The organism is Pararhizobium polonicum, from assembly GCF_001687365.1.
GTDB classification, from domain to species: Bacteria; Pseudomonadota; Alphaproteobacteria; order Rhizobiales; family Rhizobiaceae; genus Pararhizobium; species Pararhizobium polonicum.
In genome coordinates this window covers 620,406-731,002 of sequence record NZ_LGLV01000004.1, presented here as the reverse complement: position 1 = coordinate 731,002, position 110,597 = coordinate 620,406, and the positions used below count along the sequence as shown (strand labels likewise).

The 110,597-nt window shown below is 61.8% G+C and carries 115 protein-coding genes, 1 tRNA gene and 2 pseudogenes (2 of these 118 cut by a window edge); 56 read left to right on the top strand and 62 right to left on the bottom strand.

Annotated elements, in window-relative coordinates:
- The 3 genes from ADU59_RS05305 to ADU59_RS05295 all read left to right on the top strand — a co-directional run.
- On the top strand, positions 1–311 hold the end of the coding sequence (locus tag ADU59_RS05305) for an acyltransferase family protein (protein ID WP_068952333.1). It extends 793 nt beyond the left edge of the window; 311 of the gene's 1,104 nt are visible here — the last part of the coding sequence; the start codon falls outside the window, past its left edge; it ends in the stop codon at positions 309–311.
- 148 nt (positions 312–459) lie between these two features.
- A complete protein-coding gene (gene dnaJ / locus ADU59_RS05300; RefSeq protein ID WP_068952331.1) occupies positions 460–1,590 on the top strand; it encodes a molecular chaperone DnaJ in 1,131 nt (376 codons plus the stop codon).
- Between the two features lie 132 nt (positions 1,591–1,722).
- The gene (locus ADU59_RS05295) at positions 1,723–2,442 is read left to right on the top strand and encodes a glutathione S-transferase (protein WP_068952329.1); all 720 of its coding nucleotides are present in this window, start codon (positions 1,723–1,725) and stop codon (positions 2,440–2,442) included.
- Between the two features lie 7 nt (positions 2,443–2,449).
- Here the strand turns inward: ADU59_RS05295 and ADU59_RS05290 are convergent, their stop codons facing one another.
- From ADU59_RS05290 to ADU59_RS05280, 3 genes are read right to left on the bottom strand one after another with little or no spacing between them, the layout of a single operon-like run.
- Positions 2,450–3,991 (bottom strand): DHA2 family efflux MFS transporter permease subunit, encoded by a 1,542-nt coding sequence (locus tag ADU59_RS05290; protein ID WP_068952327.1) that lies wholly within the window; start codon positions 3,989–3,991, stop codon positions 2,450–2,452.
- 6 nt (positions 3,992–3,997) lie between these two features.
- The gene (locus ADU59_RS05285; RefSeq protein ID WP_068952325.1) at positions 3,998–5,203 is read right to left on the bottom strand and encodes an HlyD family secretion protein; all 1,206 of its coding nucleotides are present in this window, start codon (positions 5,201–5,203) and stop codon (positions 3,998–4,000) included.
- A complete protein-coding gene (locus ADU59_RS05280) occupies positions 5,196–5,657 on the bottom strand; it encodes a MarR family winged helix-turn-helix transcriptional regulator (RefSeq protein WP_068952323.1) in 462 nt (153 codons plus the stop codon). Before ADU59_RS05280 ends, ADU59_RS05285 begins: the two co-directional genes overlap by 8 nt.
- Positions 5,658–5,871: 214 nt before the next feature.
- Here ADU59_RS05280 and recF point away from each other — a divergent pair, with 214 nt between their 5' ends.
- The 3 genes from recF to ADU59_RS05265 are packed head-to-tail and all read left to right on the top strand — an operon-like array spanning position 5,872 to position 8,235.
- On the top strand, positions 5,872–6,996 hold the full coding sequence (recF, locus tag ADU59_RS05275; protein WP_068952321.1) for a DNA replication/repair protein RecF: 1,125 nt from the start codon (positions 5,872–5,874) through the stop codon (positions 6,994–6,996).
- 10 nt (positions 6,997–7,006) lie between these two features.
- Positions 7,007–7,768: a molybdopterin-synthase adenylyltransferase MoeB gene (gene moeB / locus ADU59_RS05270; protein ID WP_068952319.1), complete on the top strand. Its 762-nt coding sequence runs from the start codon at positions 7,007–7,009 to the stop codon at positions 7,766–7,768.
- A complete protein-coding gene (locus ADU59_RS05265) occupies positions 7,765–8,235 on the top strand; it encodes a GNAT family N-acetyltransferase (protein WP_068952317.1) in 471 nt (156 codons plus the stop codon). Before moeB ends, ADU59_RS05265 begins: the two co-directional genes overlap by 4 nt.
- A 3-nt stretch (positions 8,236–8,238) precedes the next feature.
- On the opposite strand, the gene ADU59_RS05260 is transcribed toward ADU59_RS05265, so the two are convergent.
- Complete coding sequence (locus ADU59_RS05260; RefSeq protein ID WP_068952315.1) at positions 8,239–9,243, bottom strand: 2-hydroxyacid dehydrogenase; 1,005 nt, start codon at positions 9,241–9,243, stop codon at positions 8,239–8,241.
- 196 nt (positions 9,244–9,439) lie between these two features.
- Between ADU59_RS05260 and ADU59_RS05255 the strand changes: the two genes are divergently transcribed.
- Positions 9,440–9,979 carry an SH3 domain-containing protein gene (locus ADU59_RS05255; RefSeq protein WP_068952313.1) on the top strand — a complete coding sequence of 180 codons (540 nt, stop codon included), beginning with the start codon at positions 9,440–9,442 and terminating at the stop codon, positions 9,977–9,979.
- Positions 9,980–10,000: 21 nt separating this feature from the next.
- Here the strand turns inward: ADU59_RS05255 and ADU59_RS05250 are convergent, their stop codons facing one another.
- Positions 10,001–10,993, bottom strand: coding sequence for an adenosine kinase (locus tag ADU59_RS05250; protein WP_068952311.1), 993 nt, complete (start codon positions 10,991–10,993; stop codon positions 10,001–10,003).
- A gap of 176 nt (positions 10,994–11,169) precedes the next feature.
- On the opposite strand from ADU59_RS05250, the gene ADU59_RS05245 reads away from it, so the two are divergent.
- Entirely contained in the window at positions 11,170–11,754 is a 585-nt protein-coding gene (locus tag ADU59_RS05245; RefSeq protein ID WP_244506340.1) for a TetR/AcrR family transcriptional regulator, read from the top strand.
- Positions 11,755–11,816: 62 nt separating this feature from the next.
- Positions 11,817–13,007: an MFS transporter gene (locus ADU59_RS05240; RefSeq protein ID WP_068952628.1), complete on the top strand. Its 1,191-nt coding sequence runs from the start codon at positions 11,817–11,819 to the stop codon at positions 13,005–13,007.
- A 6-nt stretch (positions 13,008–13,013) separates the two neighbouring features.
- On the opposite strand, the gene ADU59_RS05235 is transcribed toward ADU59_RS05240, so the two are convergent.
- Positions 13,014–13,439: a VOC family protein gene (locus ADU59_RS05235; RefSeq protein ID WP_068952307.1), complete on the bottom strand. Its 426-nt coding sequence runs from the start codon at positions 13,437–13,439 to the stop codon at positions 13,014–13,016.
- Between the two features lie 82 nt (positions 13,440–13,521).
- Between ADU59_RS05235 and ADU59_RS05230 the strand changes: the two genes are divergently transcribed.
- Positions 13,522–14,097, top strand: a complete 576-nt coding sequence (locus ADU59_RS05230; protein ID WP_068952305.1) for a TetR/AcrR family transcriptional regulator — start codon at positions 13,522–13,524, stop codon at positions 14,095–14,097.
- On the opposite strand, the gene nth is transcribed toward ADU59_RS05230, so the two are convergent.
- On the bottom strand, positions 14,090–14,854 hold the full coding sequence (nth, locus tag ADU59_RS05225) for an endonuclease III (RefSeq protein WP_068952303.1): 765 nt from the start codon (positions 14,852–14,854) through the stop codon (positions 14,090–14,092). The genes ADU59_RS05230 and nth overlap by 8 nt on opposite strands.
- A 22-nt stretch (positions 14,855–14,876) precedes the next feature.
- Here nth and ADU59_RS05220 point away from each other — a divergent pair, with 22 nt between their 5' ends.
- Both ADU59_RS05220 and ADU59_RS05215 read left to right on the top strand, forming a co-directional pair.
- Complete coding sequence (locus ADU59_RS05220; RefSeq protein WP_068952301.1) at positions 14,877–15,374, top strand: DUF2244 domain-containing protein; 498 nt, start codon at positions 14,877–14,879, stop codon at positions 15,372–15,374.
- 63 nt (positions 15,375–15,437) lie between these two features.
- Positions 15,438–16,310, top strand: a complete 873-nt coding sequence (locus ADU59_RS05215; RefSeq protein WP_068952626.1) for a methylated-DNA--[protein]-cysteine S-methyltransferase — start codon at positions 15,438–15,440, stop codon at positions 16,308–16,310.
- Positions 16,311–16,364: 54 nt separating this feature from the next.
- On the opposite strand, the gene ADU59_RS05210 is transcribed toward ADU59_RS05215, so the two are convergent.
- From ADU59_RS05210 to mepA, 6 genes are all read right to left on the bottom strand, one after another.
- Positions 16,365–17,000, bottom strand: a complete 636-nt coding sequence (locus ADU59_RS05210; protein ID WP_068952299.1) for a 2,3-bisphosphoglycerate-dependent phosphoglycerate mutase — start codon at positions 16,998–17,000, stop codon at positions 16,365–16,367.
- Positions 17,001–17,027: 27 nt separating this feature from the next.
- Positions 17,028–17,846 carry a 4-hydroxy-tetrahydrodipicolinate reductase gene (gene dapB / locus ADU59_RS05205; protein WP_068952297.1) on the bottom strand — a complete coding sequence of 273 codons (819 nt, stop codon included), beginning with the start codon at positions 17,844–17,846 and terminating at the stop codon, positions 17,028–17,030.
- Between the two features lie 16 nt (positions 17,847–17,862).
- Positions 17,863–19,674, bottom strand: a complete 1,812-nt coding sequence (locus ADU59_RS05200) for an ABC transporter ATP-binding protein (RefSeq protein WP_068952624.1) — start codon at positions 19,672–19,674, stop codon at positions 17,863–17,865.
- A gap of 102 nt (positions 19,675–19,776) precedes the next feature.
- Entirely contained in the window at positions 19,777–20,796 is a 1,020-nt protein-coding gene (locus ADU59_RS05195; RefSeq protein WP_068952295.1) for a glucokinase, read from the bottom strand.
- Positions 20,797–20,845: 49 nt separating this feature from the next.
- Positions 20,846–21,226, bottom strand: a complete 381-nt coding sequence (locus tag ADU59_RS05190; RefSeq protein ID WP_068952293.1) for a methylglyoxal synthase — start codon at positions 21,224–21,226, stop codon at positions 20,846–20,848.
- A gap of 116 nt (positions 21,227–21,342) precedes the next feature.
- Positions 21,343–22,401: a penicillin-insensitive murein endopeptidase gene (gene mepA / locus ADU59_RS05185; protein WP_068952291.1), complete on the bottom strand. Its 1,059-nt coding sequence runs from the start codon at positions 22,399–22,401 to the stop codon at positions 21,343–21,345.
- A 227-nt stretch (positions 22,402–22,628) separates the two neighbouring features.
- Between mepA and ADU59_RS05180 the strand changes: the two genes are divergently transcribed.
- From ADU59_RS05180 to ADU59_RS05160, 5 genes are all read left to right on the top strand, one after another.
- Positions 22,629–24,464, top strand: a complete 1,836-nt coding sequence (locus tag ADU59_RS05180) for an extracellular solute-binding protein (protein WP_244506339.1) — start codon at positions 22,629–22,631, stop codon at positions 24,462–24,464.
- 179 nt (positions 24,465–24,643) lie between these two features.
- On the top strand, positions 24,644–25,729 hold the full coding sequence (locus tag ADU59_RS05175; RefSeq protein ID WP_068952286.1) for a microcin C ABC transporter permease YejB: 1,086 nt from the start codon (positions 24,644–24,646) through the stop codon (positions 25,727–25,729).
- Positions 25,729–26,877 carry an ABC transporter permease gene (locus ADU59_RS05170; RefSeq protein WP_068952284.1) on the top strand — a complete coding sequence of 383 codons (1,149 nt, stop codon included), beginning with the start codon at positions 25,729–25,731 and terminating at the stop codon, positions 26,875–26,877. Before ADU59_RS05175 ends, ADU59_RS05170 begins: the two co-directional genes overlap by 1 nt.
- Positions 26,878–26,885: 8 nt before the next feature.
- Positions 26,886–28,514 (top strand): ABC transporter ATP-binding protein, encoded by a 1,629-nt coding sequence (locus ADU59_RS05165; protein WP_068952622.1) that lies wholly within the window; start codon positions 26,886–26,888, stop codon positions 28,512–28,514.
- 11 nt (positions 28,515–28,525) lie between these two features.
- Entirely contained in the window at positions 28,526–29,485 is a 960-nt protein-coding gene (locus ADU59_RS05160; RefSeq protein WP_068952282.1) for a 2-hydroxyacid dehydrogenase, read from the top strand.
- Here ADU59_RS05160 and ADU59_RS05155 read toward each other — a convergent pair whose 3' ends face one another.
- The 4 genes from ADU59_RS05155 to xseA form a co-directional block, all read right to left on the bottom strand.
- Positions 29,486–30,340, bottom strand: a complete 855-nt coding sequence (locus ADU59_RS05155; RefSeq protein ID WP_068952280.1) for a C40 family peptidase — start codon at positions 30,338–30,340, stop codon at positions 29,486–29,488.
- A 6-nt stretch (positions 30,341–30,346) separates the two neighbouring features.
- Positions 30,347–30,697, bottom strand: a complete 351-nt coding sequence (locus ADU59_RS05150) for a MarR family winged helix-turn-helix transcriptional regulator (RefSeq protein ID WP_068952278.1) — start codon at positions 30,695–30,697, stop codon at positions 30,347–30,349.
- A gap of 86 nt (positions 30,698–30,783) precedes the next feature.
- On the bottom strand, positions 30,784–31,374 hold the full coding sequence (locus tag ADU59_RS05145; protein ID WP_068952276.1) for an NAD(P)H-dependent oxidoreductase: 591 nt from the start codon (positions 31,372–31,374) through the stop codon (positions 30,784–30,786).
- Between the two features lies 1 nt (position 31,375).
- A complete protein-coding gene (xseA, locus tag ADU59_RS05140; RefSeq protein WP_068952274.1) occupies positions 31,376–32,968 on the bottom strand; it encodes an exodeoxyribonuclease VII large subunit in 1,593 nt (530 codons plus the stop codon).
- Positions 32,969–33,111: 143 nt separating this feature from the next.
- On the opposite strand from xseA, the gene ADU59_RS05135 reads away from it, so the two are divergent.
- The 3 genes from ADU59_RS05135 (at position 33,112) to ADU59_RS05125 (ending at position 34,837) form a co-directional block, all read left to right on the top strand.
- Positions 33,112–33,375 carry a spike base protein, RCAP_Rcc01079 family gene (locus ADU59_RS05135; RefSeq protein ID WP_068952272.1) on the top strand — a complete coding sequence of 88 codons (264 nt, stop codon included), beginning with the start codon at positions 33,112–33,114 and terminating at the stop codon, positions 33,373–33,375.
- A complete protein-coding gene (locus ADU59_RS05130; protein ID WP_068952270.1) occupies positions 33,375–34,436 on the top strand; it encodes a hypothetical protein in 1,062 nt (353 codons plus the stop codon). The genes ADU59_RS05135 and ADU59_RS05130 overlap by 1 nt, the downstream gene beginning before the upstream one ends.
- A gap of 170 nt (positions 34,437–34,606) precedes the next feature.
- Positions 34,607–34,837, top strand: a complete 231-nt coding sequence (locus ADU59_RS05125) for a hypothetical protein (RefSeq protein ID WP_068952268.1) — start codon at positions 34,607–34,609, stop codon at positions 34,835–34,837.
- 77 nt (positions 34,838–34,914) lie between these two features.
- Here ADU59_RS05125 and ADU59_RS05120 read toward each other — a convergent pair whose 3' ends face one another.
- On the bottom strand, positions 34,915–35,901 hold the full coding sequence (locus ADU59_RS05120) for a Gfo/Idh/MocA family protein (RefSeq protein ID WP_068952266.1): 987 nt from the start codon (positions 35,899–35,901) through the stop codon (positions 34,915–34,917).
- A gap of 175 nt (positions 35,902–36,076) precedes the next feature.
- Between ADU59_RS05120 and ADU59_RS05115 the strand changes: the two genes are divergently transcribed.
- Both ADU59_RS05115 and ADU59_RS05110 read left to right on the top strand, forming a co-directional pair.
- Positions 36,077–37,027: an aldo/keto reductase gene (locus ADU59_RS05115; RefSeq protein WP_068952264.1), complete on the top strand. Its 951-nt coding sequence runs from the start codon at positions 36,077–36,079 to the stop codon at positions 37,025–37,027.
- 21 nt (positions 37,028–37,048) lie between these two features.
- Positions 37,049–37,513 (top strand): GNAT family N-acetyltransferase, encoded by a 465-nt coding sequence (locus tag ADU59_RS05110; protein WP_068952262.1) that lies wholly within the window; start codon positions 37,049–37,051, stop codon positions 37,511–37,513.
- Here ADU59_RS05110 and ADU59_RS05105 read toward each other — a convergent pair.
- Positions 37,474–38,109 carry a hypothetical protein gene (locus ADU59_RS05105; protein ID WP_068952260.1) on the bottom strand — a complete coding sequence of 212 codons (636 nt, stop codon included), beginning with the start codon at positions 38,107–38,109 and terminating at the stop codon, positions 37,474–37,476. The genes ADU59_RS05110 and ADU59_RS05105 overlap by 40 nt on opposite strands.
- Before the next feature lie 61 nt (positions 38,110–38,170).
- A complete protein-coding gene (locus ADU59_RS05100; protein WP_068952258.1) occupies positions 38,171–39,061 on the bottom strand; it encodes a LysR family transcriptional regulator in 891 nt (296 codons plus the stop codon).
- 135 nt (positions 39,062–39,196) lie between these two features.
- Between ADU59_RS05100 and ADU59_RS05095 the strand changes: the two genes are divergently transcribed.
- On the top strand, positions 39,197–40,192 hold the full coding sequence (locus tag ADU59_RS05095; protein WP_068952256.1) for an aldo/keto reductase: 996 nt from the start codon (positions 39,197–39,199) through the stop codon (positions 40,190–40,192).
- Between the two features lie 138 nt (positions 40,193–40,330).
- Positions 40,331–40,690 carry a nuclear transport factor 2 family protein gene (locus tag ADU59_RS05090; RefSeq protein ID WP_068952254.1) on the top strand — a complete coding sequence of 120 codons (360 nt, stop codon included), beginning with the start codon at positions 40,331–40,333 and terminating at the stop codon, positions 40,688–40,690.
- Between the two features lie 873 nt (positions 40,691–41,563).
- On the opposite strand, the gene ADU59_RS05085 is transcribed toward ADU59_RS05090, so the two are convergent.
- On the bottom strand, positions 41,564–42,217 hold the full coding sequence (locus ADU59_RS05085; protein WP_068952253.1) for a hydrolase: 654 nt from the start codon (positions 42,215–42,217) through the stop codon (positions 41,564–41,566).
- Between the two features lie 155 nt (positions 42,218–42,372).
- On the opposite strand from ADU59_RS05085, the gene ADU59_RS05080 reads away from it, so the two are divergent.
- A complete protein-coding gene (locus tag ADU59_RS05080; RefSeq protein WP_068952251.1) occupies positions 42,373–43,266 on the top strand; it encodes a LysR family transcriptional regulator in 894 nt (297 codons plus the stop codon).
- A gap of 168 nt (positions 43,267–43,434) precedes the next feature.
- On the opposite strand, the gene pheT is transcribed toward ADU59_RS05080, so the two are convergent.
- The 6 genes from pheT to infC form a co-directional block, all read right to left on the bottom strand.
- Positions 43,435–45,861 carry a phenylalanine--tRNA ligase subunit beta gene (gene pheT, locus ADU59_RS05075; RefSeq protein WP_068952249.1) on the bottom strand — a complete coding sequence of 809 codons (2,427 nt, stop codon included), beginning with the start codon at positions 45,859–45,861 and terminating at the stop codon, positions 43,435–43,437.
- A gap of 13 nt (positions 45,862–45,874) precedes the next feature.
- Positions 45,875–46,318, bottom strand: coding sequence for a hypothetical protein (locus ADU59_RS05070; protein WP_068952247.1), 444 nt, complete (start codon positions 46,316–46,318; stop codon positions 45,875–45,877).
- A 14-nt stretch (positions 46,319–46,332) separates the two neighbouring features.
- Positions 46,333–47,418, bottom strand: a complete 1,086-nt coding sequence (gene pheS / locus ADU59_RS05065; protein WP_068952245.1) for a phenylalanine--tRNA ligase subunit alpha — start codon at positions 47,416–47,418, stop codon at positions 46,333–46,335.
- Positions 47,419–47,525: 107 nt separating this feature from the next.
- Positions 47,526–47,930, bottom strand: a complete 405-nt coding sequence (gene rplT, locus ADU59_RS05060; RefSeq protein ID WP_068952243.1) for a 50S ribosomal protein L20 — start codon at positions 47,928–47,930, stop codon at positions 47,526–47,528.
- A 38-nt stretch (positions 47,931–47,968) separates the two neighbouring features.
- Complete coding sequence (gene rpmI, locus ADU59_RS05055) at positions 47,969–48,172, bottom strand: 50S ribosomal protein L35 (RefSeq protein ID WP_018323613.1); 204 nt, start codon at positions 48,170–48,172, stop codon at positions 47,969–47,971.
- Between the two features lie 247 nt (positions 48,173–48,419).
- Positions 48,420–48,956, bottom strand: coding sequence for a translation initiation factor IF-3 (gene infC, locus ADU59_RS05050; RefSeq protein ID WP_083198124.1), 537 nt, complete (start codon positions 48,954–48,956; stop codon positions 48,420–48,422).
- 217 nt (positions 48,957–49,173) lie between these two features.
- Between infC and ADU59_RS05045 the strand changes: the two genes are divergently transcribed.
- Both ADU59_RS05045 and ADU59_RS05040 read left to right on the top strand, forming a co-directional pair.
- The gene (locus ADU59_RS05045) at positions 49,174–49,977 is read left to right on the top strand and encodes an alpha/beta hydrolase (protein ID WP_068952238.1); all 804 of its coding nucleotides are present in this window, start codon (positions 49,174–49,176) and stop codon (positions 49,975–49,977) included.
- Between the two features lie 226 nt (positions 49,978–50,203).
- Positions 50,204–50,827 (top strand): transglutaminase-like cysteine peptidase, encoded by a 624-nt coding sequence (locus ADU59_RS05040; protein WP_068952236.1) that lies wholly within the window; start codon positions 50,204–50,206, stop codon positions 50,825–50,827.
- Between the two features lie 35 nt (positions 50,828–50,862).
- Here the strand turns inward: ADU59_RS05040 and ADU59_RS05035 are convergent.
- A pseudogene (locus ADU59_RS05035) lies at positions 50,863–51,264 on the bottom strand (IS5 family transposase); the annotation flags it as partial.
- Positions 51,265–51,370: 106 nt separating this feature from the next.
- Between ADU59_RS05035 and ADU59_RS05030 the strand changes: the two are divergent.
- The 3 genes from ADU59_RS05030 (at position 51,371) to ADU59_RS05020 (ending at position 54,312) form a co-directional block, all read left to right on the top strand.
- Positions 51,371–51,712 (top strand): DUF2185 domain-containing protein, encoded by a 342-nt coding sequence (locus ADU59_RS05030; RefSeq protein ID WP_068952621.1) that lies wholly within the window; start codon positions 51,371–51,373, stop codon positions 51,710–51,712.
- Positions 51,713–52,068: 356 nt separating this feature from the next.
- Entirely contained in the window at positions 52,069–53,505 is a 1,437-nt protein-coding gene (locus tag ADU59_RS05025) for an OmpA family protein (RefSeq protein WP_068952234.1), read from the top strand.
- Between the two features lie 30 nt (positions 53,506–53,535).
- Entirely contained in the window at positions 53,536–54,312 is a 777-nt protein-coding gene (locus ADU59_RS05020) for a hypothetical protein (protein WP_068952232.1), read from the top strand.
- Between the two features lie 177 nt (positions 54,313–54,489).
- Here the strand turns inward: ADU59_RS05020 and mbfA are convergent, their stop codons facing one another.
- Positions 54,490–55,473 carry an iron exporter MbfA gene (gene mbfA / locus ADU59_RS05015; RefSeq protein WP_068952230.1) on the bottom strand — a complete coding sequence of 328 codons (984 nt, stop codon included), beginning with the start codon at positions 55,471–55,473 and terminating at the stop codon, positions 54,490–54,492.
- 163 nt (positions 55,474–55,636) lie between these two features.
- Here mbfA and ADU59_RS05010 point away from each other — a divergent pair, with 163 nt between their 5' ends.
- Entirely contained in the window at positions 55,637–56,458 is an 822-nt protein-coding gene (locus tag ADU59_RS05010) for a C40 family peptidase (RefSeq protein WP_068952227.1), read from the top strand.
- On the opposite strand, the gene ADU59_RS05005 is transcribed toward ADU59_RS05010, so the two are convergent.
- Together ADU59_RS05005 and ADU59_RS05000 are read right to left on the bottom strand one after the other, a co-directional pair.
- A complete protein-coding gene (locus ADU59_RS05005; RefSeq protein ID WP_068952225.1) occupies positions 56,448–57,689 on the bottom strand; it encodes an SAM-dependent methyltransferase in 1,242 nt (413 codons plus the stop codon). The two genes, ADU59_RS05010 and ADU59_RS05005, sit on opposite strands and share 11 nt — an antisense overlap.
- A gap of 85 nt (positions 57,690–57,774) precedes the next feature.
- Positions 57,775–58,683, bottom strand: a complete 909-nt coding sequence (locus ADU59_RS05000) for an EamA family transporter (RefSeq protein ID WP_068952223.1) — start codon at positions 58,681–58,683, stop codon at positions 57,775–57,777.
- A 193-nt stretch (positions 58,684–58,876) separates the two neighbouring features.
- Between ADU59_RS05000 and ADU59_RS04995 the strand changes: the two genes are divergently transcribed.
- Both ADU59_RS04995 and ADU59_RS04990 read left to right on the top strand, forming a co-directional pair.
- Complete coding sequence (locus tag ADU59_RS04995) at positions 58,877–59,128, top strand: GlsB/YeaQ/YmgE family stress response membrane protein (protein WP_068952221.1); 252 nt, start codon at positions 58,877–58,879, stop codon at positions 59,126–59,128.
- Between the two features lie 21 nt (positions 59,129–59,149).
- Positions 59,150–59,479 carry a hypothetical protein gene (locus ADU59_RS04990; protein ID WP_068952219.1) on the top strand — a complete coding sequence of 110 codons (330 nt, stop codon included), beginning with the start codon at positions 59,150–59,152 and terminating at the stop codon, positions 59,477–59,479.
- A gap of 73 nt (positions 59,480–59,552) precedes the next feature.
- Here the strand turns inward: ADU59_RS04990 and efp are convergent, their stop codons facing one another.
- A complete protein-coding gene (gene efp, locus ADU59_RS04985) occupies positions 59,553–60,122 on the bottom strand; it encodes an elongation factor P (RefSeq protein ID WP_068952217.1) in 570 nt (189 codons plus the stop codon).
- Between the two features lie 198 nt (positions 60,123–60,320).
- On the opposite strand from efp, the gene epmA reads away from it, so the two are divergent.
- Both epmA and ADU59_RS04975 read left to right on the top strand, forming a co-directional pair.
- Positions 60,321–61,391: an EF-P lysine aminoacylase EpmA gene (gene epmA / locus ADU59_RS04980; RefSeq protein ID WP_068952215.1), complete on the top strand. Its 1,071-nt coding sequence runs from the start codon at positions 60,321–60,323 to the stop codon at positions 61,389–61,391.
- Positions 61,388–62,452 carry a lysine-2,3-aminomutase-like protein gene (locus ADU59_RS04975; RefSeq protein WP_068952213.1) on the top strand — a complete coding sequence of 355 codons (1,065 nt, stop codon included), beginning with the start codon at positions 61,388–61,390 and terminating at the stop codon, positions 62,450–62,452. Before epmA ends, ADU59_RS04975 begins: the two co-directional genes overlap by 4 nt.
- Here the strand turns inward: ADU59_RS04975 and ADU59_RS04970 are convergent.
- The 5 genes from ADU59_RS04970 to ADU59_RS04950 form a co-directional block, all read right to left on the bottom strand.
- On the bottom strand, positions 62,449–63,546 hold the full coding sequence (locus tag ADU59_RS04970) for a helix-turn-helix transcriptional regulator (RefSeq protein ID WP_068952211.1): 1,098 nt from the start codon (positions 63,544–63,546) through the stop codon (positions 62,449–62,451). The two genes, ADU59_RS04975 and ADU59_RS04970, sit on opposite strands and share 4 nt — an antisense overlap.
- Positions 63,547–63,781: 235 nt before the next feature.
- On the bottom strand, positions 63,782–64,447 hold the full coding sequence (locus tag ADU59_RS04965; RefSeq protein WP_068952209.1) for a YiaD family glycine zipper/OmpA-like lipoprotein: 666 nt from the start codon (positions 64,445–64,447) through the stop codon (positions 63,782–63,784).
- 166 nt (positions 64,448–64,613) lie between these two features.
- Positions 64,614–64,991, bottom strand: a complete 378-nt coding sequence (locus ADU59_RS04960) for a hypothetical protein (protein WP_068952206.1) — start codon at positions 64,989–64,991, stop codon at positions 64,614–64,616.
- A gap of 161 nt (positions 64,992–65,152) precedes the next feature.
- Positions 65,153–65,683, bottom strand: coding sequence for a GNAT family N-acetyltransferase (locus ADU59_RS04955; RefSeq protein ID WP_068952204.1), 531 nt, complete (start codon positions 65,681–65,683; stop codon positions 65,153–65,155).
- A 5-nt stretch (positions 65,684–65,688) separates the two neighbouring features.
- Positions 65,689–66,264, bottom strand: coding sequence for a helix-turn-helix domain-containing protein (locus ADU59_RS04950; protein WP_068952202.1), 576 nt, complete (start codon positions 66,262–66,264; stop codon positions 65,689–65,691).
- A gap of 203 nt (positions 66,265–66,467) precedes the next feature.
- Between ADU59_RS04950 and ADU59_RS31100 the strand changes: the two genes are divergently transcribed.
- The 4 genes from ADU59_RS31100 to ADU59_RS04930 all read left to right on the top strand — a co-directional run bounded on the left by ADU59_RS31100 (position 66,468) and on the right by ADU59_RS04930 (position 70,531).
- Positions 66,468–67,982 (top strand): MJ1477/TM1410 family putative glycoside hydrolase, encoded by a 1,515-nt coding sequence (locus ADU59_RS31100; RefSeq protein WP_068952194.1) that lies wholly within the window; start codon positions 66,468–66,470, stop codon positions 67,980–67,982.
- 136 nt (positions 67,983–68,118) lie between these two features.
- A complete protein-coding gene (gene lepA, locus ADU59_RS04940; RefSeq protein WP_068952192.1) occupies positions 68,119–69,945 on the top strand; it encodes a translation elongation factor 4 in 1,827 nt (608 codons plus the stop codon).
- A 56-nt stretch (positions 69,946–70,001) separates the two neighbouring features.
- Positions 70,002–70,232, top strand: a complete 231-nt coding sequence (locus ADU59_RS04935) for a type II toxin-antitoxin system CcdA family antitoxin (protein ID WP_068952189.1) — start codon at positions 70,002–70,004, stop codon at positions 70,230–70,232.
- Entirely contained in the window at positions 70,232–70,531 is a 300-nt protein-coding gene (locus ADU59_RS04930) for a CcdB family protein (RefSeq protein ID WP_068952187.1), read from the top strand. The genes ADU59_RS04935 and ADU59_RS04930 overlap by 1 nt, the downstream gene beginning before the upstream one ends.
- Before the next feature lie 22 nt (positions 70,532–70,553).
- Here the strand turns inward: ADU59_RS04930 and ADU59_RS04925 are convergent, their stop codons facing one another.
- The 3 genes from ADU59_RS04925 to ADU59_RS04915 all read right to left on the bottom strand — a co-directional run bounded on the left by ADU59_RS04925 (position 70,554) and on the right by ADU59_RS04915 (position 72,770).
- Positions 70,554–71,006 carry a GFA family protein gene (locus ADU59_RS04925; RefSeq protein ID WP_068952184.1) on the bottom strand — a complete coding sequence of 151 codons (453 nt, stop codon included), beginning with the start codon at positions 71,004–71,006 and terminating at the stop codon, positions 70,554–70,556.
- A 117-nt stretch (positions 71,007–71,123) separates the two neighbouring features.
- Positions 71,124–71,834 carry a pentapeptide repeat-containing protein gene (locus ADU59_RS04920; RefSeq protein WP_068952619.1) on the bottom strand — a complete coding sequence of 237 codons (711 nt, stop codon included), beginning with the start codon at positions 71,832–71,834 and terminating at the stop codon, positions 71,124–71,126.
- 183 nt (positions 71,835–72,017) lie between these two features.
- Positions 72,018–72,770 carry a type 1 glutamine amidotransferase gene (locus ADU59_RS04915; RefSeq protein WP_068952182.1) on the bottom strand — a complete coding sequence of 251 codons (753 nt, stop codon included), beginning with the start codon at positions 72,768–72,770 and terminating at the stop codon, positions 72,018–72,020.
- A gap of 188 nt (positions 72,771–72,958) precedes the next feature.
- On the opposite strand from ADU59_RS04915, the gene rbfA reads away from it, so the two are divergent.
- From rbfA to ADU59_RS04870, 9 genes are all read left to right on the top strand, one after another.
- A complete protein-coding gene (gene rbfA, locus ADU59_RS04910; protein WP_068952180.1) occupies positions 72,959–73,378 on the top strand; it encodes a 30S ribosome-binding factor RbfA in 420 nt (139 codons plus the stop codon).
- A complete protein-coding gene (locus ADU59_RS04905) occupies positions 73,378–73,833 on the top strand; it encodes a hypothetical protein (protein WP_068952178.1) in 456 nt (151 codons plus the stop codon). The genes rbfA and ADU59_RS04905 overlap by 1 nt, the downstream gene beginning before the upstream one ends.
- A gap of 18 nt (positions 73,834–73,851) precedes the next feature.
- Complete coding sequence (truB, locus tag ADU59_RS04900) at positions 73,852–74,787, top strand: tRNA pseudouridine(55) synthase TruB (protein WP_068952176.1); 936 nt, start codon at positions 73,852–73,854, stop codon at positions 74,785–74,787.
- A gap of 182 nt (positions 74,788–74,969) precedes the next feature.
- Complete coding sequence (locus ADU59_RS04895) at positions 74,970–76,673, top strand: sensor histidine kinase (protein WP_068952617.1); 1,704 nt, start codon at positions 74,970–74,972, stop codon at positions 76,671–76,673.
- An 80-nt stretch (positions 76,674–76,753) separates the two neighbouring features.
- Positions 76,754–77,083: an SH3 domain-containing protein gene (locus ADU59_RS04890; protein WP_193427066.1), complete on the top strand. Its 330-nt coding sequence runs from the start codon at positions 76,754–76,756 to the stop codon at positions 77,081–77,083.
- A 179-nt stretch (positions 77,084–77,262) separates the two neighbouring features.
- Positions 77,263–77,532, top strand: a complete 270-nt coding sequence (gene rpsO, locus ADU59_RS04885) for a 30S ribosomal protein S15 (protein ID WP_068952173.1) — start codon at positions 77,263–77,265, stop codon at positions 77,530–77,532.
- Positions 77,533–77,892: 360 nt separating this feature from the next.
- On the top strand, positions 77,893–80,025 hold the full coding sequence (pnp, locus tag ADU59_RS04880) for a polyribonucleotide nucleotidyltransferase (RefSeq protein WP_068952172.1): 2,133 nt from the start codon (positions 77,893–77,895) through the stop codon (positions 80,023–80,025).
- Positions 80,026–80,106: 81 nt separating this feature from the next.
- Positions 80,107–81,123 (top strand): class I SAM-dependent methyltransferase, encoded by a 1,017-nt coding sequence (locus ADU59_RS04875; protein WP_068952170.1) that lies wholly within the window; start codon positions 80,107–80,109, stop codon positions 81,121–81,123.
- 97 nt (positions 81,124–81,220) lie between these two features.
- Positions 81,221–81,460, top strand: coding sequence for a hypothetical protein (locus tag ADU59_RS04870; RefSeq protein WP_068952169.1), 240 nt, complete (start codon positions 81,221–81,223; stop codon positions 81,458–81,460).
- A 4-nt stretch (positions 81,461–81,464) separates the two neighbouring features.
- Here ADU59_RS04870 and ADU59_RS04865 read toward each other — a convergent pair whose 3' ends face one another.
- The 6 genes and pseudogenes from ADU59_RS04865 to fabA form a co-directional block, all read right to left on the bottom strand.
- Entirely contained in the window at positions 81,465–81,860 is a 396-nt protein-coding gene (locus ADU59_RS04865) for a type II toxin-antitoxin system HicB family antitoxin (RefSeq protein ID WP_068952615.1), read from the bottom strand.
- 2 nt (positions 81,861–81,862) lie between these two features.
- Positions 81,863–82,044 (bottom strand): annotated as a pseudogene (locus tag ADU59_RS29510) (type II toxin-antitoxin system HicA family toxin).
- Positions 82,045–82,136: 92 nt separating this feature from the next.
- Positions 82,137–84,023, bottom strand: coding sequence for a molecular chaperone HtpG (htpG, locus tag ADU59_RS04860; RefSeq protein ID WP_068952167.1), 1,887 nt, complete (start codon positions 84,021–84,023; stop codon positions 82,137–82,139).
- A 102-nt stretch (positions 84,024–84,125) separates the two neighbouring features.
- The gene (gene fabI / locus ADU59_RS04855; protein WP_068952164.1) at positions 84,126–84,932 is read right to left on the bottom strand and encodes an enoyl-ACP reductase FabI; all 807 of its coding nucleotides are present in this window, start codon (positions 84,930–84,932) and stop codon (positions 84,126–84,128) included.
- Positions 84,933–84,936: 4 nt separating this feature from the next.
- Entirely contained in the window at positions 84,937–86,160 is a 1,224-nt protein-coding gene (fabB, locus tag ADU59_RS04850; RefSeq protein ID WP_068952162.1) for a beta-ketoacyl-ACP synthase I, read from the bottom strand.
- Positions 86,161–86,209: 49 nt separating this feature from the next.
- Complete coding sequence (gene fabA, locus ADU59_RS04845; protein ID WP_068952160.1) at positions 86,210–86,725, bottom strand: 3-hydroxyacyl-[acyl-carrier-protein] dehydratase FabA; 516 nt, start codon at positions 86,723–86,725, stop codon at positions 86,210–86,212.
- A gap of 320 nt (positions 86,726–87,045) precedes the next feature.
- Here fabA and irrA point away from each other — a divergent pair, with 320 nt between their 5' ends.
- Positions 87,046–87,465: an iron response transcriptional regulator IrrA gene (irrA, locus tag ADU59_RS04840; protein ID WP_068952158.1), complete on the top strand. Its 420-nt coding sequence runs from the start codon at positions 87,046–87,048 to the stop codon at positions 87,463–87,465.
- A gap of 13 nt (positions 87,466–87,478) precedes the next feature.
- On the opposite strand, the gene ADU59_RS04835 is transcribed toward irrA, so the two are convergent.
- The 3 genes from ADU59_RS04835 to ADU59_RS04825 all read right to left on the bottom strand — a co-directional run bounded on the left by ADU59_RS04835 (position 87,479) and on the right by ADU59_RS04825 (position 90,334).
- Positions 87,479–88,114 carry a trimeric intracellular cation channel family protein gene (locus ADU59_RS04835; RefSeq protein WP_068952156.1) on the bottom strand — a complete coding sequence of 212 codons (636 nt, stop codon included), beginning with the start codon at positions 88,112–88,114 and terminating at the stop codon, positions 87,479–87,481.
- Between the two features lie 73 nt (positions 88,115–88,187).
- On the bottom strand, positions 88,188–88,976 hold the full coding sequence (locus ADU59_RS04830; protein WP_068952154.1) for a YdcF family protein: 789 nt from the start codon (positions 88,974–88,976) through the stop codon (positions 88,188–88,190).
- Between the two features lie 173 nt (positions 88,977–89,149).
- Complete coding sequence (locus ADU59_RS04825) at positions 89,150–90,334, bottom strand: TMEM43 family protein (RefSeq protein WP_068952152.1); 1,185 nt, start codon at positions 90,332–90,334, stop codon at positions 89,150–89,152.
- 252 nt (positions 90,335–90,586) lie between these two features.
- Here ADU59_RS04825 and ADU59_RS04820 point away from each other — a divergent pair, with 252 nt between their 5' ends.
- The gene (locus ADU59_RS04820; protein WP_068952150.1) at positions 90,587–91,741 is read left to right on the top strand and encodes a fumarylacetoacetate hydrolase family protein; all 1,155 of its coding nucleotides are present in this window, start codon (positions 90,587–90,589) and stop codon (positions 91,739–91,741) included.
- A 100-nt stretch (positions 91,742–91,841) separates the two neighbouring features.
- Here the strand turns inward: ADU59_RS04820 and ADU59_RS04815 are convergent, their stop codons facing one another.
- The 9 genes from ADU59_RS04815 to ADU59_RS04775 form a co-directional block, all read right to left on the bottom strand.
- Positions 91,842–92,402: a transglutaminase-like cysteine peptidase gene (locus tag ADU59_RS04815; protein ID WP_068952149.1), complete on the bottom strand. Its 561-nt coding sequence runs from the start codon at positions 92,400–92,402 to the stop codon at positions 91,842–91,844.
- Between the two features lie 293 nt (positions 92,403–92,695).
- Positions 92,696–94,846, bottom strand: coding sequence for a GumC family protein (locus tag ADU59_RS04810; protein WP_083198121.1), 2,151 nt, complete (start codon positions 94,844–94,846; stop codon positions 92,696–92,698).
- Positions 94,847–94,984: 138 nt separating this feature from the next.
- Positions 94,985–95,761: a metallophosphoesterase family protein gene (locus ADU59_RS04805; protein ID WP_068952145.1), complete on the bottom strand. Its 777-nt coding sequence runs from the start codon at positions 95,759–95,761 to the stop codon at positions 94,985–94,987.
- Positions 95,758–97,167: an O-antigen ligase family protein gene (locus ADU59_RS04800; RefSeq protein WP_068952143.1), complete on the bottom strand. Its 1,410-nt coding sequence runs from the start codon at positions 97,165–97,167 to the stop codon at positions 95,758–95,760. Before ADU59_RS04800 ends, ADU59_RS04805 begins: the two co-directional genes overlap by 4 nt.
- A 118-nt stretch (positions 97,168–97,285) precedes the next feature.
- Positions 97,286–97,951: a hypothetical protein gene (locus ADU59_RS04795; RefSeq protein ID WP_139093143.1), complete on the bottom strand. Its 666-nt coding sequence runs from the start codon at positions 97,949–97,951 to the stop codon at positions 97,286–97,288.
- Positions 97,952–98,312: 361 nt separating this feature from the next.
- On the bottom strand, positions 98,313–98,729 hold the full coding sequence (locus tag ADU59_RS04790) for a hypothetical protein (protein WP_139093142.1): 417 nt from the start codon (positions 98,727–98,729) through the stop codon (positions 98,313–98,315).
- 295 nt (positions 98,730–99,024) lie between these two features.
- The gene (locus tag ADU59_RS04785) at positions 99,025–100,029 is read right to left on the bottom strand and encodes an NAD-dependent epimerase (protein ID WP_068952137.1); all 1,005 of its coding nucleotides are present in this window, start codon (positions 100,027–100,029) and stop codon (positions 99,025–99,027) included.
- Between the two features lie 49 nt (positions 100,030–100,078).
- Positions 100,079–101,386 (bottom strand): UDP-glucose dehydrogenase family protein, encoded by a 1,308-nt coding sequence (locus ADU59_RS04780; RefSeq protein WP_068952613.1) that lies wholly within the window; start codon positions 101,384–101,386, stop codon positions 100,079–100,081.
- A gap of 160 nt (positions 101,387–101,546) precedes the next feature.
- Positions 101,547–101,975, bottom strand: coding sequence for an OsmC family protein (locus tag ADU59_RS04775; RefSeq protein WP_068952135.1), 429 nt, complete (start codon positions 101,973–101,975; stop codon positions 101,547–101,549).
- A 271-nt stretch (positions 101,976–102,246) separates the two neighbouring features.
- Between ADU59_RS04775 and ADU59_RS04770 the strand changes: the two genes are divergently transcribed.
- From ADU59_RS04770 to ADU59_RS04760, 3 genes are all read left to right on the top strand, one after another.
- Complete coding sequence (locus tag ADU59_RS04770; RefSeq protein WP_068952133.1) at positions 102,247–103,080, top strand: MetQ/NlpA family lipoprotein; 834 nt, start codon at positions 102,247–102,249, stop codon at positions 103,078–103,080.
- 155 nt (positions 103,081–103,235) lie between these two features.
- Positions 103,236–104,321, top strand: coding sequence for a methionine ABC transporter ATP-binding protein (locus ADU59_RS04765; protein WP_068952131.1), 1,086 nt, complete (start codon positions 103,236–103,238; stop codon positions 104,319–104,321).
- Complete coding sequence (locus ADU59_RS04760) at positions 104,302–104,955, top strand: methionine ABC transporter permease (RefSeq protein ID WP_068952129.1); 654 nt, start codon at positions 104,302–104,304, stop codon at positions 104,953–104,955. Before ADU59_RS04765 ends, ADU59_RS04760 begins: the two co-directional genes overlap by 20 nt.
- Positions 104,956–104,959: 4 nt before the next feature.
- Here ADU59_RS04760 and ADU59_RS04755 read toward each other — a convergent pair whose 3' ends face one another.
- Entirely contained in the window at positions 104,960–106,327 is a 1,368-nt protein-coding gene (locus tag ADU59_RS04755) for an LLM class flavin-dependent oxidoreductase (protein ID WP_068952127.1), read from the bottom strand.
- Positions 106,328–106,546: 219 nt separating this feature from the next.
- On the opposite strand from ADU59_RS04755, the gene tauA reads away from it, so the two are divergent.
- The 3 genes from tauA (at position 106,547) to ADU59_RS04740 (ending at position 109,279) form a co-directional block, all read left to right on the top strand.
- Positions 106,547–107,557, top strand: coding sequence for a taurine ABC transporter substrate-binding protein (gene tauA, locus ADU59_RS04750; protein ID WP_068952125.1), 1,011 nt, complete (start codon positions 106,547–106,549; stop codon positions 107,555–107,557).
- A 73-nt stretch (positions 107,558–107,630) separates the two neighbouring features.
- Positions 107,631–108,428: a taurine ABC transporter ATP-binding protein gene (locus tag ADU59_RS04745; RefSeq protein ID WP_068952123.1), complete on the top strand. Its 798-nt coding sequence runs from the start codon at positions 107,631–107,633 to the stop codon at positions 108,426–108,428.
- Entirely contained in the window at positions 108,425–109,279 is an 855-nt protein-coding gene (locus ADU59_RS04740; RefSeq protein WP_068952121.1) for an ABC transporter permease subunit, read from the top strand. Before ADU59_RS04745 ends, ADU59_RS04740 begins: the two co-directional genes overlap by 4 nt.
- 15 nt (positions 109,280–109,294) lie before the next feature.
- Here ADU59_RS04740 and ADU59_RS04735 read toward each other — a convergent pair whose 3' ends face one another.
- The 3 genes from ADU59_RS04735 to ADU59_RS04725 all read right to left on the bottom strand — a co-directional run.
- Positions 109,295–110,074, bottom strand: a complete 780-nt coding sequence (locus ADU59_RS04735) for an SDR family oxidoreductase (protein ID WP_068952119.1) — start codon at positions 110,072–110,074, stop codon at positions 109,295–109,297.
- A gap of 123 nt (positions 110,075–110,197) precedes the next feature.
- Positions 110,198–110,273: transfer RNA gene (locus ADU59_RS04730), tRNA-Ala, on the bottom strand.
- A 203-nt stretch (positions 110,274–110,476) separates the two neighbouring features.
- Positions 110,477–110,597, bottom strand: the end of a protein-coding gene (locus ADU59_RS04725; protein ID WP_068952611.1) for a TIGR02300 family protein. It continues 269 nt past the right edge of the window; 121 of the gene's 390 nt are visible here — the last part of the coding sequence; its start codon lies beyond the right edge, outside the window; its stop codon occupies positions 110,477–110,479.

The following is a 110,597-nucleotide window of genomic DNA, read 5'->3' as shown; positions in this document are numbered from 1 at the left end:
TCGAGCGCAACAATCCCGACGGTGCCCGCTTCCTGGCAGTGCTTTCGCCGGCCGGGCGCGTCTCGTTCGGCATCTATCTCTGGCATCCGGTGGTGGAGACCGTCCTTCTCGCCGTCGTCTGGCGGCATGGTATTGCCCCGCTTGGCATTGTCAGCTTCTATCAATTCATGATCGTGCCGATGATTGCGACGGTTCTGGTGGCGATCGCTTCCGATCGATACTTCGAAAAGCCGGTCAGCGACTGGATCAACCGGCTTTTCGGCTGGGACCGGCGCTCCCATAAGGCGCAGACCGAAGGTTCGGCCGCCTGAATCTGTGCTTTTCTGACAAAAAGCGGCCGAGATAGTGTATTGCCTATGGTATCGCGCTTGAAGGTTTACTAAATCCTGTTGCAAGGAAATTTGGCGACCGCCGGGCAGCCGGTTTTGACGCGCCTATTCAACAGGACAATCTGCAAGCATGAAACGTGATCTTTACGAAACGCTCGGCGTTGCGAAAACAGCGGACGAGAAGGAGCTCAAGAGCGCTTTCCGCAAACTGGCGATGAAGTATCACCCGGACAAGAATCCCGGCGACGCGGAAGCGGAAAAGACTTTCAAAGAGATCAGCCTGGCCTATGAGATGCTCAAGGATCCGCAGAAGCGGGCAGCCTATGACCGCTATGGCCATGCGGCCTTCGAGCAGGGCGGCATGGGTGGCGGCGGTGCCGGCATGGGCGGCGGGGCTGGCGGCTTCTCCGATATCTTCGAAGACATCTTTGGCGAGATGATGGGCGGTGGCCGGCAGCGGCGGTCGTCCGGTGGCCGCGAGCGCGGCGCCGATCTGCGCTACAACATGGAAATCTCGCTGGAAGAGGCCTATGCCGGCAAGACCGCGCAGATCCGCGTGCCGACCTCGATCACCTGCGACGTCTGCACCGGCTCGGGCGCCAAGCCCGGCACCAAGCCGACCACCTGCGCCACCTGTCAGGGGTCCGGCCGTGTGCGCGCAGCCCAGGGCTTCTTCTCGATCGAGCGCACCTGCCCGACCTGCCACGGCCGCGGCCAGACCATTGCCGACCCCTGCGTGAAGTGCCACGGCCACGGCCGCATCACCGAAGAGCGTTCGCTCTCGGTCAACATCCCGGCCGGTATTGAAGACGGCACGCGCATCCGCCTGTCGGGTGAGGGCGAGGCGGGCCTGCGCGGCGGGCCGTCGGGCGATCTCTATATCTTCCTGTCGGTCAAGCCGCATGAGTTCTATCAGCGCGACGGCGCCGATCTCTATTGCAGCGTACCGATCTCGATGACGACGGCAGCGCTCGGCGGCAAGTTCGATGTGGCGACGCTCGACGGCACCAAGTCCCGTGTTTCAGTGCCGGAAGGCACGCAGGCCGGCAAGCAGTTCCGCCTCAAGGGCAAGGGCATGCCGGTGCTGCGCTCCAGCCAGGTCGGCGATCTCTATATCCAGATCGGTATCGAGACGCCGCAGAAGCTCACCAAGCGCCAGCGCGAACTTCTCAAGGAATTCGAGGAACTGTCGTCGAAGGAAAACAATCCGGAATCGGCGGGCTTCTTTTCCCGCATGAAGGATTTCTTCGACATCGAGTGATCGTCGCAATCGGCGACTGGTCGAACCGGCGATCCGCAATATATCTAGGCCGGAGGCAGCGATGCTTTCGGCCATTTTCATTGGCCATGCGCATGGCACACCATTGAGGCCTCGCCTTCAGGAGGAGCGCCGATGACCTATGAACTCTATTACTGGGATGGCATCCCCGGCCGGGGGGAGTTCGTCCGTCTGGCATTGGAACAGGCCGGCGCCGATTACATCGATGTCGCCCGCAATGATGGCGGTATGGCCCGCATGATGGCGATGATGAAGAACAGGACGGAAGGCATCGCTCCGCTCGCCCCGCCCTTCCTGAAAGACGGAGAGCTCGTCATCTCCCACGCCGCCAATATTCTGCTTTACCTTGGAAATCGGCTCGGTCTCGCGCCCGAGGATGAAGCCGGTCGGATAACGGCGCATGGGCTGCAGCTCTGCATCACCGATTTCGTCGCCGAAATCCACGATACCCATCATCCGATCGGCGTGTCGCTCTATTACGAAGACCAAAAGGACGAAGCGCTGCGGCGCACCGAAAATTTTCTTGATGAACGGCTGCCGAAATTCCTTGGCTACTTCGAAAAACAGCTGGTGAAGAAGCCGCAAGGGCAGGTCCATGCCCTCGGCGATACGCTCACCTATGTCGATCTGTCGCTGTTTCATCTGGTCGAAGGTCTGCACTATGCTTTCCCACGCGCGATGACTGCGGCAGAGCCGGACTATCCGCTTCTTGTTGCGCTCAACGCCCAGGTTCGTGAATTGCCGCGAATCGAGGCCTATCTTGCCTCGGAACGCCGCCTTGCCTTCAACGAACAGGGGATCTTTCGGTATTATCCGGAGCTTGACCGGTCATAAGACCGGCCTATTCCATCGCAACGCTGTGATCGACCGCCGGCGGCGCCTTTGGCTTGCGCAGTAGGAAGACCAGCGGCATGACGGCGAGCGACATGATCATCAGGAGCTTGAAATCATCCATATAGGCAATGATCGTCGCCTGCAGTGTGACGATACTGTCGAGCGAGGCGCGGCCCACGGCCGTCATCGGATCGAGCCCTGCCGCTGCCGGCGCCTGAAAGGCGTGGTTGAACGGCGTCACATAGGCTGCGATCGAAGCGTGGTTGATCTGCGTGTTCTCGATCAGCAGGGCCGAGACGACGGCGATGCCGACGCTGGAGCCGATATTGCGCGAGAGATTGTAAAGGCCGGTGCCGTCGCCGCGCATCTCGGCGGGCAGGGTGGCAAAGGCGATCGTCGTCAGCGGCACGAACAGGAAGCCGAGCCCGGCGCCCTGTATGAAGCCGACGGAGATGATGGTCCACTGCGAAACGTCCGGCGTCCAGCCGATCATGTCGTACATCGCCCAGGCGGTGATGGCGAGACCGGCGAACAGCAGGATGCGGGTGTCGACCTTGCCGATCAGGCGGCCGACGACGAACATGCAGACCATCGTGCCCAGTCCGCGCGGCCCCATGACGATGCCGGCGGTGACGACCGGATAGCCCATCAGCGACTGCAGGTAGGGCGTCATCAGCGCCAGCGAGGCCAGATAGGTGACGCCGACGACGAAGATGAACAGCATGCTGACGGCGAAATTCTGGTCGAGGAACAGGCGCGGATTGATGAAGGATTTCTCGGCCGTCAGCGTGTGGATCACCAGAAGGTAGAAGGCGCTGGCGCAGACGATGGCCTCGACGAGGATCTCGCCGGATGAAAACCAGTCCAACTGGCCGCCGCGATCGAGAAACAGCTGCAGCGAGGCGATGCCGAGGCTGAGCATGCCGAAACCGAACCAGTCGAGCTTTGCCTGGGTATCCAGCCTGGTTTCCTTGACGAAGATGCTGATGCCGGCGAAGGCAAGGGCGCCGATCGGCACGTTGATATAGAACACCCAGCGCCAGCTGATGTTTTCCGTCAGCCAGCCGCCGATGACAGGCCCGAGCACCGGGCCGACCATGACCGAGACGCCGAACAGCGCCATCGCCGACCCGCGCTCCTCGGTCGAATAGATGTCGAGCAGGATGCCTTGGGACAGGGGAACGAGCGCTGCGCCGAAAAGACCCTGCAGCAGCCGGAAACCGACGATCTGCGGCAGCGATTGCGCCAGGCCACACAGAACCGAGGCCGCGACGAAGCCGACGATCGCCACCAGGAGAACGCGCTTGCGGCCGAATTTCGCCGCCAGAAACCCGGACGGCGGTGTCATGATCGCCGCCGCGACGATATAGGAAGTCAGCACCCAGTTGATCTGGTCGGCGCTCGCCGCCACGCTGCCCTGGATATAGGGCAGCGCCACATTGGCGATCGTCGTGTCCAGCGCCTGCATGATCACGGCCAGGATGATGCAGGCCGTGATGGCGCCGCGATTGGCGACCGGGGTCGTTGCCGCGGATGGGATGCTGCTCATGGCGTGTTACTCGTGGGCGTTCGCGGTCGAACGGCCGAAAAGTTTCTCGATGGATTCCGGCAGGCCGCGGGCGTGACCGGTATCGACCGCGACAAGCGTGCTCATGCCGACGCGAAGCGGCGGCTTGCCGGCGGTATCGTCGATCGTCACGCGCATCGGAATGCGCTGTACGACCTTGACCCAGTTGCCGGATGTGTTCTGCGCCGGAAGCAGCGCGAAGCTGGCGCCGGACGCCGGGCTGACGCTGGCGACCTTGCCCTTCCACTCGACGCCCGGATAGGTATCGACGGTGATCGTCACCGGCTGGCCGGGTTTCACATAGGTAAGCTCGGTTTCCTTCGGATTGGCCGATATCCACATATTGCTGGTGGAGACCAGCGAGAAGGCCTGCTGCGCGGCCTCGAGATAGCTGCCGGGCTGCAGCGCGTTGACATTGGTGACGACACCGTCGAACGGCGCGCGCACGGTCGTATCGTCGAGTTCGCGCTGGGCATTGTCCACCGCCGATTTGGCTTCCAGATAGACCGGGTTGTTTTCGATCGGCTGGGCGGCATCGCCGCCAAGCTGTGCCAGCGTCGCTTCGGCCTGCGCCTTGGCGACGGTAACCTTCTGTCTTGCCGCTTCCAGATTGTGCTTGGCATCGTCATAGGCCGCATGCGAGGCGGCGGCATTCGAAATCAGCGTCTGCTGCCGGTCGAAGACCGTCTGGTAGTAGGGGATGTCGGCTTCGACCTGGGCGATCTGTGCCAGCGTCTGCGTATAGCTTGCCTTGAGGTTCAAGAGCTGGTTGCGTGCCGCCGCCATCTTGGCTTCTGCACCGTCCAGCGCGATGCGGAAGGAATCCGGCTTCAGCTGGAACAGCACCTGGCCGGCCTTGACCTCTTCGTTTTCGTGCACATTGACGGAGGCGACGATGCCGGCAACATCGGTCGAGACGCCGACCATGTCGGCCTGGAGATAGGCGTTGTCCGTTTCCATGATCTGGCCGCCGGTCACATAAAAATAGCCGCCGGCAATCAGCGCGGCGGGCAGCAGCGCGAACAGGATCGGCCGGGTAAGGCTGCGGCGGCGGGCCGTGCCGGCTGTGGCAACGGGGGCCGCTTCGGTCGAAGGCGGCGCCGCGATCTTTGCTTCGGCCGTCGCGCCCTCGGATGTCTCCAGGGCAGTGATATTGGCATTGGCGGGTACGCGAAGGGAGGATGTGTCAGCCATGGTGCGTTTCTTTGTCGGCCGGCGCGCGGCAGGCCTGCAGGAGGTTGGATTTCATCAGGTCGAGAATGGCGACGAGCTTTTCGCGGTCGTCGTCCGGAATGCCGTCAAGTGCTTCGCCGCGCGTTACGTCGCCGATGGCGCGCATGTCGGACAGCAGGGCACGGGCGCTTTCCGTCGTGTACAAAAGGGCAATACGGCGGTCTGTTTCATGCCGCTTGCGCTCGATGAAACCACGCTCGACCAGCTTGTCGAGAACCCGCATCAAGGTGATCGGCTCTATTTCAAGCAACTCGGCAAGGCCGCTCTGGTGAATGCCTTCGTTGCGGGAGAGATAGGCAATCGTCTGCCACTGCGAGCGCGTCAGGCCCATATGCTTTGCGCGTTGCTCGAAGCGCTTGCGCAGCAGCCGGGCGACGTCGTGAAGCAAAAAGCCCAGATTGGGGGCGAGGTTCATGGAATGAGTGCCATATGATTAGCATGCATAAGATAAGCAATCTTATTTTAGTATTCATGCCTGCGCAACCGGACATGTGTGCGCTGCGGCAAATTTTCTGTCACAGTTCGGTGATGTGCGTATCCGCTGCCTCCTGATTGATGTGGACCGATGTTCCGTCTTGCCATCGGCGTCCTCTGGGCTTAGCTCTCACCCCAACGCAACCGGATTTCCCATGCCGCACAAGGTTTCCCTTTCCCGTCTGAAGCTCAGTGATTTCCGCAACTATGCGGGACTGTCGCTCGATCTCGATGACCGCCATGTGGTGCTGACCGGCGAGAACGGCGCGGGCAAGACCAACCTGATGGAGGCTGTCTCCTTCCTGTCTCCCGGGCGCGGTCTGCGCCGGGCTGCCTATGCCGATGTGGCGCGCGTCGGCGCCGAAACCGGATTTTCCGTGTTTGCGGAATTGGAGGGCATGGATGGTCCGGTCGAAATCGGCACGGGCACGGCCGGAGCGGAAGAAGGCCAGACGCGCCGGCTGCGCCTCAACGGCACGACGGCAAAGACGGTGGACGAACTGCTTGATCATCTGCGCGTGCTGTGGCTGACACCGGCCATGGATGGGCTGTTCACGGGCGGCTCGGGCGACCGCCGCCGCTTTCTCGACCGGCTGGTCCTGTCGCTCGACCCCGAGCATGGCCGGCGCGCCACCGATTACGAGCGTGCCATGCGCAGCCGTAACAAGCTTCTATCCGAAGGACGGGCGGACCCGGTCTGGCTGACCGGGCTGGAGCGTCAGATGGCCGAACTCGGTATCTCCATGGCGCTGGCCCGGCAGGAAATGCTCGGTCTTCTGGCCGGTCTGGTGGAGAAGAACCACGAAGGTGGCGTCTTTCCGGCCGCCGATCTGGCCCTGTCGGGATTTCTCGACGGCGAGTGGCACCGCCCGGCGTTCGATCTGGAAGAACAGTATCTGGATATGATGAAGAACGGCCGTTACCGCGACGCGGCTGCCGGCCGCACGCTTGACGGCCCCCACCGCAGCGATCTCCTGATCCGCCACCGCGCCAAGAACATGGAAGCCGCGCGCTGCTCGACCGGCGAGCAGAAGGCGCTGCTTGTCGGCCTCGTCCTTGCCCATGCCCGTCTCGTCGGCAACATGACCGGCCATGCGCCGGTCCTTCTCCTTGATGAAATCGCCGCCCATCTCGATGAAGGGCGCCGTGCCGCGCTTTTCGATCTGGTCGATGATCTCGGCGGTCAGGCCTTCATGACCGGTACGGACCGGTCGATGTTCTCAGCCCTTGGCGATCGGGCACGCTATCTCACCGTTGCCAACGGCACCGTTTCCGGGTGACAGTCCCATCATGAGCAAACAACCTCTGAACCCCGAAGAAGTGCAGCGCTACGCCCGCCACATCATCCTGCCCGAGATCGGCGGGGCCGGGCAGCAGGCGCTGAAGGCAGCCCGTGTTCTGGTCATCGGTGCCGGCGGCCTCGGTGCGCCGGTGCTGCAATATCTCGCCGCCGCCGGTGTCGGCACGCTCGGCATCGTCGATGACGACACGGTCTCCCTGTCGAACCTGCAGCGGCAGATCATCCATGGCACGCCGGATATCGGCCGCGCCAAGGCCGACAGCGCCATCGATGCCATTCAACGTATCAATCCGCATGTCGAGGTGATCCGCCATATCGAGCGGCTGAACGCGGCCAATGCCGAGGCACTCTTTCACGGCTACGGCATTATCGTCGACGGTTCGGATAATTTCGAAACCCGCTATCTGGCCGCCGATACGGCGGAGCGGCTGGAGATCACGCTGGTGACCGCCGCCGTTGGCCGCTTCGATGGCTCGCTCACGGTTCTCCAGCCGTGGAAGGTGGCTGCGAACGGGAGTCTGAACCCCGGCTATCGCGATCTCTTTCCGGCACCGCCGCCGCCCGGCGTCGTTCCTTCCTGCGCCGAGGCCGGTATCGTCGGCGCGCTCACGGGCGTGCTTGGTACATTGCAGGCTATGGAGGTCATCAAGATCATCACCGGGGCAGGAGAGCCGCTGATCGGCCGTCTCCTGATGTATGATGGGCTGGCGGCACGGTTCGAGACCATCAAATACAGCCGGAAAGTTCGATGAACCTCCTGCCGATCGATGACGCGTTTGCGGATTGGGATGCGCTTCTGGCTCTCATCCTTGCCTCATTCGCCTATATGCACCCGCGCATCGATCCGCCATCGTCGGCCCTGCGGCTGACGCGTCAGTCCCTGCAGGAGAAGGCCAGGGCGGAGAAGTCCTATGCGGCGGTCGATAGCGGGCGATTGCTCGGCTGCGTTTTCTGCAAGCCCGAGCCGCCCGATTGTCTGTACATAGGCAAGCTTGCCGTCGCTCCGGAGGCACAAGGCAAGGGTGTTGGGCGTATATTGCTGCAGGCGGCTGAGGACCATGCCGTCGAATGCGGCTTCTCCAGCCTTCGTCTCGAAACGCGGATCGAGCTTGCGGAAAACCACCGCGTCTTTGCGCGATGGGGGTTTGTCAGGACCGCGCAGGCGGCCCATCCCGGCTTCTCGCGTCCGACCTATATCGAGATGCGCAAGATGCTTTGAGGATCAGGCCCTGCCGGGCAGCACGCGGTCCGGCGGGCGGTGTCCGTCGAAGAAGGTGCGGATGTTGATCACCACCTTGTCGCCCATGTCGATACGGCCCTCGAGCGTCGCCGAGCTCATATGCGGCAACAGCACGACCTTGCCCTCGCTGGCAAGCTTGACGAGCTTCGGGTTCACCGCCGGTTCGTTTTCGAACACGTCGAGCCCGGCGCCGGCGATCTTGCCTTCGCGCAAACATTTGATCAGCGCCGCCTCATCGACGATGCCGCCGCGTGCCGTGTTGACGATGTAGCTGGTCGGCTGCATCAGCGCGAGCCGCCGTGCCGAGAGCAGATGATAGGTAGCGGGTGTCGACGGGCAGTTGACCGAAACGATATCGACGCGGGCGAGCATCTGGTCGAGGCTGTCCCAATAGGTCGCCTCCAGCTTTTCCTCGGTCTCGGCGCTGACGCGCTTGCGGTTGTGATAGTGGATCGAAAGCCCGAAGGCCTTGGCGCGGCGGGCAACGGCGGTGCCGATCCGGCCCATGCCGACAATGCCGATGCGCTTGCCGGAAATCCGCCGCCCGAGCATCCAGGTCGGCGACCAGCCGGCCCATTCCTCTTTCCTGTCGGTGAGGATTCGCGCGCCTTCGGTCAGGCGGCGGGGCACGGCCAGAATGAGCGCAAGCGTCATGTCGGCCGTATCTTCCGTCAGCACGTTCGGCGTGTTGGTGACGGTGATGCCGCGCCGCGCGGCCGCGTCGATGTCGATATGATCGACACCGTTTGAAAAGCTTGCGATCAATTTCAGCTGCGGTCCGGCCTGTTCGATCAGCGCCGCGTCGATCCGGTCGGTCAGCGTCGGAACGAGCACGTCCGCCCGCTTGACCGCGGCCACCAGCTCCGGTTGGCTGCGCGGCGTGTCGTCGATGTTCAGTTCGGCATCGAACAGCTCCCGCATGCGCGTCTCGACGACATCGGGCAGTTTGCGGGTGATATAGACCTTGGGCTTTTTCTTGTGTGTCATCGCTGCTTGCTGAGCCTTGTTGACGGGTTCTTAACCAAGATGAGTGATCGTTCTCCCTGCAGTTCATTTTCTACCAGACCCGGTGTGGAAGACAAACAAAACTCTGGAGGTTCCCTGACGATTTGCCTGTCTTCGGCAGGGCCGGCCAGAAATTTGACTGCAAGCTTCTGAATCTTTTTGGAAAACGGATTTCGTCATGCGTCAGTTCCTTTCCAGGCTCGCTTTCGTTGCCGCAGCCGCCCTGTCTCTTGCCGTGCTCGACGCGGCGCCTGTCTATGCCCAGGCAGCCAAGGGGGCAAGCGGGCTGCCATTGCCACGCTTCGTCAGCCTCAAATCCAAGAGCGTCAACCTGCGCGTCGGCCCGAGCGTCGATTATGCGGTTGCCTGGCGCTATCTGAGGGCAGGCGTCCCGGTCGAGGTCACCCAGGAATATGACAACTGGCGCAAGATCCGCGATGCCGACGGCACCGAAGGCTGGGTCAATCAGGCGCTGCTCTCGGGTGAACGCACGGCGGTGGCCGCACCGTGGATGCGCGGCAAGGGCGAGGGCGTCTTCGTCAACATGCGCCGCGATCCGCAGTCGGGCGGCGCCATCATCGCGCGGATCGAACCGGGCGTCGTCGTGCATGTCGGCGAATGCAATGGCGAATGGTGCCGCGCCAACGCCCAGGGCACGGACGGCTGGATTTCGCAGGTCGAAATCTGGGGTGCCTATCCCGGCGAAGCCTTCAAATAGGGTTTTCCCGCAAGCCGGGGCTCAGAGAAGCCCGGCTTCCCTTGCCGCCGCCGATAGCGAGATCATCGGGCGCGGGCCAACCTGTTCGATAACGATGCCGGCCGCCAGGCTTCCCAGCCTGCCGCAATCGGCAAGCGTCCTGCCCGTCGTATAACCATGCAGGAAACCGGCGGCATAGAGATCGCCGGCCCCGGTCGTATCGACGACACGGTTGACCTGCGTCGCCTCGACCTTGACCCGCTCCTGTCCCCTGACGACGATCGAGCCTTCTTCGCTCAGTGTCACGGCGGCCAGCTTGCAATCCTTGGCGATCATCGACAGCGCCTGCTCGAAATCGTCCGTCTCGTACAGCGCCAGGGCCTCGGCCCGGTTGGCGAAGACGATATCGACGGTGCCCGAGCGCATCAGGTCGAGGAATTCCGCCCGGTAGCGATGGACGCAGAAGCTGTCGGAGAGGGTCATGGCCACTTCGCGGCCATTCTCGTGGGCGATGCGGGCACATTCGCGGATCGCGTCCTTGGCAAGCGGCGGATCCCACAGATAGCCTTCGAAATAGGTGACGGCCGCATCGGCGACGACAGCCGGCTCGACATCCTCCGGGCCAAGCTCGACGCAGGCGCCGAGATAGGTGTTCATCGAGCGCTCGCCATCCTCGGTGACGAAGATCATCGAGCGGGCCGTCGGCGGATAGGTTTCCAGCGGCTTCGTCTCGAAATGCACGCCCTGTGCCCGGATGTCGTGGGTAAAGATCTCGCCGAGCTGATCATTGGCGACCTTGCCGAAATAGGCGGCCTTGCCGCCGAGGCTGGCAACGCCCGCAGCGGTATTGCCGGCACTGCCGCCGGAAGCCTCCAGGGCCGGTCCCATGCGCGAATAGAGCAATTCCGCCCTGTCGGCGTCGATCAGGTTCATCGCGCTCTTGATGATGCCGTTGTGAACGAGAAAGGCGTCGTCGCAGCGCGCGATGATATCCACAATCGCATTGCCGATCGTGAGCACGTCGAATTTTGTCATCCGGAACCGCCTGGAATGTTTGTGTCAGCCGGTGTCCGGTAATAGCGGATTTCCGGGACTTTGGAAGAGGGAGGCGGAAAAGAACGGTGACACGCAGATTTTACTTGATATAGGAAACGATCATTTCCTATATCAAGCTCATGGAAATCGAGAACCATCTTTCCCCGGAACCGCGCATGCGCGGCCGCCCGCGCGCATTCGATGCCGATATGGTGCTGGACCGGGCCATCGACGTCTTCAGCGCGCAGGGTTATCACGGCGCATCGATCGGCGATCTTGCCGAAGCAATGCAGCTGACGCCCGGCAGCATCTACAAGGCCTTCGCGGACAAGCGTGGCATATTGCTCGCCGCCTTCGCCCGTTACCGGGTCGTGCGCAGCACGAAGCTCAGGACGGCGATCGAACCCTTTCCGCTCGGGCGGGACAAGATCAGGGCCGCCCTGACGTTCTATGCCGAGGCCGCTCACGGCGCGCTCGGGCAGCGTGGTTGTCTCGTCGTTGCGACCGCCACGGAACTGGCCGCCGCCGATCCCGTGGTGGCGGAGCGCGTGACCGCCGCCCACGCGGCAAACGAGGCCGTGATGAAAGATTGCATCCTGCTCGGTCAGGCAGACGGGTCGATCTCCGCCGGCATCGATGCCTCAGACACCGCCCGCGCCCTGTTGTGCCTGCTGCAGGGTATGCGCGTCGTTGGCAAAACCGGCCGAAGCCGCACACAGATGATCGCGGTCGCCGATGTGGCGATGAAGCTGCTCGATTGAGCCCTGCACCCTTGAAAATACCGTTGGAGACGAGCGTGACCAGTATCACAGCACCGGGCGAAATGACGTTCGAACCCAAGCCGATGTCATCGGCGATGACCTTGCTGCTGGCCGCCGCCTGCGGCCTGATTGCCGCCAATCTCTATTACGCGCAGCCGCTGATCGGCCCGATCAGCACGTCGCTCGGCCTGTCTCCGGGGGCGGCCGGCCTGATCGTGACACTGACGCAGATCGGCTACGGCCTCGGCCTGCTGTTCATCGTGCCGCTGGGCGATCTCTTCGAGAACCGCAAGCTGATCCTTTCGGTCATGGGGTTGGGAACCATCGCCGTGGTCGGTGCTGGCCTTGCCTCGACGCCTCTGCCGTTTCTGGCCTCGGCGTTTTTCATCGGGCTCGGCTCCGTCGCCATCCAGATCATCGTGCCCTATGCGGCGCATATGGCGCCGGAAGCGCATCGCGGCCGGGCTGTCGGCAATGTCATGAGCGGGTTGATGGTCGGCATCATGCTGGCGCGGCCTGCCTCCAGCTTCATTGCCGAATTCCTGCCCTGGCATATGGTGTTTTTCATCTCGGCCGTGGTCCTCGTCATCCTGGCTATGGTTCTTGCCCGCGCCCTGCCGCCGCGTATTCCCCAAACCGGGTTGAGCTACGGCAGGCTGCTGGCCTCGATGGGCCGTCTGGTGGTGACGACGCCGATCCTGCGCCGCCGCTCGCTCTATCAGGCCTGCATGTTTGCCGCCTTCAGCCTGTTCTGGACCACGACGCCGCTTTTGCTCTCGGGGCCGGAGTTCGGCCTGTCGCAGGGGCAGATCGCGCTGTTCGCGCTGGCCGGTGCCGCCGGCGCCATCGCCGCCCCGATCGGAGGCCGCTTGGCCGATAAAGGCTGGAGCTATCTGGCGACCCGGCTTGCGATGATCTCCGTCGCGGTTGCCTTCCTCATCACCCATGTCGCGCCCACCGGATCGCTGCTGGCGCTCGGCCTTCTTACCTTTGCCGCGGTCCTGCTCGATTTCGGCGTGACCACCAATCTGGTGCTTGGCCAGCGCGCCATCTTCGTGCTCGGCGCCGAATACCGCAGCCGTCTGAACGGGCTTTACATGGCGACCTTCTTTGCCGGCGGTGCCATCGGTTCGGCGCTTGGCGGCTGGCTCTATGCGGAGGGCGGCTGGTGGGCAGCGTCCATGTTCGGCCTTGCGCTGCCGGCTTGCGGCCTCCTCTATTCGTTGACGGAGCGCAAGCCGGTTGCAGGCTGAGCGCGATCAGACGCGCAGGGCGGACGCATCGTATTGCGCGGCGAATTCCGCCGTTGGCGGGATCGGCTTGATCACGTCGATCAGCACGCCGTTCGGATCGGCGGAGATGAAATGCCGCTGGCCGAAATCCTCGTCGCAGATCGCCTTCAGGATCGGCAGGCCGGCAGCGCGGAACTGCGCGTAGAGCGCATCCGGGTCCTCAACCTCGAAATTGAGCAGAAGCCCGGAGACGGTACCGCGGCCGCTTTCGGGGATCGTCTCGTGGCTGCCGTCGAGAATGGCCAGCGTGACGTGCTCGTTCTCCGGCGATTGCAGGTGCACATACCAGTCGGCGGAAAACAGCGGCTTAAAGCCGAAATGCCGGATATAGAAATCGGCCGTGCCCTGGACATCCCCAGTCATGATGACGGGATAATAGCTGGTGATTTTCATGCCTTTTCCTCCTCTCGAAATTGACATACAGTCTGCATGTTTTTGTAATTACATGCATACAGATTGTATGTAAAGGTGAGAAATGCGACGCAGCAACAAGGAACGAACCGAAAGCATGCGCCTTGCGTTGATGGCCGCTGCACGGGCGCTTTTCGTCGAAAACGGATATGCGGAGACGGCAACCCCGGAGATCGTCAGTGCCGCCGGTGTAACGCGCGGCGCTCTCTATCATCACTTCGAGGACAAGAGGGCGCTTTTTGCCGCCATCGTCGCAGAAGAAGCGCGGCAGGTGGGTCAGGAGATCGAGACCGCCGCCGTATCGAAGGATGCACGCCAAGCCATTCTCGCCGGTACGCGGGCCTATTTCGATGCCATGGCGGTGCCAGGGCGCACACGGTTGCTGCTGCTCGACGGCCCCGCCATTCTTGGGGCGCATCGTCTGCAAGTGCTCGATGCCGAACATTCGGAAAGTCGCCTGAAGGCGGGGCTGGCCGACCTGTTTGCGGCAAGCGGCAAGTCCGCGGATCTGCTCGACGCCTTCACGGAGCTTCTGTCCGCGTCTTTCGACCGGGCAGCGCTGGCAATCGAGGCCGGGGCCAGCCGCCAGGACTATGAGAAGGCGATCGCCACGCTGATCGACGGCATATTCGTCAGATGATCTGCGCCGGCAGTTCAACCAGCGGTGCCGGCATCTCGCTGGTCTTTTCGGCCGCCTTGCAGATATCGGCGATAACGCAGTGTTGGCATTCCGGCTTGCGCGCCTTGCAGCAATAGCGCCCATGCAGGATCAGCCAGTGATGCGCATGGTAGAGATATTGATCCGGAATGATCCGCATCAACTGGTCCTCGACCTCGTCCGGGGTTTTCCCCGGCGCCAGACAGAGCCGGTTGGCGATGCGGAAGATGTGTGTGTCGACCGCCATGGTCGCGTGCCCGAAAGCCATCGACAACACCACATTGGCGGTCTTGCGCCCGACGCCCGGCAGAGTGATCAGTTCCTCGCGTGTCCTCGGCACCTCGCTGCCGAAATCGGCGATCAGTTTTTCACTGAGCGCAATGACGTTCTTGGCCTTGTTGCGGTAGAGCCCGATCGTCTTGATATACTCGCGAACCCGCTCCTCGCCCAGATCCACCATCTTTTCCGGCGTGTCGGCAATGGCAAACAGCGCCCGCGTCGCCTTGTTGACCCCGACATCCGTCGCCTGCGCCGAAAGCGCCACGGCCACCACCAGCGTGAATGGATTGACATGCTCCAGCTCGCCTTTCGGTTCGGGCCGCTGGATCGAGAAACGCCGGAAAATTTCCTCGATTTCAGCCTTGCTATAGGCGGTCTTCGGTCGGGTTCCGGCGCGGCCGGTTGTCGCGGTTTTCGCTTTCGCCGGCTTGATCGATGATTCTGGCTTCACGTTTTTCATGATGCATCTATAGTCAATCGTCATGAACGATGGCAACGCCGAGATATCGAGAGAAGAGCAGCCGGTTTTCGCAGCCGAGCTGACGCCGTACCGTTCGCTTGGTGTCAGGGGCTTCAAGATCTTCCTGCTGATCGCCGGCCTGATGAGCCTCGTCCATATCTTCGTCTTTGTCGTCATCGGCGCCTGGCCGATCGTCTTTTTCTTCGGGCTGGATTTCCTGCTGCTGTTTGGCGCCTTCTGGCTGAACTACCGCTCCGCCCGGGCTCGCGAGGAGGTCAGCGTCTCGCGCACCGGCGTTTCCGTGCGCAAGTTCACGCCGGCCGGCCGGATGACCGAGCATCGTTTCAACCCCTTCTGGGCGCGGTTCAATATTTCCCGCCACGAGGAGATCGGCATCGTCTCCATGCAGATCAGCGACCGGCGGCGGGCGACCGATATCGGTTCCTTCCTCAACCGCGACGACCGCGAAACCTTCGCCGCCGCCTTTTCCGGCGCCTTGGCAACGGTGAAACGCCGATAGGGCAAGAATCGGGTGGCGAAGCCCGCGCTCCAGTGATTATCTCTGCCGCAAGGAGAGACGATGATGAATATCACCACTTCCATTCCGGCCGATATCACGCCGCAGGGCAGCGATTATGAAACCGTCAGCCGTGTCGTCGAGCTGTTGACCGAGAATTATCGCGATCAGCCCTCGCTGGAGACTATCGCCGGTGAACTCGGCCAGTCGCCGACACAGCTGCAGAAGACGTTTACGCGTTGGGCGGGCCTGTCGCCGAAGGCGTTCCTTCAGGCGGTGACGCTCGATCATGCCAAGCGCCTGCTGCGCCAGGAGGAGTTGCCGCTGCTCGAAACCAGTTTCGAGCTTGGCCTGTCCGGTCCCTCGCGCTTGCATGACCTGTTCGTCACCCATGAGGCGATGTCGCCGGGCGAATGGAAGTTGCGCGGCGGCGGGCTGACCATCCGTTATGGTTTCCATCCATGCCCGTTCGGCGTGGCGCTGGTCATGATCACCGATCGCGGTCTTGCCGGCCTTGCCTTCAACGATGCCGGCGGCGAAAAGGCCAGTTTCGAGGATATGGCCAGCCGCTGGCCAAACGCGCAGTATGTCGAGGATAGCGCGGCGACGGCCGGTTATGCCGCCCGCATCTTCGATGCCAGGGAATGGCGCAGCGAGGAGCCGCTCCGCGTGGTGCTGATTGGCTCCGATTTCCAGATCCGCGTCTGGGAATCACTGCTGAAAATCCCGATGGGCAAGGCCGTCACCTATTCCGATATCGCCGGTGATATCGGCCAGCCGACCGCCTCCCGCGCCGTCGGTGCGGCCGTCGGCCGCAATCCGATCTCGTTCGTCGTGCCCTGTCACCGGGCGCTCGGCAAGAGCGGCGCATTGACAGGATACCACTGGGGGCTCACCCGCAAGCGGGCAATGCTCGGCTGGGAAGCGGGCAAGGTCTGACGCAAAAAGGACCGCGGATGCGGCCCAAATCACCTTCGATAGAAGAAAATGCGCTCAGTGCGCGCCGGACATGTCGCCGAGCACTTCCTTGGACGCGACGGTGGAGTCGGCCTTCAGTTTGTAGACCATCGGCACGCCGGTCGCGAGGTTGACCGAGAGGATCTGTTCGCGGTCGAGACGATCGAGAACCATCAGCAGTGAGCGCAGCGAGTTGCCGTGGGCTGCGACCAGCACCTTCTGGCCCGCCAGCACGCGCGGCAGGATATCCGTCATGTAATAGGGCCAGACGCGGGCGCCGGTATCCTTCAGGCTTTCGCCGCCCGGCGGCGGGACGTCGTAGGAACGGCGCCAGATATGCACCTGCTCCTCGCCCCATTTGGCGCGGGCATCGTCCTTGTTGAGGCCGGAAAGATCGCCGTAGTCGCGCTCGTTCAGCGCCTGGTCCTTGATCGTTTCCAGATCGGGCTGGCCGACATTGTCGAGGATGAGCTTCAGCGTGTGCTGCGCGCGCGTCAGCACCGATGTAAAGGCGACGTCGAATTTGATGCCGTAATCGGCCAGAGCCTTGCCGCCGGCATTGGCTTCCTCGATGCCGAGTGCCGTCAGGTCAGGGTCCTTCCAGCCGGTAAACAGGTTCTTCAGGTTCCAGTCGCTCTGGCCGTGACGCACAAGGACGAGGGTGCCGCTCATAGAAATTCCTCCGGGGAGTTTTAGGGATCAGGACAGCCCGAGCACGTCGAGCATGGAATAGAAGCCGGGTTTCTGGCTGCGCGCCCAGAGCGCCGCGGTGACGGCGCCGCGCGCAAAGATCGTACGGTCGGTGGCCGAGTGGGACAGCGTCACCTGTTCGCCTTCGCCGGCAAGGATGACGGAGTGCTCGCCGATCACCGATCCACCGCGCAATGTGGCAAAGCCGATCGTACCGGCGACGCGTGCGCCGGTATGGCCGTCGCGCACCCGCACGGAATGCTCGGCAAGACCGATATCCCGGCCCTTGGCAGCAGCCTCTCCCAGAAGAAGCGCCGTACCGGAAGGGGCATCCACCTTGTGCTTGTGGTGCATTTCGAGGATTTCGATATCCCAGCTTTCCGGGCCGAGTGCCCGTGCCGCCTGCTCTGTCAGCACGCCGAGCAGATTGACGCCGAGGCTCATATTGCCGGATTTGACGATCCGGGCGTGGCGGGCGGCGGCCTTGAATTTCGTTTCGTCGTCCGCCGAGCAGCCGGTGGTGCCGATCACATGGACGATGCGGGCCTGCGCCGCGAGCCCGGAAAACTCGACGGATGCGGCAGGCGAGGTGAAGTCGAGCACGCCTTCGGCCTCGACAAAGGCTTCGAGCGGCTTGTCGGTGATCGCAACGCCGGTCGGTCCGAGACCGGCAATCTCGCCGGCATCGCGGCCGACAAAGGCCGAGCCGGAACGCTCAACGGCGGCAAAGACGGTCGCGCCCGGCATGGCATGGATGGTGCGGATCAGCGTCTGGCCCATCCGGCCTGCGGCGCCCACCACCACGAGTTTCATATCCGTCCCGCTCATGCCTGCCTCATTTCCCTCAAATCAAAGTTTCGGCATCCGCGATCGGTTGCGATGCCGCATTGCCCTGCAGATTGTGCAGGCGAGCGTAAAGGCCGTCACTGCGCTGCGCAAGCGCCTCATGCGTACCTTCCTCGACCACCAGCCCGTCTTTCATGACGATGATCTTGTCGGCATTGACGACGGTCGACAGGCGATGGGCGATGACCACCACGGTGCGGCCGCTCATGGCATGGTCAAGCGCCTTCTGCACGGCTGCTTCCGATTCGGTATCCAGTGCAGATGTAGCTTCGTCGAGAAGCAGGATAGGGGCATTGCGCACCAGCGCGCGGGCAATCGACAGCCGCTGGCGCTGGCCGCCCGACAGGGTCACGCCGTTTTCGCCGACCGACGTGTCGTATCCCTGCGGCTGCATCAGGATGAAGTCATGGGCATAGGCAAGCCGTGCGGCTTCCTCGACTTCCGCGTCCGTCGCCTCCGGGCGGCCATAGCGGATATTGTCGCGGATCGAGCCTTCGAAGAGATAGGGCTGCTGCGAAACATAGGCGAGCCCGTTGCGAAGCGATTGCTTGGTCACGTGGGCGATATCCTGCCCGTCGATCAGGATCTCGCCGCTGGAGGGATCGTAGAACCGCGGAATGAGGCTGATGACCGTCGATTTTCCGGCGCCCGAGGGGCCGACCAGCGCGGTCGTCTTGCCGCCTTCGGCGGTAAAGCTGACACCCTTGAGAATATCGTCGCCCTGCGCATAGCTGAAGCGCACGTTCCTGAATTCGATTGCGGCTGGCCCCGGCGCCAGATCGCGGGCGTCCGGCAGGTCCCGCTGATGCGGCACGGTATCGAGGATTTCGTAGATCATCCGTGCATTGACCACGGCGCGCTCCAGCGAAACCTGCAGCCTGGCAAGACGCCGGGCCGGATCATAGGCCATCAGCAGTGCCGTCACGAAGGCGAAAAAGGCACCCGGCTGCACGTCGCCGTAAATCGACCGGAAGGCGGCATAGGCCAGCACGCTGGAAATCGCGAAACCGGCGAAGGTTTCCGTCATCGGCGCGGTGCGTTCACTCAGGCGGGCAATGCGGTTGGCCCGGTTTTCGGCCCGGTCGATGATCGTCTCGACCTTGGTCTTCAGCTGCTTTTCCATCGTGAACGCCTTGACGATGGTGATGCCCTGGATGGTTTCCTGCATGGCGCCGAGCACGTGACTGTTGATCTCGACCGATTCGCGCGTCGCCTGCCTCAGCCGGCGCGAAATATAGCGAAGGCCGATCAGGAGCGGCGGCGCGATGACGAAGACGATCACGGTCAGCAGCCAGTCCTTGCCGATCATCACGCCGATCAGTGCGATGAGGGTCAGGAAGTCACGGGCCAGCGAGGTTACGGTCATGTTCAGCACATCGCGGATGCCTGAAACGTTCTGGCTGATCTGGGCGGAGATGCGGGCAGACCGGGATTCGCTGAAATAGCCGACGCTCAGCGCCATCAGGTGCGAATAGAGCCGGCGCTGATAGCTGGCGACGATGTTGTTGCCGATCTTGGACAGCGCCACGGCCTGACCGTAGGTGGCAAAACCGCGCAGCACGAAAGCGGCAAAGATCGCGCCGCAGATATAGACGACGATGTCGGCCCGCTTGTTGGCAAAGGCTTCGTTGACCACCGATTCCATGATCCAGGCGGTAAAGGCCGTGGTGCCGGCAACGACGACGAGGCAGGCGATCGCGAAGATATAGCCACGCAGGTGGGCGCGTCCGTTTTCGGCGATGACCCGCTTGAGCACGCTGGTAATTGTCTCGCGATCGACGGCAGGCAGCTTTGTCTTGGCTTGTTTCAAGCTGGTTTCCTTAAAGCCCGGCGCCTTCTGGAAGACGCCCATTCTTTCGGGCTCTATAGTCTCTTGATCCCTCTTTGGCGAGTCTGCCGCGCAATTCGCCGCTCAAGTTCTCCAGCGCCGTCCCTCGGTTGCCACACCGAAGCGCGACGGCGTGCGCGAATAGGCGGCAAGCCCGGAAAGGGCCGCCGTTGGATGGGTGACGACGAAAGTCGGGATGGTTTTCAGCAGCGCCGAATGCGGCGCCTTGTCCTCGAAGGCCTGGCGGAACTCGGGCTTCTTCAGCGCCGGCAGGATCTTTTGCGAGATGCCGCCGGCAAGGAACACGCCGCCGCGTGCCATGAAGATCATCGCCATGTCGCCGGCGACGCGGCCGAGATAGGTGGAAAACAGCGAGACGGCTTCGATCGCCGCGGCATCACTGCCGGCAAGCGCATGCGTCGTCACCGCGGCCGGATCGGCCAGATGCGGATCCTGGGCTTTCGAAAAACAGACGGCGCGGTAGATGTTCACGATACCGCGGCCGCACAGCAGCTGCTCCGCCGAAATGCGTCCCTCGATCGGCTCGAGAAACGGCCAGATCTGATAATCGCGCTCGGTGCGCGGCCCGACATCGATATGCCCGCCTTCGCCGGGAACCGGAAACCAGGTGTGCTGGGCATGGACAAGGCCGGCAACCCCAAGGCCCGTTCCCGGCCCAAGCACGGCGCACGAAGCGGATTCGAGAATGGCGCCGGGGCCGATCTGCTCGCGGCCTTCGTCGCCGATGGAGGCGATGGCGAGCGCCTGGGCCTCGAAATCGTTGATGATGATCACGTCTTCCAGCGACAGCGCCGTCAGCATGTCCTTTGGCCGGATGATCCAGCCGGCATTGGTGAGCGGGATATCGTCACCCTGGACCGGCCCGGCCACCGCGATGATGGCAGAGCGCGGCTGCACCGAGGTCTTGTCGAGAATGCTCGTCTGCAGCGCTTCCTCGATGCTGGCATAGCTGGTTGTCGGAATGATCGGAAAGATCTTCGGCTCGGCGAAGGCATCGAGCAGCAGCGCGAACCGGGCGTTGGTGCCCCCGATATCGCCGATGAGGATCGGAAAGGTAAGGCCGCTTTCGGTGTCTGTGGGCATGAAATGTTCCGTTGTGATCGTGCGGACTGAGGGCTCGGCGAGAGCTGTATCAGGGATGATTGAAGTCGATCAACTGTTCCGCCGTCGCCCGGTTCAGCGCCATCGGAATGTCGTAGACGGTGGCGAGCCGCGTCAGCGCCTTGACGTCGACGTCATGCGGCATGGCGCTCAAGGGATCGATGAAGAAGATCAGCATGTGCACGTCACCGGTGGCGATCATGGCGCCGATCTGCTGGTCGCCGCCGAGCGGGCCGCTTTTCAGCCGGATGACGTCGAGGCTTGGACAGGCTTCCTGTACCCGGCCGCCGGTCGTACCGGTCGCGACGACCTTCCAGCCGGCAAGCACGGCTTCGTTGGCCTTTGCAAATGCGGCCATGTCGTCTTTCTTCAGGTCGTGGGCAATCAGCGCCACGCATTTTGGATTGGCCATCGCAAGATCTCCCGGCGTCACGCCGACCAATGACGGTCTCGAATTAAATCGATTTGAATTCCTGTACAGCACAGTTCGGTGCTTGAAAAGCACCGAAAGCCATGGCGCTCTTCAGGCTATTGCAGGGCCGGGCGGGAGCGCGGCACCGGAATGCCACCATCCGGCAGATCGCCGCTTGCGGTATTGATCGCCGGCTCGACGGCGGCCTCGCCGGCCTGCGGTTGCGGCGCGACATAGGCCGTTCCGAAGGTCGCCGATTGCTCCGAGGCGGCCGGCGCGGCCAGCACCGCGGTGCAGGCTTTCGGCAGGTCGGCAAGGGTGACGAATTTCGGCTTCACCGGCTTGTCGTCTGGTTTCGGTTTGGCCCATGGCTCCTTGGTGAACCACCAGGCGAGCGACTTGTCGCAGCCGTCGCCTGCCGTGACGGGCGCCTGCGCCTTGCAGCTCGGCGTGCCGGGCGGGCAGTGCATGCGAATGTGAAAATGCTCGTCATGGCCGTAGACCGGGCGCACCTTGCCGAGAAGCGCGCGGTCGCCGGTCCAGGTCTCGCACAGCTTCTTCTTGATCGCCGGATTGACGAACACCCGCTCCACCTGCGGATAGCTCGCCGCCTGCATGACAAGCCTTGCGTGGGTGGGCGTCCAGCGCGTCGCATTGACGGTCAGGAATTTGCTCTTGTCGAGCATCGAGGTGAACGGCAGATCCTCGCGCGCCTGCACCGACAGCGGCTGCGCCGGCTTGGGTGTGAACCAGACATCCGCATCCAGCCCGATCTGGTGGGACGCATGCCCGGTGATCATCGGTCCGCCGCGCGGCTGGGAAATGTCGCCGATCAGGATGCCGGAACCCCAGCCGAGCTTGGCCGCATCCTGCGAAAAGGTTTCAAGCAGCTGGATCATCGCCGGATTGCCCCAGCGGCGGTTTCGCGACAGCCGCATCGCCTGCCAGGTCGGCCCGTCCGTCGGAATTGCCACGGCGCCGGCCATGCAACCCTTGGCATAAAAGCCGATCGGATTGGGCGCGGAATTGGTCGGAAGCTGGACCTTGCCGAAAATCTGCTTGGCCGGCGTGTCGTCGGCCGATGCAGCTTCGCCCGCAACGAGGCCAAAGCCGATCAGCGCAGCCAGTGCGACCGATCCCATATGCCGAATGAAGCCCGCCTTCGTCCCAGTCATGTGCCGTCCGTTTCCCGATAATGCCTAGTGACTCGCGCTTAGACGATGCCCAGCAGCGATGTGTCCGGCCGATCCTGACACATCGTCTTTGTGTCAGCCTTGCGGGACACGCGACCGTGACCCAAAAAAACGGTCCGATTTGAGGCAGCTTCTGTCATTTGCCCGGATTTTGCCTATTCTGTCGTTCAAGCAGGGAAAAAAGGGAAAACCGCATGGGGCGAATGGGCATGAATTTCAAAAGCGTGGCGACTTTGGCGACGACGGTGTTGCTTTCGTTCAGCGGGGTGGCGATCGCCCAGGAACCGGTCTGGCACAACGGCCTCTCCACGATCGGCGAATTGAAATACAAGGAGGGCTTTGCCCGCTTTGATTATGTCAATCCGGATGCGCCCAAGGGTGGCGAGCTGAAGCTCTCCACAATAGGGACCTATGACACGTTCAATCCGATCCTTTCCAAGGGCGAGGCGGCGTCCGGCGTCTCATCGCTCGTTTTCGATACGCTGTTGAAGTCCGCCGAAGACGAAGTCACCGCTTCCTACGGGCTGCTCGCCGAAGGCGTCTCCTATCCCGACGATTTTTCCTCCGCGACATTCCGGCTGCGTGCTGAAGCGAAATGGGCGGATGGAAAGCCGGTGACGCCGGAGGACGTCATCTTCTCTTTCGACATGTCGAAGGAACACAATCCCCTTCTCTCCAACTACTACCGCCATGTGGTCTCGGCTGAAAAGACCGGCGAGCGCGACATTACCTTCCGCTTCGACGAGAAGAACAATCGCGAGCTGCCGAACATTCTCGGCCAGTTTCCGATCGTGCCGAAGCACTGGTGGGAAGGCCAGGATGCGAAGGGCAACAAGCGCGATATCAGCCGCACCACGCTGGAACCGGTCATGGGCTCGGGGCCATATAAAATAGCCTCCTTCCAGGCAGGCGGCTCGATCCGTTTCGAGCTACGTGACGACTATTGGGGCAAGGACCTTAACGTGAATGTCGGTCAGAACAATTTTGGTGCGATCACCTACACGTTCTTCGGCGACAGGACGATTGAGTTCGAGGCGTTCCGCGCCGGTAATGTCGATTTCTATCAGGATAATAGCGCCAGCCATTGGGCAACATTCTATGACTTCCCGGCTGCGAAGGATGGCCGGGTGATTCGCGCGGAAATCCAGAACCCGCTGCGTGCCACCGGCATCATGCAGGCCTTCGTGCCGAACCTGCGCCGCGAAAAATTCAAGGATCAAAAGGTGCGCGAGGCGCTGAACTACGCCTTTGATTTTGAAGACCTGAACCGCACCCTTGCCTATAACGCCTATCAACGCGTCGATAGTTATTTCTGGAACACTGAGCTTGCCTCGTCCGGTCTTCCCGAGGGCCGCGAAAAGGAAATACTGGAAGCGCTGAAGGACAAGGTTCCCGCTGACGTCTTCACCACACCCTACACCAATCCCGTCAACGGCGATCCGCAGAAGGTGCGCGGAAACCTGCGTACTGCGCTCACGCTCTTCAAGGAGGCCGGCTACGAGCTCAAGGGAAGTCAGTTGGTGAACGTAAAGACCGGCGAGCCTTTCGGCTTTGAGATTCTCCTGTCCAATCCGTCCTTCGAGCGGACGGTTTCGCCTTTCGTCAACAGTGTGAAGAAGATCGGCATCGATGCACGCATGCGCACCGTCGACGACTCGCAATATACCAATCGCATTCGCAGCTTCGATTATGACATGATCTACGGCATCTGGGCGCAGTCGCTGGTGCCCGGCAACGAGCAGAGCGACTACTGGGGTTCGGCCTCGGTCAATCAGCAGGGTTCGAGAAACTATGCGGGCATTGCCGATCCGGCGATCGACGAACTCATCCGCAAGATCATTTTCGCGCCGAACCGTGAGGAACTGGTGGCGACCACACGGGCACTCGACCGCGTGCTCTTGGCGCATCACTATGTCGTGCCGCTGTTTTATGCCAAGGCTCAGCGCATCGCCTATTGGAACCATCTGACACATCCGGCGGATCTGCCCTATTACGGCTTGGGATTTCCGAATGTCTGGTGGTCGAAGCCTGCCGGAACCCCATGAAAGCCTTGCGCACGGCTCACCATGTACTCCAAATGCACATATGCGAATCAGTTTGGGCGTCCTGGCCGGTTTGGCAGGGGTGTCTTCAAGGAGACGAACGGATTGACTGAAAACAGGTGGCAGGCCGCTTGCGGATCGGATCGTGTTGCTGGAAACGGCGGCAGGCGGGAGCAGCGCTGATGGGTGCCTATATTCTTCGCCGTCTTCTTCTGATGATCCCGACGATCGTCGGCATCATGGCCATTTCCTTCGCCGTCATCCAGTTTGCGCCCGGTGGACCCGTCGAGCAGGTGATTTCCGATCTGACCGGCCAGCAGGGCGGCGACCGGTTGTCCGGGAGCAGTGGCGATCTCGGGCAGTCGTTCTCCGACGAATCCTCCGGCCGGTATCGGGGCGCACAGGGGCTCGATCCGGATTTCATCAAGAAGCTGGAAAAGCAGTTCGGCTTCGACAAGCCTCCGCTCGAGCGCTTCGGCCTGATGATGTGGAATTATATCCGCTTCGATTTCGGCGAGAGCTTTTTCCGCAACACGTCGGTCATCGACCTGATCCTCGACAAGATTCCGGTGTCCATTTCGCTCGGTCTCTGGATCCTGCTGTTTTCCTACGCGATTTCTATTCCGCTCGGGATCAGGAAGGCCGTTTCGGACGGCTCTGCTTTCGATGTCTGGACATCGGGCCTGATCATCGTCGGCTATGCCATTCCAAGCTTCCTGTTCGGCATCCTGCTGATCGTCGTGTTTGCCGGGGGATCCTTCTTCGACTGGTTCCCGTTGCGCGGTCTCGTATCGGACAATTTCGCCCAATTGACCTGGTGGCAGAAGATTCTCGATTATTTCTGGCATATGACCCTGCCGCTGATCACGCTGCTGATCTCTGCCTTTGCAACGACGACGCTCTTGACCAAAAATTCCTTCATCGATGAAATCAAGAAGCAATATGTGACCACGGCGCGGGCCAAGGGGCTTACCGAGCGGCAGGTGCTCTATGGACATGTTTTCCGCAACGCCATGCTGATCGTCATCTCAAGCTTTCCGGCCGCCTTCATCTCCGCCTTCTTCACCGGGTCGCTCTTGATCGAATATATCTTCTCGCTCGATGGCCTCGGCCGGCTTGGCTACGACGCCATCGTCAAGCGCGACTATCCGATCGTCTTTGCGACGCTCTATATCTTCTCGCTGATGGGCCTGCTCGTCAGCCTGCTGTCGGATCTGATCTACACCTGGGTCGATCCGCGCATCGATTTTGACCGGAGGGATGTCTGATGGCCGACATCGCTGCCAACACAGGACCGGTCACCGGCGCGCCTGGACGTTTGTCACCGGTCAATCGCCGCCGCTGGGAAAATTTCAAGGCCAATCGCCGCGGCTACTGGTCGCTGTGGATCTTCCTTGTGCTGTTCGGCCTCAGCCTCTGTGCCGAGTTCATCGCCAACGACAGGCCGGTCTTGGTGTCCTACAAGGGCGAGATTCTGGTACCTGCGTTGGTCCAATATCCCGAGCAGAAATTCCTTGGCGATCTCGGATTTCTCGCCGTCACCGATTACGGATCGCCTGAGATCTCCGACGAAATCAACGCCAACGGATGGATGATCTGGCCGCCCATCCGCTATTCCTACCAGACGGCCAACTCCTACATTCCGCATTCTGCGCCGACCAAGCCTTTCTGGCTGATGGATAAAGCCGAGCGCTGCTCCGGCTATCCGCAAGGCGATGCCGATCCGGGCTGCACGCTGGGTAATCTCAACTGGCTGGGCACCGACGATCAGGCAAGGGACGTGACCGCGCGGATCATCTACGGGTTTCGTATTTCCGTTCTGTTTGGTCTTGTCCTGACGATCGCCTCCGCCGTCGTCGGCGTCACCGCCGGAGCCGTGCAGGGCTATTTCGGCGGCTGGACCGACCTGCTGCTGCAACGCTTCATCGAAATCTGGTCGTCGATGCCGGTGCTCTATATTCTGCTCATCATCGCCGCGATCCTGCCGCCCGGCTTTTTCATTCTGCTCGGCATCATGCTGCTGTTTTCCTGGGTCGGCTTCGTCGGCATCGTCCGGGCCGAATTTCTGCGCGCGCGCAATTTCGAATATGTGCGCGCCGCCCGCGCGCTCGGGGTCAACAACCGGACGATCATGTTCCGCCACTTGCTTCCCAATGCCATGGTGGCGACGCTGACCTTCCTGCCGTTCATTCTCTCCGGCTCGATCACCACCCTGACCTCGCTGGATTTCCTCGGCTTCGGCATGCCGCCCGGCTCGCCGTCGCTCGGCGAACTGATTTCGCAAGGAAAGTCCAACCTGCAGGCGCCGTGGCTCGGACTTACCGCCTTCGTGGTGATGTCGGTGATGCTGTCGCTGCTGATCTTCGTCGGCGAAGCGACCCGCGACGCGTTTGATCCAAGGAAGACGTTCCGGTGAGCGCAAAGATGACAGACACTCTTCTCTCCGTACGAAACCTCTCCGTCGCCTTCCATCAGGGCGGCAGGACATCCACTGCCGTTGACGATGTCTCCTTCGATATCAAGCGCGGCGAAGTCGTTGCACTGGTCGGCGAATCCGGTTCGGGAAAATCCGTTTCGGCCAATTCCATCCTCAAGCTTCTGCCCTATCCGGCAGCCAGCCACCCGGGCGGCGAGATTGTCTTCAACGGCAAGGATCTGATGACGGTTTCGGATGCGGAACTGCGCAAGGTGCGCGGCAACGATATCACGATGATCTTTCAGGAGCCGATGACGTCGCTCAATCCGTTGCACTCGATCGAGCGGCAGATCGCCGAAATTCTCGATCTGCATCAGGGTATCACCGGTGCCGCCGCGCGCACCCGTGTGCTGGAACTGCTTAACCAGGTGGGCATCCGCGAGCCGGAAAAGCGGCTTGCCGCCTATCCGCACGAACTGTCCGGCGGCCAGCGCCAGCGTGTGATGATCGCCATGGCGCTCGCCAACCGGCCGGAGCTGCTGATCGCCGACGAACCGACGACCGCCCTGGACGTGACGGTGCAGGCGCAGATCCTCGAGCTGTTGAAAAAGCTTAAGGATGAACACGGCATGTCGATGCTGTTCATCACCCATGACCTCGGCATCGTCCGCAAGATCGCCGACCGGGTCTGTGTCATGACCAAGGGCAAGATCGTCGAGACCGGGCCGACCGCGGAGATTTTCGCCAATCCGCAGCACGCCTATACCCGCCATCTGCTCGCCTCCGAGCCGAAGGGTGTGCCGCCGGTCTCCGACACCTCGAAGCCGGTGGTGATCGAAGCACGGGACATGAAGGTCTGGTTCCCGATCAAGGCCGGGTTCCTGCGCAAGGTGGTCGATCACGTCAAGGCGGTCGACGGTATCGACCTGACGCTGCGGGCCGGCCAGACGCTCGGTGTCGTCGGCGAATCCGGCTCCGGCAAGACGACGCTGGGTCTGGCGCTGACGCGGCTGATTTCATCGAAGGGCCGCATCAGCTTCATCGGCAACGAGATAGCCGGCTATTCGTTTACGCAGATGCGCCCGTTGCGCAACCGCATGCAGATCGTCTTTCAGGATCCGTTCGGCTCGCTCAGTCCCCGCATGGCCGTCAGCGATATCGTCGCCGAAGGACTGAAAGTGCACGAACCGGGCCTTTCCAGCAGGGAACGCGATGCCCGTGTTGCCGCGGCACTGGAGGAGGTCGGCCTCGATGCGGCAACCCGCTGGCGGTATCCGCACGAATTCTCCGGCGGCCAGCGCCAGCGCATCGCCATTGCCCGCGCCATGGTCCTCAAGCCCCAATTCGTCATGCTCGACGAGCCGACATCGGCTCTCGATATGAGCGTACAGGCACAGGTGGTCGATCTCCTGCGCGACCTGCAGGCCAGGCACGCGCTCGCCTATCTCTTCATCAGCCATGACCTCAAGGTCGTCCGCGCTCTTGCCAACGACATGATCGTCATGCGTCTCGGCAAGGTCGTCGAACAAGGCCCCTCGGAACGCATCTTCACGGCACCGCAGGAAGATTATACCAAGGCGCTGATGGCTGCCGCCTTCAATATGGAGGCGGTCGATGTGCCCGCCATCCGTCAATAGAGTTCTGATCCATGCCGTCCAAAAGCCCCGTCATCGTCGATCTGAAGTTCATACCGCGTGAGGTGGAGGACGGCCTGAAAGGCGCTTTTACCGGCCGCGAGGTGTTCAATCTTGCCGATCCCGCCCACAAGGGCCGCGATCTCTCCGGTATCGACTATGCCGTCGTCTGGAAATCCGATCCGGACCTGTTTTCGCGCGCACCGGATCTGAAAGTGGTGTTTTCCGGCGGCGCCGGCGTCGATCATGTGCTGACGCTGCCGGGCCTGCCCGATGTGCCGCTGGTCCGTTTCGTCGATCGCAGCCTGACGACGCGGATGAGCGAATGGGTGATGATGAACTGCCTTTTGCATCTGCGCCAGCACAGCGCCTACGAAACACGGGCCAGAGCGCATGTCTGGGAAGACCTCAGCCAGCCGGAGGCGGCCGATATCACCGTCGGCGTCATGGGGCTCGGCGTGCTCGGGCTGGATGCCATCCGTAAACTCGGCGTCATGGGGTTCAAGACCATTGGCTGGTCGCGTTCGAAGAAGGCGATCGACGGTGTCGAGACCTTCGCCGGCGAAGAACTGGACGCCTTTTTGGCGCGGACCGATTTTCTTGTCGGCCTGCTGCCGCTGACGGCGGAAACCAAAGCTATGTTCAACAGCGCGCTGTTCTCGAAGCTTAGCCGCAACGGGCCGTTCGGCGCACCGGTGTTCATCAACGGTGGCCGCGGCGGCAGTCAAGTGGGGGCCGACATCGTCACGGCGCTGGAATCAGGCACCCTTGGCGGCGCTTCGCTCGACGTGTTCGAGCAGGAGCCGCTTGCGAAGGACAGTCCCTTTTGGGACATGGAAAACGTCTACATTACGCCGCATGTGGCGGCATCCTCGGACGTCAAGGCACTGTTTGTGCATGTCGAGCAGCAGATGGCTCGTTTCGAGAGCGGGCTGCCGCTGGAATATCTGGTGGATCGCAAGGCCGGCTATTGATCAGGGCCGGCGGTAACCCGTCGGCTGCTGATAAAGCCATCCGATGCGCCGGATCGCATCCTCAAGCCCCTCATGCGAAACGGTCATCGTGTGGCCATTGGCATGCAGCAGCGTCTTTTCGTCTTCCATGATCGCCACATGGCCCTTCCAGAAGACGAGATCACCGCGGCGCAGGTCGCCGCGGTCGATGCCGGTGCCAAGGCCGTTGGCCTGCATATCCGTGTCGCGCGGCACGTTTTTGCCGGTCATCATCATCGACAGTTGCACGAGGCCGGAGCAGTCGATGCCGAAGCCGGAGCGGCCGCCCCAGAGATAGGGAGTTTCCAGAAAGCGCGACGCCACCGTAACGTAGTCGCCGGACAATGGCTCTCCGACTTCGGCGCAATGGTTGGCGATGACGGCCTGTCCGCCTTCCAGCAGGAAATAGCGTGTGCCGCGCGTCTCTCGTTCATCGATGACAGCGATGCGGTTGCCCATCGACAATGCCTGCACGGTCGGGAACTTCAGATCCGGGCCGGAATAGATGAAGGTCCGCGGCGCAGTGATGATATGGGTCAGGCTACGGACCACAGGCGAGATGGCGTAATCCGGGATATAGCCGACATAATCATCGAAATCGGCTTTCACCCAGGCCCATCCGGCGTCGGTATCGAGAACGCGAACCGTTTCGCCCAGCAGCAACTCCGTGTCCGTGCCGCATTCGAGTTCCGGTCTTGTCCGCAACTGCACGACGGGAACACAGATCAGGCCCGGTGAGCCGCTGACATAGTTGTTGGCCTCGACGACGCCGCGAAGGCGTTCCTCGGCAAGATCGGTGCGGTAGGCGTTGAGCCGGCGGTCTGGAAGATCAAGCATAGGGTCTCAGATAGACAGTTTGCGTCCCTGATCAATGATCAGATCGCCAAGTTTTTCAAGATAAAGCGCACCATCGACCGTGCGCTTGATGATCATATTGCGCCTGTCGCGCTCGTCGCGGCTACGGGTTACAAGCCCGAGATCGCCCATCGTGTCGAGTGCACGGGTGATCACCGGCTTGGTGACGCCCAGAATGCCGGCCAGTCCGCGCACCGTATGCGGTGGGGGAACGAGATAGATATGCAGCAGAATGGAAATCTGCCGAAGGGTCAGGTCACGATTGTCGATCCGCACCTGTTCGAGCGAAACGCCGTGCCAGAGGTTCAGTGCCTGCGAGGCTGTGAGTTCGACCGGCATCCGGCGCGCCCTTCGGTTCAATTGCCGGATATTTTAGACCATGACCGTTACGGAAGCGTTTCTTTCAGCGATGCCCGTTCCCACCTTCATATCCGCGCGACGGCCTTTTCGATCCTTGCCAGATGCGCCTTGCGTTGCTCGGCCGTTACACGATCCATATCGTGCAGCGAGATCATCCGGAAGCTGACATCCTTGGCACAGAAGGCGGCGATACCGCGCTTCAACAGGCGGCGGACCGGGTTGCCCATGTAGAACTGGACGACCCACCAGGGCGAGCCTGTCGTGGTCAACGCCCAGAGCAGCCGGATGTTGGTCAGCCGCGGAAGAATACGGCCGCCGGATCGCTCGTGATCGAAGGCGACGCCCGGGGCAAAGACACGATCGAAGAAACCTTTGAGAATGGCCGGGAAATTGAACCACCATTGCGGAAAGACGAGGATCAGCCCATCCGCTGCCCGCAGCCGCGCGACGATGCCATCCACTGCAGTGGTGTCGTAGGGAATATCGAAATAACCGCTCCGCTCCCTCTCGTTGAGCCGTGGATCGAAATCTTCCACATAGAGATCGAGCAGATCGACGCTGTGACCGTTCCTTTCAAGCGCCACTTTCGCCGTTGCGGCAACGCTCGCGGTAAAACTGTCAGCCAGGGGATGGGCGATAACGATGAGAATGCGCATCCTAGAACAGGCTGCCCTGTTTCGGTGGCGCGGTCGCCATAGCCTTTTCGGCACGTCTCTTAACCGGTTGCGGTGGCGGTGATGCGTCGCCTTCGGTCGTTAGCGCATTGATCGAGCCGTCGGCGAATTCAATGGCAATGGCCTGGTTCTGCGCAAGGGCGGCGGCGGACTTGATCGGCAAGCCGGCATCATCGCGCACCAGTGCATAGCCGCGCTTCAGGACATTCCGGTAAGACAGCGATTGCAGGATACGGTCGTGCGCCGTCACCGTGCTGCGGCGGCGCCGGATGTCGGCCAGAAGCGCACTATCGGCGCGGCCGGAAAGGCCTGTCAGGCGATCCTGAGAGCGTTGAATCTGGCTCAGCAACCGGGCGGGCAAAGTTCTGAGCGAAGCATCGGCAGCGGATACCCGCGAGGCGGATCGCTGGATCAGTCGCTCGACGATGCGTTCCGCACGGACCATGCGCTCGGCAAGCTTTTGCCGCCGCTCGCTGATCCGATTCGACAGCATATCGGGTCTCAGATGCGCGGCGGTGCGCTCGAACGTGCGCCGCTTATTGGCGGTGTTCATCTGCAACCCACGCCCAAGCCCGGCCGATGCCTCGTCGAAACGGCGGCGCGGCAGGGCCAGCAACTGATCGAGCGAGGGCAGGGCGCGGGTCAGCGCCCGGACAGTCTGCCGGCGGTTATCCATCTGTCGCCCCACGGCGGCTTTCAGCCGGGCGGAGAGCGCCGAAACGCTGGCCTCCAGATCGGCTTTCACCGGCACCGCCATCTCGGCCGCCCCCGTCGGCGTCGGTGCCCGCTGGTCGCTGGCATAGTCGATCAGCGTCCAGTCGGTTTCGTGGCCGACGGCGGAGATCAGCGGAATCCGCGAAGCCGCCGCCGCGCGCACCACCGCCTCGTCGTTGAAACTCCAGAGATCCTCCAGGCTGCCGCCGCCGCGCGCCACGATCAAGACGTCGGGGCGGGCTATGGGGCCATCCGCCGCGAAGGCATTGAACCCTTCGATTGCCGCCGCCACCTCGTTGCCGGAACCTTCACCCTGAACGCGCACCGGCCAGACAATGACGTGCACCGGAAACCGGTCCGAGATCCGGTGCAGGATATCGCGGATGACCGCACCGGTCGGCGAGGTGACGACGCCGATGACACGCGGCATGTAGGGCAGGGGCCGCTTTTTCGCCGGATCGAAAAGGCCTTCGGCACCGAGCTTGCGTTTGCGCTCCTCGATCAGCGCCATCAGCGCGCCGGCACCGGCCGGTTCCAATGTCTCGATGACGATTTGGTATTTCGACGAGCCGGGGAACGTGGTGATCTTGCCTGTGGCGATCACTTCCATGCCTTCTTCGGGCCGGAACTTCAGCCGGCTCATCGTGCCCTTCCAGATGACGGCGTCGATCCGCGCCTTGTCGTCTTTCATGGAGAAATAGGCATGACCCGAGGAATGTGGGCCGCGATAACCGGAAATTTCGCCGCGCACCCGCACCTGATCGAAAGCCTGCTCGACGGTACGCTTGATGGAGCCGGACAGCTCCGAAACCGAATACTCGGTCAGATTGGAGGGCGAATCGGAATCGAAAAACGAGCTCATAAGCCTATTTTGCCGCGCCCTGCGGCGGATAGCCAGCCTTTGCTGCCGCGCTCAACACAGCTTTCGTCATCCCCGTTCGTCCCCGGTCTGGAAAACCATGCGTATCATTGCCGCAGTACCAATCGTTACAAAGGATCACACCGATGCCAGACCGTTTCTCCAGCAATATTCCGTCTCTCACCAGCCCCGCCACGCACGGTTTTGTTGTCACGCCGAGCGACACGCTCGATCTGTCCGAGGCGACACGGGCGATCTATGTCGGTTCCGGCGGCGCGCTTGCGCTGCGCCTGCTATCGGGACAGACCATCACCTTCGCCGGGCTTGCCGCCGGCAGCATCCTGCCGGTGCGCGCCGATCGGATCCTGGCAACAGGAACGACCGCCGGCAGTCTCGTGGGGCTCGTCTGATGGTGTCGCTCGGTTTCATTTCGGGTCTTGCCCTGACAGGCGCGACCAATCCATGGTTTGCCAATCCGGTTTTTGCCGCGGTGGACATCAGCGATGGTATCGCGAAGTTGCCTGCCTTCATCGCCGATTTCCGCAGGGATCGACATGCCTTGACGTCGGTTGCTTTGGCCAGCGTTGCATCTGCCGCGGTGGATACGCTGGTCGTGCCGCAATCCGTCGCTTTTTCAGACATGTTTTCCTTTACGCGCGGTTCGGTCGCCGAATACGTCGATGCGGTAGGGATGCCACTGCAAGCGGCGTCGGATGTGCCACGCTTCGATTACCGCAATGGCTATCGGCAATTGCTTCTCGAAGGTCCGGCGACCAACCTCTTTCTGAATGCGTTTGCTCCGGCAACCCAGACGATCGCTATCGTCAATGGGTCGCAGTACACTGTCTCGTGCCGCGGGTCCGGCTCGTTGGTACTGTCTGGGGCTGCGACGGGCACCGTGACGCAAGGCACGCCTCTCACCTTTACGGCCTCCAGCGCCAGCCTGACACTGACGGTTTCAGAGGTGCTCAGCCGTGCGCAGGTGGAAACGGGAGCGGTTGCCAGCTCGTTCGTGCAGACGGGAGCCGTGTCGGCAACGCGAAGTGCCGATAGCTGCCGCCTTTCCCCCATTGGAGAGGCGTTGGTGCAGAAAAGTGCCGTCACTCTGTCGGTTAGGGCGCAGGGCCTCACCGGCTCCCTCGGCCGCCTCGTCGGCGTAGGTGATGAAGTCATCCGGCTAAACACCGCTCAAACAAGTATTCTCACCGGAGCTACACTGGCTTTGTCGAATCTAACGGTGCCGCTTCCCGCCTGTGGTGTCTGTATCGGCTGGAACGCCTCGGGGCGAAGCGGGAGTTACAATGGTACTGTCGCTAATTCTGAAGCAACCGTACCCACGATGGCCGGACAAGTTTATCTCGGCAGAAACCAGACCGGCCTTTTTGCCGCTGGCCGCTATGATAGTCTGGTGATCTGGCCTTTTCGTGCGACCAACGCTGCGCTCCAGGCGAAATCATTGGCCTATTCCTGACCGAACTCTCGAATGGCTCGACGGAAAGTCGGGCGAGCGCCGGAGAAAACTTAAAGTTTGGTGGACTCTTTTCCTCTGCCGCGTCGTTTCCAATCTTCGGGGGATTAAGCCAATTTTAGCGAGCCTCGTGCAAAATCCTTGCAGATATTGCTGTTGGTGGGAGAGGTCGGATGGTAACCGTGACCGCATTTGCAATCGGACTTTTATCTGCGAGCCTGCGTTCGGCTGTATATTGTGCTCTGGCCGGTTGCCTGATCGTAGCTGTCTTTACTTTGGCCGCGATGGTTTCGTCCGGTACCGTCTCCATTCTGGCACTCGCCCTTGCACTGCTTTCCTACAATGTGGGGATCGCAGTGATGCTTTTGATGGCGCTTGTTCGTGCACCGCGCCATCAGGCATAGCCGATCCGATTCCCGTACACTGTCCATGAGAACCTGCCGGCCCGTCAGCTGGCGGGTTCTCATTTGATGGGATCAGCTCAGACCGGTTCCCAGCCGTCCTTGTCGCTGGCGCGGTAGATGGCGTCGATCAGCTTCTGGTTGTTCACCGAGCTTTCCAGCGTAACGATCTCCTCTTTTTCACCCTTTGCGGCGCGGGAAAAGGCCTCGGCCTCCAGCCTGTACTGGCGGGCATCCTGGAAGCGGAAGAGTTGCGACTGCGAATGATTCTGGTTGGTGAGTTCCAGCTCTTCCGCGCCGTATCGATCGGCATTGAACGGCGATTTGACCTCGATGAAGCCCTTGTCGCCGTGGAACACCATGACCTGGCGGGCAGCGAGTTGGGTGGAGATATAGAAGCTTAGCTCGAAATCGCCGAAATCGGCCCGCACGCTCGAATACATGTCGGTGCCGAATTCCGGATCGCGGTCGGTGTTTGCCTGGACGCGGATAGGCTCCTTGCCGGTGACGAAACGCGTCGAGATCGTCGGATAGACGCCGATATCGGGCAATCCGCCGCCGCCGAGTTCCGGCATGTTGCGCATGTTGCCGGCATCGCGGTTGAAATAGGTGAAGGCGCCCTGCACGTGGCGCAAGGTACCGATCGCGCCTTCGGCCAGCAGCGTGCGGACCTTCCGCCAGACGGGGCTGTAGGTGACCATATAGGCCTCGGAAATCAGCACCCTGTTGCGGTCGCGCGCCTCGATCAGGGCGCCGATTTCGGATGCCTTCAGGGCAATGGGCTTCTCGCAGAGCACGTGTTTTCCGGCATTGGCGGCCTTGATCGTCCATTCGACATGCTGCGAGGTCGGCAGCGGAATGTAGACGGCATCGATGAGGTCGGAGGCCAGCATTTCCTCATAGGAGCCGAAGGCATGCGGCACCGAGAAGCGGTCGGCCATATCGCGCGCCCTGCTAAGATCGCGGCTGGCAATGGCCGTGACAACGCAGTTCTCCGCGTCCTGGATCGCCGGAACCACGAGTTCGCGGCCGATCTTGGCTGTCGATAGTATACCAAAGCGCAACATGATGTATCCTCTCCATTTTGGCGGCACAGTAGCCGCGAGGTCCGTGCCCATCAAGACGTTCGCGTGGGAATAAAAATGCCGCGGCGCATGTAAAAACGCTGTACCGCACCTATGTCTTTGCGGCAGACTTCCTATCTCCCGAGCGATTTATCCCCCAACAATCTGGAGCGACCCCATGCAACAGCGAACACTCGGCCGCACGGGCCTGTCGATCGCGCCGCTGGTTTTCGGCGGCAATGTCTTCGGCTGGACGGCGGATGAAAAGACGTCCTTTCAATTGCTCGATGCCTTCTTCGATGCGGGCTTCAATGCCATCGATACCGCCGATGTCTATTCCTCCTGGGTTCCCGGCAATAGCGGTGGCGAATCCGAGACGATCATCGGAAAATGGCTGAAACGGTCCGGCCGGGCCAGAGACGAGGCCGTGATCATCACCAAGGTCGGCTCCGAGATGGGGCAGGGCAGGAAGGGCCTCTCCGCCAGATGGATTGCGCAGGCCGTGGAGGATTCGCTGAGCCGGCTTCAGACCGATCATATCGACGTCTATCTCTCCCATTGGCCGGATGACGAAACGCCCTACGATGAAACGCTCGGTGCCTATGAAAAGCTTCTGGAGCAGGGCAAGGTCCGTCATATCGGCGCATCCAATCTGAATGCCACGCAATTGCGGGCCGCTTTGGATGTGTCTGCAGAAAAGAACCTGCCGCGTTACGATGTGCTGCAGCCGGAATACAATCTCTATGATCGGGCATCGTTCGATGGCCCGCTCAGAAACCTCTGCATCGCCGAGGAGATCGGCGTCATCAGCTATTTCGGCCTTGCCAAGGGTTTTCTCTCCGGCAAGTACCGCTCGCACAAGGATCTGGAGGGCTCGGCACGCGGCAGCGGTGTCGGCAAGTATCTTGATGGACGTGGGATGCGGATTCTCGGCGCGCTGGACGAGGTCGCGGCCGATACCGGCAATACCCAGGCGGAAATTGCGGTGGCCTGGATCATGGGGCGCAAGGGCGTGACGGCGCCGATCGCCAGCGCCACGAACCTGACGCAGCTGGAAAGCCTGTTGAAATCGGCCTCGATCACCCTGTCCGATGAGGCCTGCCAACTGCTCAATGATGCCAGCGAATAGGCTTGGCGGGAGGGAAGATAGATGACTGTTGAGATACGCGACACGGCTGCCGGCGACGAGGCGGACTGGCGGCGCCTCTGGGCTGCCTATGTCGCCTTCTACAGGGTGGCGGTCTCCCCGGAGGTGACGGCGACGACCTGGGCGCGCATCCTTGATCCGGCCACGCCGCTGTTCATGCGTGTCGCCGCTGTGGACGGCCATGTCGTCGGTTTCGCCATCTGCCTGCTGCATGAGGCGACCTGGGTCAAGGAGCCGGTCTGCTATCTGGAGGACCTGTTCCTCGACGAGGCCGCGCGTGGCAAGGGTATCGGCAAGGCGCTGCTCGACGATCTCGTCGGCAAAGCCAAATCCCATGGCTGGGCACGCCTGTACTGGCACACCGACGAAGGCAATGACACGGCGCGCAAGCTCTATGACCAGTATACCGAGGCCGACGGTCACGTTCGCTACCGGATCAGTTTCGAACGCGGAACGAGCGCCGGATAGCCCTTGTAAAATTCCGCGTGGCTGCCCGAATGGTTGGCCATGCCTTCCTTGGTGAGCAGGCCGGCGGGGGCGATGTAGCTGCGGATGCGCCGGAGCGGCCGTTCGTGCCACTGGATGTTGACGGCCCAGAGTTTGGGAAAGAAGCAGAGCGACGCATAGGGCAGGTTGTCGTGGATCCACCAGGCCAGCGACTGCCAGCCACCGAGTGTCGCGCGCCGGTCCCAGACCCAGGGGATGACGATGCAGGCGGTGGCGCCGATGCATCCATCCGCATCGCGCATGTCCCAGATGTGATCGGCGGCACTTGCGGCATTGGTCGAGCAGTTGAGTTTGTTGCGGTTGCCGAAGCCGTTGACGGAGCGGGACCGGTAGCCGGAGCGGACATGCAGCCGGCCAAATGTCCGCTGCAGCGGCTCCAGCAATTCCTCGCAGAGTTTCGTGCCCGCGGCGATCGCCAGATTCGGATCGTCGGGGATATTCGGCATGCTGTAGAAATCGGCGATCTCGGAATGCAGGAAGTCGCGCAGGAAGAAATTCTCCGACAGGCGGGCGCGGCCCAGGTCCTCCAGCGCTTTCATCGATCCCGGCTTTTTCATGCGCGTTCTCCGTTTTTCTCAAGACTATGCCACCGGAAAGTCCCCTGCCACCCGTTTGCGTTCAGCCGGAAGAGCGGAAGAAATCGATGAAGGCGCGCAGGGCAGGGCGCATCTGCCGGCGGCTGGCATAGTAGAGATAGGGGCCGGGATAGGGCGCGCACCAGTCCTCCAGAACCCGGACCAGCCGTCCCGTTTCGATATGCCCGGTCACGCGCGCCTCGAAGGCATAGGCCAGCCCGGCACCGCCGATCGCCGCGGTGATGATCGGCCGGTCCTCTCCGAGAATCAGCGGTCCCTCGATGGGAATGGTCAGTTCCTGGCCGTCCTTCTCGAATTCCCAGTTGTAGAGCGTGCCGTCGGAGAAGCGGCGGCGGATACAGCGGTGGCGCAGCAGATCGCGCGGATGCAGCGGGATCGGAAACTGCTCGAAATAGCCGGGCGAGGCGATGATGGCGCCGCGCATCGGCGGGCCGATTTTGACCACGATCATGTCGGCTTCCAGGCTTTCCTCCAGCCGGATGCCGGCATCGAAGCCCTCGCGGACGATATCGGCGAAGCCATCCTCGTCGGCGATCTCCAACGTGATATCCGGATAAAGGCCAAGGAATGCGCCAAGCCGCGGTGCGATCAAAAGGTCGGCGGCAAAGCGTGGGGCGGTGATGCGCAGATTGCCGGACGGCCGGCCTTTCGCCTCGACGGCGGCGGCGAGCGCCACGCCGATCTCCTCCAGTGCCGGGCGCAGCCGGTCCAGCAGCAGCATCCCTTCCTCGGTCGGCGCGACGCTGCGCGTGGTGCGCGCCAAAAGCCGCACGCCCAGGCTTTCCTCCAGCGTCGAGACGGCATGGCTGACGGCCGAGGGTGCGATGCCGAGCTCCTTTGCTGCCGCGCGAAAACTGCGATGCGCGGCAACGGTGGCGAGAACGGCGAGTTGAGCGAGCTGATTCCGGTTCATTGATCGAAATGATAGAACAACCTGTTGGGATTTGCAGCCGTTATCAAACGGTCGGGCGCAGATTAGTTTGAGGATGCACCGCAGATGCCTTTCGCAGTCTGCGTTTCCAATCCGGCTCACGAAGGAGCAACCTCTATGAAAACCCGCAAACTGGGAACAGACCTCACCGTTTCGGCCGTCGGCCTTGGCTGCATGGGCATGAGCTTTGCCTATGGCGCATCGAACGAGGCGGAATCGATCCGCACCCTGCACCGCGCCGTCGATCTCGGCATCACTTTCTTCGACACGGCGGAAGTCTATGGCCCCTATGAAAACGAAATCCTGCTGGGCAAGGCGCTCAGGGACGTCCGCGGCAAGGTGACCATCGCCACCAAGTTCGGCTTCCGTATCGCCACCGGAAAACCCGTGAGCGAGACCATCACCGGCATCGACGGCCGCCCGGAAAATGCCAGGGCCGTCGCCGAAGCCTCGCTGAAGCGGCTCGGCACCGATGTCATCGATCTCTATTACCAGCATCGCGTCGATCCCGCCGTGCCGATCGAGGAAACGGTGGGCGCCATGGCGGAGCTGGTGCGCGAAGGCAAGGTGCGCACGCTTGGCCTGTCGGAGGCAAGTGCCGCCACCATCCGCCGCGCCCATGCCGTGCATCCGATCGCCGCCGTCCAGAGCGAATATTCGCTGTGGACCCGCGATCCGGAGGACGAGGTGCTTGAGACCTGCCGAGAACTCGGCATCGGCTTCGTGCCCTACAGCCCGCTTGGACGCGGCATGCTGACCGGCGCTATCCAAAAGCTGGACGATCTCGGCGAAGACGACTTCCGCCGCAGCCTGCCGCGTTTCCAGGCGGATAATATCGATGCCAACACCGCGCTTGTCGAAAAGCTCCAGAAAATTGCCGCTGGCAAGGGCGTGACGGCGGCGCAGCTGGCGCTGGCCTGGGTGCTGCATCAGGTCGATTTCATCGTGCCGATCCCCGGTGCCCGCAAGCTCGCCCATCTGGAGCAGAATGCCGCCGCTGCCGCGATCGTTCTGTCGGCAGAGGAATTGGCCACGCTGGGTGATGCCCTGTCGCCGGTGCGGGTCTCGGGCAAGCGCTACACGGAGGCGTCGCTGGCGCTGACCAACCGTTAGGCCTTCATCTCCGGATCCGATTCGCGCTTCGCCCGCCCGGGGCGGAGCGCATTGCGCCATCCAACGGTGCACGTCGCTTCGTCTTTGTTCCCTTCCGCTGCCGTGATAGGATAGGGCGAGGATAAAGGGAGCCGCACAATGTCCGACCAGCAGGCAATCGGCGCAGTCGTTCATCTTTATGTCGATGGCATGGCGTTTTGCAACGAAGCGGCGCTGCGCAAGGCCTTCCACCCCGATGCCAAGATCATCGGCAATTATGAAGGCGCGGTCGAATGGATGTCGCGCGACAATTTCATCGCCGCCATCCTCGCCAAACCGCCGGCCCCTCCGGGCACCCAGCCGCTGATGGATATCGAGATCACCGACATCGAGGGCGATGCCGCCTTCGTCAAGGTCACCGACGAATTCGCCGGCACGCGCTTTACCGACTATCTGTCGCTGCTGAAGATCGATGGCCGCTGGGTGATCGTCAACAAGCTGTATCATCTGCATCGGTAGGGTGTTTTCACCCTCCCCTTGAGGGGGAGGGTCGGAGCGAAGCTCCGGGGCGGGGTGATCTGCGGCATATGCAATTGCCTCTCGTGTTCGCGGTGGTCACCCCCACCCGCCGCGTTGCGGCGACCTCCCCCCTCAAGAGGGAGGTGGGAGGCTGCCTCAATGCCTTCAGCCACGCCCGGAAAATTCCGCCGTGGTTTTGCCTGATGTTTACTTGGCCGGGGCGCTGGAAAGTGCCGATGACTAAGTAATTTATGTGACGCCTTCCAGCGCCCCGTTCAGTGTTGGTCGACGGGCAACTCCGGTTTCTCTGCGGGGATGGCGGCACCTTTTTCCGGTACAGGGTGACGCTCGACGGTTGCCGGATTGCTCCGGCCGCCGCGGCGCCACGAAAGGAATCGCTGTTGCAATCCCAGTCGCCGCTCCTCATGTGTGCCTCACAGGCACGCCCCGCCCTGTTTCAGACGAGAGGGAAACCACTTTCTGCCAATCCACCGGATGAAGGCTTACGTCTGTCCCCCATCCGGCACCGGCCCCGCCTCACTGCCACGCCTGGCAGCGTATCCATTGGCGGAACGACATCAGGATGACACAGGTTTCAAAGGCGGGGATTTACGGGGATGATTTTTCCATGAAGGAGGGGCTGCGCCTCCCGCAATCTTCCCTCGACAGTCCTCGAATGCACCCGTGCCGTTCGAGCGATCAAGGCTTCCAAGATTAACGCGGTTGCGAGTTGCGTCGGGTGGAGATCCACCATTCGATCTGTGACCCAGGCGTTCGTCCGCAGTCGATACAAACGAGCCATCGAATCTTCGCGTCCAACGAATGGGGATGACGAGCCTGGAGCTTTTCATCGTCTCGTCATCCCTGCTCGAATCAGCCCACTTTGCTCGGCACCGGGGTGTTGAGCAACTGCTGCTCCCAAAGATACGCGATACCGCTGCCGCCGAAGTGCTGGATGAGAATCTCGGTCAGTTCCTCGACATGCTCGGTGCGCGCCCAATCGCGTTGCCATTCGCCGGCGAGCGCCATCACGGTCATCACGTTCGCGCCGGCCGCGATCATTCGCTGGATGGCAACTTCGTGAGACTCCTTCGAAATCCCGCCCGACGCGTCGGTGATCACGGTCACGTCCCAGCCTTCGCCGGCGGCCTGGATGACAGGCATTGCGACGCAGACCTCGGTCCACAGGCCGGCGATGATCAACTGCTTGCGGCCAGTCGCCTTGACGACGCTCACCACATTCTCGTCCTGCCAGGTGTTCACCCAGGTGCGATCGATGACTTCCTGGCCAGGGAACACGTCGGTGATCTGCTTAAAGAGAAGTCCACCGCGCGCCGCAATCACGCTGGTGAGAATGGTCGGAACATTGAAGGCTTTTGCCAGCTTCGCCAGCGCGGTCGTGTTGTTGACCACCATATGAGGATCATGGCTGTTCAGGTTCGCCAGCTGGTAAGGCTGATGATCGATCAGAACGAGGACGGAGTCTTCGGGGCGGAGAAGTGAGTCAAGGCCATTACGAAAGGTCATGAATATTTCCTCTGCTGTCATTTGTCTGTGAGGTTGATCTGCCGAGACGCGTGCGCTGACAGCGGCGCCGTCGACGCCGTAGAGACTGTCATTCCAGTTCGTGATGCGGTAGTACCGTTTTATGGCAAGCTGTGTCGCGGAAAGAGGAACGCGAAATGGATATCGAAGAGCTGCGGACATTTGTAGAAGTGGCCGATGCCGGGGGCGTTTCGGCCGCTGCGCTGCGGCTCGGCGTCTCCAAGTCAATCGTCAGTCGGCGGCTCGTCCGGCTTGAAACGGAGCTTGGCGTCCAGCTTCTTGCACGGACCACCCGGGGCGCAGCTCTCACGGAAGCAGGGGCCACGTTCCGAGATTATGCAGCCAGGGTCTGCGCCGAGATCGACGTGGCCAGGGAAACGATCCTACCCGCCGGTGAGCTTCGCGGTCGCTTGCGCGTTGCCGTGCCGCTTTCTTTCGGCCAGACTCACTTCGCTCCCATCCTCGCGGAAATGGCGCGCCGCCACCCCCAGCTCCAAATCCACACGTGCTACAGTGATCGCTTCGTCGATCTCATCGCGGAGGGTTATGATTGTGCGATCCGGGTTGGCTATCTTCAGGACTCCAACTTGATCGTAAGACGCGTCGGACCAATCCATGGGAAGTTCGTCGCGAGCCAGGAGTACATCAAGGCGCATGGGTCGCCCGAGACGCCGGAGGAACTCGTCGCTCACGAGGCTCTCATGCAGGGTACCGAAAGCTGGCAGCTCATGGATGGCGACAAGATCATCACGGTTCGTCCGCAAGGGCGCTTCAAGGCCGACAACGGCGCAGCTCTCGTTGCCGCCGCGATAGCGGGGCTCGGGATCGCCTACCTGCCTGATTGCCTGACCCATGAACATATAGCCTCCGGCGCGCTTGTGCCGGTCATGACGCGCCATCCACCACCCCCGGCCGGTGCATATGTCATCCGCCCGCCAGGTCAGCATCCCGCACGGAAGATACGGGTCCTTACCGAATTGCTGATTGAGTACTGCGAACCGGCTCCGCACCTTGCGAGCGTAGGTCGCTAAGGTCACGAATGGCGCGAAGCCCAGCCGGTCTCACTCGATGTCAGGGCGCGGGGATGACCACTGTTGACGCAAACCAGACCCATCCCCGCGTCCATCGCGACAACATGGCGGCGAGTGGTGATCAGAATACCGAGAGGGGTGAAAGCCGCCCTCTCGGTATCTGTGTTCTCAAGCCCGCAAAACCCCGCCGGTGTTCTTCGCCACATTGGCGATGATCTTGCCGGTCAAGGCTTCGAAATCCTCGTCGGTCAGCGTGCGCTCGGCCGGCTGGATGACGACTTCGATGGCGACCGACTTCTTGCCTTCGCCGACGGATGCGCCCTCGAAAATGTCGAAGACGTTGACGCCGGTGACCAGCTTGCGGTCGGCGCTCGATGCGGCCTTCAGGATCGCGCCGGCTTCAACGGATTTGTCGACCACGAAGGCGAAGTCGCGCTTGACGGCCTGGAAGGGCGACAGCTCCAGCGCCGGCTTGGTGCGGGTGGCCTTCTTCTTCGGCTCGGGCATGGCATCGATGGTGACTTCGAAGCCTGCGAGCGCGCCGGAGACGTCGAGCGCCTCCAGCACCTTCGGATGGAACTCGCCGAAATGGCCGAGCACGATCTTCGGGCCGAGCTTGATCGTGCCGGAGCGGCCGGGATGATACCAGGAGGGGCCACCGGCCTCGAACTGGACATTGCCCATCGGCACGCCGCAGGCTTCCAGAACCGCAATGGCATCGGCCTTGGCATCGAACACGTCGACCGGCTTGCCGCCGCCCTTGGCCGCATTCGACCAGGAGCGGCCGCTACCTGCAAGCGATGCCGTGCCGCGGCGGATACCGCCGGCAACCCGGCGCTGGCCCGACGGCGTGTCGTTCTCATAGATGCCGGAAACCTCGAAGATCGCCACATCGCCAAAGCCCTTGTCGGCATTGCGCTGGGCGGCGGTCAGGAGACCGGGCAGCAGCGACGGCCGCATGTCGGACATGTCGGCGGCGATCGGGTTTGCCAGCGAGAGTGACGCTGCGCCGCCGCCGAAAAGCTCGGCCTGCGCCTTGGAGATGAACGACCAGGTGACGGCCTCCAGCATGCCGCGCGATGCCAGCGCCCGCTTGGCCAGCCGGGTGCGGATCTGCAGCACGGTCAGGATCTTGCCATTGACGGCACCGAGCTTTTCGATCGGCTGCGGCTTGATATTGTCGACGCCGTGAATGCGCATGACTTCTTCGACAAGGTCTGCCTTGCCATCGACATCCGGCCGCCAGGAGGGAACGGAGACGGAAACACGTTCGCCCGAACCGGTGACGCCGAAGCCGAGACCCTTGAGGATCGAGAGGCTCTCCTGCGCGCTGACATCAAGGCCCGTCAGGCGCTTGACCTCGGAAACCGGGAAATCGACGGTCCTGGCCGTATAGCCGGCATAACCGACGATATCGGTCTTCGCCGCCGTGCCGCCGCAGATGTCGACGATCAGCTGGGTGGCGCGCTCGATGCCGGGAACCATATATTCCGGATCGACGCCGCGCTCGAAACGGTAGCGCGCATCGGTGATGATACCGAGCGAGCGGCCGCTCTTGGCGATGTTCATCGGGTCCCAGAGCGCCGATTCGATCAGCACGTCGGTGGTGTTTTCGTCGCAGCCGGAATGCTCGCCGCCCATGATGCCGCCGATCGATTCGATGCCGTTATCGTCGGAGATCACCACATTGGCCGGCGACAGCGTGTATTCGCGCGTGTCGAGCGCCAGAACCTTTTCGCCTTCAACGGCACGGCGGACGGTGAGATTGCCCTTGACCTTGGCGGCATCGAAGACGTGCAGCGGCCGGCCCTGGTCGAAGGTCATGTAGTTGGTGACGTCGACCAGCGCATTGATCGGGCGAAGGCCGATGGCGATGAGCCGCTGCTGCATCCATTTCGGGCTCGGGCCGTTCTTCACACCGCGCACCAGGCGGAGCGCGAAACCGGGGCAAAGATGCGCGTCTTCGCCGAGATCGAGCGTCACCTTGGTGGTGGTCTCGCCCTCGGTCTTGAAGGCCGGCTGCGGCGCTGTCTTCAGCGTGCCGAGGCCGGAGGCGGCGAGATCGCGGGCGATGCCGTGGATCGAGGTGCAGTCCGGACGGTTCGGCGTCAGGTTGATCTCGATCAGCGGATCGTCGAGCCCGGCATAGGCGGCAAAGCTCGTGCCGACCGGGGCGTTTTCCGGCAGGTCGATGATGCCGTCATGGCTGTCCGACATCTGCAATTCTTTTTCCGAGCACATCATGCCGTGGCTCTCGACGCCGCGGATGGTGCCGACGGCGAGCGTCACGTCGATGCCCGGAACATAGGCGCCGGGGGCGGCGAAGGCGCCGATCAGGCCGGCGCGCGCATTCGGGGCGCCGCAGACGACCTGGATCGGGGCGCCCGTGCCGGTATCGACCATCAGCACCCGCAGCTTGTCGGCCTGCGGGTGTTTTTCGGCCGAGACGACCTTGGCGATGACGAAGGGCTTGAACGCGGCCTTGTCGTCGACATCCTCGACCTCCAGCCCGATCGCCGTCAGGCGCTCGCAGATCTGTTCAAGGGTGGCATCCGTTTCCAGATGATCTTTCAGCCAGGAGAGTGTGAATTTCATCTAAGAAGCCAATCTAGTTGACGTTGAAAGAGTTCAGGCGCTTCATTTCCGTGACATCAACACGTTCACTGAATTGAAAACCGGGTAAGCAATCTTGGCGCATTGCATGAAGTAGTATGGCCGCCATCTCTTGGGCGTCATTAGAGCGCTCTACTCCCGTAATGTGGTCTTCGAAAACTTTGGCGGCATTTAAAACGTTAGTGGGTGCGAAAAGTCTAAGTGACGCTCGGCTTTGCTGAAATTTCGCGTTGGCGTCTGCGGAACTTGGGTTGGCGGTTACATCGAAAATGGAATGAATGTAATTCTCATACCTACTTTGGATGGATTCGTTGTATTTGAATTTTCTTTCAAGGGATTTCTGGTAATAAAATGCGATCATACCAAATATTGTTACAAGTGTTGCGGCAATTACCGGCATAAACGTGGTTAGAAATTTAGTGTATTCTTCGCTAAACATATTTTTTATTCCTTTTAAGAACTCAAACCGCCAAACAGCGTTGGCATGTCGAGCGGGCGAAAACCGTAATGGCTCATCCAGCGGACGTCGGCGTCGAAGAAGTTTCTGAGGTCCGGCATGCCGTATTTCAGCATGGCGATGCGGTCCAGCCCCATGCCCCAGGCAAAGCCCTGATAGACGTCGGGATCGAGGCCGCCGGCGCGCAGGACGTTGGGGTGCACCATGCCGCAGCCGAGGATTTCCATCCAGTCGGTGCCTTCGCCGAACTTGACGATCGGGCCGGAGGAACGGTCGCACTGGATGTCGACCTCGAAGGACGGCTCGGTGAACGGGAAGAACGACGGGCGAAACCGCATCGTCACATCGTCGACCTCGAAAAAGGCCTTGCAGAACTCTTCGAGAATCCAGCGCATGTTGGCGACGTTCGACTTGGTGTCGACGACGAGGCCTTCGACCTGGTGGAACATCGGCGAATGCGTCGCGTCGCTGTCCTGCCGGTAGGTCTTGCCGGGGATGATGATGCGGATCGGCGGCTTCTGCGCCTCCATCGTGCGGATCTGCACCGGCGAGGTATGCGTGCGCAGCACCTTGCGCTCGCCCTTGTCGTCCGGATTGAAGAAGAACGTGTCGTGCATCTCGCGGGCCGGATGGCCTTCGGGGAAATTCAGCGCGGTGAAATTGTAGTAGTCGGTCTCGATATCCGGACCTTCGGCGATCGAGAAGCCCATGTCGGCGAAGATGGCGCTGATCTCGTCGATGATCTGGCTGATCGGATGGATGCGGCCGCGCTCGGCCGGCGAGGAGCGCACCGGCAGCGAGATATCGACGGTCTCGCGGGCCAGGCGCTCGGCGATCGCCGCGTCCTTGAGGTCCGACTTGCGGGCGGCGATCGCGGCAAAGACATCGGTCTTCAGCGCATTGATGGCGGCGCCGCGCGTCTGGCGCTCTTCCGGCGTCATGGTGCCGAGCGTCTTCAGCAGCTCGGAGATCGAGCCCTTCTTGCCCAGCGCGTTGACACGCACGGCTTCGATGGCGGCCTCGTCGCCGGCAGCGGTCACTTCGGCCAGCAGGTTCTCTTTCAGTGCTTCCAGATCGGACATCGTTTATTTCCCGGTTTCATCCCGTGATCGGTCAAAGAAAAACCCGCGCCAGCCGTGCCAGCGCGGGTTTCCCAATTCAAATTCCAAAAGGCTGGGAAGCGCTGGTCTTAACGAACCGCGCTTTCAAACTCGTTGGTGGTGCCTGCGTCCTTGAGGTATTCCAGCGCCTTCTTGGCAGCGGCGACGAGCGCGCCGAATGCTGCCGGCTCATGGATAGCCATGTCGGACAGAACCTTGCGGTCGACTTCGATGCCAGCCTTCGACAGACCGTCGATGAAACGGCCGTAGGTCAGGCCATGTTCGCGAACGGCAGCGTTGATGCGCTGGATCCAGAGAGCGCGGAAGTTGCGCTTGTTGACCTTGCGGTCGCGATAGGCAAAAGCCTTCGAACGATCCACGGCTGCCTTGGCGGCGCGGATGGTATTCTTGCGGCGGCCGTAGAAGCCCTTGGCTGCCTTGAGTGTCTTCTTGTGCTTGGCGTGAGCTGCTACGCCGCGTTTTACACGTGCCATGTCATGATCTCCTTAAAAATCCAAAAGTGCCAGACGTCTTAGAGACCGTTGGGCAGGTAGTTCTTGATGACCTTCTTGCCATCAGGCTCTGCAAGCACCATGGTGCCACGCGCATCGCGAATGAACTTGTTGGACCGCTTGATCATGCCGTGGCGCTTGCCTGCGGCAGCTGCCATGACCTTGCCGGTGGCGGTGATCTTGAACCGCTTCTTGGCCGAGGATTTCGTCTTCATCTTGGGCATTTTGCTACTCCATTTTTCTTGATTTCGAGATCGACTGACGAGGTCGTCTCCAGCGTAAAGAACGGCCACGGCATGCCCTGCCGGACCGTTCGGACGGGGGCTTGTAACCGAAGCGCCCGCAAAGTGCAATGGGATTCGGGAAACGCCCCGATATTTCCGTATTGCCAGCCTTCGATAGGAAAGCCGTCCATATGAAAAAGCCGCCGGATTGGCGGCTTTCATCAGGTGCGATCCTGAAAACAGGTGTTTAGCGCGGTGCCAGCACCATCATCATCTGACGGCCTTCGAGCTTGGGCTCGGCTTCGACCTTGGCGATGGTCACGGTGTCTTCCTTGACCTGAAGCAGAAGCTTCATGCCGAGTTCCTGGTGGGCCATTTCACGGCCGCGGAACTTCAGCGTCACCTTGACCTTGTCGCCTTCCTCGAAGAAGCGGTTCATCGCCCGCATCTTCACGTCGTAGTCGTGCGTGTCGATGTTGGGACGCATCTTGATCTCCTTGATCTCGATGATCTTCTGCTTCTTGCGTGCTTCCGCCGCCTTCTTCTGGGTGGCGTATTTCAATTTGCCCAGGTCAAGGATCTTGCACACCGGCGGCTCCGCATTCGGCGAGATCTCGACGAGGTCGAGACCCAGTTCTTCCGCCATGCGGAGCGCCTGATCGGTGGGGATGCTGCCGTGGTTGACACCTTCGGCGTCGATGAGCTGAACCCGGAGGGACCGGATTTCCTTGTTAGAGCGGGGCCCGTCTTTTGTCGGGGCGTCCGTTTTGAACGGTCTGCGAATGGTCGTACTCTCCTCGAGCTGTTAAGTCTGCAATGTCGGATGATAGCGCTATGTCCCGGCAAACGTGCCGTTCAACTGCCGCTTGGTCTTCATGTGTAAATTGCTGCGGAAAAGTCAATAACACAGCTCTTTGCAAAAATCACCACCTGTCAGGCATTCGGAGAATCTGTTTTAGAAAGAAAATCGGCGGCAAACGCTCAAAACAGGGAAAAGTTGCATGTCATTGCCAATCTCGGACGCCACGCCCGACACTTTAGATGTCGGCAGCGGTGTCGAATCGCGCCGCATCGCCATGCGCATCCTGCCCGCGGAAAACGGAAACAGCCGGCCGGCGCTGGTCTGGCTCGGCGGATACCGCTCAGACATGGCCGGCACCAAGGCCGTCGAGCTCGAGCGTCATGCGGCGGCATCCGGCAGCGCCTGCATCCGCTTCGACTATTCCGGCCATGGCCTTTCCGGCGGCGCCTTTGCCGACGGCACCATGTCCCGCTGGCTGGAGGAAAGCCTTGCGGTCATCGATCATGTCGGCCCCGGGCGGATGATCCTCGTCGGCTCGTCGATGGGCGGCTGGGTGGCGCTGCGGCTGATCGCCGAGCTGCGCGCCCGCGGCGAGGGTGGCCGGATCGCCGGTCTGGTGCTGATCGCGCCGGCGCCCGATTTCACCAGCGACCTGATCGAGCCGAACCTGACGGAGGCCGAGCGCACATCGCTGGCCGAGCGCGGCTATTTCGAGGAGCCGACGCCCTATGGTCCCGATCCCAATATCTATACCGCCCGGCTGATCGAGGACGGCCGGCAGAACCGGGTGCTCACCGGCATCATCGAGACCGGCTGCCCGGTGCATATCCTGCAGGGCATGCAGGATCCCGACGTGCCCTATGGCCATGCGCTGAAGCTGATGGAGCATCTGCCATCCGACGATGTCGTGATGACGCTGATCCGCGATGGCGATCATCGCCTGTCGCGGCCACAGGATATCGAGCGGATTCTGGCCGCCGTCGATGCCGTGGCGGCGGGCTGAACCCCCTCGAAAACCGGGCGTGATGCGCATTTGCCGCGCATCTTAACCATATCCGGTAATCCCCAATTCTCCAGATTGACTTCGTTTCGGGCGCGCTGTTAACTCTTTGTTAACGATTAGAGCAGCCTGCGGCGGAGTTTGACCGCGAAAGCTGACGACAGTTTCAGATTTTCGCGGGGATTCTTCGGGACTGTTCCGGAAGAAAGCCCCGTCACAGGGGACTTGTATGGCGCAGTTGACTGGGATTAGGAAAGTGGTCGTGGCACTTGCGGCTGTTTTCGCATCGGCAGGCGCGGCAATCCCGGCGCCGACGGTGACCGCGCTCTCGATGCAGACCGGCGCCATCACCTCCCAGCCGATCGGCCATTACGAATTCTGCCAGACCCATCGCGCCGAATGCGAGATCAAGTCCAAGTCGACGGTTGCGCCGCGCGTCACCGATTTTGGCTGGTCGGTCATCCGTCAGGTCAACCTCACCGTCAATCGCGAGATCACGCCGATGACGGATATGGAGCTTTACGGCAAGGAAGAGGTCTGGGCCTATCCGGATGCCGGCGCCGGCGACTGCGAGGACTTCGTCCTCCTGAAGCGCAAGCGCCTGATGGAGAAGGGCTTCTCCCCGTCCGATCTTCTGATCACCGTTGTCCGCAAGCCGGATGGCGAAGGCCACGCGGTTCTGACCGTGCGCACGGCGCAGGGCGATTTCATCCTCGACAATCTCGACAACGAGGTGAAGCTCTGGACAAAGACGCCCTACCGCTTCCTCAAGCGCCAGGCCACCTTCAACACCGGTCGCTGGGTCACGATCGAAAACGGCGCGGAAGTGCTGGTTGGTTCGGTCGGGAACTAAGCCGTAGACTCATAAACGCGGAGCCACAGGCGCATTCAGGCGAGTTGGATCATGGCAATGAAGTTTTCGGCCAGCTGATCGTAGCGGGTGGCAACGCGTCGGAAGTGCTTCAACTTGGAGAAGAAGCGCTCGATCAGGTTCCGCTCTCGCGGTAGAGCCAAGTGCTGAAGTACGGTTTTGACCGGCGGTTGGTCTTGGGTTGAATATTGGCGCACGCGCCCCTGCCACGGAGAGACGCCCGGATGCGATCGGCTTCGTAAGCCTTGTCCGCGACGACGATTGTTCCAGCAGCAACGTGGTCGAGCAAATCGTCGGACAGCTTGTCCGTCATGGCTTTGCCCAGCCGTCAGGCTCAGCCGGATCGGGAGGCCTTGCCCATTAACGACCGCATGGATTTTCGTCGTGAGCCCGCCTCGGGAACGACCGAGACAATGATCTCGATACGATACGCGAATGCGCTCCCTCCGTACATTGCACTTGGTCTTGACCTTGACCGTAGTGGGCTTTGGTGTTCCGGTTAAATTCGAAAGCAGGAAAACGTCAGTGAGCAAAGATTTCAAGCTGTCCGCAAATCAAATCCGGCCGCTAGCAAAGGGGCGCGGTGGGGCGATTGCAAGCGATCGGATAACAGTCGATGGTCGCCCTGTAGGTTATATGTATCGCACTCGGCCCCTTAACGACATCGATAGCGGGTGGGCTTTTCTCGCGGGTGATGAGAGCGATGATTACATGGCCGAGGTCAACAACCACGCAATCTATGACGTGAATACAATTGCCAACTACGACCCCGAGATCATCCCGCTACTGGATGCTCCCGTTGGGTCAGCCTACGTCCGCACATCTTCAGGTTTGGTCCCCGACCCGCAGGGTGCACCAAGCGAATAGCGACCTCGGCTAGCGGCCGCGCGCACCGGCCATCGGCCGCTCCACAGATAAACGTATAGGCTGCACCGGTTGCCGGAGAAGGTTCCGCGCAAGGCATAAAACGCGCCGCAACATCGTCCCGGTACGATTGCCCCCTCCCCAGCGTCACGCGCCGCGCCTGTCTCTCGTGCGGATGCTGGGATTGTGGCGTTTGGCGCCCGCGCAACAAAGCCGTTGCGCCAACGGAACTTCTTGCGGGGAAAGCCGTTGTAGTAGCCAGTCCGATACTATCGGAGGTCGAAATCCCGTGCTCATGCATAATCTTCGTCAATACACGTCATGCTTGAATTGTTTGTTTTCAGTTTAAGGAGAAGTCGATGAGTCAGCCGTCAAAATGGTGGTGGGGTCTGCTCCCGCTGGTTCTCCTGTGGTTCGTGGCCACGGGTGTCGTGCATAAATCCATTGTTGCCGATCTCCGCGACCGGGCAACCGCCGCGCTCGGGTCGTCGATCGCAGACCCGGCCATTGCCGTTGCCGGCCGTGATGTCTCCATTTCAGGCATGACGTTTTCCACCGAGGACGCGGCCAAGACTGCCAGTACCGCCGCATCGGTATGGGGTGTCCGCAAAGCCGTCAGTGATGCCAGGACACCGGCCGTCGCAGCGCCTTTTGACTGGAGCGCTACGCGAGACGGAGAAGCCGTCAGCCTGACCGGCAATGTACCCAACCCGTCCATCCGCGATAAAATCGTCGCTGCCGCCAAAGCGGCTTTTTCCGGCGCTGCCATCAAGGATGACATGACCTATGCCAGCGGTGCACCGGCCGGATACGATATCGCTGCGCTGTTCGGCCTGGAACAGCTCGGCCACCTGACGGGCGGCGGGGTTTCGCTTTCCGACACGGCACTTTCGCTTTCCGGAAACGCCGCGACGCAGGACCTCTACGATCAGGTGGCCGCCGGGCTGAAAGCCCTGCCGCAGGGATTCACGCTGGCCAAGTCGGATGTCGTGGCACCTGCCAAACCGGCCGCCGTTCCGGTTGCCGTCGCAGTCCCGGTTGCTGCCGTACCCGCCGGCTACGCCTTCGCGGCGACCAAGGATGCCGGAACGCTGACGCTCACCGGCAATTATCCGGATGAAGACACCCACAGCAAGATCGCCGATGCGGTCAAAGGTCTGTTTGCGGGGAGCGCTATCGCCGACAAGCTGACGGCGGCAACCGGCGCGCCGGCCGGCTTCGGTGATGCGGCCGTGGCGGCGCTTGGCGCCTTGTCGCGGCTGGCCAGCGGCGCTGTGTCCCTGTCGAACACCGACGCCAAACTTTCCGGCGAGGCCCTGTATCAGCAGGCCGTGGGGAGCATTCAAGAGAGCTTCGCGGCGGCGCTGCCCACCGGCTTTACCGCACAACCGGTCGAGATATCGGTGCGCGCCGCCGAACCGGCCGTCGATGCGGCGGGCTGCCAGACAACGCTCAATTCCCTGCTGAGCACGGCGACGATCAATTTTGAAACCGGCAAGGCACAGATATCGTCTGCCTCCAAGGGCCTGCTCGATCTGATCGTCGCCACGGTTGGCCGTTGCCCGGAAAACAAGACGATCGAAGTGTCGGGTAATACCGACAGCACCGGTGACGAAGCCGCAAATGTCGCTCTTTCCGAGCAGCGCGCCAAGTCGGTCGTCGCCTACCTGCAGGATGCCGGTGTCTCGCCCGGCCGCCTGGCCGCCTTCGGTTACGGCTCTTCCCGTCCGGTCGCGTCAAACGACACGGAAGAGGGCCGCACGAAGAACCGCCGCATTGAATTTTCTGTCAAATAATCAAATAGGGCAAATAGGGAGTGTGCAATCATGATGTATCTGCTTTCGCATTATTGGCTCTGGATGCTGCTGGCGCTCATCCTCGGCGGCATTGTCGGCTTTTCCAGCTTCCTGCGGACCGGCAGCGGCGCGCTGTCGGTCGCATGGCCGGGCTGGTTCAAGCTTCTGTCCCTGGCTTTCATCGTCGGCGTGGCGGTGGCGGTTCTGAAACTGCTGCCGGGCACGATCGGCCATTATCTGGAGACGGCGCTGCTGTTTGTCGGCAGCTATATCGTCGGATGTTTTGCCGGAAGCTGGCTGGCCAGCCTGCGGGCGCCTGAAGTCGAAGCGGCGGCCCCAAGCCAGCGGTTCGCATCGGCTGCACCGGTCCCGGCGGCTCCCATCCCTGCACAGGCTCCGGTAAGAGCTGCGGCTCCTTCCGTGGCGCCGGTTGCCGCCGCCACGCCTGTCACCGCTGCTGCGCCCGCCGCCGTCGCGGCGGTCTCGCAGCCGCCGGTTGGCAGCGACGGCCATCCCGGCATTCGCCCGAAAACCGAAGCCAGGGGTGCGACTGCTCCCGACAACCTCAAGCGGGTCGCCGGCATCGGCCATGTCAATGAAGAGAAGCTCAACGAACTCGGCATCTGGTATTTCCGCCAGATTGCCGCCTGGACGGATGAAAATGCCGAATGGGTCGGCTCCTACCTCGCCTTCCCGGGACGGATCGAGCGCGAACACTGGGTCAGCCAGGCGGCCAAGCTGGCGCAAGGGATCGATACCGAGTTTTCCCGCAAGGTCGATCGCGGCGAAGTGCCGACGTCGCTGTAGTCATTGCCGGCTGCAAGGCCAGCGATGAAGGTGGTTTTTGTCTGGATTTGCACAAGGCAGCTCAGGTTCAACAGAACATGAGCTGCCTTGTGTTTTTGCTTTCAGACAATTCCGTGCAGCGGCCGGGTTGATCAAGAGCCGGGTCAGAGATCCCGGCAGCTCTGGTTGCGATCGATGTCAGGCATTGCCGATCAGGACACCCGCCGCCAGCACCAGACTGCCGCCGATCACCACCTGGAACGCCGCGCGCAAAAACGGTGTTTCCATGTACTTGTTCTGGATGAAGGCGATGGCCCAGAGTTCGAAGAAGACGATGATGCCGGCGGTGATCGTCGCCGTCCAGAAATGCGGGATGAGATAGGGCAGGGCGTGGCCCAGCCCGCCGAGTGTCGTCATGATGCCGCAGGCAAGGCCGCGCTTGATCGGCGAACCGCGCCCCGAAAGCTTGCCGTCGTCATGGGCGGCTTCGGTGAAGCCCATCGATATGCCGGCGCCGACCGAGGCCGAAAGGCCGACCAGAAAGGTCTGCCAGGTATCCTGCGTCGCGAATGCGGCGGCAAAGATCGGCGCGAGCGTCGAGACCGAGCCGTCCATCAGCCCGGCAAGGCCCGGCTGTACATAGGTGAGCAGGAACTGGCGGTGCGCGGCCTCGTCCTCCTTTTTGCGCGCATCTTCCGGCACATGCTTTTCCGTCAGCATACGGGCAATGTCCTCGTGCCCCTGTTCGGCCAGGGCCAGGTCTCCCAGCAATTGCCGGGTCGCGGCATCCGACGTGTTCTTCGCCGCCTCGACATAGAAGTTATAGGCCTGCGTTTCCATCAGCTCCGCCTCCTGGCGCATGGCGTCGAGCGACTGGTTGTGGCGCAGCCAGTCCGGGCGGCGGGTCAGGAAGCCGCTGACATGCTCGCGCCGGATCAGCGGAATGCGCTCGCCGAACCGCCGGCGATGCATGTCGATCAGCATGTTTTTGTGGGTGTTTTCCACCTCGGCCATGTCCTCGAAAACCTTGGCGGAATCCGGATATCTGTCCTTCAGCGCATCGGCATAGGCGAGATAGATGCGGCTGTCGTCTTCCTCGGATGAAATGGCAAGCGCCAGAACCTCCTGTTCGGAGAGGGAGGAGAGAGAGCGTTTGAAAGCGGAAAACAGGCGGGAAAACATGACGGCAGGGACCTAGTTTAGAATTATTCTAAAAATAGGAGCCCATCACGAAAAGGTCAAGCCGAAACACGCGCGGCTGAACCCTGGCAGGACTCGACAGGCAGCCGGATAACTTCCTACATAAACAGAACGACGAACCGCCTCTGCGAAAGCCGCTTTCCGCATGAACCCGCTCCTCACCAGCAAGGATACGTTTCTCGACCGTGTCGGCATGGCGCTGGCGGGAAGACTGACGGCAAAGACATCCGGCTATGAGCCCTACACGCCATCCGATCCCGAAACCCTGGCGCGGACGCTGAGACCGGGCGATATCCTCCTGATCGAAGGCAATCACAAGGTCTCGGCGGCGATCAAATATCTCACCCAGTCGACCTGGTCGCATGCCGCCTTCTTCGCCGGCGACGAAATTCCGCTGACGCTGGACGAGGCAACGCTGCCGGTGATCGATCGGCCGCAGCTCATCGAGGTCAATCTGGGGCAGGGCTGCGTCGCGGTGCCGCTCAGCAAATATGCGACCTACAACACCCGCATCTGCCGGCCCGTCGGACTGACGCCGGACGACCGCAACGCCGTCCTGTCGTTCATGATCTCACGGCTGGGCCTGAAATACGACATGAAGAACATCCTCGACATGCTGCGTTTCTTCATGCCGACACCGCCGGTGCCGGTGCGCTTTCGCCGCCGCATGCTGGCCTTCGGGTCCGGCGATCCGACGCGGGCCATCTGCTCGACGCTGATCGCCCAGGCCTTCGAGCAGATCCGCTATCCGATCCTGCCGGAGATCACCCGCGCGCCCGGCCGGGCTGCGGCAACGTCGTCCTATTCCCGCGCCGAGATCCTGCATATCCGCCATCACTCGCTCTATACGCCGCGCGATTTCGATCTCTCGCCCTATTTCGCCGTGGTGAAGCCGACGCTGGAATACGGCTTCGACTACAAGCGGCTGCAATGGCAGGCGGACGGCGATCAGTCGCTCATAGGGTGATGTTGAGCGTCTGTTCCCGCACGATATAGGCCTTCTGCCGGTCGGTGATGTAGTCGCGCACGATCGGCGCGGCATCGCGCGAACGTGACAGCTGCATGTGGAAGACCAGCTGGCTGCCGGTGCGGAACATCATCTCGCAGCTGATCAGGTAGAATTCCCACATGCGGGCAAAGCGTTCGTCATACATCTCGACGACCTTGGCGCGGTTCTTCTCGAAGCGCTCGACCCAGTGCTTGAGCGTCGTCGCATAGTGGACCCGCAGGAATTCCAGATCGCTCACCCAGAGATGGTTTTGCTCCACCACCTCGAAAACCTCGGACAGGGCGGGGGAATAGGCGCCGGGGAAAATATATTTGCGCAGCCAGGCGCTGGCCATGCCGGGCGGGCTCATATGGCCGATCGAATGCAGCACGGCGATGCCGTCGTCCGGCATCAGCGCGTTCAGCTTCTTGAAGAATTCGTCGTAGTGGCTGACGCCGACATGCTCGAACATGCCGACCGAGACGATGCGGTCGAAGGTCTCGTCGACCTCGCGGTAGTCGCGCAGCTCGAAGCGGACCCGGCCTTCGAGCCCGGCATCCTTGGCGCGCTGCGTCGCCAGCGCCTGCTGTTCCTTCGACAGCGTCACGCCCAGCACCTCGACATCCTCGAGCTGGGCGAGATAGAGCGCCAGATCGCCCCAGCCGCAGCCGATATCGAGTACCTTCATGCCCGGCCGCAGGCAGAGCTTGGAGGCCAGCAGCCTCAGCTTGTTGCGCTGCGCCTGCTCCAGCGTCTCGTCCGGCTCGCGGAAATAGGCGCAGGAATAGAGCATGTGCTCGTCGAGGAAGAGTTTGTAGAAATCGTTGCCGAGATCGTAGTGATGCGCGACGTTGCGCTGCGCCTCGCCCTTGACGTTGGACTGCTGGCGCTTGCGGAAGCGCATCTTGATGGCGCGCAGCGCCTTCTGGATCGGATAGGAGCCGAGCGACAGCCGGTTGATCGAAAACAGCGTCAGGAAATCGCGTAAGTTCGAGCCTTCCTCGAAGCGTAGCGTACCGTCCATATAGGCTTCGCCGGCGGCCAGTTCGGAATTGAAGACGAGGCTGCGGTAAAGCTTGCGATCGGTCAGCCGCATGGTCACTTCAGGGCCGGGCTCGCCGGAAAAAACATGCGGTTTGCCATCGGCGTCGATAACGGTCAGCTGGCCCTTGCGGATGAAGGCTTTCATCATATGCGACAGTGGAAACATGCATACCTCGATGGATAAAACGACGCTTACGAAGCCGCACTCTATCACCGGGTTTGCAAAAAGCGCGGCACTATTTCGTGAAAATTCAACGGCCGGTGGCGGTCGCTCCGGCGCTTGCAGTGACCACGAGTATGGTGCCGGTGATCTGCAGCGCCGTCATCGGCTGGCTGAGAACGAGGAAACCGGCAATGGCGCCGAGCGCCGGCTCCAGGCTCATCAGGATGCCGAAGGAGGACGTGCTCATGCGGCGCAGCGCGATCATTTCCAGCGCATAGGGGATCAGCGGCACGAGGAGGGCGAGACCGGCGACGGCGACGACGCCTTCAACGGTCATGCGCGAGACCTCCATCAGCCCGAACGGCGTTGCAACGATCGCCGCCACGATCAGCGACATCGACAGGCCCTGCAGGCCTTCGAAGGTGCTTCCGGCCTTCTTCATCAGGACGATATAGAGCCCCCAGCCGGTGGCGGCGCCAAAAGCAAAGAGAATGCCGGTGGGATCACCGACCCAGCCGTTGCCGTCATGGGCGAGCAGCAGCACGCCGGCCCCGGCGATCAGCGGCCAGACGAGCCGCCAGCCAAGGCCGAAGGCGAAGGTGGCGACGGCAAGCGGTCCGAGAAAATCGATGGCGACGGCAAGGCCGAGCGGAATGCGCTCGATCGCCGCGAAGAAACACATCGTCATGCCCGCCATGGATGCGCCAAGCAGCCCCGCCGTCTTCCACTGCGCCCGCGAATAGCGCAGGACCGGCGGCCGGACGATGATGGCAAGCAGGAGGGCTGCCCAGATCAGCCGCAGCCAGGTGGTGCCGAAAGGGCCATAGGCGGCAATCGCCGGTGCCGAAAACGCAGAGCCGAATTGCACGCTCGACATCGACAGAAGACACATCAGGCCACCGGTGAGGGCAGCGGTTGAGCCGGCACCCGGCGGCACGTGCGCCGGCGGAATGGGTCCATCGTTCCGGTAGGCCGGTGCTGCTGTCTGCTGATCCAAGATGCCATCCTCCAAGGGCGATACCGATCGTCCGTGTTCGGCTCTACCGAAGGCGGGGGTGATCGGCAAATTCATATTTGTGGGGGTTAACATCAGGGCATTTGATAGAGCGCCCGTCCGGCCCGGAACATAATGGCGACAAAGCCGTTATGATGGTTGCAGCAGCAGTTGCGTTTCAATCAAGGAGCAAGACATGGGTGTCAATGGTGTAGGGTGGATCGCAGCAATCATCATCGGCGGCTTTGCCGGCTGGATGGCAGAAATGTTCATGAAGTCCAACACGGGCCTGTTCATGAATATCATTCTCGGCATTCTCGGCGCCGTCGTCCTCAATGCCATTCTGTCCTTTGCCGGAATGGGGTTCACGGGCTGGCTCGCCTATCTGGTCATCGGCTTTATCGGTGCCTGCCTTCTCATCGCAGTCGGACGGGCCGTCAGGCGATAACGTTCACTGAAGGAGAAAAACATGCTGACATTCGCAGCCGAAGGCAACGGCCAGGGCAAGCTGGAGATCAATGGCAATTCCCAGCCGGTCTCCTACGAACTGGTCGTGGCCCGCGAGGACGACGATAGGCAGCAGGTCCGCATCCGGCTCAATGCGCCGCGCGACTGGCTGTTGAAGCAGGGCTTCAATGGCGATGCCATCCTTGTCCGGGGAAACGGATCACGCATCGCCGTGCGCCGGGAAGGCGGGCTGGATGTCGATGACGCTGTTTCGGTGACGCTGGAAGGCTACGACGACACGCATGGCGACGCCGGCGACGTGTCCGAGGCCTATCCGGAACTGAAGCACTAGCGTCGCATTGTGAGGCGGGAACGACAACGGGCGCGGTTTGAAGCCGCGCCCGTTGTCGTGCCTGATGTCAGGATCAGTCCTTGGCGCGTTCGACGTAGGACGCGTCTTCGGTCAGGATGACGACGCGGGTGCCGACGCCGATATGCGGCGGCACCATCGTGCGCACGCCATTCGTCAGGATCGCCGGCTTGTAGGAAGATGAGGCCGTCTGGCCCTTGACGACCGGTTCGGTCTCGGCGATTTCCAGCGTCATGCGGGTCGGCAGTTCCAGCGCCAGCGCGATGCCTTCGAACATCTTCAGCTGAACCGTCATGCCCTCTTGCAGATAGGCCTTGTCGTCGCCGACGACGTCAGGCGAAACGGCGACCTGATCGTAGTTCTGCGGGTTCATGAAGTGGAAGCCTTCGCCATCCTCGTAGAGGAAGGTGTGTTCGCTGTCCTCGACGAAGGCGCGCTCGACCTGTTCGGTGGTGCGCCAACGCTCGGAAACCTTCACGCCGTCGGAAATGCGGCGCATGTCGACCTGGGTGACCGGCGTGCCCTTGCCGGGATGAAAGTTCGCGGCGGTCAGAACAGCGTAGAGTTTGCCGTCGACTTCGAGAACATTGCCCTTGCGGACTGAGGAGGCGATTACCTTGACCATAAGTCTTCCTTGTAACTGAGCTTGATGCGTCGTAGAGGAGCGCACGAAATATGCGCGTCACAGACGCCAGAATGCGTTTTCGGGCCGCACCTATCCTATATTTCGGCAAATTGCCAGTGTGACGGCGGATCCGGCTCGAAGAAACCGTGCAATTGCGCGAAGGATCGGACGATCCGGTAATTAGGACACAGGACCTTGATGCCCGCTGCCTCCCCCTGGTGGACCCCCGATGTCCATGCCGACCGCCGTGGTTTCCTCCTCGGCCGCAACCGGATTCAGGCCGCCCTGCGCGGTTTTTTCGCTGCGCACGATTTCATCGAGGTGGATACCGCGACGCTGCAGGTGTCGCCCGGCAACGAGGCGCATCTGCATGCCTTTGCAACGCAGGCTATCCATCACGACGGGAGTGCCGCGCTGCTCTATCTCCACACCTCGCCCGAGTTTGCCTGCAAAAAGCTGCTGGCGGCCGGCGAGGAGCGGATCGCCTGCTTCGCCCATGTCTATCGCAACCGCGAGCGCGGGCCGCTGCATCATCCGGAATTCACCATGCTCGAATGGTACCGGGCCGGCGAAACCTATGATGCGCTGATGCGCGATTGCGCCGATATTCTCGGCCTTGCAGCCGAAACGGTGGGGGCAAAGCAGCTGACCTATCGTGGCGGACAAGCCGATCCCTTCGCAGAGCCCGAGCGCATCACCGTCGCCGAAGCCTTCGCGCGTTTTGCCGATGTCGATCTTCTGGCCTCCATCGACCGCAACGGCGAGACCGATCGGGACCGTCTGGCGGAGACCCTTCGCGCCGCCGGGCTGCGTGTCGCCGGGGACGATACCTGGGCCGATCTGTTCAGCCGGGTGATCGTCGAGAAGGTCGAGCCCAACCTCGGTTTCGGCCGCGCCACGGTCCTGTACGAATATCCGGTCGCCGAAGCCGCTCTCGCCCGGCCAGCACCGCATGATGCGCGGGTGGCGGAACGGTTCGAGCTTTATGCCTGCGGCGTCGAGCTTGCCAATGCCTTCGGCGAACTGACCGATGCGCGCGAACAGCGCCGCCGCTTCGCAATGGAGATGACCGAGAAAAGCCGCGTCTACGGCGAAACCTATCCGCTGGACGAGGATTTTCTGAGAGCCCTGGAAATCATGCCGCAGGCGAGCGGCAGCGCGCTCGGCTTCGACCGGCTGGTGATGCTGGCGACGGGCGCATCGCGGATCGATCAGGTCATCTGGGCGCCGGTGGCCGAAACCGACCCTATGGGCAAGGATCGCCCATGACCGCGCTTCGCTCCCTGAAAACCATCGACGATCTGGAAGAGGCGCGGCTGGTTGCCGCAGCCCGGCGCCCCGGACTGGACGATGTCGCGGCCCGCTATGCGGTGGCCATCACGCCGGCGATCGCGGCGCTGATCGATCCCGACGATGCCAACGATCCGATTGCCCGCCAGTTCGTGCCCGATGCGGCCGAGCTCGTCCGCCTGCCGGAAGAGCGCGAGGATCCGATCGGCGACGGCGCGCATAGCCCTGTCGAAGGCATCGTTCATCGCTATCCCGATCGCGTGCTGCTGAAGGCCGTGCATGTCTGCCCGGTCTATTGCCGCTTCTGCTTTCGCCGCGAAATGGTCGGGCCGCAGGGGCTCGGCACGCTTGCATCGCAGGCGATGGACAATGCCTTTGCCTATATCGCCGCCCACACGGAAATCTGGGAGGTGATCCTCACCGGTGGCGATCCGCTGGTGCTGTCGCCACGCCGGCTTGCCGCCATCATGGAGCGGCTGGCGGCGATCGATCACGTCAAGATCGTCCGCTTCCACACCCGCGTGCCGGTCGTCGAGCCGGAGCGCGTCGATGCTGCCCTGATCGCCGCGCTGAAGGCCAGCGGCAAGACCACCTATCTGGCGCTGCACGCCAATCATCCGCGCGAACTGACGGCCGATGCCCGCGCCGCCTGCGCCCGTCTGGTCGAGAGCGGCATCGTCATGGTCAGCCAGTCGGTGCTGTTGAAGGGCGTCAATGACGATGCCGATACGCTGGCCGCCCTGATGCGGGCCTTCGTCGAAAACCGGATCAAGCCCTATTATCTGCACCATCCCGATCTGGCCCCCGGCACCAGCCATTTCCGCCTGACGATCGAGGAGGGCCAGGCATTGGTCGCGTCCCTGCGCGGCCGTGTCTCCGGTCTCTGCCAGCCCGCCTATATCCTCGATATTCCCGGCGGCCACGGCAAGACGGTGATCAGTGCCGCGACCATCGAGGACAATGGCGGCGGCTGTTATACGGTCTCGGATTTTCATGGCGAAACGCACGCCTATCCGCCTGTCGTCGCAGGGCAGGATTAGAGACGAATACGGCCGAACAGGGCGCTGAGTTCGGATTGCCGGCCGGTGTCCGTCTTGCGGAAAATCGAGCGGATATGGCTTCGGACGGTCTCGTAGCCGATCCCGTGCCGGCAGGCGATATCGACGGCGCTCATGCCGCTGGCGACAAGAAGCGATATCCTCGTTTCGGCCGGCGTCAGGTCAAACAGCGCCATCAGCGTTTCCGGCTTCAGCTGTACATCCTCGTCGGGATCCTCGATCAGGGCCATGGCGCAGGAATGTGAAAACACATCGGCGAGATGGGTACCGAACCGTTCGAACCGGGCAATCAGCGGCCGTTTGCCGGGGCGCGACAAGCGAACGGCAGACAAGGCATCGATGGATTGTCCGGGAGCCTGTATGGCGATTTTGAGTTCGCGGTTGAAACGGGCGGTTTCCGCCGCGGAAAAAGCCCGGACCTCTCCCCGTGAAATCCGCAAATCACCGGTAAACAGTGCGTCGGCCTTCGGGTTGGTCAGCGTGACAAGGCCTTTGCGGTTAAAGAAGATACAGCCGATATTCGAGGTCTCGAAGGCCGCCGCCATGCCCATGACCCTGCTTGCATCGATATGCTGGGCGAGCTGCAAAGCGGTCTGAAGCCGGGTTCGAATGGCGTGGAAATGCGGCATGTCGTCGGGCTGGGGAGAATCCTCTGCCACGCTGTTCTGAAGCACGAAATACAGCTCATCCGTGGCCGACGAGATATTCATCAGGACGGAATCGCCGACCCCGTATTTTCGCATGAACTTGTAATATTCGTGGTGGTCGAATTGTTCCCTGGAGACGTAGTTCGCCTCCAGCACCACGCCTGCGCGCAGGAGTGGTGGCAGAAGTTGCGCCCGGAAATCCCGTGTGCCCCAGTCTTCGCGAACATAGCCTTCCAGGAGGCCGTCGAGATTTTCGGTGCTGAGTGCCGCGCCAAAGGCACCGCGTCCGGCCGGCTCCATGATGTTGGCGCCCAAGGCACCGCTCGCCCTGCCGATGGCTTCGATCGTCGGCAGCCACAGCGACGGCTCGAAAACGGCCGTCTGGACCCGGTCCAATGCCTGAGAGAGGAGTTCGGCGTCGACGCGCATTCGTATCTGCTCACGTTCGCAATAACCGACTTTAGGTTCGGATCGCGCTTCGCGTCAATGGTGTACGCCCGGCTTTCACGCGCAGGCAGCGTCGCAGTTTGTGCGATGCGGCATCCCGGCTCGCACGCCGCGCATAAAAAACCGGCCACCGCATGATCCGGCCCCCGAACGCTGAACGTCAACGTCTGGGGGCCGTTCACGCGGTGGCCGGCCTTTTGAAACCCGGGCTGTCGGATCAGCCTTCCTTGATCGGCGCGATCGAGATTTCGACGCGGCGGTTCTGGGCGCGGCCGTCCGGGCTGCCGTTCGATGCGACGGGGCGGTCGGGACCGTAGCCGACAGCCGACATGCGGCGCTGATCGACGCCACGCGAGCCGAGGTAGTTGGCGACGGAGACGGCACGCCGCTCCGAAAGGCCCTTGTTGTAGCTGGCGCTGCCGGTCGAATCCGTATGGCCATCGACATCGATCAGCGTCTTGTTGAACTTGCGCAGCACGATCGCCACGGAATCCAGCGTCGGATAGAAGCCGGTGTTGACCTGATCCTGATCGGTGGCGAAGGTGATGTTGGACGGCATGTTGAGAATGATGCGGTCGCCGACGCGGGTGACCGAAACGCCGGTGCCCTGCAGCTGTGCGCGCAGCTCCGATTCCTGGCTGTCCATGTAGTTGCCGATCAGGCCGCCGCCGAGCGCGCCGATGCCGGCGCCGACCAGGGCCGCATCGCGCCGGCCCGCCGAGCTTCCGCCGACCAGAAGACCGGTGGCCGCACCAAGCCCCGCGCCGATCAGCGCGCCGCCGGCCGTATTCGACATTTTCTGCTGGCCCGTATACGGGTCGGTGGTGGTGCAGCCGGACAGATAGACGGCGGCGATGGCCAGAACGGCGATTTTCTTGATCATGGAATCAAAGGTCCTCAATGGTGCTCACTCTGCTTCATACTACCGATTGCGGCAGGAAGATGAAGAGGACAGGCACATTAAAAGGATAGAAGGCTCAAACAGTGCCGATACCGGTCACGATTGACGCGGGAACGGGCGCAAGGCACCGTTCCCGCTCTTGCGTTTTCTATTCGGTCAGGTCGATCTCTTCCGTGCTGCCGCCCTGGCAGGTGTAGCAGCAATCGGTGCAGGTTTCGGCGTTGTCCGGGCCTGTGCCCCAATAGGTTTCCTTGTCGCCGGAAATCCAGGCGCCGTAGCAGATCTTTTCGCCCTGGTCGCAGGACAGCGGGATTTCCTTGGTTTCGCCGTCGTCCAGCAGGTAAACCTGGTTATTGCCCGGCCAGACATGGTCGCGGTCCTGGCTGTAAAGCTCGACTTCGACGGCGTTCGGATGGCTGTTCTTCATCTGGAAGGTCACATCGGCGGCCGTGGCGGCGGATACGCTGCCGAGGGCCAGAAGGATGGACAGCACGGCCAGGCTCGCGCGTTGACGAATGGTTTTCATGGGTTCCCCTTAAGAATATCGGCCTTGCGGCTGAAATTCAGCTAGCACGAGGATCAGGGATGCGGAATGGCGAAATTCGCTGTTTTTTCCGCAGGATATGGCCATTTTTGGTGGTAATCGCAGGGGCGTGTGGCTGTCGCCGATATGTATGCCGATGTGTATCAGGCGCCGGAAAGAGACTTGTAGAAGAAGGTCGAGCCGCAATAGCTGCCGTCCGGCATCAGGGCATATTGCGGAATGACGCCGACGCGCTGCCAGCCGAATTTCTCATAGATGGATTCCGCCGGGCTGCCGGTTGCGGTGTCGAGAACGAGCACATGCCGGCCGTGATCGGCAGCCGCGCGTTCGGCGGCGTCCATCAAAAGCCGCGAAAGCCCAAGCCCGCGCGCCTTGCGGTGAACGAGCAGCTTCTTCAGGTCGGCGCGGTGCGGCTGGTTGGGCATTGTGCCGATCCCGAGCTGAACCGTGCCGAGGATGTCGCCGTCTTTCTCCGCCACGATCAGGACCGTGTCCCCCTCGGTCACCGCGCGGGCAACACCGTGCCAGTAGGGCAGTGCATCTTCCGGCGTGTACGGCGACAGGAAGCCGACGGACGCACCGCCTTCGACGCAGTCGGACAGGATGTCGGCCAGCGCGGCAAGGGCCGCCGTGGTTTCGGACGGGGTGAGCGTGCGGGTGGTGATCTGGGGCATCGGGACTATACTTTGCTGCGGTTGAGAATGATGGCGTAGCGGGCCGGCTTGCCATGCGGATTGTGAAAGGCATGGGCGTCGTTGAGCCGCATGAACAGGCAGTCGCCCACTTCCAGCACATGGGTTTCATCGCCGGCGGTCATGGTGAGCTTTCCCTCGAACAGCCAGAGATGCTGGGTAAGGCCGGCGTCGAATTGCTGTCGTTCGAACACGACGCGGGCGCCCGGCGGAAACTCGACCTCGACGATATCGACCGGCGACCCAGTGCCGTCGGGCGAGACCGAACGGCGCAGATAGCCGGTGTCCGGATCGCGCCAGACCCGCTGCCCGTCGCGGCGCGACAGCGGGCTTGCGGTCTGCTCAGCGCTCGCAAAGAAGCGCGACAGCGTGGTGCCCAGCGCGCTGCAGAGCCGCGACAGCAGCTGCGCCGTCGGGCTTGCCTCGCCGCGCTCGATGCGCGAAATCATTGCCCGGCTGACGCCGGCACGGGTCGCCAGATCGTCAAGCGTCATCGCCTGTGCCAGCCGCAGCGATTTCATCCGTTCGGCAATATCGGTTTCGAAGTCATTCGAATTTTCCATTATAAGAGAATTATATGATCCTATAGTGGAGTCAACGCGGGAGCCGCTGTTTTCTTGCCGCGCGGCTGAAATTCCACGAAACGGCGCCGCGCACCGAATGCGGGATGTGAAGACTTCGTTGAGGTTATCTCCATATTCCGGCTATCCCTGCCGGCCGGAAATCACCTATTCATTTCACTGGAAACAGCAAAACGGAGCCGCGCATGCTCAAGTTCAAGACATCGACCGGCACCGTTGCCGTCGACAACTGGGGCTATCAGCTACAGGGGCTGAACGGCGATCCGCAAAATGTGAACCTGCTGGTCTCGGCCACCCATGATCTGCTCGTCATCGATTCCTCGCGCGACGGCACAAACAGCGGGCGGTTCACCGCTGATGAAGTGACCCGCATGAAAGACGGCATGGGCGGGTGGTCCGTGGTTGTCTCCTATATCTCCATCGGCGAGGCGTCCGATTTTCGCGACTACTGGGACAAGGACTGGACCACCACGGGCAAGGCCACCGGCAAACTGACCGACGTGGCGCCGGACTGGCTCGGGCCTGTCAATCCCGACTGGCCCGAAGGCCGCAAGGTGCGTTACTGGGATCCGGACTGGCAGAACACCATGTTCAACGACAGGAAGACCGGCGATCTCGACGCCATCGTCAAGGCCGGGTTCGATGCGGCCTATCTCGACATCATCGACGCCTATTATTTCTGGGGCGCCGAAGTTGCCAAGGCCGACCGCCAGGCCGGCGATCCCGTCAATCAGAAACAGGCCGCGCAGCGCATGGTCGATTTTGTCGTCGCCCTGACGGACCATGCCCGTCAAACCAATCCAGACTTTTTCGTCATCCCCCAGAACGGCGCCTGGATTCTCAACGATCTCGGCAGCGACAGCGTGCGAAAGCAGGCCTATCTCGATGCCATCGGCGGCATCGCGGTCGAAGATCTCTATTATCGCGGCGACAAGGACGAGAACAATGTGCTGAAGCCGGACGAAGAGACGATCGCCATCCTGAAACGCGATTTCGTCGACAAGGGCATCCCGGTCTTCGTGGTCGATTACATCAGCGGCAGCGCGCGCGTCGCCGCCTTCAACAAGATGGTCCTGGCGGACGGTTTCATTCCGTTCGCAGCACCTGAGCGCGATCTCGACAGGCTGATCGGCACCTATGACGGCGACCCCGCCTATATCCAACCCACTGCGCAGGCGGATACGCTGCGCGGCTCGAAGCTTGCCGACACGATCGACGGTCTGGGCGGCGACGACAAGATCAGCGGGCGCGACGGCAATGATACGCTGTCGGGTGGCGCCGGAAACGACAGGCTTTGGGGCGGTGCCGGCAATGACAGGATCTCCGGTGGGGCCGGGAATGACAAGCTTTATGGCGGAGCCGGAAAGGATACCCTCACCGGCGGCAGCGGCAAGGATCAGTTTATCTTCGACACCAAGCCCGCGGCCGGCAATATCGACAGGATCACGGATTTCAGCGTTGTCGATGACCGGCTTGTGCTGGACCACGACATTTTTACCAAACTGCCGGCCGGCGCGCTGAAAGCCTCGGCCTTCGTCATTGGCGCGAAGGCGGCGGATGCCGGCGACCGGATCGTCTATGACAGCCGGACCGGCACGCTTTTTTACGACGCCGATGGGACGGGCAAGGCGGCTGCGATCCAGATCGCACAGCTCGACAGCCACCTCAAACTCACGGCCGATGATTTCCTGATCGTCTGAGAAGACGCATCCGGTTGATCGCGTGCTTGATGTTTTTGCAGCCGCCTTACGGCGGATAGCCGGCATTCTCCGCATTTCGTCGGCCGCGATCGGTAAAATTCTTTGCAGTTTTTAAGGTTCCATTGTATGCGGGCGCATGAGCACAACACCTTCAAAGACGCCCCTGTCGCATATCCGCAATTTCTCGATCGTCGCCCATATCGACCATGGCAAGTCGACGCTGGCTGACCGGCTGATCCAGTCGACCGGCGGCCTTGCCGCGCGCGAGATGTCGGAGCAGGTTCTCGACAACATGGATATCGAGAAAGAGCGCGGCATTACCATCAAGGCGCAGACCGTCCGCCTGCATTATGTCGCCAACAATGGCGAGACCTATGTCCTCAACCTGATCGACACGCCCGGCCATGTCGACTTCGCCTATGAAGTCTCGCGCTCGCTGTCGGCCTGCGAAGGCTCGCTGCTGGTCGTCGATGCCTCGCAGGGTGTCGAAGCCCAGACGCTCGCCAACGTCTATCAGGCGATCGACAACAACCATGAGATCGTCACCGTTCTCAACAAGATCGACCTGCCGGCCGCCGAACCAGACCGCATCCGCGAGCAGATCGAGGAAGTCATCGGCATCGATGCCAGCCAGGCCGTGCTGATCTCGGCCAAGACCGGTCTGGGCATTCCCGACGTGCTCGAAGCCATCGTCCATCAACTGCCTGCGCCGAAGAGCGAGGGCGGTGAAAACGCGCCGCTGAAGGCGCTGCTGGTCGACAGCTGGTACGACACCTATCTCGGCGTCATCGTTCTCGTGCGCATTCTCGACGGCGTCCTGAAGAAGGGCCAGACCGTGCGCATGATGGGCACGGATGCCAAGTATCAGGTGGAGCGCGTCGGCGTCATCACGCCGAAGATGGTCACCGTCGAGGCGCTCGGCCCCGGCGAGATCGGCTTTATCACCGCCTCCATCAAGGAAGTGGCCGATACCCGCGTCGGCGATACCATCACCGAGGACAAGCGCCCGACCGCCAACATGCTGCCCGGCTTCAAGCCGGCCCAGCCGGTGGTGTTCTGCGGCCTGTTCCCGGTCGATGCCGCCGATTTCGAGGACCTGCGTGCCGCCATGGGCAAGCTGCGCCTCAACGATGCGTCGTTCTCCTTCGAAATGGAATCGTCCGCCGCCCTCGGCTTCGGTTTCCGCTGTGGGTTCTTGGGGCTGCTGCATCTCGAAATCGTTCAGGAGCGCCTTGAGCGCGAGTTCGATCTCGACCTGATCGCAACCGCCCCGTCTGTCGTCTACAAGCTGTTCATGACCGACGGTACCGAGCGCGAGCTGCACAATCCGGCCGATATGCCGGATGTCGTCAAGATCGCCGAAATCCACGAGCCGTGGATCCGCGCCACGATCCTGACGCCCGACGATTATCTCGGCGGTATCCTGAAGCTCTGCCAGGACCGCCGCGGCATCCAGGTGGAACTGACCTATGTCGGCACCCGCGCCATGCTGACCTACGACCTGCCGCTCAACGAAGTCGTGTTCGATTTCTATGACCGGCTGAAGTCGATCTCCAAGGGCTATGCCTCGTTCGACTATGCGATCACCCAGCATCAGGAAGGCCATCTGGTCAAGATGTCGATCCTCGTCAACGGCGAGCCGGTCGATGCGCTGTCGATGATGGTGCACCGGATGGCGGCCGAAAAGCGCGGCCGCGACATGTGCGAGAAGCTGAAAGAGCTGATTCCCAAGCACATGTTCAAGATCCCGATCCAGGCCGCCATCGGCGGCAACGTGATTGCCCGCGAAACCATCTCGGCGCTGCGCAAGGACGTCACCGCCAAGTGCTACGGCGGCGACGCCACGCGTAAACGCAAGCTGCTCGACAAGCAGAAGGCCGGCAAGAAGCGCATGCGCCAGTTCGGTAAGGTGGAAATCCCGCAGGAAGCGTTCATCGCAGCGCTGAAGATGGGCGACGAGTAATCTTTTCTTCCAGAGGTTATGCGCATATACTCCGCGCATGACCTCTGGAGATTGCAATGTCCCAGCCTGCCCGCAAATCTGCCAATCTATCGCTGGATAGCGATCTGATTTCCCGTGCGCGTGATCTGAAGATCAATCTGTCTCGGGCCGCCGAAGACGGGATCGAGCGCGCCGTCAAGGCCGAGCGGGAGCGCCTGTGGCGGATCGAGAATGCCGAGGCGATTGCTGCTTCCAATAAATATGTCGAGGAACACGGCCTGCCATTTGCGAAATATCGCCAATTCTGATGGGGCGATTTCATGTCTATCGTTTGAAGCACGGCGGCGCACTGGCTCTCGATTTGCAGGCTGATCTTCTGTCTGATCTTCAAACCCGTACTGTCGTACCGCTTCTTTTACCGGTCGATATTCCTCGTTTGATAGGCCGCCTCAATCCGAGATTTGAAATCGATGGGCAACCCTATGTCATGGCGACGCAGTTCATCGGCGTTATCCCGGTCAGTGAGCTTGGGCAGCATGTGGCCGACGTCACCCGCCATGCGGACGTCATTACGGCGGCGACGGATTTCCTCTTTCAAGGGTTTTGAGAGGGGCCTGGCTACACGCGTATCAGTCCTGCGCCGCAAATGCCTTCAGCAGCCCCTCATAGGCCTCCATCGGTGGAAATGTCTCGTAGGAGTGCACGGCTGAAGTCGTTGCCCAGGGCAGTTTTTCGCGGGTGAACGTTTCGATGAAGGGCGAGTACCAGCTGGCGTCGTCCAGCATGGTCGGGCGCAGGTTGACGAACCAGTCCACGCCTTCGGGGCGGGTGAACATCCAGCTTTTGCAATGCGGGCAGAAATAGTGGCGCGAGGCGCCGTGCAGGCCGCCGATCACCGGTTCGCCGTCGATGACGGCAAATCCGTCGGCGGGGATGGCGGCGCTCAGCGAATAGGCGCTGGCGCTCATTTTCTGGCAGCCGGTGCAATGGCAGGCCATGGTCAGGAGCGGCGGTGCGCTGATCCTCAGCCGCACCTGCCCGCAACGGCAGCCGCCCTCCAGCGGTAGATTCGGTTTGCTCATGATCTGCTCCCTCCCGTCGTTCGGATCAAATCTAGCGGAGGAGCGGCCAATGTCCAATGTGGCGCATGACCGCAGACGGGAGCATCGATCCGCCGGAACGGATTTTCGTTAGCCGGCTCAATCCGATCCGCAGGGCCATCCGGCAGGCGCGGTCAGTCCTGCCGGTAGCTTCGTCTTGTCATCGCCGCAGGCAAGGTTGATCTGCGCCTGCTGAAGGCCCGTTGCCGCCGACAAGTCCAGCCCCTCGATATGGGTCAGGAACAGGAAGGCCTGGTCGAGATTGATCGGCCCTTCGAAGATGGCGCCGCTCAGATCGGCGCGCGAGAGATTGGCGAGCGAGAAGCGCGTGCCGGTCAGGATCGCGCCCTTGAACATGACGCGCCCCACCTCGGCCTTCTCGAAATCGGCACCCGTCAGGTCGGCGCCGCTGAAGTCGGCGCGCTGGAGTTCGGCGCCGGCAAAGGAGGCGCCGTTGGCGGCAATATTGGCAAAGCTCGACCGGTAGGCTTCGATGCGGGCGAAATTCGCCTTTTCAGCCTTGGCGCCGGCCAGCCAGGCGCGCACGAGGGTGGCCTTTTCCAGGTTCGCCGAAGCCAGGTTGGATCCACTGAGATCGGTCAGTGAAAAATCGGTGCCGGAGAGGTTCGCCCCTTCCAGCGAACTGGAAGGGAGCATCAGGTTTTTCTTGGTGCATTGGCTCCAGTCGAGCCCCGGCGCCGGGACGCTGCTGCAATAGGCGGCAGCGGCCGGCGAGGCGGCTGCGACAGACATCGCGAGAGCAACGGCCGACAGCAGGCCGAGGGCAGACGGCCGGGATGCCGCGCGCATCCCGTCTTCCGGTGCCGGATGGCCGGCTTGCTTGTCGAAATGGATTGTCATCCGATTGCTCCGCTTTTCCGCTCCAAGCTCGCCAAGACCGGGCAAGCTCCTGTTGCGCTCGTTATAGCCGCCGATGTTTTAATAGATAGGATCGCTGGCCGGGGCCGCAAATAGAAGGTGATATTTTCTCTGTCAGGCGGTGATATCCGCCATCTGCCGCATGCCGTTGCCGCCGGTTTCGTGGGGCCGGATCGTGCCGACCCAGGCGCGGGCGAGCGCCAGGCCGGCCGCATCCGCCGGTCCGGCATGGCATGCCGCATGCTGCGGATACTGCGCCAGCCAGTCCGGGTCGAGGCCCCTGATCTGGCCCTCGAAAATGCGGTTCCAGTCCTCGACGACGCGGGTGCCGGCCTCGAAGTGAAACTGCATGCCATAGGCGGCGCGGCCGATGCGAAAGGCCTGGTTGGTAACCGCCGGGTTGGTGGCGAGATGAACGGCGCCTTCGGGCAGGGTAAAACTGTCGGAATGCCATTCGAAGCTGGTAAAGGCCTTGCCGGCCGCGCTCAGTACCGGGTCGCGCTCGCCTTCGTCCGTCAGTTTAACGCCGTGCCAGCCGAATTCGCGGGTCTTGCCGAGCAGATTGTCGCCGCCATGGGCGCGGGCGAGAAGCTGGCTGCCAAGGCAGATGCCGAGCACGGCCTTGTCCGCGTTTGTGAATGCGCGCATCAGGCGGGCCAGTTCCGGCAGGTACGGGTGAAGCGCGTCGTCGATCGCGCTCTGCTCGCCGCCGAGCACCACCAGCGCATCATGCCCGTGAACGTCGCCGGGCAGCGCCTCGCCGGCAAATGGCCGGCGCCGGTCGATCTGCGCACCCGCTTCCTGTAGCGCCACACCCACCTGTCCAAGGTCGGATTGGGCCATGTTTTCCACCACCAGAACCCGCATCGTCTCTCCGCTCGCTCACCGTTTTGCCCAGATTGATCATGCCGTACGCATGCTTTCAAGTGGGTTTTGTGCCGATTCGGCCGCTTGCCCGGCGGGCCGAATGGCCGACAAGCCTTGACCTTTGGGCCTGAAAGTAGCATTGGACCGCCTTGGTCGCGTTCCTTGAAACGCCAGACAGCGGAAAAGCCATGAGTAAAGTGACATCCTCTGCCCCCTCGCAGCGCATGCTGAGGGTCGGCGAACAGGTTCGTGCAGGCCTGACACAGGTGCTGCAGCGCGGAGAAGTGCGCGATCCTCTGATCGAGACGACGGTGATCTCGATTTCCGAGGTTCGCATGTCGACGGACCTGCGCGTCGCCACGGCCTTCGTGACGCCGCTCGGCGTTGCCGATCACGCCAATATCATCGAGGCGCTGAACCGCCATGCCAAATATATTCGCGGCCGCTTGACGCCGCATCTGCGCCAGCTGAAATACATGCCGGAAGTCCGCTTCAAGGACGATACCAGCTTCGACAACTACAAGAAGATCGACCAGCTGCTGCGGTCGCCGGAAGTCCTGCGCGACCTGAAGGATGAAGACGGCCCGGAAGACAAAAACGGGGCGTGATGGCAAAGCATATCACTCTGGACGATCTCAACGCCTGGACCTTCGATCAGCGCCAGACATTCTACCGCAACGGTCTTGCCCGCTTCGACAATGCAGAGGCGGTGCGGCTTGTCGAAATGCTGGTCGCTTCCGGCCTGCCGTTTCGCCACGGCAAGGAAATCGCCCATGGCGACCGCGAGATGAAGGCGCTGGAAGCCATCGTCTCCTCGCCCTACAATGAAAAGCTGCTGCTGGAAGCCGCCGCATCCGGCAAACCGCCACTTGGCGCCATCGAGCCCCTGATGGTTGAAGGGCTTGGCGAGGATTACCGCGCCGACAATGGCGCGACCATCGCGGCCGGATATCTGATCGCCAGGCGTCTCTATGCCCTGGGATTCGAAAAAGGCAACGGCCAGAAAATGCCCGATGGCAGCGTTGCCAAAACCGCCGCGACGTTTCGCAAAAAAAGAGCCTGAAGCAAAAAGAGCCGAAGAATGTCAAAACCTCGCAAACCCAAGGGCCGTGCCGTTTCCGGCTGGCTGATTCTCGACAAGCCGCTGGATTTCGGCTCGACCGAAGCCGTGTCGAAGATCAAGTGGCTGTTCAAGGCCCAGAAGGCCGGACATGCCGGCACGCTCGATCCGCTGGCCTCCGGCATGCTGCCGATCGCGCTGGGCGATGCGACCAAGACCGTTCCCTATGTGATGGACGGCCGCAAGATTTATGAATTCGCTGTCGCCTGGGGTGAAGAACGCTCGACCGACGATCTCGAGGGCGAGGTGACGCAGTCGTCCGACAGCCGTCCGACGGAAGAAGACATCCGCGCCCTGCTGCCGAAATATACCGGCGTCATCAGCCAGGTGCCGCCGCAGTTCTCCGCCATCAAGATCGACGGCAACCGCGCCTACGATCTGGCCCGCGAAGGCGAAACCGTCGATATTCCGGCCCGCGAGGTGGAGGTGTTCCGCCTGTCGCTGCTCGGCTGCACGGAAAACCTCGCGCATTTCGAGATCGAATGCGGCAAGGGTACCTATGTGCGCTCGCTGGCCCGCGATTTCGGTCGCGACCTCGGCTGCTTCGGTCATATCGCTTCGCTGCGCCGCAGTTTCGTTGCGCCGTTCGCGGAGGAAACCATGGTGCCGCTGGCCGAGCTGGTGGCGCTGGAAAAGATCGAGAGCGACGACGAACGGCTGGAAGCGCTCGATGCCTTCCTGATCGATACCGGCGAAGCCCTGTCGAACCTGCCGCATATCGCCATCACCGAGGATCAGGCCCACCGCCTGAAAATGGGCAATCCGATCATCCTGCGCGGACGCGATGCGCCGATGGCGGAGCCGGAAGCCTATGCCACTTCGCGCGGCAAGCTGGTCGCCATCGGCGAGATCGGCGAGGGTGAATTCCGGCCGAAGCGTGTCTTCGTCACCAGCTGAAACCTGGCTGCCGTCCCGTCGATTTCGGTGCACGCATCGGTTGCTTTCGTAAAATCGCTGGCGCATGTTCCTGTCTGGGATCGGGATTCGCGGACGCTTGCGGGTGTGATACGTGGTGTGGCGTGACATAATGCCGACGTATTGCCCTGATTTGCGGACCGGGGATGGTGGATGAGGGACGCTTGATCGACGCACAGGACAAAAGGAGCGAGCAGCGTGCCGCATGGGCGATGCGCCTGCGTTCGCGGCTGAGGCGCCCACTGTCGTTCTATCTGACGGTCCTGCTGCTTGTCGCCATCATCCCGTCCTTCGTCTTTTCGATGATCATCCTCAAGCGCAGCACCGACGAGCAGGAGCGGGTCGTGACCGCGCTTCTCAAGGCGTCGACCGGATCGGTGACGCGCGTCGTCGAGCGCGAAATCGACGGCATGCTGACCACGCTCAAGGTGCTGTCCACGGCCGGCGGCATCGACAGCAACAATCTCGAGCAATTCTACGAGCGTGCCCGCTCTTCGCTGGTGGACACGGACACCAACCTTCTGGTGATCGATCGCGGCCACAATCAGCTTTTCAATACGCGGGTACCGTTCGGAGCCCAGTTGGCGAAGGCATCCGATCCGACCTCCATCGATCAGGCATTCCGAAACGGCGGGCCGCTGGTTTCGAACGTCTTCTTCGGCCAGACGGCCAAAAGGTGGGTGTTCAACGTCTATCTTCCGATCACCACGCCGCTCGGCAACGGCGATTATCTGCTCACCCTGACCCAGAACGCCGAGAATATGCTGAAGGCGGTCAATCGTGATGTCCTGTCACCCGGCTGGAACGCGGCCCTGCTCGATGGGGCCGGCAATGTGATCGCTTCGTCCGACAAGGCACTGGAGGTTGGACAGCCGTTCTTCATGGCGATCGTGCCGGCCTTGCGCGTCGGTGTCGGCGAGGCGGTCAATGACGGCGTGGAATACCGCACGGTCACGGAGTTTTCCGTGCTCACCGGCTGGAAAATCGTCGCCTGGGCCAAAAGCTCCGATGTCGATGCACCGGCGCTCTGGTCCTATCTCTGGCTTTCGCTGGGCGGGCTTCTCTTTGCCGGTATCGCCATCGCCGGGTCTGCCACCATTGCGCGGCTTCTGGCGCAGGGTGTCAAATTGCTGGCGCGGGATGCGCATCTTCTGGGCGCAGGACGGCCGATCGCGCCGCGCAAGCATATGATCGCCGAGATCGAAACCGTATCGGCAGCACTGGCCGAAGCGGCGCAGGCGCGCAGAAAGGCGGAAAACGAAATCCGTTTCCTGATGCGCGAGGTGGCGCATCGCTCCAAGAACCAGCTCACCGTCATCCAGTCGATGCTCAACCAGTCGCTCAATGCGGCGGAAAACCGGGTGGATTTCGCCGAAGCCTTCCGCAAGCGCATCACCGGCCTTGCCCGCTCGACGGACCTGATGATTGCCAATGCCGCGCAGGGCGTCGATTTCCGCGAGCTGGCGCAGAACCAGCTGCAGCCGTTCATTCCCGACGATCCGCGCCGGGTCCGCCTCTTTGGCCCGCCGGTGCGGCTCGATGCGCAGGTGTCGCAGACGCTGGGCATGGCGCTGCACGAGCTTGCCACCAATGCCACCAAATATGGCGCGCTTGCCAATGGCGGCGGTATCGTCGACCTGCAATGGTCGGTCGCCGACGGCACATTTCTGGTCGTCTGGAGAGAAAAGGGCGCCGATATCGAACCCGCCGCGGCCGGAAGCGTCCGCAAGGGTTTCGGTACCATGGTGCTGGAGCGTATGCTCGGCATGGCGCTGGACGCGAAGCTGGAGCGGATCATGCACGAAGACGGCATCGAATGGCGGGTGAAAATCCCGAGTGAAAAGCTGAGTGCCAATCTGTCGGTGTGACCGCAGGCGCGGTCTATCGCGCTGTCATGGTGTGTTGCAGAGTGGGTTTGCCGCGTCGTGGAGGAGGGCAGATGTCTCGAATGAAGAGTATCGTAACCGTGGGCATCGCGGCTGTTACGCTTTTCGCCGCTGCCGCGCAGTCCGCGTCCGGTGCCGATTGTATCGTCGCCGATCCGACTGCGACGCCGCTCAATGTGCGCGCCGAGCCACAGGGCAGGGTCCTGTCCGTTCTCGGCAACGGCACGGCTGTGCAAGTGGTCGAAGAGCGCGCGCATGGCGGCAAGCGGTGGGCAAAGGTGGCCAGGAATGGCAAGGCGCTCGGCTGGGTGTTTGCCGCCTATCTCGATTGTGCCGCGGCTGACGGCAAGAGCAAGTCCGCCCCGATGCACCCGCGCACGCCGCCGCCGTAACGGCAAATGGAGGCGTCATGGCGCCCTTTATCCGCCCTCTTTCTTTTTGATGCCGGATGGTTTATAGGCAGCGCCAGCATCAGACCCCGCTCACTGCGGACTTGTGCCTTCATGGCCGCAGCTAGACGACATCCCGGCTGCTGGCGACCCGAAATCCTAAACATTGAAAGGATGACACGATGTCGATCACTGCAGAGCGCAAGGCTGCGCTTATCAAGGAATACGCAATCGTCGAAGGCGACACCGGTTCTCCGGAAGTCCAGATTGCGATCCTGACTGAGCGGATCAACAACCTGACCGATCACTTCAAGGGCCACAAGAAGGACAACCACTCGCGTCGTGGCCTTCTGGCAATGGTTTCCACCCGCCGTTCGCTTCTTGACTATGTCAAGGGCAAGGAAGAGGCGCGGTACACCAAGCTGATTACTGCTCTCGGCATTCGCCGCTAAGCCTTACACCGGCGGGACCCTTCGACAAGGGGCCCGCCGGTTCGTTTTTTGCGGGATCGTCCCGCGTTTGCGCTTTCAAGAAAGCCAATTCGGCTTCCATTGAAGCGGACACCCCAGCAGACCGGATGGGCCGGCTCTGCGGAACCAACCGATGACCTGTCATGGGGCAGGATTGCAGGATGCTTCGGCGCTTGCGCATTTTCCACGCAACCGGAGCATCAGGCTTTCAGGGAGCGGAACGAGCGCCAGCCATTTGGAAGCCTCCCGCTGTCTTGCCCGTGATGTGTCATATCAGCGGAACCATTGCCGCCCGCGCCACACTGGCTGCGGCGCGGCCTTGCCGCACACGAAGGACAAAAAATGTTCGATACCCACACAGTCGAAATTGAATGGGCAGGCCGCCCGCTCAAGCTCGAAACCGGCAAGATCGCCCGTCAGGCAGACGGCGCCGTTCTCGCCACCTACGGCGAGACCATCGTTCTCGCCACCGTCGTTTCGGCCAAGTCGCCGAAGCCGGGCCAGGATTTCTTCCCGCTGACCGTCAACTACCAGGAAAAGACCTACGCCGCCGGCAAGATCCCGGGTGGCTACTTCAAGCGCGAAGGCCGCCCGTCGGAAAAGGAAACGCTGGTTTCCCGCCTGATCGACCGTCCGATCCGCCCGCTGTTCCCGGAAGGCTACAAGAACGACACCCAGGTTGTCGTCACCGTCGTCCAGCATGACCTCGAAAACGATCCGGACATCCTGTCGATGGTTGCAGCATCGGCTGCCCTGACGATCTCCGGCGTTCCCTTCATGGGCCCGGTCGGCGGCGCTCGCGTCGGCTATATCAACGGCCAGTACGTCCTCAACCCGCATCTCGACGAAATGCCGGAATCGATCCTCGACCTCGTCGTGGCCGGTACGCAGGACGCCGTCCTGATGGTTGAATCGGAAGCCAAGGAACTGAACGAAGACGTCATGCTCGGCGCCGTCATGTTCGGTCACAAGGGTTTCCAGCCGGTCATCGACGCGATCATCAAGCTTGCCGAAGTGGCTGCCAAGGAACCGCGCGACTTCACCCCGGAAGATCATTCGGAACTCGAAGCCGAAATGCTTTCGATCGCCGAAACCGAGCTGCGCGCCGCCTACAAGAACACCCAGAAGGCCGAGCGCTACGCTGCTGTCGACGCCGTCAAGGCAAAGGTGAAGGCACACTTCCTGCCCGAGGGCGTTGAGCCGAAGTACACTGCCGAAGTCATCGGTGCCGTCTTCAAGCACCTGCAGGCCAAGATCGTTCGCTGGAACATCCTCGACACCAAGAGCCGCATCGACGGCCGCGATCTCGACACCGTTCGCAAGATCGTCTCGGAAGTCGGCATCCTGCCGCGCACCCATGGTTCGGCCCTGTTCACCCGCGGTGAAACGCAGGCAATCGTCGTTGCCACGCTCGGCACCGGCGAAGACGAACAGTACGTTGACTCGCTGACGGGCATGTACAAGGAAAAGTTCCTGCTGCACTACAACTTCCCGCCCTACTCGGTCGGTGAAACCGGTCGCATGGGCTCCCCGGGCCGCCGCGAAATCGGCCACGGCAAGCTCGCATGGCGCGCCATCCGTCCGATGCTGCCGTCTGCGGACCAGTTCCCCTACACGCTGCGCGTCGTATCGGAAATCACCGAGTCGAACGGCTCGTCCTCGATGGCAACCGTCTGCGGCACCTCGCTCGCTCTGATGGATGCCGGCGTTCCGCTCGCTAAGCCGGTTGCCGGTATCGCCATGGGCCTGATCCTCGAAGGTGAGCGCTTTGCCGTTCTCTCCGACATCCTCGGCGACGAAGATCATCTCGGCGACATGGACTTCAAGGTCGCCGGTACTGCCGACGGCATCACCTCGCTGCAGATGGACATCAAGATCGCCGGTATCACCGAAGAGATCATGAAGGTCGCGCTCAGCCAGGCACAGGGTGGCCGCAAGCACATCCTCGGCGAGATGGCCAATGCCATCACCGAAGGCCGCTCGCAGCTCGGCGAATTCGCACCGCGCATCGAAGTCATGAACATCCCGGTCGACAAGATCCGTGAAGTCATCGGTTCGGGCGGCAAGGTCATCCGCGAAATCGTCGAAAAGACCGGTGCCAAGGTCAACATCGAAGACGACGGCACGATCAAGATCGCTTCGTCCTCCGCCAAGGAAATCGAAGCGGCCCGCAAGTGGATCCACTCGATCGTTGCGGAACCGGAAGTCGGCCAGATCTACGAAGGCACGGTTGTCAAGACCGCCGACTTCGGCGCTTTCGTCAACTTCTTCGGCCCGCGCGACGGCCTCGTGCACATCTCGCAGCTCGCGTCCGAGCGCGTTGCCAAGACCTCCGACGTCGTCAAGGAAGGCGACAAGGTCTGGGTCAAGCTGATGGGCTTCGACGAGCGCGGCAAGGTTCGCCTCTCCATGAAGGTTGTCGATCAGGCAACCGGCAAGGAAGTCGCCAAGGCTGACGGCGAAGCTGCTGAATAAGCGCTCGGCCGTTTGAGAGACTACGGGCGCGGAGCGGATCGTTCCGCGCCCTTTGTTATTTTATCCCGCTAGGACACGACCATGAGCCGCGACACGCTGAAGACCCTTTTCCATCCTTTTGATACCGGCGTGGTTCCGGCACCCGGCGAAGGCGAACGCGTACTGTTTCTCGGCGCGGAAGCCGGTTACCGGCTGCCGGCGGAATTTACAGGCTCCATCGCCGCCGTGCAGGCATCAAAGCCGCTCTACAGGGCTCTGGAAGCCGCCAGGGCGCCGGTGACGCCGTTTGTCGAGGGTGAGGATTACGATGCCGCGCTGATCCTCTGCGGCAAGCACAAGGGCGAGAACGAGGACCGGATCGCCGAAGCGCTGAAGCGCGTCAAGGTCGGCGGCCTGATCGTTGTCGCCGGCGGCAAGGATGACGGCATCCAGTCGCTGCGCAAGCGCGTCAACCAGCTCGGCTGGGGTGGCGACAGCCTGCCGAAATATCATGGCATCGCCTTCTGGTTCGGCCGTCCGGAAGACGCCAGCGACGTCATCGCCAAATTTTCCAAGAAGCCGGTTCGCGTCGAGGGCCGTTTCGATGCGGCACCCGGCATGTTCTCGCACGAGCGCATCGATGCCGGCTCCGAACTGCTCGCCTCGCGCCTGCCCGACGATTTCAAGGGCCATGCCGCTGATTTCGGCGCCGGCTGGGGCTATCTGTCGGTGATGCTGGCCGAGAAGGCACCGAACCTGAAGGGAATCGACCTGTTCGAGGCCGATTATCATTCCTTGGAAGCCGCGCGGGCCAACCTGAAGGCCAATTGCCCGAATGTACCGACCCGCTTCTTCTGGCAGGACCTGACCTCGGAAGAAACCCGCGACAAATACGACCTGATCGTCATGAACCCGCCGTTCCACGAAACGCAGGCTGCCGATCCGGCACTGGGCGCTGCGATGATCAAGGCGGCCGCCAAGGCGCTGAAGATCGGCGGACGGCTGATGCTGGTTGCCAATCGCGGCCTGCCCTATGAGACGGTGATGCCCGAGACCTTCAAGGAATGGGGCGAGACCTGCCGCAATGCGCGCTTCAAGGTGCTCTGGGGCAAGCGCTGAGGCGCTTGCTTTTATAATTGCATTCTCGGTGAAACGGGTACAGGCTGAGGTCCTCGCGGTCGCGTGAGATCATGCGAAGCGCCGATGGAGTGTGCCGATGGTTTCGAGCTCTGGACACCGCCCGCCCGTCACCGAGGGCGTCGCCGAGGTGATGATCAAAGATATCAAGAGCGGCGAAGGCCGGGGAGCGACCTCGGAAGTGCCTCTGGCCTTCCAGACCGGCCGTGTGCCCGTCGATCCGGCCGTTCTCGGGCAAACCCGCAAGCAGATGACGATGTTCGGCGCGTTCGCTCTGGGGGTGCTGGCCTTGCTGCTGGTGATCTGGTGGGCCGCCTGAGCCTTCAGGCGGCTTCGATTTCCTTACGGGCGCAACTGGCGAGAAAAGCCGAACGCGTCAGGCCCCGTTCGCGGGCTGTCATGTCGATAGCGTCCAGCATACCTTTTTCGAAGGTGACATTGGCGCGCACGGTCCGGGTGCTATCCTCGATGAAGGGAACGCGCATCAGGAAGGCGCCCGCTGCCAGTTCACTGAGAATATCCTCCCGGTGCATAATCTCGTCATGGGAGGAGGGGGCCGGTACCGGTTGATCCTCAGCCCATAGCCGGATTGCTTCCACTGCATTTGCGGTCAAATCGTCTTCATCATCCGCAGCGGAGAAAACGTCCGGTAGGTCCGGAAATGTTACGCCATAGGCGCTGTCTTTTTCTTTATGAACGAGAGCGATGAAGTGCTTCATAATCAAATCCATCCGGCCTGTTTCGCGATGGCATGCGCGGTTCCTGTCGGCAGGTCCTTTTCGGATGCGGCACGATGATTGTCTTTGCACCCTTGCGAAGCTTGTGATGTGAGCCGCTGACAGACACAATCTCAAATCCCTCGGCCTTGAGGCGCTTGATAATCGCTTTACTGTCCCGCTCCATTCGCGCGCAATCCATCAAGGCTCAATGCGCAATATAATGCGTATCGAGCCTTGATGCAATATTGGCGTGATCGCGCCGGAGCGCAAATGAACTCAGCCCTTCAGAGCCCGCTCAAACAGCCGTGACAGCCGTTCGGCGAAAGCGCGCGGGTCCTGTGGCTTGTCGCCGTCGAGAACGCGGGCCTGATCCAGCAGCAGCTGGACGGCATCCGTGCGGAATTCCGTATTGCCGCCCGATGCAAGAGCGGAGATCAGCCCGTGGCCGGGATTGATCTCGAGGATCGGCTTGGCAATCATGTCCAGCCTGCCCGAACCCTGCAGCAACTTTTCCAGCTGGCGGTCATAGCCCTGCTCGGGTGCCACCAGGCAGACGGCGCTTTCGGTCAGGCGGTCGGAGGCGCGCACGTCGGAAACGGCATCGCCGAGCGTCGTTTTGGCAAAGGCGATGAAGTCCGTGACGGCCTCGGTGGTCTCCGGCGCGGCCGGCGCTTCACCGTCCGCCTTCGGCACCTGGGTGAGGTCGGCTGCCCCTTGCGTGATCGACTTGAACGGCTTGCCCTCGAAATCTGGCGCAGCCGTGACCCAGAAGCTGTCGACCGAATCGGTCAACAGCAGGACCTCGATCCCGCGGGCGCGGAACCCTTCGAGCTGCGGCGAGGCCTTCAGCCGGTCGAGATTGTCGCCGGTCAGATAGTAGATCGCCGCCTGCGCGTCCTTCATGTCCTTGACGTAGTCGGCCAGCGACCGGGTCGCCTCGTCCGACGTCGTGGTGCGGAAGCGCGACAGCGCGATCAGCTGCGACCGGCGCTCGAAATCGTCGTAGATGCCTTCCTTGAGCACGGCACCAAAAGCCTCCCAAAGCTTGGCAAAGGCGTCTTTGTCGCTGTCGGCCAGCTTCTCGATGGCGGTCAAAACGCGGTTGGTCAGGCCCTTGCGGATGGCGGCAAGGATCGGGCTTTCCTGGATCATCTCGCGCGAGACGTTGAGCGGTAGGTCGGATGTATCGACAAGGCCGCGCACGAAACGCAGGTAGCGCGGCAGAAGCTCGGCGTCATCGGTGATGAAGACGCGCTTGACGTAGAGCTTCATCCGGCCCTTGGCCGAAGGGTCGAACATGTCGAGCGGCTTGGATTCCGGCACGAAGGCAAGGCCGGTATATTCATGCCGCCCCTCGGCGCGGAAATGCACGGTCAGTGCCGGTTCGTCATACTGGCCGGACACGCCACGGTAAAAGTCGGCGTATTCTTCCTTGGTGATGTCGCTGCGGGATTTCGTCCACAGCGCCGTGCCGTCGCCGATCCGCTCCGCCTCGGCGCCGGGCTTCTCGATCAGGTCGATCGGAACCGGAACGTGACCGGACTGGTCCTTGACGATCTTCTGGACGCTCCATTTCGACGTATAGCTTTTGGCATCGTCCATCAGGTGCAGGGTGATGCGGGTGCCGCGGGCTGGGGCCTGCGCCAGATCGGCTTCGGACACCGTGTAGCTGCCCTTGCCGTCGGACGACCAGAGCCAGGCGTGGCCGCTGCCGGCGCGGCGCGAGATGACATCGACCTTGTCGGCGACCATGAAGGCGGAATAGAAGCCGACGCCGAACTGGCCGATCAGCTGGGTGCCGTCCCCGGCCTTGGCCGCTTCGACGCGCTCCATGAAGGCGCGGGTGCCGGAGCGCGCGATGGTGCCCAGCGCCTCGACCATATCGTCGCGGCTCATGCCGATACCGTTGTCTTCCAGAACCAGCGTGTTGCTGTCGGCGTCGACTGTCAGGGTGATGCGCGGTGCCGGATCGTCCGAAAGCAGTTCCGGCGCGCTGATGGCCTCGTAGCGCAGCTTTTCGCAGGCATCGGCGGCGTTGGAGATCAGTTCCCGCAGGAACACGTCCTTGTCGGAATAGACGGAGTGCACCATGAGATGCAGCAGGCGTGCGACATCGGCCTCGAAGACGTGATTTTCGACGGGTTTTTCAGCGGCATTGCTCATGCGTGTCTGTCCTCAGCGTGATTCTGGATGGTTTGCGCGCTCTGAACTGGCAAGTGCAGATGCAAAATTCAAGAGGCACGGAAAGGGCAGGCGGGCCGGATGTTACTCCGCGTCCGCCGTGCGCAGGGTGTCGAGCGCCGGCATCGAGGTGATGTTGTAGCCGGAATCGACGTAATGGATTTCGCCGGTGACGCCGCGCGACAGGCCGGAGAGCAGATAGAGCGCCGAGTTGCCGACATCCTCGATCGTCACGGTGCGGCGCATCGGCGAGTTCTTCTGCTGCCAGGAGAGCATGGCGCGCGCGTCGGAAATGCCGGCACCGGCCAGCGTGCGGATCGGACCGGCCGAGATCGCGTTGACGCGGATGCCGCGCGCACCGTAATCGGCCGCCAGATAGCGCACCGAGGCCTCAAGCGCCGCCTTGGCGACGCCCATGACGTTGTAGTTCGGCATGACGCGCACGGAGCCGCCATAGGTCAGCGTCAGCATCGTGCCGCCATCGGTCATCAGTTCGGCGGCGCGCTTGGCGATCTCGGTAAACGAGAAGCAGGAGATGACCATGGTGCGGCTGAAATTGTCGCGCGACGTGTCGGCGTACAGGCCCTTCAGCTCGTTCTTGTCGGAAAAGCCGATGGCGTGCACGATGAAGTCGAGCTTGCCCCATTTTTCCTTGATCACTGCAATGGCGCTATCCACCGAGGCGATATCCTCGACGTCGCACGGCACGACCAGATCGGACTTGAGCTCGGCGGCCAGCGGCTTGACGCGCTTGCCGAGCGCCTCGCCCTGATAGGTGAACGCAAGCTCCGCGCCCTGCGCCGCAAGCGCCTGCGCAATGCCCCAGGCGATGGAATGGTTGTTGGCAACCCCCATGATGAGGCCGCGTTTTCCGTTCATCAGACCATTCATGGGTTTATCCGTTGTAGCGCTGGAAAACGAGCGTCGCATTGGTGCCGCCAAAGCCGAAGGAATTGGACAGCGCGGTATTGATCGTCGCATTGTCGATGCGCTTGCTCACGATCGGCACGCCGTCGAATTCGGGGTCGAGCTCGGTGATGTGAGCGCTTTCGCCGATGAAGCCGGCCTGCATCATCAACAGCGAATAGATCGATTCCTGCACGCCGGCAGCGCCCAGCGAATGGCCGGTCAGCGACTTGGTCGACTGGATGTGCGGGATCTTGTCGCCGAACACTTCGCGGATGGCGCCGATTTCCTTCGAGTCGCCAACCGGCGTCGAGGTGCCGTGCGTGTTGACGTAGTCGACCTCGCCCTTCACCGTCGCCAGTGCCTGGCGCATGCAGCGGACGGCGCCTTCGCCCGACGGAGCGACCATGTCGTAGCCGTCGGAGGTGGCGCCATAGCCGGTGATTTCGGCGTAGATCTTGGCGCCGCGGGCCTTGGCATGCTCCAGCTCTTCCAGAACCAGTACACCGGCACCGCCGGCGATGACGAAGCCGTCGCGGGAAACGTCATAGGCGCGCGAAGCGGACGAGGGCGTGTCGTTGTACTTGGACGACATGGCGCCCATGGCATCGAACAGGTTCGACATGGTCCAGTCGAGGTCTTCGTGGCCGCCGGCGAACATCACGTCCTGCTTGCCCCACTGGATCATCTCCATCGCGTTGCCGATGCAGTGCGCCGAGGTCGAGCAGGCCGAGGAAATCGAGTAGTTGACGCCGTGGATCTTGAACCAGGTGGCAAGCGTTGCCGACGCCGTCGAGGACATCGCCTTCGGTACGGCAAACGGGCCGATCCGCTTGGGGGAATTGTTCTTGATGGTGATCTCGGCCGCGTCGATCAGCGTGCGCGTCGAGGGACCGCCGGAACCCATGATGATGCCGGTGCGCTCGTTGCCGCCGACATCGCTGTCTTCAAGACCCGAGTCGGCGATCGCCTGCTTCATGGCGACATGGTTCCACATGCCGCCCTGCGACAGGAAGCGCGCGGCACGGCGGTCGACCAGCTCGGTCGTGTCGAGATTGGGCGCGCCCCAGACCTGGCACCTGAAGCCGTGTTCGGCAAAATCGTTGGAAAACGAAATGCCGGACTTTGCCTCGCGCAGCGACGCGGTGACTTCCTGTGCATCGTTCCCGATCGAGGAAACAATACCCAGACCCGTGACAACAACCCGTCTCATGTCGATGACCTCTTCTTATTGTATCTCTGAGTGCGGCCTGGACCGCGGTTCAGGCAGCCTTTTCCTTCGACAGGCCGACGCGCAGGTCTGTCGCCTGGTAGATGGTCTCGCCGTCGGCCTTGAGCCAGCCATCGGCGGTCCCCAGCACAAGGCGGCCACGCATGACGCGCTTGAAGTCGATGCCGTATTCGAGAAGCTTGGTCTCGGGGCGGATCATGCCCTTGAACTTCACTTCACCGGTGGAAAGCGCCATGCCGCGGCCCGGTTCGCCAAGCCACCCGAGGAAGAACCCGGTCAGCTGCCACATGCCGTCAAGGCCAAGGCAGCCCGGCATGATCGGATTGCCCTGGAAATGGCAGGGGAAATACCAGTCATCGGGACGCACGTCATATTCGGCGCGGATATAACCCTTGTCGAATGCGCCTCCGGTTTCGGAGATGTCGGTGATGCGATGAACCATCAGCATCGGTGGCAGGGGAAGCTGGGCATTGCCCGGGCCAAACAGTTCGCCACGACCGCAGGTCAGTATCTCTTCATAGTTGAAGCTGGATTGTCTGGTCGTCATGAACTGTGGTTTCCCCGCTACATCCGTTTTTCGTTGACTTGGTTTAGAGCAAGATAGGCGCGATTTGAAGCGTCGGCATGACGGATTCAAGTCTGTTCGCGCGCTCATGTCCGGCCAAGCACAAGGTCTATTTCCGCCGTCGCATACATGATGGGCGCTGCAACAGCCAGTGATAATTGGCTTTTGCCCCAAGAATCAGGCGGTTTTTAACGTCCTGGTGCCTTGAGGCGCGCTGCGCACTATTGAAAGCAATCACAGCAAAAGTTATATCGGCTCTGGAAGTGTATTCTGCAATAGCCTGAAAGTCTGGACCCGTCCGTATGACGACTGCCATCGAGATCTGTTCGGAAGAACGCCTGCGCCGCTCCGGCCTCAGGCCGACGCGTCAGCGCATGGCGCTTGCCGACCTGATCTTCGCCAAGGGCGATCGCCACCTGACGGTGGAAGAGCTGCACGAGGAGGCTGTCACCGCTGGCGTTCCTGTGTCGCTGGCAACGGTCTACAACACGCTGCACCAGTTCACCGAAGCCGGCATGATCCGCGTTCTCGCTGTCGAAAGCGCCAAGACCTATTTCGACACCAACGTCTCCGATCATCACCATTTCTTCGTCGAGGGCCATAATGAGGTGCTCGATATTCCGATCAGCAGCATCACCATCGGCAATCTGCCCGAGCCGCCGGAAGGCATGGAAATCGCCCATGTCGACGTGGTGATCCGCCTGCGCCGCAAGCGCGGCTGATCTTTTCTCTACATCACATCACGTCGTCGGGATGACGACCCGGCCGGGGGTCGCCGGTCGGCAGCGTCCAGCCGTATTTCAGCGCCCCGCCGCGCACCGCAAAGGCGGTGGCGACGCCCAGGCTTGAGGCAATGAGCAGCGGTGCACCGAAAAAGCTGGCTGCGGTGAAGACGCCTGAGCCGGCAAGAGCCGCCGTCACGTAAATCTCGGGCCGCAGCAGCACCGAGGGTTCGCCGGCAAGCAGGTCGCGCAGGATGCCGCCGAACGTCGCCGTCAGCATGCCGGTGACAATGGCCACGATCGGCGATCCGGTGGCGGCCAGCCCCTTGGCGGCACCCATGACGCTATAGGCCGAAAGCCCGATGGCATCGAGCCAGACCAGGAATTTGTAGCGCGATTCCATCTTATGCGCCGAAAAGAAGACGAGAAGACCGGCGGCGGCGCAGACGATCAGATAGATCGGGTTTTGAACCCAGAAGACCGGCGTTGCACCGAGAATGACGTCGCGCAAGGTGCCGCCGCCGATGCCGGTGACGGCGGCGAGGAAGACGTAGCCGATGATGTCGAGCTGCTTGCGCGAGGCCGCCAGCGCGCCGGTCGCGGCGAAAACCGCCACCCCGGCATAATCGAGAATTTCCAGGATCGGCATTGGTCTCCCCGTCAGACACCCCATCGGACCATCGAGAAGGACCACAACAGCGCGGTCGCGTCAACGGACTGCGCTATTGCGGGAAAAGCACGTGGGTCCTGCCGCTGAGATAATAGGCGATCAGCCCTGTCCACTCGCGCATCGCCGTTGTCGTCAGTTGGGCATTCAGCGACGGCTGGCTGAAATCGGGGCTGAGGCTGAGCCGTCCGCTGGTACGATAGTCCACCGGCCAGGGCGTCACGGCGATGCCGAGCTTGCGGAACAGCCCGACCGAGCGCGGCATGTGGAAGGCCGAGGTGATGAGGGCGCAGTCCGAAAGCCCGTTAGCCTCGAGCAGCTCCTTGGTATTGGTGGCGTTCTCGAATGTGGTGCGGGATCGGTCCTCGCGGATCAGGCGCTCGGGTGCGATGCCGAAGGTCGAAAAAAAGGTTTCGGCCGCGTGCGCGTCGCCCTCGTACCGGCCACTGAACGAGCCGTCGCCACCGGACACCAGAATGCGCGCCGCCGGGTGGGACTGCGCCAATCTCAGTCCCTCGACGAACCTGTCCGCTGCCTGGTTGAATTCGATACCGCCCCGTGCGGCGATCACCTCGTTCTCGAAGGCGCCGCCGAGGATGATGATGCAGGAAAGATCGGCGGGCAGGCTTGCGGGCCGCGCAATCCGGTTTTCCAGCCCCTGAAGCAGGACGCCGCCGGTGCTGGTAAACAGGGTGAAGAAGAATAAGGTTGCCGCCAGCCCGGACAGAAAACCGAACAGCCGCTTGAAGCCGGCGCCACCGGCAATGTAGCTCGCGATCAGCAGAATGAAGATCAGCGACAGTGGCTGGGCAAGCAGCCAGAGCAGTTTGGATGCGAGAAACATGAGGGGCTGCGATCATATCGTCCGGTGTTGAAGGGGCATGACTGAACGGTAGCAGTCAAAGGCGGGGGAAGCCACCGGCGGGATCGGATAGGGCAAATCCGCTGCGGCGTCCATGACGAGGCAGCTTTTCTGGACAGGAGGCGCGTAGCGCCGATCCATGCGCCGCTTTTGTATCAGGCCCGGCCGAGGGTCGGGGGTGCCTGGACCGGTTGCGCCCTGTTGCGCCTCAGATAGATCAGCCCGGCGGCGAGCAGGATGCCGATGGCGGCGATCGCGATTGCCAGCACCGGGCGGTAGGCGATCCAGGCGATGGCAATGACCAGCGGCCCGAGGATCAGCGTCAGGATGGCGGCGATCACCGAGGTGCCGAAGCCGACGATCGAGCCGATGAAGGGGATGACGTCGGCGATGATGCTGAGGATCGACAGCATCATGACGAAGCCGATGAACATGCCGAGCAGGCCGCCGCCGCGAATGAGCCAGGTGATCAGCGCATTTTCGCTCTGGGCCGCCTCGAACATCTGCGGTGCATCGACATTGCCGGCAGCACTCAGGAACAGTTCGCGCCCGTTGGACGCCTTGTAGCCGGCGATATCGGTGCCCTTCTGCGCGCCGACAAAGCTGGCCTCGGAAATATCTTCGCGGCTGAAGCTGATGCGCAGGTCACCGATGGCCGGGTTCTGCCGGTTCTGCGAGACGTAGATCGTCGTGCCATCGGCCTTGACCGGCTTGTCGGAGCCGATCGCCGATGTCACCTGGCCGATGACATCGGCAGAGAGCTTGACCGGGCTGTCCGTGCCGAGATCCGCAACAGCCTTGCCATCGACTGTGAACGCCCCAAGCGTTGCGGTTTCCACCGTAAAGCGGTCGCTCTCGATCGGCATGTCGGGGTTCTGGTGCTGGTCGCCCTGCTTGAAATCGGAGGAATCGACCCGGCGCGGGCGCCATTCCTTCTTGTAGGAATAGGTGGTGACGGTTTCCTCGCCGCCGCCGAGCGTCTTCTTTGTCTCGCTGCTGCTGTCTTCCACCCACTGGTACATCTCGACCTTGCGATCGATACCGGCGGCCCCTTGCGCCGAAACGCCGAGCGTCGGGTCCTCGGGCGTGCCGTCCGGCTTGACCGGGCCGGAGATATGGACGAGCTTGCCCTCATTGGCCGGATCGACGGTGCCGTTATCGACCGAAACGACGATGCCGGCGCCTTCGGCCAGCGCCCGATAGGTCTGCACGGAGCGGCCTTCGTTCCAGGACAAGAGCCAGATCATCCCGATGATGAGAAGCGGGCCGATGAGGAGGCCGGCAAGGCCGCTTTTCAGCCGCGAAAACCACGATGTCGCTGTTGTTTCGGTAAAGCTCATGTCCCTCAATCCCCATCTGATGCCAGCCGGTTAACGGCCGGGCCGGCACGCTTATTCGCGTTCACCCGTGCTACCAGAAAATCAGTCAAATGAAATATACCCGCCGTCGCCGCGGTGAACCCTCTTTGGGGCATTTCGTGCGATTTCGCGGCATTCGCTTCCGGCAAGCAGCATAGTTCTTACATTTCGCACCTTGCCCGCAAGCCTGCGGCGGCTATCTTGCGGCGGCAGCATAGGGTTGGGAGGGGCGGCATGGCGATCACTGAGGCTTTTGAGACGGGAACGTTCGTGGGGCGCGTCTGGCGGCCCGATGCCGCAGGTCCGGCGCTGGTGGTGCTGCGCGGCGGCGCGCTGTTCGACATCACCTCGAGAGAGGTGCCGACGATGCGCGACCTGCTGGAGCTCGACGATCCGGCCGGGTTTCTGTCGGGCCGGGAAGGCGAGCGCCTCGCCCCGCTGGAAACCGTCATGGCCGGCTCGGTGGAAGCCGCCGGTCACCTTTCGATCCTCCATCTGCTCGCGCCATGCGACCTGCAGGCGGTCAAGGCCTGCGGCGTCACCTTCGCCCGCTCGATGATCGAGCGGGTTATCGAGGAAAAGGCGGCCGGCAATCCGGCGCTGGCCGAAAAGATGCGCGAGCGGGTCACCGCCATTATCGGCGACAGCCTGCGCGACCTGAAGGCGGGATCGCCGGAGGCAGCCAGGGTGAAGGCGGCGCTGATCGAGGAGGGCGTCTGGTCGCAATATCTCGAAGTCGGTATCGGTCCGGATGCGGAGGTGTTTTCCAAGGCGCAGGTTCTGGCTTCCGTCGGCTGGGGTGCCTCGGTTGGCCTGCATCCGATATCCAGATGGAACAATCCGGAGCCGGAGATCGTGCTGGCCGTCGATAGCCGGGGCCGCGTCAAGGGTGCGACGCTCGGCAACGACGTCAACCTGCGCGATGTCGAGGGCCGCTCGGCGCTGCTGCTCGGCAAGGCCAAGGACAACAACGCTTCCTCGTCCATCGGCCCGTTCATCCGGCTGTTCGACGACAGCTATTCGATCGATGACGTGCGCAATGCCGACCTGTCGCTGACCATCAGCGGCCCGGAGGGGTTCGTGCTGAAAGGCGCCAGCACGATGCGGGAAATCAGCCGCGATCCGCTCGATCTGGTGTCCCAGACGATCGGCCGCCATCATCAGTATCCCGATGGCTTCATGTTGTTCATGGGCACATTGTTTGCCCCCGTCGAGGACCGCGATGCGCCGGGGCAGGGGTTCACCCACAAGATCGGCGATGTCGTGACCATCTCGAATGCCGAGCTGGGATCGCTCACCAACACCGTGCGCCTGTCGACGGAATGCCCGCCCTGGACATTCGGTCCTTCGGCGCTGATGCGCAATCTTGCCGCGCGCGGATTGATCTGACGGATACGATCGTATGAAAATGCCGGCAGGGAGAGCCCGGGCTTTCCCTGCCGGCATGTTTTTCTCATCGAAAGAGCGGTGGTTTACCGCTCTATTGCCGTCAGTGCGCCGTCCAGCGGGTCGGATCGGCTGACGCGACATTGAGGAAGCGGTAGCCGGTCTGGTTGCGCTTGACGATCGTCTTGCGCAGGTTGTCGAGGGCAAATTCGCCGGCCGATGTCTTGACCAGCAGGATCGCATGGCCTTCGCCACGCGGGGTGCGGACCACCGCGACGCGCAGTGCGCCGGTCGGGATGCCTGCGCGGATCAGAAAGCTGCGTTTCGTCATGACGTAGTCGTCGCAGTCGCCATAGGCCGGATTGAGCGACCAGACGTCGCGGCGCTCGTTCAGCGGGCGGATGCTGCGGTTGACCGAGCGGTTGACCGAGGCGAGCAGCCCGCGGAGCTTCGAGGTATAGGCGACCTGCGACTTCGAACTCTTGGTGCATTCCTCGATATGATCGAGGCAATAGAGCGAGAAGGCGATCGGCGCCACCGACGTCTGGCGCTGCGCCTTGTAAGTGCCGCGCGCCGAGCCGAGATTGATGGCATAGGCAGAGGAAATGCTGGCTGCGCCAAGGGCGGCGATGGCCGCCAGCGCGATGATTGCTTTCTTGAACATGATCCCGTGTCCCTGTTGTCCGTAGCCTTCTGTCCAAGGCCTTTGTTATGGGACCGAATTCATTTCGGATCAGGCGGAGGGCGCATCATGCTGCGAAACGGAGGTTGCCCGTTTCATCCACCTGTATCATCACGATACACAGCGACATTTTTCGGCGCGCTTAAATGGAAAGATACAATTTTACCGACTTCGAATTTTTTCGAGCGCAAATGCCTGTGGCATAGGGCTTTGCCGGTTTCCGGGTGCCAAAAAGGGGTCGCTGACGGCCCCTTCGGTCCTGCTGCCCGCAAGGATTATTCGGTGTAGTAACCGGAATAGCTGTAGTTGCCCGACATCTTGGCGCGGTCCTGCTGGTTGAGCAGGGTGACGATGCCGGCATTCGGGTTCTTGTTTTCCTTGAGCGCGGCCACGGCCCGCTTGGCACTCGACTGCGAGGTGCTCGCCCATTTGATGACGAAGACGATCATGTCGGCGTGGCGGGAAAGATAGAGGCCATCGACGACCGGCTCGACCGGTGGCGTGTCGAGAATGACGTAGTCGAAATGCTTGCGGGCGCTGGCCAGAATCCGGCCCATCTTGTCGCTCATCACCAGTTCGTCGGTGGCGATATCGCTGCGCCGTCCGCCGAGCAGCACCGTCAGGCTGGACAGGGGATCGCGCATGATCAGCGACGTCAGGGTCGCCGAACTGCGGTCCTGGCGCAGATAGTCGATGAAGTCGTGGTTCGGCTCGAGGTTGAGGTGCTTGTTGACGCTCGGCTTGCGCAGGTCGCAATCGATCAGCAGCGTCCGCTTTCCCGTCAGCGCATAGGCCCGGGCCAGAGACAGCGCCATGGTCGATTTGCCTTCCGCAGGCAGAGCGGACGAAACCATGATGATGGCACCCTCGTCGCTGTCCTGCCGCCTGGGCACGGGGGTTTTTCTCTCCTGCTGGTCGAGTGTCAGGCGAAGCCGCCGCACGCTTTCGCTGAACAGCGAGAGCGGCGCCGTCACCATCAGATCGGCGAGGCTGGATGTGGGGCTTGCCAGCTTGTGATGCTCGTCGCCGGTCGCCTGCCGTGGCGCAATGGCCGAGAGCGGCACTTTCAGCACGGCTTCGATCTGGTTTTCGCTGACGAAACCGCCGATGAAATATTCCCGCAGCACCGCAAGACCGATGCCAAGGCCGACAGCCACCACGAACGCCAGTGACAGGATCAGCCTGCTGTTGGGGAAAGAGGCCGAGGTCGGAACCAGGGCGGCCGAAACGACACGGCTGTCGGGCAGCTGCAGCGACGCTTGCGCATCCAGTTCCTGCAAGCGGGACAGAAGATTCTGGTACTGATTGCGGGCGATCTCGGACGACTGCTGAAGGCTGTAGATTGCGGTCAGCACTTCCGGCGGCAGGTTGCTTTGCAGAACGGTGCTGCGGATTTTCTGGCGAACGTCATTGGCCTGCTGCTGGTAGCCCGCCACCGTCTGCTGCAGGTTGTTGACCTCCTGCGTGGCGGCGCTTGCCAGCGAATTGTCGATCTTGGCAAGTTCCGCCCGCAGGCTGATGGCTTCGGCGCTGTTATCCGCGCTCGAGGCAATGCGGGTGGCGAGCTTTTCGCGCTGGCTCTGCAGTTCGTTGAGTGCATCGGAGCCGAGCTGCGTCACCAGTGTCGAGAAATCCTGCGATTGCAGCGATCGCTGCAGCGTGTCGATGCGGCTCAGCTCTGTAGCGCGCTCGCTGTTGACCTTTTCAAGCTCGGCCCGCAGGTTGGTCAGGCCAAGCGAATTGGTCTGTTTTTCCAGCCTGTCGATATTGTCGGTAATGTAGGAATCGAAGTTTTTCTCGTTCTCGACGATCGCCGCATTGGCCGCGGCGACGCGATTCTGGATCGTATCGCGATTGGTCAAGGTCGCGGTGACCTTGGCGTTGATCTGCTCCTTGATATAGGTCTCGCTCATTGCATTGGCGAGCTTTGCGGCCTTGGCCGGATCCGTCGAAACGACACCGACCGTAATGAGATAGGTCAGGCCGTTGCGGTTGACCGTCACGGCGGACTTGAAGGCGTTGAGGACGCGCGAAAGCGCTTCGTCGCCGGTAGGAGGCGGTGGGAGCGGAATGCGCAGCCAGCTGAGGACCTTGTCTTTGAGGGAAACCTTGATGCCGAACTCGCTGTCGGAGACAAGGTCGTTCTCGCGCACGACATTGAGCAGAATACGATCCGATTTCAGAATGCCGACTTCGCTTTCGACGCGGGAATTGTCGGCATTCGGGTTGGATAGTATATTTTGGGAATCAAGAAGATTTTTTGTGCTGGTGTCGACAAGAACAAGAGATGTAGCGGTGTATTTCGGCGTCAAAGAATATGTAAGGATGAGCGTCAGGATAAGTAGGGTGGCTATCGTTGATAGTATCAGCCAAAGTTGCCGACGTATCAACCCAAGAATGCCTTTGAGGTCAATTTCTGCATCCATTATCGTGCAACCATTATCTTTACGGCTTGCGCCGTTATTGTGAAAATAGAGTTTTAATTTAAATATGCTGCTATGCGGTATAATATCTCAAGTTCTACCAGATTCAGGCCGGGCGACAATTGCGAAATTCAAACAGGCTTAACTGCACTGGATGATCTCTGGCGCATTGCGGCGAGAAAGACGCACTGCGGACAAGATGCCGCTCATATAGGCACCGGTATCGACGTTGATCCGTGCCCGTCCGATCTCGACACCCGCCACGGGCGTGTGGCCGTGGATGGCAATGACGCCATGTGTAGCCACGGCTTTTGCCGACGTGGTGGGGCGTAGCCACAAAAGGTCTGCGTCCTCCTGCTCCGTGAGTGCCACACCGTCGCGAAGCCCGGCATGGACAAAGCAAAATCCGGGTATGCTCAGCAAGGATGGCAGGGATTCGAGAAAGGCGATGTGCTCGCCGGGAATGCGCGCCTGCAAAAGGTTCTTCAGGGCCTGGCGATTGGCTGGCAGCTTGTGCAGGCCATAGGAATAGAGCGTCTCCAGTCCGCCGAACTCCAGCCAGCGATGATCGGACGATGGATTGCGCAGGAAATCGAGCATGACCTCTTCATGGTTGCCGGCAAGGCAGAAGCGCTTGATGTCCGCGCGCGGTTTGCTTGTCAGTCGATCGAGCACGGCGGCCGATTTGGGTCCACGGTCGACATAGTCGCCGAGCATGATCAGCCATTTGGTGCCGGCACGCTTACGGCTGTCTTCGAATATCCGATTTTCCAGGCGGCCGAGAATGTCGTCGCAGCCGTGCACATCGCCGATGGCATAGATGTGATCCGGGCCGCCTTCGAAGAAGAGCTTCTGTCTTTGTGGGGGTACGGGTGTGGCCACGCCGCCGCGCAGGAAATCGAGAATGCTGCGGATCATGGCGCATCCCTGCCGCCGGACTGTCCAAGTTCGAACTGCCGCGCCCAGGCGGTGGCGACAATGGCGACGAAAGCAAAAGTCACGGCTTCGATCTCCAGGCTGAAATCGACCAGCGAATGCACGGCCCCGACAAGCACGACGCCGAGCCCGCATCGCAGAAGCATGTCCTGGCCCGGCGCCTTCATATAGGCGGTGGTCAGTTGCCACAGAATGATCCCGACGATCAGCAACGGCAAGCTGCCGAAGATAAGACCATATTCGGCCCACAGCGCCAGATAGGTGGAATGGGCCTTGTCCCAGACGAGATCGAAGCTGACCGGTGCCTGATGGAACAGCGGATAGGCATATTCGAAACTGTTGCCGCCAAAGCCGAGCAGCGGGCGGGTTTGGATCATGCGGACGACCTGCTCGTAGAGCTGCATTCTGACGTCGGAGGCCTCGCCGACCGTGCCCAGCCGCTCGAGAAAGACCGCGCCATAGCCGAACATGCCTAGGCCGACGAAGACGGGGATGACCAGCAGCAGGACCCAGATGCCGACTCTATTGCCGTTGGCGGTCCGTTTGGCAAGCGCCAGGACGATGGATGCGATCATGCCGCAGCAGGCGGCAAACAGGCCCATGCGCGAGTTCGTCGCCACAAGCGCGATGACGAGGATCAGCCAGCCGAGGCCGATGGTCACGACGCCGCCCTTGCCGAGATAGATGCCCAGGACGGAGCTGTCGCCTTTTCCCGATGGTTTCTCGGTCATCCGTTCGATCATCAGGTTGATGCCCAGCACGCTGCCGAAGGCGAGAAAGGTGGCGAAGGAATTGCGATTGATGAAGCCGCCCATCGCCGAGCCGAAATATTTCCATTTCGGAATGCCGAGGATGGTGTCGCCGAACTGCAGCAGAAACAGCAGCGCGACAATGGCGTGGATGACGATGGCCCAATAGATCAGGTTGATGAAGGTGCGGGCGCGCTGCGGATTGCTGGTGATTTGCAGCACCAGGAAAAACAGGAGGCCATAGGTCCCCCAGCGCGTCAGCGCGAGGATCGTATCGTGCGGCGTCAGGCTGATCGTGTTGACGGCAATGGCGGTATCCGGATCGGCCACGCTGGAAACTGCCGGAGAGAAGGCGCCCAGCGGAAGCACCTGAACAACCATATAGGCGCCGAGAGCGGCAAAGAGAGAAAACAGCACCGGCAGATTGCGGGGCGCGATCCGGAACCGGGCCCCGGACGCCGCCATGCGGCCGAAAAGAACGGCTCCGCAGAGCGAGATCACCATCGACCACAAAAGCCAGAAGGATGGCTTGGTGCTGCCGAAGGCAAGCGGCGAGAGGAAGACGACAAGCAGGATCGGCCACATCATCTGGTTGTTCAGCCGGAACCGGTCGGAATGGTAGCGTGCCGTTTTCTTCATGGTCTCGGGCCCGTCCGCGCAGAGCCGGCGCGAAGGCCTCCCTGCAGGTCTTCGGCGTTGATCTCTGGCGCAGTCCCGATGTCCGGCCGCGATCGGGGGTGGCGAGCGTAAAGCCGGATCATCCTTTGCCCATCGATTTCTTGACGGTTTTCAGAAAGACGATCTGCCGGTCCTGTGGCATCTGCTCGACGACCGCCGTGATCCGCGCCCGGAAATCCGGATTGGAAATATAGCGCTGAGCGATCAGTTGAACGCCCCTTTCGCTGCTGGCAAGCAGCCGCAGATCGGCCTCTTCCGATTTCACTGACTGCGCGTTCAACTGCGGAAAATAGGTTTCCGCCAGATTGACGCGAAGCCGGGCGATCCATTGCTCGTTGGGTCCCGTCAGCTGCGATTGTTGCAGGGCGTCGTTGAAATCCTTATCCGCAAGCAGGCGGGCGGACGCCGCGGCACGCGTAAGCCAGGCGAAGGAGTCCGTCGGTGTCGTGGCAACGATGTCGGCGGCTCGGCTGGCGCATGTCGAGACCACATTGCGCGTCGGTTCTTCGATCATGTCGAGGTTGCTATAGGCCATGGTGATGCGGAAACAGTCCTTCATCGCCAGCGTCTTCGAATAGGAGGACAGGCCGAAATCAAAATTTTCACCGGAAAAGTCATCCGCGGCCAGCGCCTGCTCGATAGGCTTGGCCAGAAACGGTGCCAGTTCGCGCCACAATCCGTAGCCGCTTGCCACCGAAATCAGCAGGCAGCAGGCCATCGCGATCCATTTTCTCTGCTTTACCATGGAGTGCCGTTTCTGGCGGGCCTTAGAGATGTCATTCATACCGCTCAGATGGATGTTTTGCAGCGGAAAAACCCTGCTTCTTCTTAAAAAACAATGGACACCGGATCCTGCCAAATCAGGATCGCGGGTTGACGCTTGCGCCGTCGGGACGGCCGGTCGGGCTGGAAATATGGCTGCAATTGTATTCGAGGGCGTCTACCGGACATCGTATATTTCGATGTCCGGCACGATCTGGCGTCAGCCAAGGTAACCACAGTTCCGTTGCAGTGCGCAAGCCAGTACGGGCAGTCCGCGCGGGTGGCAAAGGAACGGCATAAAAAAAGCGCCCGGGAAGGGCGCCTTCTCCTGAAGGGACGCCAGATCAGCTGGCCGGATCGTCACCGAAGCCGGCATCGCCCAGAGCGGCGGTAGCTGCACCGGGGGTGCCTGCCGCCAGGGCGGCGACGACCTGATCAATGAAGGGGATGGCAGCGGCGGCTGCCGCGCTGAGTCCTGCCTTGGCATCCTCAGCCACGCTGGCGAGCGCCACCGACAATTGAGGATTTGCGATTGCGAGCGCGCCGATCGATTTGACCAGCGCCAAAAGCAGCTTGTCCTTGGCGGGGCCGGCCGGCATCGCATTGATTTCAGCAACAAGAGCCTGAGCCTGCGCAACGCAGGCGCTCGAGCAGCTGGCGAGACCGGAGATTGCCGCGGTCGACGGTGCGGCCTGCGCCGGGACAAAAGAGAGAGAAGCGCAAAGCGCAAGAGTCGAAATCAACAAAGACCGTTTCAGCATTATGAACCCCTATAAAAATGGAATGAAATTGGAGATCGCTATGGCATTAAATATATACTAACCACATTAGGATCTTCTTATGGCCGATGTCAAGGCGTTATCCGGATAACGCTCGGACGCGACTGACAAATTGGCTTCGAACGCCGTTGAATTGTGCATTGCAGCAACGGCAGCGTGTGCGATGCACAGTGCGCCGGGCCGGATGCAAGACGGCGACACCCTTTCTGCGGCGTCAAATACACGCGGCGGATATGCTTGAAAGCGGGCCGGCCAGTCTTGGCCAGGCCCGTCCTGGTCAGGCCGCCGTTATTTCAGCGCGATACCAGTCGACGAAACGTTTCACGCCCTCTTCCACCGAGATGGATGGCGTAAAGCCGGTCAGCGCGTTGAGCAGTTCGGGGGCGGCAAAGGTCCGCGGAACGTCGCCCTGCTGCATCGGCAGCATGGCGCGGATCGCCGGGCGGCCCACAGCCGCCTCGACTGTCTCGACGAAACGCATCAGCTCGACCGGCTGGCCGGCGCCGACATTGACGATGCGGAACGGCGCATGGTGCGAGAGGGTATCGATTGCCTCGACGCGGTTGTCCTGCGCCGGCACCACGTCCATCAACCGGACGATGCCTTCGACGAGGTCGTCGATATAGGTGAAGTCGCGGCTCATGCGGCCTTCGCCGTAGATTTCGATCGGCCGGCCGTTGAGGATGCAATCGACGAACTTGAACAGCGCCATGTCCGGGCGGCCCCAGGGGCCGTAGACGGTGAAGAAGCGGAAGGCCGTTGTCGGCACGCCGTAGAGATGGGCATAGCTGTGCGCCATCAGTTCACTCGATTTCTTGGTGGCGGCATAGAGCGTCATCGGCTCGTCGGCCCGGTCGGTCTCGGCAAACGGGATCTTTTCGTTGGCGCCGTAGATCGAGGAGGTGGAGGCAAGCAGCAGGTGTTTCGGCTGCACGGCCTTGGCCAGTTCCAGGATATTCCAGGAGCCGATCAGGTTGGAATCGACATAGGCCTTCGGATTTTCCAGGCTGTAGCGCACGCCCGCTTGCGCCGCGAGATGGACGATGACGTCGGGTTCGCCGATTTCGGCGGCCTTTTCCAGCGCGCTTCTGTCCTCCAGCATGCCGATCACGGGCCTAAAGCCGTTCGAGCGGGCGAGGATCGCGTGGCGGCGTTCCTTCAGCCGGACATCGTAATAGGGCGTCATGCCGTCGAAGCCGGTCACGAAATGGCCGTCGTCGAGCAGCCGTTTGGCCAGGTGAAATCCGATGAACCCTGCCGTTCCCGTGATCAGATAGCGCATACCGGCTCCTTGCTTGTCTTGTCCGCCCCCAACCGGGACCTGTCGCTGCCTATTCCGGCCGGCCGATGCTGGTATAGGTGAAGCCGTGTTTCGTCACTTCGCCGGACTGGTAGATGTTTCTGAGATCGACGAGGATCGGCGTGTTCATCAGCGTCTTCAGGCGATCCAGATTGAGCGCGCGGAACTCGTTCCATTCGGTAACGATGACGAGCGCATCGGCGCCCTCGGCCGCCTGGTAGGGATTGCCGGCATAGGTGATACCGTCGATCACATGCTTGGCATTGTCCATGCCTTCCGGATCGTAGCCGGTGACGATGGCGCCAGCGTCGGTCAGCGCCTGGATGACGGCAATGGCCGGGCTGTCGCGCATGTCATCGGTATTGGGCTTGAAGGTGAGGCCGAGCACGGCCACCTTCTTGCCGCGCACATCGCCGCCGGCAGCGGCGATCACCTTGCGGCCCATGGCGCGCTTGCGGTTGTCGTTGACGGAAACGACGGTCTCGATCAGGCGCACGGGGCTGTCATGGTCCTGCGCGGTCTTGACCAGCGCCAGCGTGTCTTTCGGAAAGCAGGAGCCGCCATAACCCGGACCGGCATGCAGGAATTTTCCGCCGATACGGCCGTCGAGACCGATGCCGCGGGCAACCTCCTGCACATTGGCGCCGACCTTTTCGCAAAGGTCCGCCATTTCGTTGATGAAGGTGATCTTCATGGCGAGGAAGGCGTTGCCGGCATATTTGATCAGCTCGGAGGTGCGCCGGGTGGTGAAGAGAAGCGGCGACTGGTTGAGATAGAGCGGCCGGTAGACCTCGGTCATCACGCCCCGGGCGCGCTCGTCATTCAGCCCGATGACGATGCGGTCGGGCCGCTTGAAATCGTCGATGGCGGCACCCTCGCGCAGGAATTCCGGATTGGAGACGACGGCGATATCGGCGTCCGGATTGGTTTCGCGCATGATCCGCTCGACCTCGTCGCCGGTGCCGACCGGAACGGTCGACTTGGTGACGATGACGGTGAAGCCGGTCACATGCGCGGCAATCTCGCGGGCGGCATCGTAGACATACGAAAGGTCGGCATGGCCGTCGCCGCGCCGCGAAGGCGTGCCGACGGCGATGAAGATCACGTCGCTCTGCGAGACGCTGGTTGCAAGATCGGTGGTGAAGCTCAGCCGCCCGTCCTTGACGTTCTCGGCCACCAGCTGCTCGAGGCCGGGCTCGAAGATCGGGATGCGCCCGGCCAGCAATGCCTCGATCTTGCCCGCGTCCTTGTCGATGCAGACGACTTCATGGCCGAAATCGGCAAAACAAACGCCGGAGACAAGACCGACATAACCGGCACCGATCATCGTGATTTTCATGACACACTCCAGAATGACATCGCGCACGCGCATCCGGTTTCATACCGGCCCAGTTTCATATTGGCCCATTTTCATGTCGGCCTGGAGCGCGCGTGGCGGCATCCATAGTCAAACACGGGCGCCTTGCCAATGCCGCATGTAAAAGTGGCTTGCCGGCGATCTATCCGCGAACCGTCGTCGAGAGATCGGGATTGCCGCGTATCGTGTTGCTGACGGTGCAGATTTCGTCTTCCGCGGCGCGGGCGATGGCGTGGCGCGTATCGTCATCGATATCGCCCCTGATCGTGAAGACGATATTGAAGTTCCGGATCCTCGAAAGGCCCTCGGTGGCCTTTTCGCCGGTGACCTCGGCGGTGATTTCGCTCAGCCTGTCGAGGACGCCCATCTGGCTCGCGGCGATGCGGGCACTCATCGTCAGGCAGGCCGACAGCGATGCGTAGAGCAGATCGAGCGGGTTGAAGCCCGGTTGCGATGGGCCCGTGACGATCTGAATTTCGCCTCCGGTTGCCGACGTCACATGGGGAAATCCGGTCCGGCCCAGAATGGCGGTTGCCCCCGTCGGTCTCGATTTCGTCTTCACGTCTGCCATCTTTATCCTCGCATTGCCTATCAAATCATCATTCTGACATGGAGTTTGCCTCCATTGAAGGCAATGCCGGTGTCGTCAGGAGGGTAAAACCGGCCGAATTCATTAGTCTATCGTTTTTGTGGAAATTTGTGTCCGAAAACCGCCGGCCCCTTGCAAGAGTTTTCCCGCACGTCATCCGATGAGAGGCGTTCGTACTTCGCCGCCCGCGATTGTTTTTGCGATAGTTCTCCTACTCCGGGGCGATGCCTCATAGAACAGGACGGGACAGACAATGACGAAAAAGACCATCTTTCACACCCTTTCGCGCCGCGCGGCCCTGACCGCTCTTGCCGTTTCCGCAGCTGCCATCGCCGGCTTTGCTGCGCCGTCCGCAAGCTTTGCCGAAGACAAGTCGATCAAGGTCGGCATCATCAGCGGCGAGGACGAGGATGTCTGGCGCGTCGTCACCGCGGAAGCCGCCAAGCAGGGCCTGACGATCGAGACCGTCGTCTTCAATGATTACACCCAGCCGAACGAGGCGCTGGAACGCGGCGAAGTCGATGCCAATGCCTTCCAGCATCAGCCCTATCTCGACAACCAGATCAAGCAGCACGGCTATCATATCGTCAAGGTCGGTTATACCGGCGTCTGGCCGATCGGCCTTTACACCAAGAAGTTCAAGACAATCGCCGAGCTGCCGGAAGGGGCCGTGATCGGCGTGCCGAACGACCCGTCGAACGAGGGCCGGGCGCTGCGCGTGCTGCAGAACGAGGGCATCATCAAGCTCAAGGACGGCACCGGTATCCTGGCGACCATCGCCGATATCGTTGAAAATCCGAAGAAGGTCGAAATCAAGGAACTGGACGCCGGCGTTGTCGGCCGCGCGATCGAGGACCTCGACGCCGCCGTCGTCAACACCGACTGGGCGTTGAAGAGCGGACTTTCGCCGGCCGAGCGCATCGCCCAGGAGCCGGTCGATGACAATCCTTACCGCAACTTCATCGCTGTGAAGGCCGGCAACGAGAACGAAGCCTGGGTGAAGACGCTGGTCTCTTCCTATCAGAACGATACTGTCAAGGCGGAGTTCGACAAGGTCTACAAGGGCACCGGCATCAGCGCCTATTGATCGGCATCTCGCTCAGAATTGAGGGTTACCAAAACCGGGCGGCTCTGGCATTCATTTGCCAGGGCCGCCTTGGGCGTTGGTAGGGGCGCCGAAAATCAAACACTGAAAACCAAGCGCCCAAAATCAAGCGCCCAAAACCAAGCGAGGGACATGGCATGAATTCTTTTGTTTCCGCGTCAACGATCGCGGTGCCGCCAGAAGCGGAGGCCGAGGAGGTCGTTCGTCTGACGGACGTCCGGCGCCGGTTCGGAACGACGCCGGCGCTGGACGGCGTATCGCTGACCGTGCGCAAGGGCGAGATCCTGGGGCTCATCGGCCGCAGCGGCGCTGGAAAGTCGACGCTGATCCGTTGCCTCAATGGTCTGGAACAGGCCGATAGCGGCGAAGTCCATATCGAGGGCCGCAGGATCACCGGCCTGAGCGAAAAGGACCTGCAGCCGCTGCGCCGCCGCATCGGCATGATCTTCCAGCATTTCAACCTGCTGTCGGCAAAGACGGTGGAGGAAAACGTCGCACTGCCATTGAAGATCGAAGGCCTCGGCAAGGCCGAACGCCTGAAGCGCGCCGCCGAACTGCTCGAACTTGTGGGGCTTGCAGACAAGGCCAAGGCCTATCCGTCGTCGCTCTCCGGCGGCCAGAAGCAGCGCGTCGGCATCGCCCGCGCGCTTGCCGCAAGACCAGCGTTGCTGCTGTCGGACGAAGCCACCTCGGCGCTCGATCCGGAAACGACGCGGTCGATTCTCGCGCTGTTGAAGGACATCAACCGCAAGCTCGGTCTCACCATCCTGCTCATTACCCATGAGATGGAAGTGGTGCGCAGCGTCGCCGATCGCGTCGCGGTCATCGATGCCGGCCGCATCGTCGAGGAAGGGCCGGTCTGGTCGGTCTTTGCCGATCCGCAGGCGCCGATCACCCAAAGCCTGCTCGGCGGCATCCGCCCGCAGCTGCCCGACTATATCGCGGCACGGCTGTCGCCGCTATCCGGGCCTGAGCAGATCCTCAGCGTCGACATGGCCGGCCCGGCAGCGCAAGGCGCGCTGTTCGCCGACCTCTCGCAGGCGTTGCCGCAGTCCTTCCGCCTCGTCCATGGCGGTATCGATCACATCCAGAACCAGCCGGTGGCGCGGTTCTTCATTGCCGTTCCGACGCGCGATTCCACGCTGCCGGAAAAGGTCCAGCAATTTCTGAAAGCCCGCGGCGCGCGGGTGGAGGTGCTTGGTTATGACACCGATCATGCTTGAACTGCTGTTTCGCTCCCTTTGGGAAACGATCCTGATGACCGCCGCTTCCGGCCTCATCTCGCTGGTGGCCGGTCTGCCGCTGGGGCTGGCGCTGGTCGCCACCAGCCGTGGCGGCATTGCCGAAAAGCCCTGGCTGAACAGCCTGCTCGGCGCCATCGTCAACGGCTTCCGCTCGGTGCCCTTCATCATCCTTCTGGTGGCGCTGATCCCGCTGACACGGCTGATCGTCGGCACGGCGCTCGGCACCTGGGCGGCGATCGTACCGCTGGCCATTGCCGCCACGCCCTATTACGCGCGCATTGCCGAAGTGTCGCTGCGCGAGGTCGATCGCGGCCTGATCGATGCCGTGCGCGCCATGGGCGGCAATCGCTGGACCATCATCCGCGAGGTGCTGGTGCCGGAAGCGCTGCCGGGCATCGTCGCCGGCTTCACGGTGACGCTGGTAACCCTGATCGGTGCATCCGCCATGGCCGGTGCCATCGGGGCCGGCGGCCTCGGCGATCTCGCCATCCGCTATGGCTACCAGCGTTTCGAGACGACGGTGATGATCGCCGTGGTGATCGTGCTGATCGTCCTCGTCTGCGGCATTCAATGGCTCGGCGACCGCCTGGTCGCCAGACTGGATCGTCGATAGCCGGCTAAGCGTTGCGGAACCTGAATGCGGCGGCGGGATGTGAGGCAGGCAGTCTCCCGTTCTCGCTGCCGAACAGCTTTTGCCGCAGTGGCCCCTCTGCGTAATCGGCCTTGAACAATCCGCGCTCCTGCAGCACCGGTATCACCAGATCGACGAAATCCCTCAGGCTTTCGGGCGCCACCGTTCGGGCCAGATTGAAGCCGTCAATGCCGGCGTCGTCGATCCACCTCTGCAGGTGATCGGCGATCTGTTCCGGCGATCCGATCACCGGCCTTATCCGGCTGCCGAGCACCATCTGTTCGGTGATCTGCCGCACCGTCACAGGTTTCGCCGCCTGTCCGGTAATCACGGCCAGGGCTGACTGGTTGGCATTGGTGGTCAGCTGCCCGATCGGCTCATCCAGCCCGTATGTCGAAAGATCGATACCGATCGAGCTGGAGTAATGCGCCAGCGAAGCCTTAATGCTGGCATGACGGCGATAGTCCTCCAGCTTGTCCTGCGCTTCTTTCTCCGTCCGTCCGACGACGACCGTCAAAAGGTTGAGGATGCGCAAGGCATCGCCACCCCGGCCGAACTCCACAGCTTTCCGGCGCAAGCCGTCGACGATCGGTCTGGCCGCCTGCGGTGTGGCGCTGGCAATGAACACGCATTCGGCGTGTTTTCCCGCAAAGTCCTGGCCACGTGCCGAGGCGCCAGCCTGAAACAGCAGCGGCGTGCGCTGCGGCGAGGGCTCGCTCAGGTGAATGCCCTCCATCTTGTAGTAGGAACCGTCATGCTTCACGGCACGCACCTTGGAGGGATCGGCAAACATCCGCCCCGCCTTGTCGCGCAGCACCGCGTCGTCGTCCCAGCTGCCTTCCCAGAGCTTGTAGAGGACTTGGAGATAGTCCTCCGCCGCATCGTAGCGGGCGTCATGCTCCGGCTGGCGTTCCAGCCCCATGCTGCGGGCTGCACTGTCGAGATAGCCGGTCACGATGTTCCAGCCGATCCGCCCCTTGGTCAGGTGATCCAGCGTCGACATGCGCCGCGCCAGCAGGAACGGCTGTTCATAGGTCGTGTTGACCGTCACCCCGAAGCCGAGATGTTTGGTCACATGTGCCATGGCGGAAATTGGAATGAGCGGATCGTTGACCGGGATCTGTGCGCCCGTCTCGATCACCGGTGCCGGACTTTTCTTGTAGACGTCATAGACCCCCACGATATCGGCCAGAAACAGCCCGTCGAGCTTGCCGCGCTCCGCGGTCATGGCCAGATCCGTCCAGTAGTCGAGATCGGTATAGCGCATCGACTGGTCGCGCGGATGCGTCCACAGCCCGTGATTGATATGCCCGACGCAGTTCATGTCGAAGGCGTAGATCTGCATTGTCTTCATCCTGCCGTCCTCATGTCTTTCGAGCTCACCGAAGGTCCATTCCTGCATCGACCGAGAAACGACCCGAGCTGTATCGTATTTTAGAACGACATTACGCAAGTATGCAGAAATCGGGAATTTTTTATCTCTATAAATTCTATGAATTTTACAATGATTATACAACATTCCACCGGACAGTTCGGGGCGGAATGCTCTTTGAACCATTGCCGGGAGAGGGACATGACAATTAACCGCCGCCGCCTTTTGGGAACTGCCAGCTTGGCCGTTCTCGCCCTGACCACCTATAGCAATTTTTCCTACGCCGCCGATGTCAACGTCAATATCGGCTATCAGCCGATCGTCGAGCCGTCGCGCGTGCCGCAGGCTGACGGCACCTATGAAAAGGTCACCGGCGCCAAGATCAACTGGCAGAAATTCGACGGCGGTGCCGATGTGATCGCCGCGATCGCCTCCGGTTCGCTCGATATCGGTTATGTCGGCTCATCGCCGCTGGCCGCCGCCGCCAGCCGTGAAATCCCGATCGAGACGATCTTCGTCGTCGGCCTGATTTCGGAAGCCGAAGCGTTGGCCGTCAAGGACATCGACAAGCCGGAAGGCCTCGCCGGCAAGAAGATCGCCACCCCCTTCGTCTCGACCGCCCATTACAGCCTGCTGACGGCGCTGAAGCACTGGAAGGTCGATCCGAAGTCGGTCGAAATCCTCAACCTGCGGCCGCCGGAAATCGCCGCTGCCTGGGAACGCGGCGATATCGATGGCGCCTATGTCTGGGATCCGGTCCTGTCGCAGCTGAAGAAAACCGGCACCGTCCTCGCCACTTCGGCCGATGTCGCCACATGGGGCGGACCGACCTTCGATGCCTGGATCGTCAGCAAGAAGTTCGCCGAAGAACACCCGGATATCGTCACCGGCTTCGTTCAGGTGACGGGCAAGGCCTATGCGTCTTACCTCGCCAATCCCGACAGCTGGAATGCCACGTCGCCGGAAGCCGAAAAGATCGCCAAGCTTACCGGCGCAAAGGCCGAGGAAGTGCCGGCGCTCCTGAAGGGCTATCACTTCCCGTCGCTTGAAGAACAGGCTGGAGCCGATCTCCTGGGTGGTGGCACGGCAAAGGCAGTGGCCGAAACCTCGGCCTTCCTGCTGGAGCAGGGCAAGATCCCGGCCGTCCTGTCGGATTATTCGCCCTACGTCTCCTCGCGCTGGGTCGTCGAAGCCGCCAAGGCCGGTCTTTAACCAGCAAAGCGTCTCTAACCAACGAAGCGCTGGACCCTTTGGCGTTCCAGCGCTTCAAACCATCGGTGTGATCATGAGCGTGCTGTCGCTGCAATCCGTCTCCCTTGCCTTTCCGGTCGACCGCGATATCAGTCAGACGCGGCTTGTGCTGGATGGCATCACGCTGCATCTCGCCTCGGATGAGTTCATCGCCGTCATCGGCCGTTCCGGCTCCGGCAAGACCAGCCTTCTCAATCTCGCCGCCGGTTTCCTGAAGCCCACATCCGGCCGTGTCTCCGTCGATGGCGAGGACATCACCGGGCCGGGTGCCGATCGGGCCGTGGTGTTCCAGGACGATGCGCTCTACCCCTGGCTCAACGCGCGCGACAATGTCGCCTTTCCGCTGAAGCTGCGGGGTATCGCCAAGGGTGAACGCCGGCTTCGGGCCGACGATCTGCTCGCCAAGGTCGGTCTGGAAAACGCCGGCGCCAAGAATATCTGGGAACTCTCCGGCGGCATGCGCCAGCGCGTCGGCATCGCCCGTGCGCTGGCCTCCGATCCGCGTTTCCTGCTGCTGGACGAACCGCTGGGCGCGCTCGATGCGCTGACCCGCGCCCGCCTGCAGCAATTCCTGCTCAAGGTCTGGTCGGACAGCAAGACGGGCGCACTTCTGATCACCCACAGCATCGAGGAAGCCATGCTGCTCGCCACCCGCGTCGTCGTGCTGGCGCCCAATCCCGGCCGGATCGTCGCCGATATCCCGGCCGGCTTCGGCCGGCAGTTGCTGTCAGGCAAATCGGTACAGGACATCAAGGATACACCCGAATACAGGCGTCTGCATGATGGGCTCACCGGGCTCATCCACGCGGATGCGCAGGAGGATGCGGCATGACCATCGACGCCGGTATCATCGCGCCCACAGCGCCGGTCGAAATCCAGTCTGACGCCGGCAAGCCTGAAGCCGGCAAGTCGGGGCGCAGCCGCGGCACGTTGGCGATCTCGCTGGCGACGATCGCTGTCATCCTCGCCGCCTGGAGCCTGGCCTCGGCCTACGGCGTCGTCTCGCTGCTCTTTTTGCCGTCGCCGCTTATCGTGCTGAAGGCGATCTACAATGTCGCGGTCAACGGTTTCGTCGATTCGACGCTGGCGCAGCACACGTTCGCCAGCCTGCTGCGCATCTTCGCAGCCCTTGCCGCCTCGCTCGTCATCGGCATTCCGGCTGGCCTTGCCCTCGGCGCCAGCCGCATCGGCAAGGGCATCCTGGATCCGATCGTCGAGTTCCTGCGGCCGCTGCCGCCGCTTGCCTATCTGCCGCTGATCATCATCTGGATTGGCATCGGCGAAGCCTCGAAGATCACCGTCATCTCGCTCGCCATGCTGCCGCCGATCATCCTGTCGACGGCTGCCGGCGTCAAATCGGCACCCGCCGACTTCGTCAACGCCGCCCGCTCCTTCGGCGCCAGCCGGCTGCAGGTGCTGCTGCATGTGATTTTCCCCAGCGCCATCCCCTCGATCCTGACCGGCACCCGCATCGCGCTCGGCGCCGGCTGGTCAACGCTGGTGGCGGCCGAACTGGTGGCGGCAAGCCGCGGCCTCGGCTTCATGATCCAGTCGGCCGCCCAGTTTCTCGTCACCGACATCGTCATCGCCGGCATCATCGTGATAGCCGCGATCGCATTCCTGCTGGAAATCCTGGCGCGGCTGCTGGAGCGCTGGTTCGTGCCCTGGGCGGCGCATCGCTGAGGAGCGGCGATCAGCCTAAAGCATCGAGTGGCTGAGACCGCCGTCGATCGGCAGCGCGACACCGGTTATGTAGGCCGCCTGACGGCTGGCAAGAAACGCCGCCGCCGCGCCGAACTCGGCCGGAGTGCCATAGCGGCCGATCGGAATGTCCGACTGGCTGCGCGCCGCAACCGTTTCCAGGCTCAGTCCTTCGCTCTCGGCGTCCATCCGGTCGAAGCTGAGCGTTCGGTCCGTTGCCAGACGGCCGGGGAGAAGCATGTTGACGGTCACGCCGTCGGCCGCCACCTCCCGGGCCAGCGTCTTCATCCAGCCCGCAACGGCGCTACGCAGGGCATTGGAGGCGGTCAGGCCCGGGATCGGCTCGCGGATGCTGGTGGAGGCGACAGCCATGATCCGGCCCCAGCCACGCTGCCGCATGGTTGGCAGCAGCCTGTTGGTGATGCGCATGCCCGCCAGCACCATCGTATCGAACTGGGCCCGCCAGAAGGCCGGGTCGATTTCTGCCGCAAGACTGGGCGGCGGTCCGCCACCGTTCAGCACCAGGATGTCGATGGCGCCGAAGCCGCTCGCCAGCTGGTCCAGAAACGGATCGATGCCGCCAGCATCTGCAAGATCCAGCGCCAGACCTTTGGCCGAATCACCGATTTGCGCCGCGCTCCGCTCTGCCGTCGCCTGATCGCGCCCGGTCAGGATGACGCCAACGCCTTCGGCGGCCAGCGCCTCGGCGATGCCGCGCCCCAACCCCTTGCTGCCGCCGAGAACGAGTGCCTGTTTACCGTTGATCCCGAGATCCATGATTTTCTTCTCAATGTCGATGATTCAGGCGACGTTTGGAGCGCGCAGGCGGCCATTAGTCAATGGCCCGAATACAATCGGTACGCGTTCAATGCCGGTAAAAACAAAAAGAGAGAAGAGTAATGGTGGAGCTAAGCGGGATCGAACCGCTGACCTCTTGCATGCCATGCAAGCGCTCTCCCAGCTGAGCTATAGCCCCATTATGGGTCCGGCAGTGCCGGTTCCGGGAAGTCCGTCCGAACTGTTCGTCCGGTCGGGTGGCGGCTTCATACGTCTGCTTTCTGCAGATGGCAAGCCGAAAAAGACAAAGGGCGAAATTTTTCTGAAGTGAGCCCGGAGCCTTGCGTCCGCGTGATGGGAGAAAACCCCGCGCGGACGCCATTTGCGTGATTTATGAGAGGTTTAGACCTCGTCGTCGTCGTCCGAAACGCCGATCAGGTCGGACAGGCCGTCCTCGTCGTCTTCATCGGCCTCGAGGAAGGTGTCGTCGTCGTCGCCTTCGATCTCGACGTCATCGTCGCCC

Bases quoted from the DNA above. Each gene is read 5' to 3' on its own strand.
- dnaJ (WP_068952331.1), top strand. From the start codon at position 460: ATGAAACGTGATCTTTACGAAACGCTCGGCGTTGCGAAAACAGCGGAC.
- ADU59_RS05295 (WP_068952329.1), top strand. From the start codon at position 1,723: ATGACCTATGAACTCTATTACTGGGATGGCATCCCCGGCCGGGGGGAG.
- ADU59_RS05290 (WP_068952327.1), bottom strand. From the start codon at position 3,991: ATGAGCAGCATCCCATCCGCGGCAACGACCCCGGTCGCCAATCGCGGC.
- ADU59_RS05285 (WP_068952325.1), bottom strand. From the start codon at position 5,203: ATGGCTGACACATCCTCCCTTCGCGTACCCGCCAATGCCAATATCACT.
- ADU59_RS05280 (WP_068952323.1), bottom strand. From the start codon at position 5,657: ATGAACCTCGCCCCCAATCTGGGCTTTTTGCTTCACGACGTCGCCCGG.
- recF (WP_068952321.1), top strand. From the start codon at position 5,872: ATGCCGCACAAGGTTTCCCTTTCCCGTCTGAAGCTCAGTGATTTCCGC.
- moeB (WP_068952319.1), top strand. From the start codon at position 7,007: ATGAGCAAACAACCTCTGAACCCCGAAGAAGTGCAGCGCTACGCCCGC.
- ADU59_RS05265 (WP_068952317.1), top strand. From the start codon at position 7,765: ATGAACCTCCTGCCGATCGATGACGCGTTTGCGGATTGGGATGCGCTT.
- ADU59_RS05260 (WP_068952315.1), bottom strand. From the start codon at position 9,243: ATGACACACAAGAAAAAGCCCAAGGTCTATATCACCCGCAAACTGCCC.
- ADU59_RS05255 (WP_068952313.1), top strand. From the start codon at position 9,440: ATGCGTCAGTTCCTTTCCAGGCTCGCTTTCGTTGCCGCAGCCGCCCTG.
- ADU59_RS05250 (WP_068952311.1), bottom strand. From the start codon at position 10,993: ATGACAAAATTCGACGTGCTCACGATCGGCAATGCGATTGTGGATATC.
- ADU59_RS05245 (WP_244506340.1), top strand. From the start codon at position 11,170: ATGCGCGGCCGCCCGCGCGCATTCGATGCCGATATGGTGCTGGACCGG.
- ADU59_RS05240 (WP_068952628.1), top strand. From the start codon at position 11,817: ATGACGTTCGAACCCAAGCCGATGTCATCGGCGATGACCTTGCTGCTG.
- ADU59_RS05235 (WP_068952307.1), bottom strand. From the start codon at position 13,439: ATGAAAATCACCAGCTATTATCCCGTCATCATGACTGGGGATGTCCAG.
- ADU59_RS05230 (WP_068952305.1), top strand. From the start codon at position 13,522: ATGCGACGCAGCAACAAGGAACGAACCGAAAGCATGCGCCTTGCGTTG.
- nth (WP_068952303.1), bottom strand. From the start codon at position 14,854: ATGAAAAACGTGAAGCCAGAATCATCGATCAAGCCGGCGAAAGCGAAA.
- ADU59_RS05220 (WP_068952301.1), top strand. From the start codon at position 14,877: ATGAACGATGGCAACGCCGAGATATCGAGAGAAGAGCAGCCGGTTTTC.
- ADU59_RS05215 (WP_068952626.1), top strand. From the start codon at position 15,438: ATGAATATCACCACTTCCATTCCGGCCGATATCACGCCGCAGGGCAGC.
- ADU59_RS05210 (WP_068952299.1), bottom strand. From the start codon at position 17,000: ATGAGCGGCACCCTCGTCCTTGTGCGTCACGGCCAGAGCGACTGGAAC.
- dapB (WP_068952297.1), bottom strand. From the start codon at position 17,846: ATGAGCGGGACGGATATGAAACTCGTGGTGGTGGGCGCCGCAGGCCGG.
- ADU59_RS05195 (WP_068952295.1), bottom strand. From the start codon at position 20,796: ATGCCCACAGACACCGAAAGCGGCCTTACCTTTCCGATCCTCATCGGC.
- ADU59_RS05190 (WP_068952293.1), bottom strand. From the start codon at position 21,226: ATGGCCAATCCAAAATGCGTGGCGCTGATTGCCCACGACCTGAAGAAA.
- mepA (WP_068952291.1), bottom strand. From the start codon at position 22,401: ATGACTGGGACGAAGGCGGGCTTCATTCGGCATATGGGATCGGTCGCA.
- ADU59_RS05180 (WP_244506339.1), top strand. From the start codon at position 22,629: ATGAATTTCAAAAGCGTGGCGACTTTGGCGACGACGGTGTTGCTTTCG.
- ADU59_RS05175 (WP_068952286.1), top strand. From the start codon at position 24,644: ATGGGTGCCTATATTCTTCGCCGTCTTCTTCTGATGATCCCGACGATC.
- ADU59_RS05170 (WP_068952284.1), top strand. From the start codon at position 25,729: ATGGCCGACATCGCTGCCAACACAGGACCGGTCACCGGCGCGCCTGGA.
- ADU59_RS05165 (WP_068952622.1), top strand. From the start codon at position 26,886: ATGACAGACACTCTTCTCTCCGTACGAAACCTCTCCGTCGCCTTCCAT.
- ADU59_RS05160 (WP_068952282.1), top strand. From the start codon at position 28,526: ATGCCGTCCAAAAGCCCCGTCATCGTCGATCTGAAGTTCATACCGCGT.
- ADU59_RS05155 (WP_068952280.1), bottom strand. From the start codon at position 30,340: ATGCTTGATCTTCCAGACCGCCGGCTCAACGCCTACCGCACCGATCTT.
- ADU59_RS05150 (WP_068952278.1), bottom strand. From the start codon at position 30,697: ATGCCGGTCGAACTCACAGCCTCGCAGGCACTGAACCTCTGGCACGGC.
- ADU59_RS05145 (WP_068952276.1), bottom strand. From the start codon at position 31,374: ATGCGCATTCTCATCGTTATCGCCCATCCCCTGGCTGACAGTTTTACC.
- xseA (WP_068952274.1), bottom strand. From the start codon at position 32,968: ATGAGCTCGTTTTTCGATTCCGATTCGCCCTCCAATCTGACCGAGTAT.
- ADU59_RS05135 (WP_068952272.1), top strand. From the start codon at position 33,112: ATGCCAGACCGTTTCTCCAGCAATATTCCGTCTCTCACCAGCCCCGCC.
- ADU59_RS05130 (WP_068952270.1), top strand. From the start codon at position 33,375: ATGGTGTCGCTCGGTTTCATTTCGGGTCTTGCCCTGACAGGCGCGACC.
- ADU59_RS05125 (WP_068952268.1), top strand. From the start codon at position 34,607: ATGGTAACCGTGACCGCATTTGCAATCGGACTTTTATCTGCGAGCCTG.
- ADU59_RS05120 (WP_068952266.1), bottom strand. From the start codon at position 35,901: ATGTTGCGCTTTGGTATACTATCGACAGCCAAGATCGGCCGCGAACTC.
- ADU59_RS05115 (WP_068952264.1), top strand. From the start codon at position 36,077: ATGCAACAGCGAACACTCGGCCGCACGGGCCTGTCGATCGCGCCGCTG.
- ADU59_RS05110 (WP_068952262.1), top strand. From the start codon at position 37,049: ATGACTGTTGAGATACGCGACACGGCTGCCGGCGACGAGGCGGACTGG.
- ADU59_RS05105 (WP_068952260.1), bottom strand. From the start codon at position 38,109: ATGAAAAAGCCGGGATCGATGAAAGCGCTGGAGGACCTGGGCCGCGCC.
- ADU59_RS05100 (WP_068952258.1), bottom strand. From the start codon at position 39,061: ATGAACCGGAATCAGCTCGCTCAACTCGCCGTTCTCGCCACCGTTGCC.
- ADU59_RS05095 (WP_068952256.1), top strand. From the start codon at position 39,197: ATGAAAACCCGCAAACTGGGAACAGACCTCACCGTTTCGGCCGTCGGC.
- ADU59_RS05090 (WP_068952254.1), top strand. From the start codon at position 40,331: ATGTCCGACCAGCAGGCAATCGGCGCAGTCGTTCATCTTTATGTCGAT.
- ADU59_RS05085 (WP_068952253.1), bottom strand. From the start codon at position 42,217: ATGACCTTTCGTAATGGCCTTGACTCACTTCTCCGCCCCGAAGACTCC.
- ADU59_RS05080 (WP_068952251.1), top strand. From the start codon at position 42,373: ATGGATATCGAAGAGCTGCGGACATTTGTAGAAGTGGCCGATGCCGGG.
- pheT (WP_068952249.1), bottom strand. From the start codon at position 45,861: ATGAAATTCACACTCTCCTGGCTGAAAGATCATCTGGAAACGGATGCC.
- ADU59_RS05070 (WP_068952247.1), bottom strand. From the start codon at position 46,318: ATGTTTAGCGAAGAATACACTAAATTTCTAACCACGTTTATGCCGGTA.
- pheS (WP_068952245.1), bottom strand. From the start codon at position 47,418: ATGTCCGATCTGGAAGCACTGAAAGAGAACCTGCTGGCCGAAGTGACC.
- rplT (WP_068952243.1), bottom strand. From the start codon at position 47,930: ATGGCACGTGTAAAACGCGGCGTAGCAGCTCACGCCAAGCACAAGAAG.
- rpmI (WP_018323613.1), bottom strand. From the start codon at position 48,172: ATGCCCAAGATGAAGACGAAATCCTCGGCCAAGAAGCGGTTCAAGATC.
- ADU59_RS05045 (WP_068952238.1), top strand. From the start codon at position 49,174: ATGTCATTGCCAATCTCGGACGCCACGCCCGACACTTTAGATGTCGGC.
- ADU59_RS05040 (WP_068952236.1), top strand. From the start codon at position 50,204: ATGGCGCAGTTGACTGGGATTAGGAAAGTGGTCGTGGCACTTGCGGCT.
- ADU59_RS05025 (WP_068952234.1), top strand. From the start codon at position 52,069: ATGAGTCAGCCGTCAAAATGGTGGTGGGGTCTGCTCCCGCTGGTTCTC.
- ADU59_RS05020 (WP_068952232.1), top strand. From the start codon at position 53,536: ATGATGTATCTGCTTTCGCATTATTGGCTCTGGATGCTGCTGGCGCTC.
- mbfA (WP_068952230.1), bottom strand. From the start codon at position 55,473: ATGTTTTCCCGCCTGTTTTCCGCTTTCAAACGCTCTCTCTCCTCCCTC.
- ADU59_RS05010 (WP_068952227.1), top strand. From the start codon at position 55,637: ATGAACCCGCTCCTCACCAGCAAGGATACGTTTCTCGACCGTGTCGGC.
- ADU59_RS05005 (WP_068952225.1), bottom strand. From the start codon at position 57,689: ATGTTTCCACTGTCGCATATGATGAAAGCCTTCATCCGCAAGGGCCAG.
- ADU59_RS04995 (WP_068952221.1), top strand. From the start codon at position 58,877: ATGGGTGTCAATGGTGTAGGGTGGATCGCAGCAATCATCATCGGCGGC.
- ADU59_RS04990 (WP_068952219.1), top strand. From the start codon at position 59,150: ATGCTGACATTCGCAGCCGAAGGCAACGGCCAGGGCAAGCTGGAGATC.
- efp (WP_068952217.1), bottom strand. From the start codon at position 60,122: ATGGTCAAGGTAATCGCCTCCTCAGTCCGCAAGGGCAATGTTCTCGAA.
- epmA (WP_068952215.1), top strand. From the start codon at position 60,321: ATGCCCGCTGCCTCCCCCTGGTGGACCCCCGATGTCCATGCCGACCGC.
- ADU59_RS04975 (WP_068952213.1), top strand. From the start codon at position 61,388: ATGACCGCGCTTCGCTCCCTGAAAACCATCGACGATCTGGAAGAGGCG.
- ADU59_RS04970 (WP_068952211.1), bottom strand. From the start codon at position 63,546: ATGCGCGTCGACGCCGAACTCCTCTCTCAGGCATTGGACCGGGTCCAG.
- ADU59_RS04965 (WP_068952209.1), bottom strand. From the start codon at position 64,447: ATGATCAAGAAAATCGCCGTTCTGGCCATCGCCGCCGTCTATCTGTCC.
- ADU59_RS04960 (WP_068952206.1), bottom strand. From the start codon at position 64,991: ATGAAAACCATTCGTCAACGCGCGAGCCTGGCCGTGCTGTCCATCCTT.
- ADU59_RS04955 (WP_068952204.1), bottom strand. From the start codon at position 65,683: ATGCCCCAGATCACCACCCGCACGCTCACCCCGTCCGAAACCACGGCG.
- ADU59_RS04950 (WP_068952202.1), bottom strand. From the start codon at position 66,264: ATGGAAAATTCGAATGACTTCGAAACCGATATTGCCGAACGGATGAAA.
- ADU59_RS31100 (WP_068952194.1), top strand. From the start codon at position 66,468: ATGCTCAAGTTCAAGACATCGACCGGCACCGTTGCCGTCGACAACTGG.
- lepA (WP_068952192.1), top strand. From the start codon at position 68,119: ATGAGCACAACACCTTCAAAGACGCCCCTGTCGCATATCCGCAATTTC.
- ADU59_RS04935 (WP_068952189.1), top strand. From the start codon at position 70,002: ATGTCCCAGCCTGCCCGCAAATCTGCCAATCTATCGCTGGATAGCGAT.
- ADU59_RS04930 (WP_068952187.1), top strand. From the start codon at position 70,232: ATGGGGCGATTTCATGTCTATCGTTTGAAGCACGGCGGCGCACTGGCT.
- ADU59_RS04925 (WP_068952184.1), bottom strand. From the start codon at position 71,006: ATGAGCAAACCGAATCTACCGCTGGAGGGCGGCTGCCGTTGCGGGCAG.
- ADU59_RS04920 (WP_068952619.1), bottom strand. From the start codon at position 71,834: ATGCGCGCGGCATCCCGGCCGTCTGCCCTCGGCCTGCTGTCGGCCGTT.
- ADU59_RS04915 (WP_068952182.1), bottom strand. From the start codon at position 72,770: ATGCGGGTTCTGGTGGTGGAAAACATGGCCCAATCCGACCTTGGACAG.
- rbfA (WP_068952180.1), top strand. From the start codon at position 72,959: ATGAGTAAAGTGACATCCTCTGCCCCCTCGCAGCGCATGCTGAGGGTC.
- ADU59_RS04905 (WP_068952178.1), top strand. From the start codon at position 73,378: ATGGCAAAGCATATCACTCTGGACGATCTCAACGCCTGGACCTTCGAT.
- truB (WP_068952176.1), top strand. From the start codon at position 73,852: ATGTCAAAACCTCGCAAACCCAAGGGCCGTGCCGTTTCCGGCTGGCTG.
- ADU59_RS04890 (WP_193427066.1), top strand. From the start codon at position 76,754: ATGAAGAGTATCGTAACCGTGGGCATCGCGGCTGTTACGCTTTTCGCC.
- rpsO (WP_068952173.1), top strand. From the start codon at position 77,263: ATGTCGATCACTGCAGAGCGCAAGGCTGCGCTTATCAAGGAATACGCA.
- pnp (WP_068952172.1), top strand. From the start codon at position 77,893: ATGTTCGATACCCACACAGTCGAAATTGAATGGGCAGGCCGCCCGCTC.
- ADU59_RS04875 (WP_068952170.1), top strand. From the start codon at position 80,107: ATGAGCCGCGACACGCTGAAGACCCTTTTCCATCCTTTTGATACCGGC.
- ADU59_RS04870 (WP_068952169.1), top strand. From the start codon at position 81,221: ATGGTTTCGAGCTCTGGACACCGCCCGCCCGTCACCGAGGGCGTCGCC.
- ADU59_RS04865 (WP_068952615.1), bottom strand. From the start codon at position 81,860: ATGAAGCACTTCATCGCTCTCGTTCATAAAGAAAAAGACAGCGCCTAT.
- htpG (WP_068952167.1), bottom strand. From the start codon at position 84,023: ATGAGCAATGCCGCTGAAAAACCCGTCGAAAATCACGTCTTCGAGGCC.
- fabI (WP_068952164.1), bottom strand. From the start codon at position 84,932: ATGAATGGTCTGATGAACGGAAAACGCGGCCTCATCATGGGGGTTGCC.
- fabB (WP_068952162.1), bottom strand. From the start codon at position 86,160: ATGAGACGGGTTGTTGTCACGGGTCTGGGTATTGTTTCCTCGATCGGG.
- fabA (WP_068952160.1), bottom strand. From the start codon at position 86,725: ATGACGACCAGACAATCCAGCTTCAACTATGAAGAGATACTGACCTGC.
- irrA (WP_068952158.1), top strand. From the start codon at position 87,046: ATGACGACTGCCATCGAGATCTGTTCGGAAGAACGCCTGCGCCGCTCC.
- ADU59_RS04835 (WP_068952156.1), bottom strand. From the start codon at position 88,114: ATGCCGATCCTGGAAATTCTCGATTATGCCGGGGTGGCGGTTTTCGCC.
- ADU59_RS04830 (WP_068952154.1), bottom strand. From the start codon at position 88,976: ATGTTTCTCGCATCCAAACTGCTCTGGCTGCTTGCCCAGCCACTGTCG.
- ADU59_RS04825 (WP_068952152.1), bottom strand. From the start codon at position 90,334: ATGAGCTTTACCGAAACAACAGCGACATCGTGGTTTTCGCGGCTGAAA.
- ADU59_RS04820 (WP_068952150.1), top strand. From the start codon at position 90,587: ATGGCGATCACTGAGGCTTTTGAGACGGGAACGTTCGTGGGGCGCGTC.
- ADU59_RS04815 (WP_068952149.1), bottom strand. From the start codon at position 92,402: ATGTTCAAGAAAGCAATCATCGCGCTGGCGGCCATCGCCGCCCTTGGC.
- ADU59_RS04810 (WP_083198121.1), bottom strand. From the start codon at position 94,846: ATGGATGCAGAAATTGACCTCAAAGGCATTCTTGGGTTGATACGTCGG.
- ADU59_RS04805 (WP_068952145.1), bottom strand. From the start codon at position 95,761: ATGATCCGCAGCATTCTCGATTTCCTGCGCGGCGGCGTGGCCACACCC.
- ADU59_RS04800 (WP_068952143.1), bottom strand. From the start codon at position 97,167: ATGAAGAAAACGGCACGCTACCATTCCGACCGGTTCCGGCTGAACAAC.
- ADU59_RS04795 (WP_139093143.1), bottom strand. From the start codon at position 97,951: ATGGTAAAGCAGAGAAAATGGATCGCGATGGCCTGCTGCCTGCTGATT.
- ADU59_RS04790 (WP_139093142.1), bottom strand. From the start codon at position 98,729: ATGCTGAAACGGTCTTTGTTGATTTCGACTCTTGCGCTTTGCGCTTCT.
- ADU59_RS04785 (WP_068952137.1), bottom strand. From the start codon at position 100,029: ATGCGCTATCTGATCACGGGAACGGCAGGGTTCATCGGATTTCACCTG.
- ADU59_RS04780 (WP_068952613.1), bottom strand. From the start codon at position 101,386: ATGAAAATCACGATGATCGGTGCCGGTTATGTCGGTCTTGTCTCCGGC.
- ADU59_RS04775 (WP_068952135.1), bottom strand. From the start codon at position 101,975: ATGGCAGACGTGAAGACGAAATCGAGACCGACGGGGGCAACCGCCATT.
- ADU59_RS04770 (WP_068952133.1), top strand. From the start codon at position 102,247: ATGACGAAAAAGACCATCTTTCACACCCTTTCGCGCCGCGCGGCCCTG.
- ADU59_RS04765 (WP_068952131.1), top strand. From the start codon at position 103,236: ATGAATTCTTTTGTTTCCGCGTCAACGATCGCGGTGCCGCCAGAAGCG.
- ADU59_RS04760 (WP_068952129.1), top strand. From the start codon at position 104,302: ATGACACCGATCATGCTTGAACTGCTGTTTCGCTCCCTTTGGGAAACG.
- ADU59_RS04755 (WP_068952127.1), bottom strand. From the start codon at position 106,327: ATGAAGACAATGCAGATCTACGCCTTCGACATGAACTGCGTCGGGCAT.
- tauA (WP_068952125.1), top strand. From the start codon at position 106,547: ATGACAATTAACCGCCGCCGCCTTTTGGGAACTGCCAGCTTGGCCGTT.
- ADU59_RS04745 (WP_068952123.1), top strand. From the start codon at position 107,631: ATGAGCGTGCTGTCGCTGCAATCCGTCTCCCTTGCCTTTCCGGTCGAC.
- ADU59_RS04740 (WP_068952121.1), top strand. From the start codon at position 108,425: ATGACCATCGACGCCGGTATCATCGCGCCCACAGCGCCGGTCGAAATC.
- ADU59_RS04735 (WP_068952119.1), bottom strand. From the start codon at position 110,074: ATGGATCTCGGGATCAACGGTAAACAGGCACTCGTTCTCGGCGGCAGC.